The 115,343-nt window shown below is 49.7% G+C and carries 114 protein-coding genes, 1 other RNA gene, 1 pseudogene and 1 riboswitch (2 of these 117 running past the window's edge); of the genes and pseudogenes, 82 read left to right on the forward strand and 34 right to left on the reverse strand.

All coding sequences use genetic code 11. The features are described 5' to 3' along the window. The 6 genes from H583_RS0122220 to H583_RS0122245 all read left to right on the forward strand — a co-directional run. On the forward strand, nucleotides 1-1,171 hold the 3' portion of the coding sequence (locus tag H583_RS0122220) for an ABC transporter substrate-binding protein (protein ID WP_028562390.1). It extends 149 nt beyond the left edge of the window; only the last 1,171 of its 1,320 coding nucleotides appear in the window; the start codon falls outside the window, past its left edge; its stop codon occupies nucleotides 1,169-1,171. Between the two features lie 81 nt (nucleotides 1,172-1,252). After that, nucleotides 1,253-2,128, forward strand: coding sequence for a carbohydrate ABC transporter permease (locus tag H583_RS0122225; RefSeq protein WP_028562391.1), 876 nt, complete (start codon nucleotides 1,253-1,255; stop codon nucleotides 2,126-2,128). Further along, entirely contained in the window at nucleotides 2,121-2,954 is an 834-nt protein-coding gene (locus H583_RS0122230; protein ID WP_028562392.1) for a carbohydrate ABC transporter permease, read from the forward strand. The genes H583_RS0122225 and H583_RS0122230 overlap by 8 nt, the downstream gene beginning before the upstream one ends. A gap of 39 nt (nucleotides 2,955-2,993) precedes the next feature. Continuing rightward, complete coding sequence (locus H583_RS0122235) at nucleotides 2,994-4,148, forward strand: Gfo/Idh/MocA family protein (protein ID WP_028562393.1); 1,155 nt, start codon at nucleotides 2,994-2,996, stop codon at nucleotides 4,146-4,148. Between the two features lie 75 nt (nucleotides 4,149-4,223). Further along, nucleotides 4,224-5,153 (forward strand): helix-turn-helix transcriptional regulator, encoded by a 930-nt coding sequence (locus tag H583_RS33935; RefSeq protein ID WP_051236840.1) that lies wholly within the window; start codon nucleotides 4,224-4,226, stop codon nucleotides 5,151-5,153. 1 nt (nucleotide 5,154) lies between these two features. Then, complete coding sequence (locus H583_RS0122245) at nucleotides 5,155-6,165, forward strand: zinc-dependent alcohol dehydrogenase (RefSeq protein ID WP_028562394.1); 1,011 nt, start codon at nucleotides 5,155-5,157, stop codon at nucleotides 6,163-6,165. 103 nt (nucleotides 6,166-6,268) lie between these two features. Here the strand turns inward: H583_RS0122245 and H583_RS0122250 are convergent, their stop codons facing one another. The 4 genes from H583_RS0122250 to H583_RS36800 form a co-directional block, all read right to left on the reverse strand. Beyond that, nucleotides 6,269-7,078 (reverse strand): SDR family NAD(P)-dependent oxidoreductase, encoded by an 810-nt coding sequence (locus H583_RS0122250; protein WP_028562395.1) that lies wholly within the window; start codon nucleotides 7,076-7,078, stop codon nucleotides 6,269-6,271. Between the two features lie 133 nt (nucleotides 7,079-7,211). Next, complete coding sequence (locus H583_RS0122255) at nucleotides 7,212-7,622, reverse strand: MerR family transcriptional regulator (RefSeq protein WP_028562396.1); 411 nt, start codon at nucleotides 7,620-7,622, stop codon at nucleotides 7,212-7,214. 323 nt (nucleotides 7,623-7,945) lie between these two features. Next, nucleotides 7,946-8,956: a phosphotransferase enzyme family protein gene (locus tag H583_RS0122260; protein WP_245585967.1), complete on the reverse strand. Its 1,011-nt coding sequence runs from the start codon at nucleotides 8,954-8,956 to the stop codon at nucleotides 7,946-7,948. 76 nt (nucleotides 8,957-9,032) lie between these two features. Continuing rightward, a complete protein-coding gene (locus tag H583_RS36800) occupies nucleotides 9,033-9,209 on the reverse strand; it encodes a hypothetical protein (protein ID WP_154665960.1) in 177 nt (58 codons plus the stop codon). A gap of 200 nt (nucleotides 9,210-9,409) precedes the next feature. Here H583_RS36800 and H583_RS0122270 point away from each other — a divergent pair, with 200 nt between their 5' ends. The 9 genes from H583_RS0122270 to H583_RS33940 all read left to right on the forward strand — a co-directional run bounded on the left by H583_RS0122270 (nucleotide 9,410) and on the right by H583_RS33940 (nucleotide 18,284). Continuing rightward, a complete protein-coding gene (locus H583_RS0122270; RefSeq protein WP_028562398.1) occupies nucleotides 9,410-10,066 on the forward strand; it encodes a response regulator transcription factor in 657 nt (218 codons plus the stop codon). A gap of 12 nt (nucleotides 10,067-10,078) precedes the next feature. After that, nucleotides 10,079-11,518 (forward strand): sensor histidine kinase, encoded by a 1,440-nt coding sequence (locus H583_RS0122275; RefSeq protein ID WP_028562399.1) that lies wholly within the window; start codon nucleotides 10,079-10,081, stop codon nucleotides 11,516-11,518. Next, on the forward strand, nucleotides 11,515-12,306 hold the full coding sequence (locus H583_RS0122280; protein WP_028562400.1) for a hypothetical protein: 792 nt from the start codon (nucleotides 11,515-11,517) through the stop codon (nucleotides 12,304-12,306). Before H583_RS0122275 ends, H583_RS0122280 begins: the two co-directional genes overlap by 4 nt. A gap of 426 nt (nucleotides 12,307-12,732) precedes the next feature. Further along, a complete protein-coding gene (locus H583_RS0122285) occupies nucleotides 12,733-13,407 on the forward strand; it encodes an N-acetylmuramoyl-L-alanine amidase family protein (RefSeq protein WP_245585984.1) in 675 nt (224 codons plus the stop codon). A gap of 16 nt (nucleotides 13,408-13,423) precedes the next feature. Then, nucleotides 13,424-14,863, forward strand: a complete 1,440-nt coding sequence (locus H583_RS0122290; RefSeq protein WP_028562402.1) for an ABC transporter substrate-binding protein — start codon at nucleotides 13,424-13,426, stop codon at nucleotides 14,861-14,863. A gap of 87 nt (nucleotides 14,864-14,950) precedes the next feature. Then, nucleotides 14,951-15,844: a carbohydrate ABC transporter permease gene (locus tag H583_RS0122295; protein WP_028562403.1), complete on the forward strand. Its 894-nt coding sequence runs from the start codon at nucleotides 14,951-14,953 to the stop codon at nucleotides 15,842-15,844. A gap of 54 nt (nucleotides 15,845-15,898) precedes the next feature. Beyond that, nucleotides 15,899-16,732 (forward strand): carbohydrate ABC transporter permease, encoded by an 834-nt coding sequence (locus H583_RS0122300; protein WP_051236905.1) that lies wholly within the window; start codon nucleotides 15,899-15,901, stop codon nucleotides 16,730-16,732. Nucleotides 16,733-16,755: 23 nt separating this feature from the next. Beyond that, the gene (locus H583_RS0122305; RefSeq protein ID WP_028562405.1) at nucleotides 16,756-17,904 is read left to right on the forward strand and encodes an efflux RND transporter periplasmic adaptor subunit; all 1,149 of its coding nucleotides are present in this window, start codon (nucleotides 16,756-16,758) and stop codon (nucleotides 17,902-17,904) included. Nucleotides 17,905-18,026: 122 nt separating this feature from the next. Beyond that, the gene (locus H583_RS33940; protein ID WP_028562406.1) at nucleotides 18,027-18,284 is read left to right on the forward strand and encodes a response regulator transcription factor; all 258 of its coding nucleotides are present in this window, start codon (nucleotides 18,027-18,029) and stop codon (nucleotides 18,282-18,284) included. A gap of 29 nt (nucleotides 18,285-18,313) precedes the next feature. Here the strand turns inward: H583_RS33940 and shc are convergent, their stop codons facing one another. Then, nucleotides 18,314-20,209, reverse strand: a complete 1,896-nt coding sequence (gene shc, locus H583_RS0122315; protein WP_028562407.1) for a squalene--hopene cyclase — start codon at nucleotides 20,207-20,209, stop codon at nucleotides 18,314-18,316. A 217-nt stretch (nucleotides 20,210-20,426) separates the two neighbouring features. Between shc and H583_RS0122320 the strand changes: the two genes are divergently transcribed. The 10 genes from H583_RS0122320 to H583_RS0122365 all read left to right on the forward strand — a co-directional run bounded on the left by H583_RS0122320 (nucleotide 20,427) and on the right by H583_RS0122365 (nucleotide 31,764). Next, on the forward strand, nucleotides 20,427-20,813 hold the full coding sequence (locus H583_RS0122320) for a DoxX family protein (protein ID WP_028562408.1): 387 nt from the start codon (nucleotides 20,427-20,429) through the stop codon (nucleotides 20,811-20,813). Nucleotides 20,814-21,032: 219 nt separating this feature from the next. Continuing rightward, nucleotides 21,033-21,464: a DUF6526 family protein gene (locus tag H583_RS0122325; RefSeq protein ID WP_028562409.1), complete on the forward strand. Its 432-nt coding sequence runs from the start codon at nucleotides 21,033-21,035 to the stop codon at nucleotides 21,462-21,464. A gap of 113 nt (nucleotides 21,465-21,577) precedes the next feature. After that, the gene (locus tag H583_RS37250) at nucleotides 21,578-21,721 is read left to right on the forward strand and encodes a hypothetical protein (protein ID WP_169456509.1); all 144 of its coding nucleotides are present in this window, start codon (nucleotides 21,578-21,580) and stop codon (nucleotides 21,719-21,721) included. Nucleotides 21,722-21,822: 101 nt separating this feature from the next. Further along, nucleotides 21,823-23,757: a ribosomal protection-like ABC-F family protein gene (abc-f, locus tag H583_RS0122335; RefSeq protein WP_028562410.1), complete on the forward strand. Its 1,935-nt coding sequence runs from the start codon at nucleotides 21,823-21,825 to the stop codon at nucleotides 23,755-23,757. A 226-nt stretch (nucleotides 23,758-23,983) separates the two neighbouring features. Then, nucleotides 23,984-26,275 carry a 5-methyltetrahydropteroyltriglutamate--homocysteine S-methyltransferase gene (gene metE / locus H583_RS0122340; protein ID WP_028562411.1) on the forward strand — a complete coding sequence of 764 codons (2,292 nt, stop codon included), beginning with the start codon at nucleotides 23,984-23,986 and terminating at the stop codon, nucleotides 26,273-26,275. Nucleotides 26,276-26,473: 198 nt separating this feature from the next. After that, entirely contained in the window at nucleotides 26,474-26,764 is a 291-nt protein-coding gene (locus H583_RS0122345; protein WP_028562412.1) for a DUF2277 domain-containing protein, read from the forward strand. A 117-nt stretch (nucleotides 26,765-26,881) separates the two neighbouring features. Further along, nucleotides 26,882-27,208, forward strand: a complete 327-nt coding sequence (locus H583_RS0122350) for an ArsR/SmtB family transcription factor (protein WP_028562413.1) — start codon at nucleotides 26,882-26,884, stop codon at nucleotides 27,206-27,208. 414 nt (nucleotides 27,209-27,622) lie between these two features. Continuing rightward, nucleotides 27,623-28,534: a LysR family transcriptional regulator gene (locus H583_RS0122355; protein WP_028562414.1), complete on the forward strand. Its 912-nt coding sequence runs from the start codon at nucleotides 27,623-27,625 to the stop codon at nucleotides 28,532-28,534. Between the two features lie 318 nt (nucleotides 28,535-28,852). Continuing rightward, nucleotides 28,853-29,737 (forward strand): class D beta-lactamase, encoded by an 885-nt coding sequence (gene blaOXA / locus H583_RS0122360; RefSeq protein WP_028562415.1) that lies wholly within the window; start codon nucleotides 28,853-28,855, stop codon nucleotides 29,735-29,737. Next, the gene (locus H583_RS0122365) at nucleotides 29,734-31,764 is read left to right on the forward strand and encodes a penicillin-binding transpeptidase domain-containing protein (protein WP_051236844.1); all 2,031 of its coding nucleotides are present in this window, start codon (nucleotides 29,734-29,736) and stop codon (nucleotides 31,762-31,764) included. Before blaOXA ends, H583_RS0122365 begins: the two co-directional genes overlap by 4 nt. Before the next feature lie 60 nt (nucleotides 31,765-31,824). Here H583_RS0122365 and H583_RS33945 read toward each other — a convergent pair whose 3' ends face one another. The 4 genes and pseudogenes from H583_RS33945 to H583_RS0122385 form a co-directional block, all read right to left on the reverse strand. Beyond that, nucleotides 31,825-32,538: an FHA domain-containing protein gene (locus H583_RS33945; RefSeq protein ID WP_051236846.1), complete on the reverse strand. Its 714-nt coding sequence runs from the start codon at nucleotides 32,536-32,538 to the stop codon at nucleotides 31,825-31,827. A gap of 204 nt (nucleotides 32,539-32,742) precedes the next feature. Next, on the reverse strand, nucleotides 32,743-33,351 hold the full coding sequence (locus tag H583_RS37370; RefSeq protein WP_281170136.1) for a sugar O-acetyltransferase: 609 nt from the start codon (nucleotides 33,349-33,351) through the stop codon (nucleotides 32,743-32,745). A gap of 15 nt (nucleotides 33,352-33,366) precedes the next feature. Beyond that, a pseudogene (locus tag H583_RS37375) lies at nucleotides 33,367-34,137 on the reverse strand (sugar phosphate isomerase/epimerase family protein); the annotation flags it as partial. A 55-nt stretch (nucleotides 34,138-34,192) separates the two neighbouring features. Further along, nucleotides 34,193-35,575: an MATE family efflux transporter gene (locus H583_RS0122385; RefSeq protein WP_245585968.1), complete on the reverse strand. Its 1,383-nt coding sequence runs from the start codon at nucleotides 35,573-35,575 to the stop codon at nucleotides 34,193-34,195. 46 nt (nucleotides 35,576-35,621) lie between these two features. Here H583_RS0122385 and H583_RS0122390 point away from each other — a divergent pair, with 46 nt between their 5' ends. Continuing rightward, complete coding sequence (locus H583_RS0122390; RefSeq protein WP_081667435.1) at nucleotides 35,622-36,572, forward strand: AraC family transcriptional regulator; 951 nt, start codon at nucleotides 35,622-35,624, stop codon at nucleotides 36,570-36,572. Here the strand turns inward: H583_RS0122390 and H583_RS33955 are convergent. Together H583_RS33955 and H583_RS0122400 are read right to left on the reverse strand one after the other, a co-directional pair. Continuing rightward, a complete protein-coding gene (locus tag H583_RS33955) occupies nucleotides 36,569-38,017 on the reverse strand; it encodes a DHA2 family efflux MFS transporter permease subunit (protein WP_245585969.1) in 1,449 nt (482 codons plus the stop codon). The two genes, H583_RS0122390 and H583_RS33955, sit on opposite strands and share 4 nt — an antisense overlap. A gap of 212 nt (nucleotides 38,018-38,229) precedes the next feature. Next, nucleotides 38,230-39,414 carry an MFS transporter gene (locus tag H583_RS0122400; protein WP_028562419.1) on the reverse strand — a complete coding sequence of 395 codons (1,185 nt, stop codon included), beginning with the start codon at nucleotides 39,412-39,414 and terminating at the stop codon, nucleotides 38,230-38,232. Between the two features lie 117 nt (nucleotides 39,415-39,531). Continuing rightward, a riboswitch (purine riboswitch) is annotated at nucleotides 39,532-39,630 on the reverse strand. A 185-nt stretch (nucleotides 39,631-39,815) separates the two neighbouring features. Here H583_RS0122400 and H583_RS0122405 point away from each other — a divergent pair. Further along, nucleotides 39,816-40,232, forward strand: a complete 417-nt coding sequence (locus tag H583_RS0122405) for a VOC family protein (protein ID WP_028562420.1) — start codon at nucleotides 39,816-39,818, stop codon at nucleotides 40,230-40,232. A 91-nt stretch (nucleotides 40,233-40,323) separates the two neighbouring features. Here H583_RS0122405 and H583_RS0122410 read toward each other — a convergent pair whose 3' ends face one another. Together H583_RS0122410 and H583_RS0122415 are read right to left on the reverse strand one after the other, a co-directional pair. Beyond that, entirely contained in the window at nucleotides 40,324-40,764 is a 441-nt protein-coding gene (locus H583_RS0122410; RefSeq protein WP_028562421.1) for an acetyltransferase, read from the reverse strand. A gap of 225 nt (nucleotides 40,765-40,989) precedes the next feature. Next, on the reverse strand, nucleotides 40,990-41,172 hold the full coding sequence (locus tag H583_RS0122415) for a hypothetical protein (protein ID WP_028562422.1): 183 nt from the start codon (nucleotides 41,170-41,172) through the stop codon (nucleotides 40,990-40,992). Between the two features lie 984 nt (nucleotides 41,173-42,156). Between H583_RS0122415 and H583_RS0122425 the strand changes: the two genes are divergently transcribed. The 18 genes from H583_RS0122425 to H583_RS0122515 all read left to right on the forward strand — a co-directional run bounded on the left by H583_RS0122425 (nucleotide 42,157) and on the right by H583_RS0122515 (nucleotide 63,816). Then, entirely contained in the window at nucleotides 42,157-42,582 is a 426-nt protein-coding gene (locus tag H583_RS0122425) for a hypothetical protein (RefSeq protein ID WP_028562424.1), read from the forward strand. 477 nt (nucleotides 42,583-43,059) lie between these two features. Then, nucleotides 43,060-43,812: a YveK family protein gene (locus H583_RS0122430; protein WP_028562425.1), complete on the forward strand. Its 753-nt coding sequence runs from the start codon at nucleotides 43,060-43,062 to the stop codon at nucleotides 43,810-43,812. Continuing rightward, complete coding sequence (locus H583_RS0122435; RefSeq protein ID WP_028562426.1) at nucleotides 43,793-44,488, forward strand: CpsD/CapB family tyrosine-protein kinase; 696 nt, start codon at nucleotides 43,793-43,795, stop codon at nucleotides 44,486-44,488. Before H583_RS0122430 ends, H583_RS0122435 begins: the two co-directional genes overlap by 20 nt. 304 nt (nucleotides 44,489-44,792) lie before the next feature. Further along, nucleotides 44,793-45,692: a UTP--glucose-1-phosphate uridylyltransferase GalU gene (gene galU, locus H583_RS0122440; protein ID WP_028562427.1), complete on the forward strand. Its 900-nt coding sequence runs from the start codon at nucleotides 44,793-44,795 to the stop codon at nucleotides 45,690-45,692. Between the two features lie 7 nt (nucleotides 45,693-45,699). Further along, nucleotides 45,700-46,395 carry a sugar transferase gene (locus tag H583_RS0122445; protein ID WP_028562428.1) on the forward strand — a complete coding sequence of 232 codons (696 nt, stop codon included), beginning with the start codon at nucleotides 45,700-45,702 and terminating at the stop codon, nucleotides 46,393-46,395. Between the two features lie 48 nt (nucleotides 46,396-46,443). Continuing rightward, the gene (locus H583_RS0122450) at nucleotides 46,444-47,841 is read left to right on the forward strand and encodes an O-antigen ligase family protein (RefSeq protein ID WP_211228349.1); all 1,398 of its coding nucleotides are present in this window, start codon (nucleotides 46,444-46,446) and stop codon (nucleotides 47,839-47,841) included. Between the two features lie 5 nt (nucleotides 47,842-47,846). Next, nucleotides 47,847-48,938 (forward strand): acyltransferase family protein, encoded by a 1,092-nt coding sequence (locus H583_RS0122455; protein ID WP_154665962.1) that lies wholly within the window; start codon nucleotides 47,847-47,849, stop codon nucleotides 48,936-48,938. Nucleotides 48,939-49,004: 66 nt separating this feature from the next. Beyond that, nucleotides 49,005-50,204, forward strand: a complete 1,200-nt coding sequence (locus H583_RS0122460; protein ID WP_028562431.1) for a glycosyltransferase family 4 protein — start codon at nucleotides 49,005-49,007, stop codon at nucleotides 50,202-50,204. Further along, a complete protein-coding gene (locus H583_RS0122465) occupies nucleotides 50,204-51,367 on the forward strand; it encodes a glycosyltransferase (protein WP_245585970.1) in 1,164 nt (387 codons plus the stop codon). The genes H583_RS0122460 and H583_RS0122465 overlap by 1 nt, the downstream gene beginning before the upstream one ends. Nucleotides 51,368-51,493: 126 nt before the next feature. Then, the gene (locus tag H583_RS0122470) at nucleotides 51,494-52,825 is read left to right on the forward strand and encodes a UDP-N-acetylglucosamine 1-carboxyvinyltransferase (protein WP_028562433.1); all 1,332 of its coding nucleotides are present in this window, start codon (nucleotides 51,494-51,496) and stop codon (nucleotides 52,823-52,825) included. After that, entirely contained in the window at nucleotides 52,822-54,141 is a 1,320-nt protein-coding gene (locus H583_RS0122475; protein ID WP_028562434.1) for a flippase, read from the forward strand. The genes H583_RS0122470 and H583_RS0122475 overlap by 4 nt, the downstream gene beginning before the upstream one ends. An 89-nt stretch (nucleotides 54,142-54,230) precedes the next feature. Next, complete coding sequence (locus tag H583_RS33960; protein ID WP_051236848.1) at nucleotides 54,231-55,562, forward strand: glycosyltransferase; 1,332 nt, start codon at nucleotides 54,231-54,233, stop codon at nucleotides 55,560-55,562. A gap of 16 nt (nucleotides 55,563-55,578) precedes the next feature. After that, nucleotides 55,579-56,460 carry a UDP-N-acetylmuramate dehydrogenase gene (gene murB, locus H583_RS0122485; RefSeq protein ID WP_081667436.1) on the forward strand — a complete coding sequence of 294 codons (882 nt, stop codon included), beginning with the start codon at nucleotides 55,579-55,581 and terminating at the stop codon, nucleotides 56,458-56,460. A gap of 785 nt (nucleotides 56,461-57,245) precedes the next feature. Further along, the gene (locus H583_RS0122495) at nucleotides 57,246-58,244 is read left to right on the forward strand and encodes a glycosyltransferase (RefSeq protein WP_028562436.1); all 999 of its coding nucleotides are present in this window, start codon (nucleotides 57,246-57,248) and stop codon (nucleotides 58,242-58,244) included. A 45-nt stretch (nucleotides 58,245-58,289) separates the two neighbouring features. Then, nucleotides 58,290-59,678: a sugar phosphate nucleotidyltransferase gene (locus H583_RS0122500; protein WP_028562437.1), complete on the forward strand. Its 1,389-nt coding sequence runs from the start codon at nucleotides 58,290-58,292 to the stop codon at nucleotides 59,676-59,678. Nucleotides 59,679-59,693: 15 nt separating this feature from the next. Further along, on the forward strand, nucleotides 59,694-61,463 hold the full coding sequence (locus H583_RS0122505; protein ID WP_051236850.1) for a phospho-sugar mutase: 1,770 nt from the start codon (nucleotides 59,694-59,696) through the stop codon (nucleotides 61,461-61,463). A gap of 289 nt (nucleotides 61,464-61,752) precedes the next feature. Continuing rightward, the gene (locus H583_RS0122510) at nucleotides 61,753-63,084 is read left to right on the forward strand and encodes a UDP-glucose dehydrogenase family protein (RefSeq protein ID WP_028562439.1); all 1,332 of its coding nucleotides are present in this window, start codon (nucleotides 61,753-61,755) and stop codon (nucleotides 63,082-63,084) included. Nucleotides 63,085-63,177: 93 nt separating this feature from the next. Then, nucleotides 63,178-63,816: a hypothetical protein gene (locus H583_RS0122515; protein ID WP_028562440.1), complete on the forward strand. Its 639-nt coding sequence runs from the start codon at nucleotides 63,178-63,180 to the stop codon at nucleotides 63,814-63,816. Between the two features lie 177 nt (nucleotides 63,817-63,993). On the opposite strand, the gene H583_RS0122520 is transcribed toward H583_RS0122515, so the two are convergent. Continuing rightward, nucleotides 63,994-64,353, reverse strand: coding sequence for a helix-turn-helix domain-containing protein (locus tag H583_RS0122520; RefSeq protein ID WP_028562441.1), 360 nt, complete (start codon nucleotides 64,351-64,353; stop codon nucleotides 63,994-63,996). Between the two features lie 811 nt (nucleotides 64,354-65,164). Next, entirely contained in the window at nucleotides 65,165-66,124 is a 960-nt protein-coding gene (locus H583_RS0122525) for a ribose-phosphate diphosphokinase (protein ID WP_028562442.1), read from the reverse strand. Nucleotides 66,125-66,539: 415 nt separating this feature from the next. Here H583_RS0122525 and H583_RS0122530 point away from each other — a divergent pair, with 415 nt between their 5' ends. Next, nucleotides 66,540-68,258 (forward strand): alkaline phosphatase, encoded by a 1,719-nt coding sequence (locus tag H583_RS0122530; protein WP_028562443.1) that lies wholly within the window; start codon nucleotides 66,540-66,542, stop codon nucleotides 68,256-68,258. Nucleotides 68,259-68,349: 91 nt separating this feature from the next. Here the strand turns inward: H583_RS0122530 and H583_RS0122535 are convergent, their stop codons facing one another. After that, on the reverse strand, nucleotides 68,350-69,240 hold the full coding sequence (locus H583_RS0122535; protein ID WP_342663549.1) for a helix-turn-helix transcriptional regulator: 891 nt from the start codon (nucleotides 69,238-69,240) through the stop codon (nucleotides 68,350-68,352). A 117-nt stretch (nucleotides 69,241-69,357) separates the two neighbouring features. Between H583_RS0122535 and H583_RS0122540 the strand changes: the two genes are divergently transcribed. From H583_RS0122540 to H583_RS0122550, 3 genes are all read left to right on the forward strand, one after another. Continuing rightward, nucleotides 69,358-70,245: a sugar phosphate isomerase/epimerase family protein gene (locus tag H583_RS0122540; protein ID WP_028562445.1), complete on the forward strand. Its 888-nt coding sequence runs from the start codon at nucleotides 69,358-69,360 to the stop codon at nucleotides 70,243-70,245. A gap of 25 nt (nucleotides 70,246-70,270) precedes the next feature. Further along, entirely contained in the window at nucleotides 70,271-71,308 is a 1,038-nt protein-coding gene (locus H583_RS0122545) for a Gfo/Idh/MocA family protein (RefSeq protein ID WP_028562446.1), read from the forward strand. A gap of 114 nt (nucleotides 71,309-71,422) precedes the next feature. Then, on the forward strand, nucleotides 71,423-72,067 hold the full coding sequence (locus tag H583_RS0122550; RefSeq protein WP_028562447.1) for an SGNH/GDSL hydrolase family protein: 645 nt from the start codon (nucleotides 71,423-71,425) through the stop codon (nucleotides 72,065-72,067). Between the two features lie 134 nt (nucleotides 72,068-72,201). On the opposite strand, the gene fabV is transcribed toward H583_RS0122550, so the two are convergent. From fabV to H583_RS0122580, 6 genes are all read right to left on the reverse strand, one after another. Further along, nucleotides 72,202-73,392 carry an enoyl-ACP reductase FabV gene (fabV, locus tag H583_RS0122555; protein ID WP_028562448.1) on the reverse strand — a complete coding sequence of 397 codons (1,191 nt, stop codon included), beginning with the start codon at nucleotides 73,390-73,392 and terminating at the stop codon, nucleotides 72,202-72,204. Nucleotides 73,393-73,495: 103 nt separating this feature from the next. After that, the gene (locus H583_RS0122560; RefSeq protein WP_028562449.1) at nucleotides 73,496-74,047 is read right to left on the reverse strand and encodes a hypothetical protein; all 552 of its coding nucleotides are present in this window, start codon (nucleotides 74,045-74,047) and stop codon (nucleotides 73,496-73,498) included. A 188-nt stretch (nucleotides 74,048-74,235) separates the two neighbouring features. After that, nucleotides 74,236-75,360, reverse strand: a complete 1,125-nt coding sequence (locus H583_RS0122565) for a Ger(x)C family spore germination protein (RefSeq protein ID WP_036710499.1) — start codon at nucleotides 75,358-75,360, stop codon at nucleotides 74,236-74,238. Between the two features lie 5 nt (nucleotides 75,361-75,365). Further along, complete coding sequence (locus tag H583_RS0122570; RefSeq protein ID WP_028562451.1) at nucleotides 75,366-76,469, reverse strand: GerAB/ArcD/ProY family transporter; 1,104 nt, start codon at nucleotides 76,467-76,469, stop codon at nucleotides 75,366-75,368. Continuing rightward, nucleotides 76,466-77,950, reverse strand: a complete 1,485-nt coding sequence (locus H583_RS0122575) for a spore germination protein (RefSeq protein ID WP_036710502.1) — start codon at nucleotides 77,948-77,950, stop codon at nucleotides 76,466-76,468. The genes H583_RS0122570 and H583_RS0122575 overlap by 4 nt, the downstream gene beginning before the upstream one ends. 395 nt (nucleotides 77,951-78,345) lie before the next feature. Then, the gene (locus H583_RS0122580; RefSeq protein WP_028562453.1) at nucleotides 78,346-78,570 is read right to left on the reverse strand and encodes a hypothetical protein; all 225 of its coding nucleotides are present in this window, start codon (nucleotides 78,568-78,570) and stop codon (nucleotides 78,346-78,348) included. 225 nt (nucleotides 78,571-78,795) lie between these two features. On the opposite strand from H583_RS0122580, the gene H583_RS0122585 reads away from it, so the two are divergent. The 3 genes from H583_RS0122585 (at nucleotide 78,796) to H583_RS0122595 (ending at nucleotide 79,987) form a co-directional block, all read left to right on the forward strand. Beyond that, nucleotides 78,796-78,897: a sporulation protein YjcZ gene (locus H583_RS0122585; RefSeq protein WP_028562454.1), complete on the forward strand. Its 102-nt coding sequence runs from the start codon at nucleotides 78,796-78,798 to the stop codon at nucleotides 78,895-78,897. 176 nt (nucleotides 78,898-79,073) lie between these two features. After that, entirely contained in the window at nucleotides 79,074-79,475 is a 402-nt protein-coding gene (locus tag H583_RS0122590; protein WP_028562455.1) for a phage holin family protein, read from the forward strand. Nucleotides 79,476-79,606: 131 nt separating this feature from the next. Continuing rightward, entirely contained in the window at nucleotides 79,607-79,987 is a 381-nt protein-coding gene (locus tag H583_RS0122595) for a cupredoxin domain-containing protein (protein WP_028562456.1), read from the forward strand. Nucleotides 79,988-80,120: 133 nt separating this feature from the next. Here H583_RS0122595 and H583_RS0122600 read toward each other — a convergent pair whose 3' ends face one another. After that, a complete protein-coding gene (locus H583_RS0122600) occupies nucleotides 80,121-80,375 on the reverse strand; it encodes a hypothetical protein (RefSeq protein ID WP_028562457.1) in 255 nt (84 codons plus the stop codon). Between the two features lie 103 nt (nucleotides 80,376-80,478). Here H583_RS0122600 and H583_RS0122605 point away from each other — a divergent pair, with 103 nt between their 5' ends. From H583_RS0122605 to H583_RS0122655, 10 genes are all read left to right on the forward strand, one after another. Next, the gene (locus H583_RS0122605; RefSeq protein WP_028562458.1) at nucleotides 80,479-80,766 is read left to right on the forward strand and encodes a Dabb family protein; all 288 of its coding nucleotides are present in this window, start codon (nucleotides 80,479-80,481) and stop codon (nucleotides 80,764-80,766) included. A 155-nt stretch (nucleotides 80,767-80,921) separates the two neighbouring features. Continuing rightward, on the forward strand, nucleotides 80,922-81,344 hold the full coding sequence (locus H583_RS0122615) for a DUF86 domain-containing protein (protein ID WP_028562459.1): 423 nt from the start codon (nucleotides 80,922-80,924) through the stop codon (nucleotides 81,342-81,344). Nucleotides 81,345-81,481: 137 nt separating this feature from the next. Further along, nucleotides 81,482-82,150 (forward strand): helix-turn-helix transcriptional regulator, encoded by a 669-nt coding sequence (locus H583_RS0122620; protein ID WP_081667438.1) that lies wholly within the window; start codon nucleotides 81,482-81,484, stop codon nucleotides 82,148-82,150. A 521-nt stretch (nucleotides 82,151-82,671) separates the two neighbouring features. Continuing rightward, on the forward strand, nucleotides 82,672-83,166 hold the full coding sequence (locus H583_RS0122625; protein WP_028562461.1) for a DUF948 domain-containing protein: 495 nt from the start codon (nucleotides 82,672-82,674) through the stop codon (nucleotides 83,164-83,166). Next, nucleotides 83,163-83,552 (forward strand): YtxH domain-containing protein, encoded by a 390-nt coding sequence (locus H583_RS0122630; protein WP_028562462.1) that lies wholly within the window; start codon nucleotides 83,163-83,165, stop codon nucleotides 83,550-83,552. Before H583_RS0122625 ends, H583_RS0122630 begins: the two co-directional genes overlap by 4 nt. A 264-nt stretch (nucleotides 83,553-83,816) precedes the next feature. Beyond that, on the forward strand, nucleotides 83,817-84,626 hold the full coding sequence (gene racE / locus H583_RS0122635; RefSeq protein WP_028562463.1) for a glutamate racemase: 810 nt from the start codon (nucleotides 83,817-83,819) through the stop codon (nucleotides 84,624-84,626). Nucleotides 84,627-84,712: 86 nt separating this feature from the next. After that, nucleotides 84,713-85,816 (forward strand): M14 family metallopeptidase, encoded by a 1,104-nt coding sequence (locus tag H583_RS0122640; RefSeq protein ID WP_028562464.1) that lies wholly within the window; start codon nucleotides 84,713-84,715, stop codon nucleotides 85,814-85,816. 62 nt (nucleotides 85,817-85,878) lie between these two features. Further along, a complete protein-coding gene (locus H583_RS0122645) occupies nucleotides 85,879-86,115 on the forward strand; it encodes a hypothetical protein (protein ID WP_028562465.1) in 237 nt (78 codons plus the stop codon). Between the two features lie 92 nt (nucleotides 86,116-86,207). Further along, nucleotides 86,208-86,510 (forward strand): heme biosynthesis protein HemY, encoded by a 303-nt coding sequence (locus H583_RS0122650; protein WP_028562466.1) that lies wholly within the window; start codon nucleotides 86,208-86,210, stop codon nucleotides 86,508-86,510. 33 nt (nucleotides 86,511-86,543) lie between these two features. Continuing rightward, a complete protein-coding gene (locus tag H583_RS0122655) occupies nucleotides 86,544-86,765 on the forward strand; it encodes a YuzB family protein (protein WP_028562467.1) in 222 nt (73 codons plus the stop codon). 92 nt (nucleotides 86,766-86,857) lie between these two features. Here the strand turns inward: H583_RS0122655 and H583_RS0122660 are convergent, their stop codons facing one another. Next, a complete protein-coding gene (locus tag H583_RS0122660; RefSeq protein ID WP_028562468.1) occupies nucleotides 86,858-88,003 on the reverse strand; it encodes a THUMP domain-containing class I SAM-dependent RNA methyltransferase in 1,146 nt (381 codons plus the stop codon). A 102-nt stretch (nucleotides 88,004-88,105) separates the two neighbouring features. On the opposite strand from H583_RS0122660, the gene H583_RS0122665 reads away from it, so the two are divergent. Continuing rightward, the gene (locus tag H583_RS0122665) at nucleotides 88,106-88,762 is read left to right on the forward strand and encodes an O-methyltransferase (RefSeq protein ID WP_245585971.1); all 657 of its coding nucleotides are present in this window, start codon (nucleotides 88,106-88,108) and stop codon (nucleotides 88,760-88,762) included. On the opposite strand, the gene H583_RS0122670 is transcribed toward H583_RS0122665, so the two are convergent. Next, a complete protein-coding gene (locus tag H583_RS0122670; RefSeq protein WP_028562470.1) occupies nucleotides 88,706-89,935 on the reverse strand; it encodes an MFS transporter in 1,230 nt (409 codons plus the stop codon). The two genes, H583_RS0122665 and H583_RS0122670, sit on opposite strands and share 57 nt — an antisense overlap. Nucleotides 89,936-90,146: 211 nt before the next feature. Between H583_RS0122670 and hemE the strand changes: the two genes are divergently transcribed. From hemE to H583_RS0122690, 4 genes are all read left to right on the forward strand, one after another. Further along, entirely contained in the window at nucleotides 90,147-91,208 is a 1,062-nt protein-coding gene (gene hemE, locus H583_RS0122675) for a uroporphyrinogen decarboxylase (RefSeq protein ID WP_028562471.1), read from the forward strand. 6 nt (nucleotides 91,209-91,214) lie between these two features. Continuing rightward, nucleotides 91,215-92,144: a ferrochelatase gene (hemH, locus tag H583_RS0122680; RefSeq protein ID WP_028562472.1), complete on the forward strand. Its 930-nt coding sequence runs from the start codon at nucleotides 91,215-91,217 to the stop codon at nucleotides 92,142-92,144. Between the two features lie 81 nt (nucleotides 92,145-92,225). Beyond that, on the forward strand, nucleotides 92,226-93,677 hold the full coding sequence (hemG, locus tag H583_RS0122685; RefSeq protein ID WP_028562473.1) for a protoporphyrinogen oxidase: 1,452 nt from the start codon (nucleotides 92,226-92,228) through the stop codon (nucleotides 93,675-93,677). Between the two features lie 139 nt (nucleotides 93,678-93,816). Next, nucleotides 93,817-94,251: an Rrf2 family transcriptional regulator gene (locus H583_RS0122690; protein WP_028562474.1), complete on the forward strand. Its 435-nt coding sequence runs from the start codon at nucleotides 93,817-93,819 to the stop codon at nucleotides 94,249-94,251. Between the two features lie 48 nt (nucleotides 94,252-94,299). Here H583_RS0122690 and H583_RS0122695 read toward each other — a convergent pair whose 3' ends face one another. Further along, nucleotides 94,300-94,662, reverse strand: a complete 363-nt coding sequence (locus H583_RS0122695; RefSeq protein WP_028562475.1) for a VOC family protein — start codon at nucleotides 94,660-94,662, stop codon at nucleotides 94,300-94,302. Nucleotides 94,663-94,978: 316 nt separating this feature from the next. On the opposite strand from H583_RS0122695, the gene H583_RS0122700 reads away from it, so the two are divergent. Beyond that, a complete protein-coding gene (locus tag H583_RS0122700; RefSeq protein WP_245585972.1) occupies nucleotides 94,979-96,256 on the forward strand; it encodes a CapA family protein in 1,278 nt (425 codons plus the stop codon). 34 nt (nucleotides 96,257-96,290) lie between these two features. Beyond that, on the forward strand, nucleotides 96,291-97,019 hold the full coding sequence (locus tag H583_RS0122705) for a glycerophosphodiester phosphodiesterase (protein ID WP_028562477.1): 729 nt from the start codon (nucleotides 96,291-96,293) through the stop codon (nucleotides 97,017-97,019). 121 nt (nucleotides 97,020-97,140) lie between these two features. On the opposite strand, the gene H583_RS0122710 is transcribed toward H583_RS0122705, so the two are convergent. Continuing rightward, complete coding sequence (locus H583_RS0122710; RefSeq protein WP_245585973.1) at nucleotides 97,141-98,319, reverse strand: HD domain-containing phosphohydrolase; 1,179 nt, start codon at nucleotides 98,317-98,319, stop codon at nucleotides 97,141-97,143. 97 nt (nucleotides 98,320-98,416) lie between these two features. Here H583_RS0122710 and H583_RS0122715 point away from each other — a divergent pair, with 97 nt between their 5' ends. Then, nucleotides 98,417-99,292, forward strand: coding sequence for a DUF92 domain-containing protein (locus tag H583_RS0122715; RefSeq protein WP_051236852.1), 876 nt, complete (start codon nucleotides 98,417-98,419; stop codon nucleotides 99,290-99,292). A 116-nt stretch (nucleotides 99,293-99,408) separates the two neighbouring features. Here the strand turns inward: H583_RS0122715 and pepF are convergent, their stop codons facing one another. The 3 genes from pepF to H583_RS0122730 form a co-directional block, all read right to left on the reverse strand. Further along, complete coding sequence (pepF, locus tag H583_RS0122720) at nucleotides 99,409-101,199, reverse strand: oligoendopeptidase F (RefSeq protein ID WP_028562480.1); 1,791 nt, start codon at nucleotides 101,197-101,199, stop codon at nucleotides 99,409-99,411. Nucleotides 101,200-101,564: 365 nt separating this feature from the next. After that, a complete protein-coding gene (locus H583_RS37255) occupies nucleotides 101,565-101,738 on the reverse strand; it encodes a hypothetical protein (RefSeq protein WP_036710508.1) in 174 nt (57 codons plus the stop codon). Between the two features lie 23 nt (nucleotides 101,739-101,761). Beyond that, entirely contained in the window at nucleotides 101,762-101,995 is a 234-nt protein-coding gene (locus tag H583_RS0122730) for a hypothetical protein (protein WP_028562481.1), read from the reverse strand. A 176-nt stretch (nucleotides 101,996-102,171) separates the two neighbouring features. On the opposite strand from H583_RS0122730, the gene H583_RS0122735 reads away from it, so the two are divergent. Together H583_RS0122735 and H583_RS0122740 are read left to right on the forward strand one after the other, a co-directional pair. Next, the gene (locus tag H583_RS0122735; RefSeq protein ID WP_036710510.1) at nucleotides 102,172-102,867 is read left to right on the forward strand and encodes a class I SAM-dependent methyltransferase; all 696 of its coding nucleotides are present in this window, start codon (nucleotides 102,172-102,174) and stop codon (nucleotides 102,865-102,867) included. A 205-nt stretch (nucleotides 102,868-103,072) separates the two neighbouring features. After that, nucleotides 103,073-103,270, forward strand: coding sequence for a cold shock domain-containing protein (locus H583_RS0122740; protein ID WP_028562483.1), 198 nt, complete (start codon nucleotides 103,073-103,075; stop codon nucleotides 103,268-103,270). Nucleotides 103,271-103,577: 307 nt separating this feature from the next. Here H583_RS0122740 and H583_RS0122745 read toward each other — a convergent pair whose 3' ends face one another. Further along, nucleotides 103,578-104,768: an MFS transporter gene (locus H583_RS0122745; protein WP_028562484.1), complete on the reverse strand. Its 1,191-nt coding sequence runs from the start codon at nucleotides 104,766-104,768 to the stop codon at nucleotides 103,578-103,580. 347 nt (nucleotides 104,769-105,115) lie between these two features. On the opposite strand from H583_RS0122745, the gene H583_RS0122750 reads away from it, so the two are divergent. From H583_RS0122750 to H583_RS0122765, 4 genes are all read left to right on the forward strand, one after another. Continuing rightward, complete coding sequence (locus tag H583_RS0122750; protein WP_028562485.1) at nucleotides 105,116-105,418, forward strand: hypothetical protein; 303 nt, start codon at nucleotides 105,116-105,118, stop codon at nucleotides 105,416-105,418. A gap of 43 nt (nucleotides 105,419-105,461) precedes the next feature. Next, nucleotides 105,462-106,541 (forward strand): tetraprenyl-beta-curcumene synthase family protein, encoded by a 1,080-nt coding sequence (locus H583_RS0122755; RefSeq protein ID WP_081667496.1) that lies wholly within the window; start codon nucleotides 105,462-105,464, stop codon nucleotides 106,539-106,541. A 17-nt stretch (nucleotides 106,542-106,558) separates the two neighbouring features. Beyond that, on the forward strand, nucleotides 106,559-107,527 hold the full coding sequence (pfkA, locus tag H583_RS0122760; protein WP_028562487.1) for a 6-phosphofructokinase: 969 nt from the start codon (nucleotides 106,559-106,561) through the stop codon (nucleotides 107,525-107,527). 115 nt (nucleotides 107,528-107,642) lie between these two features. Next, the gene (locus H583_RS0122765) at nucleotides 107,643-108,176 is read left to right on the forward strand and encodes an NADPH-dependent FMN reductase (protein WP_028562488.1); all 534 of its coding nucleotides are present in this window, start codon (nucleotides 107,643-107,645) and stop codon (nucleotides 108,174-108,176) included. A 73-nt stretch (nucleotides 108,177-108,249) separates the two neighbouring features. On the opposite strand, the gene H583_RS0122770 is transcribed toward H583_RS0122765, so the two are convergent. Together H583_RS0122770 and H583_RS0122775 are read right to left on the reverse strand one after the other, a co-directional pair. Continuing rightward, entirely contained in the window at nucleotides 108,250-108,444 is a 195-nt protein-coding gene (locus H583_RS0122770) for a hypothetical protein (RefSeq protein WP_028562489.1), read from the reverse strand. Nucleotides 108,445-108,700: 256 nt separating this feature from the next. Further along, a complete protein-coding gene (locus H583_RS0122775; RefSeq protein WP_028562490.1) occupies nucleotides 108,701-109,534 on the reverse strand; it encodes a YitT family protein in 834 nt (277 codons plus the stop codon). A 179-nt stretch (nucleotides 109,535-109,713) separates the two neighbouring features. Between H583_RS0122775 and cshA the strand changes: the two genes are divergently transcribed. The 4 genes from cshA (at nucleotide 109,714) to H583_RS0122795 (ending at nucleotide 113,356) form a co-directional block, all read left to right on the forward strand. After that, nucleotides 109,714-111,309, forward strand: coding sequence for a degradosome RNA helicase CshA (cshA, locus tag H583_RS0122780; protein WP_028562491.1), 1,596 nt, complete (start codon nucleotides 109,714-109,716; stop codon nucleotides 111,307-111,309). A gap of 243 nt (nucleotides 111,310-111,552) precedes the next feature. Beyond that, a complete protein-coding gene (locus H583_RS0122785) occupies nucleotides 111,553-112,311 on the forward strand; it encodes a YesL family protein (RefSeq protein ID WP_028562492.1) in 759 nt (252 codons plus the stop codon). 65 nt (nucleotides 112,312-112,376) lie between these two features. Next, nucleotides 112,377-112,560: non-coding RNA, 6S RNA (gene ssrS / locus H583_RS36255), on the forward strand. A 403-nt stretch (nucleotides 112,561-112,963) separates the two neighbouring features. Next, nucleotides 112,964-113,356 (forward strand): DUF1499 domain-containing protein, encoded by a 393-nt coding sequence (locus H583_RS0122795; protein ID WP_081667441.1) that lies wholly within the window; start codon nucleotides 112,964-112,966, stop codon nucleotides 113,354-113,356. A 287-nt stretch (nucleotides 113,357-113,643) separates the two neighbouring features. On the opposite strand, the gene tpx is transcribed toward H583_RS0122795, so the two are convergent. Beyond that, nucleotides 113,644-114,156, reverse strand: coding sequence for a thiol peroxidase (tpx, locus tag H583_RS0122800; RefSeq protein WP_028562494.1), 513 nt, complete (start codon nucleotides 114,154-114,156; stop codon nucleotides 113,644-113,646). A 95-nt stretch (nucleotides 114,157-114,251) separates the two neighbouring features. Between tpx and H583_RS0122805 the strand changes: the two genes are divergently transcribed. Both H583_RS0122805 and gltC read left to right on the forward strand, forming a co-directional pair. After that, complete coding sequence (locus tag H583_RS0122805) at nucleotides 114,252-114,860, forward strand: rhomboid family intramembrane serine protease (protein ID WP_028562495.1); 609 nt, start codon at nucleotides 114,252-114,254, stop codon at nucleotides 114,858-114,860. A 29-nt stretch (nucleotides 114,861-114,889) separates the two neighbouring features. Beyond that, nucleotides 114,890-115,343: the 5' portion of a glutamate biosynthesis transcriptional regulator GltC gene (gltC, locus tag H583_RS0122810; protein WP_028562496.1), read on the forward strand. Its footprint extends 449 nt past the window's final position; only the first 454 of its 903 coding nucleotides appear in the window; its start codon is at nucleotides 114,890-114,892; the stop codon falls past the right edge of the window.

A 115,343-nucleotide genomic window follows, 5' to 3' on the forward strand; every position in this document is an offset into this window, starting at 1 on the left:
CCGGGTATCCAAGGATAATATTGATGTTCTGTTTGGCGATACATTGAACCAGTTTAGAGCGGATCACCCGAACATCAAAATTAAAGAGGAAGCTGTCGCACATGATCCTTACCGGGACAGAACGACGACGCTTGGTGCCTCGGGTGAGCTGCCGGATATTTTCATGGCGAACGGATCGATGATTCTCGACTTTGCTTCCAAAGGGTATGTAGCGCCTTGGGATAATGTGATCAAGGAGGATACCGCATGGAGCAATGATTTTGTAGACGGAGCTTTTGATGATTTCAAAGTGGATAATCAAATTTATGGTGTTCCCGTAAAGATGGCGGCGGTTCATACGATTTACTATAACAAAGCCATTTTCAAGGAAATCGGTATTAACGAATTCCCGTCTGCCTGGGAAGATTTTAAGAAAGCCATTACAACACTGAAGGAAGCAGGCTATACGCCAATCGGAATGGGCAACCGCTCCAGCGTTCCTGTCGGGTCCACCGTATTCAGCACACTTGCTGACCGTGTGACGGGTACCAATTGGTTCAACGAGGTGAAGAGCGGGGAGCGAAAGTTTACAGACCCTGAATTCATTCAGGCGCTGGAAGCGATGAAGGAACTGATCGACCTTCAAGCGTTCAACCCGGATATTAACAGCATTGATGAAGGACAAGGGGAAGCGTTGTTCTACAACAAAGAAGCAGCCATGCACATTAGCGGCTCCTGGTTCCTGCCCCGTCTTGTCCGGGAAGCGCCAGAGGACATTGCAGCTAATACAGGAATGGCATTCTTCCCGGCAATTGAAGGCGGCAAGGGCGATGCACATGCTGTAGCAGGCGGAGGCGGCTGGTCCTATGCCGTCAATGCGCGGCTGACAGGGGAGAAGAAGGAAGCTGCGATTGAGCTGATCAAGGCACTTTCCGGTGAGAAATTTGCGGTTGCCCAGAAGGAAATCAGTGAAATTCCGGCTCGCAACGTTGCCAATTATGATGAGAGCAAGCTGTCCCCGCTGGCGAATGAATACAGCAAAATGCTCGAAGGAATCAGCTATACGCCGGTGTACGATATTCGTTTGAAGCCGGCTCTGGTGAAAACCATTTACCAAGGCGTGCAGGAACTGCTGATCGGCGCTTCCTCACCGCAGCAAATCGCCGAGAAAGTCCAGTCCGCTGTGGAATAGGCCAATAGGCTGCCAGTCAGGGACAGGGGGAGGCCAAGTCTTACCTCCTTCCCAGCTTTTTCAAGAAAGTGAGGGATTGCATTGAGCAGCACGGTATTCAAGTTAAAGCTCGGACAGGTGCTCCGCTATTTAGTCCCGGTATATGCCGTATACGGCTTCGCGGTGCTGCTGCCGCTGTGCATTGCGTTCATTTACAGCTTCTATAACGATGCAGGCAGCACTTTTGTCGGGGTGCAGCAATACGTCAAGCTGGTGCAGGATTCGAACTTCTGGATTTCCTTCAAAAACAACATGGTCGTCGTCGTCATCTGTGTGATCGGACAGGTCGGAATCGCCTTTGTGATTGCGACACTGCTGCAAACCAAATTTCTGAAAATGAGGGCGCTGCACCGGGTCGCGATTTTCCTGCCGGTTGTTCTGGCTCCGGTGGTCACCGGATATCTTTGGTCCCTGATCTACAATTACAGATTCGGCATACTGAACTGGTTTTTGGGGGTGTTGGGCAAGGAGCCTGCTCTATGGCTGGATAGTCCCGGCACCGTTATTTATGCGGTATCCATTCCGCTTGTCTGGCAGTATGTCGGGCTGTATCTCATTATCTTCCTGGCGGGCATGCAGAACATCTCCTCAGATATCCATGATGCAGTCGAAATTGACGGAGCAAGCTGGATTCAGAAGACGATCCACGTCACGCTCCCGCTGCTGAAAGGGGTTATGCAGGTAGCGCTTCTGCTGTGCGTGTCCGGGACGATGAAGACCTTCGACCATATTTTCGTCATGACCGGAGGCGGCCCGGGTACGAATTCGATGGTGATGGCGCAGTATGCCTATGATAATGCCTTCGTCATGTCCCGTCTGGGCTATGCCAGCACGATTTCCATCGGCATGATTGTATTAAGCACAATTGTCGTGTCGCTTGTTGTCAAGCTGACAGGAGGTGGCCTGAGAAATGAATAAATTAGGAGTCCGGCTGGTTGGCACGGTTACCAATGCGCTGGTCATGCTGTTTTCATTGTCAGCCATCTTCCCGTTGATTTGGATGGGCTACACCTCGCTAAAGACGAATAAGGAATTCAGTCTGAATATTGTCAATTTGCCAACGAAGCCTGTTCTCGATAATTATGTCAGTGCTTTTGATGTCGGCGACCTGAGCAGCGCGTTATTCAGCAGCTCCTTCAACGCCGTCATTTCCGTACCGTTAATTGTGCTTTTTTCCTTTGTTATCGGCTATTTCTTCTCGCGCTTCAATTTCAGGGGGAAGCCGCTTCTGATGGCGGTATTGATGCTTGGCATGCTGATTCCTGTGCATTCGCTGCTGGTGCCGCTGTTTGTACAATTGAATACGCTAGGCATGCTTGATCACCGGCTGACGCTGCTGCTGCCGTATATTGCAATCAATCTGCCGCTAACCAGCTTCCTCTTCCTGAGCTTTATCCGGGATATTCCGGCCGAGATTGAGGAGGCGGCTTACATTGACGGCAGCACCTTCGACCGGACGCTGTTTACGGTTGTATTCCCGGTGTGCATGCCGATGATTGCAACAGCGACGATTTTGAATGTGCTTCATACTTGGAATGAAATGCCCTTTGCCCTCATTCTGAATAAATCCGCGGAGCTGTTCACGCTTCCGGTCTGGCTTACTTTCTTCAGCAGCCAGTATTCTACGGATTATACGGGGAAAATTGCCGGTCTTGTCATTACATCACTGCCAACTGTCATATTATATTTATTTTTTAGCCAAAAGATTATGAATGGCATGACAGCAGGAGCAGTTAAAGGTTAATGAATGATAGTTAACCCCCAATGAGAGGAAGTGAGGAGCATGTTGATGCAGAAAATCCGGATTGGAATGATCGGCTACAATTTTATGGGAAAAGCCCACAGCCATGCTTACCGCGATGTGCCCTTTTATTTTGACCTCAATGTGGAGCCGGTCTTGCAGACCATTGTAGGCAGGGACGAGGACCGGGTAAGTGCTGCGGCTGACAAGCTCGGATGGCTGTCTTATGAGACAGACTGGAGGCGGGTGGTGGAGCGGGAGGATATCGATCTGATCGATATCGGAACGCCGAATCATCTGCACAGTGAAATTGCAATCGCTGCGCTGGAGGCAGGCAAACATGTCATCTGCGAGAAGCCGCTTGCCCTCACGCTCAAGCAGGCAAAAGCGATGCGGGATGCAGCGCGGAAATCGGGCAGCATTCACATGATTTGCCACAACTACCGCTTTGCACCCGCAGTGCAGATGGCCAAACGTCTCATTGAAAGCGGACAGCTCGGCGAAATTTACCATTACCGGGCGAACTATTTGCAGGATTGGCTGATGGACCCGCAGTATCCGATGAGCTGGCGGCTGAATAAGGAAATTAGCGGTTCCGGGGCCCATGGGGATTTGATGTCCCACAGCATTGATCTGGCCAGGTTCCTGCTCGGCGAGATTGCTGAAGTAAGCGGAATGATGAAAACCTTCATCAAACGGAGGCCGCTTGATGGTACAGCGCCGGGAGATGGCGAAGAACCGCAATACGGAATCGTGGACGTTGATGACGCTTCGGCGTTTCTGGCAACGTTTGAGAACGGGGCGATGGGGGTGTTCGAGGCAACGAGATTTGCCAAGGGCAACCGCAACGCCAACAGATTGGAAGTTAACGGGTCGAAGGGCGCTCTGCGCTGGGATATGGAAAATATGAATCTGCTACAGGTCTATTTGGATGAAGAGAAGAAGAATGGATTGGAAGGATTCCGAACCATCAACTGCACCGAAGAAGAGCATCCGTATGCCGGGGCATACTGGCCGTCCGGCCATATTATCGGCTATGAGCACACCTTTGTGAATTTGGTCTATGAATTGTTAAAAGGCATTGAGACCGGGCGCAATCCTGCACCTGATTTTGAGGACGGCTACCGCAATCAGGCGGTGCTGGAGGCGGTCGAGCAGTCGGCGCGGACGGGGAGATGGGTGAAATTAAACGTTTGATTCCAGCGGGGAAGAGTCTCATACTAGGACAATACCAACTTATGCAGGGGCAATATTGTTTAGGGGGCTCACACCATGGATATGAATCAAATCAATTCCCTTTCTCCGTTTGTACGTTTCGTCAAAATTACGAAGGCCGGCTACCTGGCAGGAGAGTGGCTGGACTACGATAATGTATTCACCTATATTGAGCAGGGCGAAGCCGTATTTATGCTTGGCGGCACAACCTACCCGATTGCCGAGGGCGATGTGGTGCTCATGCATCCGTTTATGCCGCACGTCATCCGCACAACGTCGGAAGTGCCGCTCATTCAATATATTTTTCATTTTGACTGCAATTATGATCCGGTGCGCAGCCAGTGGAAGGAGATCGGCGTCGGAGGCGAGCCGCAACGTCATGTGCCGGACCGCGAGATGCTGTTTGCATCGCTGTCTCCTGTCGCCCATATCCGGGAAGTAGACCGGATTCAATTGAAAAAGCGCTTTTTAATGATGCACAAGGAGTATATGGATAACCGCTATCTGGATTCATTGCTGCTAAAATCAAGCGCCCTTGATCTGCTGGCCATATTTCTGCGCAATCAGACGAGCCAGCCCGCGAAGGAGAACAAGGCGACCAAGGGCTGGTCGATTATTGAAAAATGCATAAACCTCATGCAACAGCATTTCAGTGATCCGGCTTTGGACAATCATAAAATCAGTGAGCATGCCGGCATATCGACCAGCCACCTGTCGCATTTGTTCAAGGAACAGCTGGGGATTACCGTTCATAAATATTTGACGTATGTAAGGATCGACCATACCAAGCGCAAAATTCTGGAAGGCGAAGATACGCTGACGCAAATTGCGGATGAGGCTGGATTTTCCAGTATTCATCATTTCAGCCGCACATTCAAAAATATGGTGGGCATGACTGCCAGCCGGTATATGGCGGTTCATTCCAGCTCCAGCACCACTAACGGTCAGAACAAGCCGGTCAAAACCAGGCGGATAGGAGATAAATAGAATGCAAAATAAAAAAATCGTATTTACAGCCCCATGGCAGGCGGAATTTCAGGAGGAGACGCTGCAAACAACTGGCTTGGAAGCCGGGCATGCCCGGGTGATAAAACGCTATACACTGATCAGTCCGGGAACGGAGCTGGCCTGTCTGTCCGGCGGGGAAAGCTGGTTTCCGATGCCGGATGTGCCGGGATATGCGGCGGTCAGCGAGATTGTAGAGCTGGGGGAGCAGACAGACGGGTTCCAGATCGGCGACCTTGTCTTTCATTACGGCAAGCATTGCCAGTATGAATTGGTGCCGGTCTCGGGCGTCTTTCTGAAGGTTCCTGCGGATCTGGAGCCGAGGCTTGTTCCTTTCACCCGCATGGCGACTGTCGCTATGACTTCTGTAAGGGTTTCCAATATTGAGCTGGGAGACACGGTTGCTGTTACCGGGCTTGGTCTGATCGGCAATATGGCCTCCCAATTGGCCCGCTTGCAGGGAGCCAATGTGATTGGGATCGATCTGTCAGAGGAAAGGTTAAAGCTTGCCTCAGCTTGCGGGCTTGCACTTGGCGTATCTGCGGGAAGCAGCGACGTAGCTGCCGAGGTTCGTGAAGCAACGGGTGGAGCGGGCGTGTCGGCATTGATAGAAGCGACGGGTGTCCCGAAGGTAGCGGTTGACAGCCTGCCGATGATCGCCCGGTTCGGAGAACTGATTTTCCTCGGCAGTCCGCGCGGGGAGTATACAGCCAATGTAACGGATGTGTTCAATTACAGCCACCTGATTGGAAGAGGGTCGATTACGTTCAAAGGTGCCCATGAATGGCGTTTTCCGCTGGAGCCGGATAAATTCACCAAGCATTCGCTGGTACGAAATTCGGCCATCGTCTTTGATTTGATCCGTGACAAGAAGGTGCACATCGAGCCGCTGATCAGCCATATTCTCAAGCCGGAGGAAGCGTCCCAGGCTTACGAGGGGCTTCGCCACCATAAGGATGATTATAACGGCGTATTGTTTGACTGGTCGGAGTAGGGTTTGGAGAGAAGAGAAAACGGCAAGTTCCGGGGTACATGCATCCCGGAACTTGCCGTTTTTGCTTCAAGGCAGCTTGCTTGAGGAAGCTATAAGTCAAGCATTAATCTGCACTTGCCGTAATGTGTTCCCACTTCTCAAATTCCTCGAGCATGGAATTAAGCTGTGTACGGGCCATAACGAGCCCCATGCTGCCCAAAGCCAGTCTTCTTGGCGGATTATCCGTGCCTGCAATATCGGCCACTGCCGACATTGCCTTTTCGACATTGCCATAAGGCGCAGTCTTGGCAAGATCATTGTACCAATCATATACCGGTTGATAATCTGGAATTTCACTTCTAATTTCCTGCGTATTTCCTTGGAAGCCTGTTTTGAAACCGGCAGGCTCAACAAGTGTAACGTGTATGCCCAGTTCCTTCACTTCTGCAGCCAGACCTTCGCTAAGGCTTTCGAGGGCAGCCTTTGAACTGCAGTACACAGGCAAGGTTGGCAGACTTTGGACTCCGCCCATAGAGGAAATGTTGATAATATGTCCGGAGCGATTTTGCCGCATTTGTGGAAGAACGGCTTGAATTGTGCTCATTACACCAAATACATTGGTTTCGTACTGCTTCCGGGCCTGGTCAACGGTTACTTCTTCAAAAACCCCCGCTTGCGCGTATCCGGCATTGTTCAGCAACACATCAATTTTTCCATATTGGTTCGTGACCTTGCTGACAACCTGATTGACCATGTCCGGATCAGTAATATCCAGAGCAAGCACTTGAACGTTGCTATAATGGCCAAATTCTGAAGCAGCCTTGGCTGTATCCCGCATCGTAGCCACGACATTCCATTCACGCTTGGCAAACTGCAGGACCAGCTCCTTGCCGAAGCCTGTTGATGTTCCAGTAATTAGGATTGTTTTGCTCAATTGTATTCCCTCCTGGTATAAATTCGAGCAAGCTCAAAATCATCATAAGTTTTAAAGTGGACTTTAAGTCAAGGCTTCATATAGAAAAAAATCCTCGCCCTTGTGGATATGGGGGAGGATTTAACCTGCCGATCTATTTCGGTGCTTCCGATTCACTGATGTACTTGAGAAAGCTGTCTTCCGGATTTCCGTCTTGAATCTGCTTATAGACCTCCAGCTTTTGGCTGACCGCTTCGAAAGCCTCGCTCAGCACCTGCTGCTTTCTCTTTATTTCTGCTTGATGCGCTTCAAGTATCGCCCTTCTTTGCCCAATCGTCGCTTCTCCCTGCAAGGCAAGATCAACAATTTTTTTCAGGTCCGCTACGCTCATTCCGGTTGCGCGGAAGCAGGTCATTAAGCGAATCCAGTCCAGATCCTTTTGTTCAAACATACGGTTTCCTTTATCGTCCCGGCGGATATTTGGCAGTAGCCCTTCTTTATCATAAAATCGGATCGTAGGTGCGGGGCAATTTAATTTTTCCGATGCTTCTTTTATTGTAAACAATGTGCTCCCCCCAAAGGTAAGTGTATATGGTCTCCCAGCTATAATCTTGTTTCCTTTACATTTGAGCATCAAGCATCATGTCATTCCATTATACCTATTAAACTGAGCTTTAAGTCAAATCCTTTAGGGTTTGTCCCGCAAAACAGAACCGGAATGGGAATGTGCCATAATCAGAACAAAGAAGCATCCAAGCCACATTTACAGTGGGGCTGGAAGCTTCTTTGCTGTTTATTGAAAAGCCAAAAAGCGGCAGAAGGGAAATCGTCTTTTACTTTTTAGGACGATTACTTTTTGACTCTATTCGAATGCATTTTCGGATGTAATTAACTTATTTTTATTCCAAAAGGGCCTGACTTTTTACGCATGGATTCTGCCAGCCGTGCTCTTAAATGAACCATCCATTCCGGTTCATGAAGCCACTGCTCGGCAGTGGAATGAAGCGTGCGGGCATAACCATATAATGATGCAAATCGCCGGCATGCAGGCATTATGTCGGCGTGTTCATCTGCCAGCGGATACTCCGCGGCATATCCTTCCATGAACAATTGCTTTTTATCCGCATAAGCTTGCGGGTCAATCAAGTCCTGCAAGCTGTCCAGCGCGTTGGCGATATCCAGGGCATACCAATGGTACATGGCATCATCAAAATCGATTACATGACAAGAGCGCGTTGCCTCATCATAAAAGACATTATCATATTCAAAGTCGTAGTGGATCAGTCCGTAATTGGCTTTGGTAGCAGGGATCGTTGCGAAAAAGTCCCGCAGCAGCCGAGCCTCCGTCTTCGCAGCTTTTTCATTAGGGAAGCCAACCAATATATCCTCAATCCAATGCAGCACATCCAGATGGGACCAGCGCCGATGATTGCCAGGAACGTATTCACTGGATAAGCGGTGAAGCTGTCCCAATGCCTGACCGTAACCATACACGATTTCATTGCCAAGGCTGGTGCTGCTCAATTGAACGCCAGCTACCCGCTTAAATACGGAAGCATAGTATTCGCCCCAGGGAGTAGTTGCGATGACAAGCTCTTCGCTGTCCCTTGCAGGAATGGATTCCGGTACGCTATAGCCGCAGGAACGCAGATAGCGGAGAAATTCAAGCTCCGCCATTACGTTTTCCCTGAATTTCCCGGAGCGTGGAGCAAACCTTAATAGCCTGGTCTGATCCTGGTCCTGAAACGGATATATGGCATTGGAGGAAATCCGGTAATATTTAAAAAGCTCCAGCGACAGTTGATCAAATTTCCAGTAACCGAGCAGCATGCTGGCCAATTCTTCGTTATGGAATAAATATTTCAGCTTGAGTATGCGGATGACCCCTTTCAAAGTCATATAACTGGCTGCAAAATATGTAAAGTCAATTTCATCGGAAGAACATTTCACACGGCGGCTTGCTCGAAAGAGAATGTTAATGACTCATAGCACCCGTAATCATCGCTATGATAATCGTAAATACGGTTCCGAGCAACGAGGTGAAAATACTAATCGCCCAGAAACCGGGCGTTTGATCCCGGATCTTTTTCAAGAGTAAGAAGAAGAACAAAAAAAATAAAAAACCTACGACCGCCGCAACTGGAAGTTCCATGGATAACCACCCCTTTCCGTCCGTCCAGTATATCATGTTTAAATATTAAATTATTGATAAATTGTAATATTTAAGGAGTTGTAATTTGAATCCGAAGTCTGCAAAGGCACATCCTAGCAATTCTTGTAACTTTCATAGCCCATCATTATCATATATAATCATGGGAAACTTACAACTTATTTGTCAGGAGCCATCAACGAATGACCAAAAAAATACTGATTGTCGAAGACGATGTCCATATTTCGAATATTATCAAGATGAATTTGAATCTGGTGAACTACACAACCGCCGCGGCATATGACGGTATGGCGGCACTGGAGCTGATCCGGCAGGAGAAGTTCGACTTAATTCTGCTGGATGTGATGATTCCTCAACTGGACGGCTTTGCCCTGATGGAGCGGATTAAGCCCTATAACATTCCGGTTATTTTCCTGACAGCCAAAAATTCGGTCTACGACAAGGTGAACGGGCTGAAGCTCGGTGCAGACGATTACATGGTCAAGCCGTTCGAGGCGATCGAGCTGCTGGCCCGGATTGAATCCGTACTGCGCAGATACGGCAAGGAGGAGCGGATCATGGAGTTCCAGTCCATCCAGGTGGATTTGGACAAGCGGGAAGTGACCCGACTCGGAGAAACTGTGGAGCTGACACCCAAGGAGTATGATCTGCTCGTTGTGCTGATGAAGAACAAGAACATTGCCTTGTCGAGGGAACAATTCATCGATAAAGTATGGGGCGGCGACTACTATGGCGAGACGAGAACGGTCGATATGCATATCAAGTCACTGCGTAAAAAGCTGGAGCTGCAGGATCATATCAAGACGATCTACAAAATGGGCTACCGTCTGGAGGATTAGGAGGGAGAAGGAATGAAATTTTGGCAGAAGATCTTTTTTCTCTCCATTCTGGTCTTCATCGTTATTTTTAATGCGGCCTCGGTCATGGTCATCGAACGCAGCCATAACCGGATGCTCCAGCAGGAGATTAACGGGGCGATCAGCCAAAATATGAGCATTCATTCCAGTGTGGATGCCATCGTGCCGATTTTGCGGATTTATGACTCGATTGATTATGAGAAGACAGTTCTGTCACGGATTGCCGGTGAATTTGTGGATAAAAACGGCGACCAGCAAGTATTTATCGATATCCGTGACGGCTCAGACCGTGTGGTGTTCAGCAATCTGGACTTTCAAATGCCAAAGGAACGCCAGGAGCTGGACGGGCTTGCGGAGAACGAAATCCGGTATGTGCTTAGGGACATCGGGGAACGAACCATCCTGTTCACGACGAATACGACGGTCATTAATCATAAAACCTATCTGTTTACGTACATGCTTGATGTGACTCCTGTCTATCAGGAACGGATTGCGCAGTATCAATTTTTCGCCCAGGTGGATATTGCGGCCTGCCTGCTCTATATGCTGGTCATGTTCTTCGTCAGCAGGGGACTGACACGTTCAATTGACAGATTGAATGAGACGGCCAAGGTGATTGCCAAGGGGAGCTTTTCCGAGCGTGTCCGGTTAAAATCGGGGGATGAGATTGGGGAGCTCGCGCTGAATTTTAACAAGATGGCGTCCGTGGTGGAGGACAAAATCACGGATCTGGAACGGAACAATGAACAGAAGCAGCGGTTTATAAATAATTTTACGCATGAGCTGAAAACACCGCTCACCTCGATTATCGGCTATGCCAACTTTTTGAGGACGACGAAGTACAAGGAGGACCTGTTCCTCGACGGGTTGAATGTTATTTATTCGGAGGGCAAGCGGCTGGAGTCGCTGTCGCTCAAGCTTATGGATCTGATTTTGCTGCAGGAGGATCATTTTCAGATGGAGGAGCATGATCTGCAGGATGTTATTGCAGAGGTCAAGCCCGCGCTTGAGATGATGGCGAAGGAAAAGCAGGTCCAGATTATCACCGACTGCGAGGAAGGCACCCTGTTGATGGATAAGGATTTGATGAAGGTGCTTATTTTTAACCTTGCCGACAATGCGCTCAAAGCGTCCTCGGAGCGGCAGCAGATTGCGGTTCGCACGTATTGGCAAGACGGGCACTATCATTTGCAGATTGCTGACGAGGGCATTGGAATTGCCAAGGAGCATCAGGATAAAGTATTTGAGCCGTTCTATATGGCGGACAAGTCCAGGACACGGAGCCGTAACGGGGCCGGGCTTGGGCTGTCCATCTGTCAAAGCGTAGCGGACATGCATCAGGGTGTGATCAGCATTCGCAGCAGCGAAAATGCCGGGACTACGGTCGAGGTCAGCTTTGCGGGAGTGCGCGGGAAAGGCGGGGTGGAGCTGTGAAGAGACTTATGCTCATGATGCTTTGCGCTGTGCTCATGATGGCAGTGACCGGCTGTCAGGGATGGTTCAATGCAATTCCGAAGGATGCCGTCATGGTCAAAAAGATCACAAAGGAGCATACCGCGGATAATGATTTTGAATACGAGGGCGTACTTTCCCAGGCGGCGGTGAAGACCTTGAGCTTTAATGCGATCCGCAAGTATTATGATGAAAGCTTGAAGATCGATGATTTTCAGTTTGAACTATCCGCTGTCAATCAGAATAAAATCACAGAGCTGTTCAAGGAAACAAAAGTAGCTCCTGGTCCATCCCAGCTTACTGTGAGGGAAAGCATGACGCAGTTTGATTACAAAAAAGCGCTGGATGAAATCCCCGGCGGACTGTACTATGTTACGTTGACCCGGTCCGCCAATGTTTCGGAAACCTATGATGTTGTCCTGAACGCCAGAGATGGCGAAATATTGAAAATATCCAAGACGGCGCGCGCCAGAACGAGTGCGGAAAGCAATCAGTCTGAGAGGGTCTTTGATATAGCCGACCGGTTTTTGCAGGACAAAATAAATGTGTCCATATCTGATTTAACCTTCCGCGAAGATCTGCTCCGCTGGAGTATGGATACAGGGGGATTTGATATAGACAGGAAGTATAAGGATACGGTTGAGGTGTTTTACACAGATAAGCAGGACAACAAGCAAATCAGATATTGTATCGTGATTAACACCAGGACAAGTGAAGTTACCGGCTTTAGCAAGGATATTATGGCGCTGCTGAATTATTCCAGACTCTAGTTGAAAAGAAGGATAGCTGAAATAAGCAGAAGCGCTGCTGTTTATCTCATAAGGGTGTTTCAGAAAGACGGATTCCGCACCATCGCAAAGATGGCACGGAATCCGTCTTTTTTTGTCCAAGTCTGCATTTATTCCGGGACGGACAAGGCTGTTCGTTATACCGGATGACTGTTTTTGTACCTGTGGGTCTCCCGTATGCACAGGCTGCAATCTTTACAACTTCTATACAAGTCGATCTAACTTATCATATATCGCCCTACTATACTGGGAGAGTGCCGCAGAAAGAAGGCGATTACTGAACAAATGTGAATATGCCCCCAAAGGCTGCACGCTTCGTATGCCGGGGCAGGAAAGCGGGAAGGCATGAACAGAAATTTTCAACCACATCATAAAAAACGAAAGAGGATCCTGGTAAGCTTGATCCTTGTGCTGGGACTGGCCCTGTCCGGATACGCCCTGTTCTCATCGCTGATCTCGGCAAGCCGGGAGTTATCCGCTTCTGAGACGGGCACTCCGCAGCTGACGGGCAAGAAGGATGAGCAGGCGAGGAAGTCAGATGGACGCCATATTATCGTCATCGATGCCGGACATGGCGGGAAGGACCCGGGGGCTGAAGGCGTGAGCGGCAAATACGAGCGGGCATATACGTTGTCCCTGACGATGAAAATTGCTGCGCTGCTCGATCAGGAGCCGATGTTTGAGCCTCATATGACACGTACGGACGACACATTTATCGGGCTTACCGACCGTGCACGTATGGCCAATGAACTGCATGCGGACGCCTTTATCTCGGTTCACGGCAATACGTTTCCCGACCCTGATATAGCAGGCACAGAATCCTATTATTATGCGGATGACAGTATCCGGCTCGCCAACACGATTCACCAGCAATTAATACAAGCTGCCGGCTTCAAGGACCGGGGGGTGAAGATGGAAGGCTGGTGGGTGTTGAAGAAAAGCGAGGTTCCCGCCATATTGCTGGAAATTGGCTTTCTGACGAACCGCGATGAGGAAGCAGCTATGTTGAGCGATGCCCATCAGAGCAAAGTAGCCCAAGCTATTGTGGATGGGCTAAAACAATATTTTTCCACAAAGAAGTAAGGAAGGATGATAGAGAATGAAGAAGACTTTGATGATTCTATTGACGATGCTTGTTATGGTTACTGCTACAGCATGCAGCAGCGGGGCGGAGAACGGATATGGCGGCGGCAATCCGGGAAGCGGGAATACAACAGGCGGAAGCACGAGCCAGACGGACGGCGGCAGCACCAACACGGCGGACGGTGGTATTTCCATCGGCGCACCCTCTACAACAGAGAAGAAAACCGTCGTATTCTCGACGTTTTTCCCGAGTGATTATTTCAAGGAAGCAAAGAAGCGTTACGAAGCCAAACACCCGAATATTACGATTGACCTGAAATGGGTGGAGACCGATGATGCGCATCTGGAGGACAATCTGGAGAAGTTTACGAAGACGACGAACACGGCCATGCTGTCGGGCAAAGGTCCGGACCTGATCGAGATGGACCAACTGCCTACCGGGGATTATGTAAAGAAGAAGATGCTGGCCAATCTTGGCGATATGATCGATAACGATCCTTCCTTCAAGAAGGAGAAGTATTTTACCAATGTTCTGGACGGTATGAAGGTCAATGGCGGCATTTACGGAATGCCGACGGGATTTTTTCTGTTTGCCCTTGCAGGCAACCAGGATTTTATTGAAAAGAGCGGTGTGAAGATCGATGATGCGAACTGGGACTGGACGACGTTTACAAGTACAGCCAAGGAGCTTGCACAGCATGCGGACAAGGAGCATCAATACGCGCTTGGCAGAAGTCTGCCGGAATATATGGTGCCTCAACTGGTCAATAACCAATATTCAACCTTCATTGATCAGGAGAATGGCAAGGCCAATTTTGAGTCCGAAGCATTCAAGGATGTGCTGAAGCAAATCAAGTCATTATTCGATGAGAAGGTTATCGGCATGGATGCGGGATTGCCGGTCTTCAATGATGTGCAAATTAATTCGCCTGCTGATTATGTGCGGGAAATGAAGCAAAGCGAATTTATAGGAAACAATGGCGCTTACAAGTCCAAGCTGTATTTGAAGCCGCATTCGGGCGGACAGAAGCCGGGCGGCTTCTTCAGAACTTATCAGACGGTCGGCTTGAGTGCGCGCTCGGAAGTCAAGGCTGAAGCATGGGACTTCCTCAAGTTCCTGCATTCAGATGAGATGGCGGATCAGGTCAAAGGCGCAGGCTTCCCGCTGAACAAAGCCTCTTACGAGAAATCCGCACAGGCGCTGCTGAACGTCGGCAAGGTGGAATCTGTGCAGCCGATCGGTCCAATGAAGGGCAAATCATTCGAGATTACGCAAAAAGATATTGATGATTTGGACCGCTTCCTGACGGGTGCCATCTATCCGGTTCAGTTCAAGCCTTCCAAAATTGATGAAATTTTGAGGGAAGAATCCAAAGCTTACTTTACGGGACAGAAATCGATGGAAGAAGTAGCCAAGCTGATTCAGAACCGGGTGACGACTGTATTGAATGAATAGTTCCGGGAAGCAGGGGATGGACCTTGAATGAAAATTCCAAGGCTCATCCCGCTTTCATGGATGGAACAGCAATTGGGAGGTGCAAATATGACAGACCTTCGTTATCCGGCCAAGGCGGTCAGGCTGCTGCGCAAGGACTGGGCCGTGGCCACACTTTTTCTGGCGCCCAGCCTGATCGGCTTTGCGGCCTTCTATCTCATTCCGTTTGCCATGGGCGTTCTATACTCATTCCAGGACAGCACGATTGATGGTTCGTTCGTCGGTCTGGACAATTACAACGCGGTTCTCTCCAGCAGTTCCTTCCGCAAGGCGGCTGCGAATACGTTTATGTTCACCGCTGTCAGTGTTCCGCTTATTATTGCGCTGTCCCTGTTTTTTGCCCATCTGTTGAACCGGAAGCTCTTTCTGAGGAATTGGCTGCAAACGGCCTTTGTGATGCCGCTGGTTGTACCTGTCGCCTCAATAGTCATGATGTGGCAGATCTTATTTGATTGGAACGGAACCTTTAACGTCTGGCTGCACAACCTGAACTGGGGGCGGATTGACTGGATGAAATCAGATTGGTCCATCGGTGTGCTGGCTATTGTATATACGTGGAAAAATATCGGGTACAACATAATTTTATTTTTGGCAGGGCTGCAGAGCATCCCGAAAGATTACTATGAAACGGCGGATATTGAAGGTGCGGGGAAATTTCATAAGTGGATACACATAACACTGGTTTATTTGACGCCTACAATGTTCTTCGTTGTCTTGATGTCGATTATCAACTCCTTTAAGGTGTTCCGCGAAACCTACCTGATCGCAGGCGATTACCCGCATGACCGGATTTATATGCTCCAGCACTATATGAACAACATGTTCCAGTCGCTGGATGTACAAAAGCTGACAGCCGCAGCGACGCTGATGGTCGGCTGCATTCTGGTTTTTGTCAGTGTCATGCTGATGATTGAGCGCCGTTTCCGGAACTTCATGGATTAAGACAGGACGGTGAGACAATTGAGTTTATTCCGCAAGCTTGCGCTTACGGCGGTGATGGGAGCACTCGCCCTGCTGATGCTGTTCCCGATTGCCGTGACCTTTGCCAACTCCTTCATGACTGAAGCAGAAATTGACTATAACTATCACCTGATCGGACAGATGGTCAATGTAGCCGCAGGAGAAAAAGACGGGTTTATTAACCTGAAGCTGGTCCCGGACTGGATCTCGTTCGGCCAGTATGCAGAGGTGCTGGTGCATAAGCCGGTATTTTTGCATATGTTCTGGAATTCGGTCCTTCTCGTTGTGCCTATTATTGCCGGGCAAGCAGTCGTGGCCTCTCTGGCTGCTTACGCATTCGCCAAACTAAAGTTCAGGGGACGGGACAAGCTGTTCGTCGTCTACCTGATGACGATGCTGATGCCGTTTCAGGTGACGCTTGTTCCCAACTATATTATTGCGGACAAGCTCGGCCTGATGAATACGCAGTCCGCCATTATTTTGCCCGGGATTTTCAGTGCCTTCGGAGTATTCATGCTGCGGCAGTTCATGCTGCACATCCCGTACTCCTATGTGGAAGCGGCTAAAATTGATGGCGCGGGCCAGCTTCGGATATTCTATCAGATTATGGTCCCGCTGATTAAGCCGGGTATTGCTGCCTTGATCGTATTGCTGTTTGTAGACAACTGGAATATGGTCGAACAGCCGCTTATTTTTCTGGAGGATGCGTTCAAACAGCCGCTGTCCTTGTATTTGTCACGCATCAATGAAGGGGCCAGAGGGGTGGCGTTTGCCGCCTCCGTTGTATACATGACACCGATGGTGCTGCTGTTTTTATATGCGGAATCTTATTTTATTGAAGGCATACAGCTGTCGGGAATTAAAGGCTAGTACATTTTACGGGGTGAACACATATGGAATTGCAATCGAATGAGCAGGCGGCTGCCGGACGCAAGCGCAAAATCCGGCTGATTGCCGGTCTTTTTATCGGGATGCTGATCGTATTCTCGTTGTTCAGCAATACGCTGGCATCGCTGACACTGCCCAAGGTGGCGCTGACAACGCCAGGCAGGGGCCAACTTGACCATACGTTTGAGGGCAGCGGGCTTGTGAAGTGGAAGACGGAAGTCCAACTGACGAATCCTGCCGGCTGGAAGGTGCAGCAAATCAAGGTCAAGCCGGGAGATGCCGTGAAAAAGGGCCAAACCCTTGTTGCCTATGATAAATCAGCCGCTGAGCAGCAAATTTTGGATGAGCAGGCCAGCCTCAAAAAGCTGAAGCTGTCCATCACAGAGCTCCAGCATAATTATATTGAAGCATCGAAAAGCGGAGAGGACAAAAACGTCGATGACGCCAAGCGGGCGCTTGATTTAAGTGCGATTGATGCAGATACCCAGGAGCGCCGCATTCAGAAGCTGCAAAATGATTTGAAGTCGAACCGTGAGCTTATTGCACCGTTCGACGGGTTCATTACGAAGGTGAACGCACTGGAGGGTCTGGTTTCCGGCGGCAGTCCGGATGTGGTCGTGTCCAATGGGGAACTTGGCTTTGAATTCAGTTTTACTGCGCCGTCTGACGCTGCGGCAGCGCTTAATATAGGCGACAGTCTGAATGTGCAAGTCGTTACGGGAGGCGAGTCCCGTCAAATAGAAGGGGTTATCGCTGATATCCGAAATGCAGATTTGATGAATCAAGACGGCGGGGGCGGCGAAGGAGCGGGACTGGCCGCGGGCAAGCCGATGAAGCAGCTCGTTCTTACACTGAAAGATCAGCAATTGAAGGGCGGCGAACAGGCGCAGGTTGAGCTGGTCAAGTCGCTTCGGGACGTCATTCTCGTACCGAACAAGGCGATACATGATGAAGGGGACAAAAAATATGTGCTTGGCGTTGAGCAAAGAGACGGTCCATTGGGGAATGCCTTCTATGTGCGCAAAGTATATGTCAAGGTTGCGGATGCCAATGAATCCGTGTCGGCTGTAACCGAAGGGCTGTTCGATCAGGAGAGCATTATTCTGGAGAGCAGCGACCCTCTGCAGGAGGGCGACAAGATTCGGATGCAGTAGTGTGTGCGGCTGCCCTTTGTCTGTCAAAGAACGTCAAAGCTACAGATAAAATCAGGGTTATCTGCTGGATGATCATCCGGACGGCTTCGAGCTGGGAAGGCTGCTCAAGGAGCGTTTCGGCCATGTCTTGGCATGTAAGTGAAAAGCTGCTGCTGCAAAGCCGAAATCCGCTGACTCCCGCAGAACACAATATTCTCAGACTGATCGCGATGGAGAATACGAGCAAGGAAATTGCGCTGGGACTGGCGATGAGCCAGCGTACAGTGGAAGCCCGTATGACCGCAATGAATCAAAAGCTCGGTGTCAAATCCCGCATTGAAGCCGTGGCGAAGGGCTGCGACCTTGGTCTGCTGGGTTCATCCCGTCTGAAGGACAGCTAGACAGTGTTCGCAGAACATCTCCTCAAAGCTTACAGTTTGCCAAACTTCCGCTTGTAATGAGACAGTGCAAGCAGCGGGAAAATGTAGCGGTAGCTATGGTAATGTGTATAAAAGTTGCCGGGAAGCCCTGCTCCGGTCGGATAAACGGCGGTCCAGCCGTCATCCTGCAGGGAAGCGATCAATTTCTCGATGCCTTTATTCAGCTCAGCTGTCGGGTACGGCAGGGCTGCAATGAGCGCATCCAGCGCCCAGGCCGTCTGGGAAGGTGTACTCTCGCCTAAAGGGACATACCGCAGCTGCCGATCGCTTTTGCAGGATTCTCCCCAGCCGCCATCCTCATTTTGAATGCTAAGGAGCCACTTGACTCCTTTCTGCACAGTCTCATGACGTGCTGGCAGGCCTGATGCGATCAGACCGGTCAGCGCGGACCAAGTGCCATAGATGTAGCAGATCCCCCATCTCCCATACCAGGACCCGTCTTTCGCTTGATTGTCAATGATCCAGTCTGTTCCCCGCTTGATTGGTGTATACCGGTTATCCAGTCCCACGAAATTCCCCAAATACTCCAATGCCCGGCCTGTCAAATCGGCCTCCGAAGGATCAATCGCAGCGGACTTGGCACCATCAATCGCAAGCCAGGTCAGCAGGTGATTGTCCGTATCCTTCTCAAATGCAGGCCAGCCCCCGTCCTCGTTCTGCATGGACAGTACCCAATTGAGCCCGCGGTTCCATGCTTCGCGCCATTCAGGGCCGGACCGCGAGAAGCCGGACAGCACCCGCAGAGCAGCGGTCGAATCGTCCACATCGGGAATGATAGTGTTCGGCTCTGAAAATCCCCATCCTCCAGAAGGTACACCAGGATTATGTATGCTCCAGTCTCCCGGTTTGTCCTGCTGCTTGCCCCGCAGATAGACGGCGGCACACCGGATCGCCGGATGGCTGTCTGAGAGCCCCGATGTTTGCAGTGCATAAGCAAGCAAAGCGGTATCCCAGATTGTAGAGGGAGAGTTCTGAATCGTGAGATGGCCGTCTTTGAGTCGATATTGCATTGCTTTTATGCCCTGTACGGCCCGTGTAATTAATGGATGGTTCTTGTCATAGCCAAGGGCAAGCAGGGAGAAGATCATCAGGATGGTGCAGCTCGCATAGGTGTAGAATGTTCCATCCGGCTCAATGCGCTGAAGCATAAACGCTTCGGCTTTTTTGGTGGCGGCTTCATGGATATGCCGGGGGACACCGATGAGCCGCTTCACGCCTGCCTCAATCTGATCCTTCATGGCTTTGAATCCCCGGGGCTGATGATCTTCATCCTCTGTGCGGCTATTCTTAAGTCCGGACAGATCGGGTGTCTGTTCTGTTTTAATGGAGAAGCGGCGGTCAGCCATAATCATCATCGGAACCAGGTGCACCCGCGAATAGCCTGAAAAATCAAAGAAACTGATAGGAAAGGAAGCGGGAAGAAGCAGCAGCTCCAGCGGAATGGACGAGATGGCCAGCGGCCACCTGGTTTGTCCGGTGGCTGCAAGAATCGCCTTGGTGAGGATGCTCGTCGCTTTGCCAAGCCCACCCTTGGACTGAATATAGTGTCTGGCCCGTTCCATTCCTTCATCCGAGCAGCTGCTGTAGCCGGAATATAACAGTGCATAATAGGCTTCAATTGTTGCGGACAGATTGCCTCCATCCTCATCCCGGAACAGCTTCCAGCAGCCGTCGGGATGCTGTGCGGCGAGAATGCGGTCATGAAGCTGGCGGATCAATTCCTCATCCTCCATGTCCAGCGTCCGCAGCAGAATAATCAGGTAAGAATCAATGTTCGTTCCATTCTCAAAGCAGAATTCCCACGCCCCGTCCTGCCGTTGCTGGCGCAACAGGTCTGACGTCAGCCGGTCGATTGCCTGTTCGATGCTGCTTAAGATCTGGCTCATATTCAGCGTACCTCCAGAGGTATAATATGCATTATATGTGCGCGGTTATGGGAAAATGAAACCCAGGCAGGCGGATTAAGCAGCTTGTGCGGCAAGCGCACAGTGGACGGCGAGTGCGGTGCAAGAGCATATTCCGCAATCTGAAAGAAACGTTTGTTCGCTTTTTGTGCTACGCTATGGATACAACAAATTAATTATCAGAAAAGAGGGGTTCATGTTGGCAAGAGAAATTTCCAAAGGCAGGCTATGGACCGGTTGGACCATGAGCGGGCTGGTTATATTGTTTATGCTGTTTGACAGCATTTCCAAGTTTTTTAAACCTGCCCAGGTAGTCGAGGGGACGCTGGAGCTCGGGTTTCTGGAGCATCACATTATCGTAATTGGGGTGCTGGGCTTGCTGTCCACGCTTTTATATCTGTTCCCCCGTACCGCATTTTTGGGAGCCATTCTGCTGACGGGCTATTTTGGCGGCGCCATTGCCATCCATGTCCGGATCGACTCTCCGCTGTTTTCGCATATCTTGTTTCCAGTCTACTTTGCACTGCTCGCCTGGGCAGGCTTGTGGCTGCGGGATGACCGGTTGCGCAGGATCATGTTTTCATAAGGAGTAATGAAGCTATTAGAATTTGTATCATTAGATGGTATCCGTCAGGTCTTCCTTATACAGGATTAATTGAAACGGTGTTGAATATATTGTGTAATGCACGTAACCAATGGCGGGATGATACGTACCCGGTCTGTCAGAGAGTTGGCGGATTAACCGGTCCTTCAGACTTGCCAGCTTGGGATGCACCATTGAAGCCATTACACAGGAGGGAAGAAAGTGAGTAAGTCTGCACCGCAAAGCTATGTCAATCATAGGAAGTTTTCTCCGTTATATCATTTTGCTCTTGCACCGCTGTCCATCATTTTGTTGATTGCTTCTGTTGTATATCTTGTAAAAGAAGCCTTCAGTTTCTTGTCGGTGCTTATTGCTGTGCTGACTCTGTGTATCATTCTTCTTGGTATGGTGGTACGGCAATTCGCCACCCGGCTCCAGGACCGTATTATCTATCAGGAGGAAAGCCAAAGGCATCTCCGGCTTACTGGAAAACCGCTGGATGAGAGAATTCGCTTGAAGCAGGTCATTGCTCTTCGTTTTGCCACAGATGATGCATTTCCTTCCTTGTGCCAGCAAGCTGCCGAGGAAGGGTTGGAGCCTGCCAGAATCAAGCAGTCGATTACGAAGTGGAGACCTGATTATCTGCGGGTGTAATCGCTCTGGATGCATTATATAAGAATTCAGGAGCCTGGTGCAGGATAATATCTTGCATCAGGCTCCTGAATTATGTTACTCTATATACACTATTGTAAAGGAGGTGAAGGTAGGTGAATCACGAAATGGTCAACAACCGTATTAGCCAGCTTGGACTTGTTCTGTCTGGCATTATATTCACTTTTTCCGCGAACGGGATCAGTCTGTCCAAATTTGAACATACAGTTGTACCATTCGCGAGAAGACGCCTGCCTTGACCACAACGGATCTTTAGTTATCCTTAAGGGCCGCGCACTTGTTGCCGCGGCTCTTTTTGTGCTTGCAACAGGGTCTCTCAGCTAACCAGGAGGCTCATCATATGACGATTATAAATGTACAAAACTTGAAAAAGTACCACGCTGCCAATCTTGTATTGGAGGATATAACCTTTCAACTTCAGGCTGGAGAGAAGGTCGGACTCATTGGCCGCAACGGGAGCGGGAAATCCACGTTGCTGCGTTTAATTTCAGGTATAGATAAGCCGGATGACGGCATGCTGACCATCCGCAAGGATTTGCGAATCGGGTATTTGCCGCAGATTCCGGCGGAATTTGATCAGATGACGGCCTATGAGGTTCTTGCTTATGCCTATCGGGATCTCATCCGGATCAAGCAGGAAATGTCGGCGCTGGAGCAGCAGATGTCCGGGACGGATTCCCGGCCGGAAGTGATGGAACAGCTTCTGAATAAATATGCCCTTCTCCAGGAACGGTTCGAGCAGGGCGGCGGTTATGATATGGATGCTGCAATTGATCAGGTGGCTGGCGGGCTTCGAATTGACCGCAGCTATGACAGCCGCATATTCGGCAGCTTGTCCGGCGGGGAGAAGACCCGGATTTTACTTGCTTCCCAGCTTGTGGTTCAGCCGGATTTGCTGCTGCTTGACGAACCGACGAACCATTTGGATATCAAAGGGGCAGAGTGGCTGGAGCAGTTCATCCGCAATTGCGGCTGTGCCTGTGTCATCGTATCGCATGACCGGTATTTTTTGGATGCCACAGCTAAGAAGATCATTGAGCTGGAGGACGGAGAGGCGCATCTGTATTTTACCAACTACAGCGGCTACGCCAAGGAGAAGGAGGAACGGCTGCTCCGGCAATTTGCCCAGTACAAGGAACAGCAGAAGGTGCGGAAAAAAATGATGGAGACCATTCGCCAACTGGAGGAATGGGGGCGGATTGGCGGCAATGAGAAGTTCTTCAAGCGGGCCGCCGCGATCCGCAAGGCAATGGATCGGATGGAACTGGTGAAACGCCCGGTGCTGGAGCGGAAAGCTGCGGACTTTGATTTATCCCCGTTGGAACGCTCTGGCCGCAGAGTCATTACCTTTACAGGGCTGGCGAAGCAGTTTGGCAGCCGGATGATTTTGCAAGATGCGGAAGGCAGTCTGCTCTATGGGGAAAAGGTTGTGCTGCTCGGCGATAACGGATCGGGAAAAACGACGCTGTTCAAAATGCTGCTCAGCCAACTGGAGCCGGATGCAGGTGAACTGGAGCTCGGCTCCCGCACAGAAATCGGATACTTGGCCCAGCAGGAGCCAGTGGAGCATGGCAAGCTGACAGTACTGGAGTTTTTCCGCATGGAAGCAAGGCTGGAAGAGGGAGAAGCCCGGGGCATACTGGCAAAATATCTATTCTACGGCGCGGATGTTTTCAAGCCGCTGCATATGATCTCAGGCGGAGAATGGACACGGCTGCGGCTCGCGCTGCTTGTTCTCTCCAAGCCGAATGTGCTGCTGCTTGATGAGCCGACCAATCATCTCGACTTGGATTCGCGCGAGGCGCTGGAGGAAGCGCTGGAGCAATTCCCGGGAACAATTCTGGCCATCTCGCATGACCGGTACTTCATCAACCGGCTGGCTCAGCGGGTATGGGAATTGAGAAAGGGTAAAATTGCAGCTTACCTTGGCAATTACGATGCGTACAAGGCAAAGCGTGATGAACGAATGGAAGCGGAACATGTGCCTTCAGGGAATACTGTGCACAAGCCGGAAACCAGGTCTGCAGCCGGCTCTCCTGCAAGCAAGCCAGCGGGTAATCCTCATAATAGCAAGCAAGAGAGCAAGCATAACCTGGAGCGGTTGGAGGCCGAAATCGCAGAGTTGGAAGCATGGCTTGCCTTGGCTGATGAGGAATTGCATCAGTTTGACCCGTCTGCAGATCCGGAACAGCTTGAAACGAAGTGGCGTGAACGTGAAGAGCAGCAAGCCCGTCACGACGGGCTGATGGAGCAATGGGTGACATTGACTGAATAAAAAAATTAAGCTCCCCGGAGATTTGTCCGGGGAGCTTTTTGTCATAAGATTTTTACCTTACATCAGATATAGCCATAAGCTATAACCAGTTATAGTTAATTGGATTTATTAATATCCGAGTAAATATGTTATCTTTTTAACTATAGAAAAACGAGCCGAATAAAAAGCTCTTCATTGATCTTAACAAGAGATTGTAATTCATATTATATTGCAGAGGAGTTTTTACATGAGAAGCGGTAACCTGGGATATCCCCGCATTGGCCGGGACAGAGAATGGAAGAAAGCGCTGGAGGCATTCTGGGCCGGCAAGCTTGAAGAGGAAGCGTTCCACGCGGAACTGAAGGCTATTCGTCTTGGCAATCTGAAAGCCCAACAAGAACAAGGAATTGAAGTGATTCCGGTTGGCGATTTCAGCTACTATGATCAAATCTTGGATACATCCGCAATGTTCGGACTTATTCCAAGCCGTTTTGGCTATGAGGGTGGCAAGGTTGGCTTGTCCACTTACTATGCGGTGGCGCGTGGTACCCGTGAAGCAGCAGCTTCCAGCATGACCAAATGGTTCAATACGAACTACCATTACATCGTGCCTGAGCTGGAAAGCACATTGAAGCCTGTACTGACCGGGAATCGTCTGCTGGATGCTTACCGCGAAGCGAAGCAGGAGCTTGGCATCGAAGGAAGACCTGTACTGGTCGGCTTGTATACATTCGTGAAGCTGTCCAGAGGCTATGCGGCAAATGAACTGGAAAGCTGGATCGACCGCCTGCTTCCGCTGTATGTTCAAGTACTGCAAGAGCTGGCTGCTGAAGGTGTACAAGAGGTTCAGGTTGACGAGCCGATCCTGTCCACTACTCTTGGCAAGGAAGAGCTTGCTATTGTTGCCCGTATCTATGAGACGCTGGCGAAGGAAGCTCCTGGCGTGAAGCTGTTCCTGCAAACGTACTTTGAGTCTGTTGACCATTACGAAGCAGTAGTTGCGCTTCCTGTTCACGGAATCGGTCTTGACTTCGTTCATGACGGCGGACGCAACCTGGAGTCGGTCAATAAGCACGGCTTCCCGGCAGACAAGGTGCTGGGCGTTGGCCTGATTGACGGAAGAGGGATCTGGAAAGCAGACCTTCACAGCAAGCTGGCGCTGCTGAACACGATCAGCCAGACTGTTGCTGCTGACCGCATCATCGTACAGCCTTCGAGCAGCCTGCTGCATGTTCCTGTAAGTGCAAAAGGCGAACTGAAGCTGGACGCTGTCCTGCGTGACGCGCTTGCTTTCGCTGATGAGAAACTGGCTGAGATTGCGCTGATTACCAAAGCCGGCAACAATGGCATTGAAGCGGTAGCTGCTGAGCTGGAATCTGCAAGCAACAGCCGCAAAGCATTGGAGCAATCTGCTTCCCGTGCCCGCAAAGTGGTACATGAGCGTATCGCAGACCTGGCATCTCAGCCATCCGACAGACCTGCAAGCGTCGAAGCGCGCAGAAAAGCACAGCAGGACAAATGGCAATTGCCATTGTTCCCTACAACTACAATCGGAAGCTTCCCGCAAACGCCTGAAGTTCGCCGCGCACGTCTGAAATGGCGTAAAGGCGAATGGAGCGAAGAGCAGTACGAGACCTTCATTAAAGACGAGATCAAAACCTGGATCGATATCCAGACAGACCTTGGCCTGGATGTATTCGTACATGGTGAATTTGAGCGTAATGACATGGTGGAGTTCTTCGGTGAGAAGCTGGCCGGATTCGCGTTCACTTCCAACGGTTGGGTACAATCCTATGGCTCCCGCTGCGTGAAGCCGCCAATCATTTACGGAGATGTTGAATTCACGGCTCCGATGACAGTTGCTGAGACTGTTTATGCACAATCCCTGACAGCTAAGCCTGTTAAGGGCATGCTGACAGGCCCGATCACGATTCTCAACTGGTCCTTCGTGCGCGACGACAAGTCCCGCGAAGAAGTTGCTTACCAGATCGCGCTTGCTCTCAGAGAAGAAATTGAAGCACTGGAAGCAGCAGGAATCGGCATGATTCAAGTGGATGAGCCTGCATTGCGTGAAGGCTTGCCGCTGAAGCGCGAGCAATGGGCTGCATATCTGAAATGGGCCGTTCATGCATTCCGTCTGTCCACATCCACAGTAACGGATGAGACACAAATTCATACGCATATGTGCTATAGCGAATTCAATGATATCATTGAATCCATTAGTGCACTGAATGCGGACGTAATCTCCATTGAAACTTCGCGGAGCCATGGTGAGCTGGTGAAGAGCTTCGAGGATTTCACGTATGACAAAGGAATCGGTCTGGGTGTCTATGATATTCACAGCCCGCGCCTGCCATCCGTTGAGGAAATGGGTTCCATGATCGACCGTGCACTGCGTGTACTCGACCCTGCACTGTTCTGGATCAACCCGGACTGCGGACTCAAAACTCGTAAGTATGAAGAAACAGTAGCTTCTCTGCGCAACATGGTAGAAGCAACTGTAGTTGCCCGTCAGAAATACGCTCGTCAAGAAGTATAATTATTAAGTAAATGCTTTAATACGTTTTTCCTGCACAAAAAAACCTCTCTCTTCAAAAGGCGGTACGCATAGCGTATCGCCTTTTGTCATTTCAGGATCATCACTTAGATTTCATTTTCATATAAAGATGTAATCAGGCCAAGCATTCGGTACAATAAGCAGTAAGAGGTAAATCCAAGCATGGAGAGGGAGATGACAATGTGCAGAAATATTAAACCGCTGTTTAATTTTGATCCGCCTGCTACCGACGAGGAAATTGAGGCAGCGGCGTTGCAATTTGTGCGTAAAATTAGCGGCTTTACGAAGCCTTCGAGGGTAAATGAAGAGGCCTTCCAGACTGCGATTGCAGATGTGGCTTCCGCTGCCCGCCAGTTGTTGAATTCGCTGGAGACAAGTGCCGAGCCCCGTAACCGTGAAATTGAGAGGGAACGTGCCCGTGAGCGGAATGAGAAACGGTTTGGAACCGGTAAGCCGGAAGTAACCGGATAATCCTCTTGGGGTCTGAAGGGATTTTTGAATACAGCAGTCTATTTTTTCATATTCCTTTACAGGAATATTCCGATTAGTATATATTAGAGGTATGATTCAAGTTTGGAGTAGATGGGTATGAATGTAACCACGTTTAGTGCCTTGGCCGAGCCGAATCGGCTGGATATCGTCCATTTGCTGCGGGAGGGACCGCTCCCCGTAGGCGAAATTGCCGGACGTCTGGAGCTGAATCAGCCCCAGACATCGAAGCATTTGCGTGTGCTCAGTGATGCCGGGCTGGTGGAGGTGCAGGCAGCGGCGAACAAGCGGATATATAGCCTTCGGGCTGAACCTTTGGAGGAGATGAATACGTGGCTGGATAGCTTCCGGAGCATGTGGGAAGACAGATATGACCAATTGGATGCCTATCTTCAGCAGCTGCAACACAAGAAGGAGGACAGCTAAGACTGTCCTCTGGAGTGATTCTGTTTCCCGATACCTGGCAGGTAAAAGGGAGTGTATTTCCCGTTCGTCCTGTAAGGAGAAGTTCGCAAATACCAATAGCTGTTCATCCGCTGCGTCCATGCAGGAGATGGGCAGCTGTTTTTATATGCCATAACTGCTGCCGGACTTGCCAATTGCGTATGGAATCGTTATAACTATAAGATATATAAGTTGAACAAAAGAAATAAACATCGATAGCCAGAGTGTGAAAGGATTCTGAAGAAATCCGGGGGCAACAGCGATCGACATCACACGGCGGCCCTACGTGACATTCATTCGTTCAACTTATATAGAATGAATGCCGTATTTCAGGTTGACGTATCGCGCCACAGGCTGAGTATCAGGTGATAGGAGCGTCAGAGAGGACTATGAATCATGACCTTACAACAATTAAAATATGTGCTTGAGGTCGCCAACCGCGGTTCGATGAACGAAGCGGCCAAGCGATTGTTCATATCACAGCCCAGCTTGTCCAATGCCATTAAGGACCTGGAGAAAGAGCTTGGCATTACCATTTTCGAGCGGACGAACAAGGGGATTTTTCTGTCCAAGGAAGGGGCGGAATTTCTCGGCTATGCCCGCCAGGTTATTGAACAAGCGGAGCTGCTGGAAGGACGGTATTTGAACGCCAAGCCTTCTCCGCAGCATTTTTCGGTATCGGCACAGCACTATGCTTTCGCTGTTAATGCGTTCGTCAAGCTGGTCAATGACCATGGCAAGGATGAATACGAGCTGGCACTACGGGAGACAAAGACACATGAGATTATTCAGGATGTGAAAAGCCAGCGCAGCGAAATCGGAATCTTATATTTGAATGAGTTCAACTCCAACGTGATTAACCGGCTGCTTAAGGACGCGAACCTGAAGTTCACGAGCCTGTTCACAGCCAAGCCGCATATATTTATCAGTGTCAAAAATCCGCTTGCCAAGCAGTCCGTCGTCACTATTGACCAGTTGGATGAATACCCTTATCTGTTTTTTGAACAGGGGGAATTCAACTCTTTTCATTTCTCGGAGGAAATTCTGAGCACCCTGACCCATACCAAGAGCATCCGCGTCAACGACAGGGCAACGCTCTTCAATCTGCTGATCGGCTTGAACGGGTATACCATTTCCACGGGTGTATTGAGCGCAGAATTGAACGGCAATGATATCATCCCGGTGCCGCTGGACTGTGAAGAGACGATTAATGTCGGCTGGATCAGCCACCAGAATGCCGCGCTCTCCATGCTCGCAACCGAGTATATTGAAGCCCTTCATGAGGCGATTGGGGAACAGAACAGCTAATTTCATAACATAAGATATGCTCTGTACCGGAAAGCCGGACAGGGCATTTTTTTTGAATATAGGCTCAGACAGATTCATCTTATTTAATAGATACATTGCTACTACCGGAAGGTTACAGACTGCTTTGCAGGAACATATTTCCCCGCGGACTTCTCTTATACAAGCCCATCTATGATGAACTTATCATTTTGCTGTGACTGTTGTTCTATTGAATGCCCTCTGGTGCTGTTCTATGATAAGGCTGTCCATAATCTCATAGAAAATGGATGGGCCAAACGAAACAGAGGCACCATCCGGCATTAAAGGGGTCAAACTAATATGATAAAAAAATCCATTCTTATAGCTGTTGCGGCTTTTACAGTGTTTGTCGGATTTGCTGGAGGGTGCTCGACTCCCTCAGCAGTTCCGATGCGTCCGGTATTTGAATTCAGCCACAATCAAAATCAGAAGCAGACGGAGAAAAGTGATTATCCGGATTTGAATCAGATGAATGTTTCGTCTTACTTCCCAAATAACAAAAGCACATTTGTATTGAAGGACCTGGACAGCAAGCAAACTTATATACTGAATGACAATCTGGCCAATACCCGGTATGCGCCGCAATCCACTTTCAAAATATTAAATGCACTAATCGGATTGCAGACTGGAGCAGTAGCTGATGAATATACAGTGAAACGCTGGGATGGCAAAAAACGCTCCCGGGACGTATGGAATCAGGATCACACACTTGCATCCGGGATGCGTTATTCTGTTGTCTGGTACTTTCAGGCTATGGCCCGGGATATTGGTGAGAGCCGTATGCAGGAGTGGTTAAACCGCGTCGACTACGGCAATAAAGATAGCAGCGGCGGAATTGACCGCTTTTGGCTGAACAGCACACTTGAAATTTCTCCTGTAGAGCAGGTTGAATTTATAACGAAGCTTGTTCAGGAAACCTTGCCATTTGACCAGAAATGGATGAAAACTGTAAAGCGCATCATGATTCAAGAGGAAGAGAATGAATATACGATTTATGGAAAAACCGGCGGAAGCACCAATCCGGCATATACCTGGTATGCAGGCTTTATGACGATTGCGGACCGGACGTATGTGTTTGCGACTTATGTTCCGGCGGAAGAGGGAAAGCCTGCGCCAAATGCAGCGGAAATTACGAAGCGAATTTTAAATGATTGTATTATTTCCCGGAAAGGAGACGAGCTATGAAGCCATCACATTTGCAGATTTGGTCTTCAAGCACGCTATTGTTCTTCCTGTTGTTAAGCGGATGCAGCAAGGAAGAGGAGAATCCGGCGGATACGGCCGAGGCGTATCTGTCTGAATGGCAGCAGCAGAATTATGCAGGCATGTATGATAAATTAACGCCGGATTCCAGGTCGAAGCTAACTGGTGATGAATTCGTGGAGCGCTATACGAAAATTTATGACGGCATTGAAGCCAAGAACCTGATCATTACTTCAAATCCAAAGACCGATCTTCCACTGGATAAAAATGTCACCGAGCTGTCGTTCAACTACCATGTTGCGATGGATACGGTGGCCGGTCCTGTCAGTTTCGATCATCAATTGAAGCTGGTGAAGTCGGTGGTCGAGAAGGAAGAAAAGTGGCTTGTCGCTTGGGGGCCTTCACTTATTTTCCCCCAGCTGGGTGAAGGTGATAAAGTAAAAGTGCAAACGGCCAAGGGCGCACGCGGCGAAATTTTGGACCGGAAGGGCAATGGGCTGGCGATAAACGGAAGCATGCCTCAAGTCGGGATTGTGCCGGGAAAACTCGGCGATGCGGGTGAGGATGTGAAAGCGAAGCTGGCAGAAAAATTGAACATAAGTGTGGAGGAAATCAATCGCAAGCTTTCAGCTTCCTGGGTGAAGCCGGATTTATTCGTACCCGTAGCTGTTGTGCCGAAGGCGGAAGCGGATCTGTATAAGGATATGCCGGGGGTAGCAGTTCAAAATAAAAAGCTGCGGGTTTACCCGTATGCCGATGCGGCGGCGCATTTAACAGGCTATATCGGCGAAATTAATGCGGAGCAGCTGGAGCGTCTCAAGGATCAGGGCTATGCGGCAGGTGATTGGATCGGCAAGGCGGGACTGGAGCAGGTCTATGAGGAACAGCTTCGCGGGAAAAGAGGAGTTACCGTATCTGTGGTCGATGCTGGGGGAGAAGTTAAAGAAGTCCTGGCTGAGACGAAAGCTTCTAACGGGGCGACAATACAGCTCACGATTGATGCCGGGCTCCAGCAAAAAATTTATGGCGAAGTCCGTCAGGATGCGGCCTCTGCGGCTGCGATCGATCCGGTCAGCGGAGATATTTTGTCCTTGATCAGCAGTCCGTCCTATGACCCGAACGCCTTTCAGCAGGGCTTGTCCAGTGAGCAGTACAACAAATGGAATGATGATCCAAGGCATCCGTTTTTGAATCGTTTCTCTAAGAGCTATGTTCCCGGCTCCGTCTTCAAAATCATGACGGCTGCAATTGGTATGGATAACGAGCTCCTTAATCCGAACGAAACAAAGCAGATCGACGGACTTACGTGGACCAAAGACAGTTCATGGGGCAGCTATTTTGTCACACGGGTACACAGTGTTGGTCAGGTCAATTTATTAACCGCCCTGATTCATTCCGACAACATTTATTTTGCCCGGGCAGCGCTGAACATCGGTACCGAATTGTTCACGAAAGAAGCGGCCAAGTACGGCATTGGCGAACAGCTTCCGGTCCCTTACCCGTTCAGTAAGTCCCAATTGTCCAATAAAGGCATTCAAAATGAAATTCAGCTCGCCGATACCGGCTACGGCCAAGGACAGGTGACCATGACCTCCCTCCACGCTGCCCTGGTATTTTCGGCTTTGGTCAATCAGGGGGATATCGTCAGTCCGCGGCTGATTATGGAAAATGGCGAAAGTAGACCTCCTGTTATTTGGAAGAAGCAAGCGATGTCTCCTGAGTCAGCCGGAGTGTTAAAGGAGCATCTCGTTGAGGCTGTTACTCATCCTGCAGGTGTCGGTCATGGAACTTATATTCCCGGGGCTTCGATTGCAGGCAAGACCGGCACGGCTGAACTTAAAGCTGCCAAGGGGGCAGACGGGCTGGAGAATGGGTGGTTTATCGGTTTTGATGCGAAAAAGCCTGATCTTCTGCTGAGTGTGATGATTGAGGACGTGAAGGGACGCGGCGGAAGCGGGTATGTGACCAAAAAGGTCAAGCCGGTCTTCCAATATGCATCGACAAGGTAAGCAGTATTGTGGCAGCGGTTGGCTCAAAAAAAGGGATCAGCGAATGAGCTGATCCCTTTTTTACTGAGGCACGGTTTGGGCGGCCGGTGTGTTTTGTGCGCTCATATCCCGTAAAATATAGCCTTTTCCCCGAATGCTTTCGATGGAAATGCCATAATTCGTTTTTTTGCGTATCCGGTAAAGCAAGGAATTGATTTCCTCGGAGGTGACAGGTGAAAGTGCATCTTCCGCTGAGCGTTCAGGCCATACACAGGTGATGATTTCTTCTTTGCTGACAAATTGCCGCTCTTTGCGCATCAGCAGTTCCACACAGCGGAATTCCTTTTCAGAGAACTGGTAGCTGCCATCATGGAGCTGAATTGTTTGCCTGACCGGATCAAGCTTATTGTTTACAGTTCGTGCATGATACTGTTCGGAAAAAGGAGAAAAATCCATTGTCTCGTCCAGCTTCGCGGGGAGAAATGTCATGATAATCATGCCTTTTGCCAGGTGAATCATATCAGAAGGACCAAGAACAGCAGGGACAAAAGGAGTCAGTTTGGTCCCATTAAGTTCTGTGCCGTGCTTGCTGTCCAAATCCATAATAAAATAGTTGCCCTGCTCGAAGGAAATGGAAGCATGCTTTCTGGATATATAAATGTTCTCAAATGCAATATCCGGTTCCCAATGGACGTCTTTGCGGCCTAATAATGTATTAAAACGCTGGAGCTGAATTATTGCTCCGCCTTCAAAAGGGGAGCCGCGCAGGATTGCCAGGGATGAATGTAAGCTCAAATTAACAACCTCTTCTCCGACCATATGTATTTTGCACAGTTATCCTTATACAATATAAACGAATTTCAGCCGCAATTTGTTGCTAAAACGTTCATTTCCTTGGAGAATGGACGGGGACAAAGCAAGACCCTGCCGCAATAAAAACAGCTTCTAAATTAAAAAAGACAGCGGGCCCGCTGTCTTTCAAATCCTATTCGATGAAGCTTAAGCCAAATCCTCAGAGCAAATTTCCCGGTCTTTAAAATAGTATTTCTTGTCATGTTCATTAATTTCCCTAAGCACCTTACAAGGATTCCCTACTGCTACGACATTGGACGGCAAATCCTTTGTAACTACACTGCCTGCTCCTACCACTGTATGATCGCCGATCGTCACTCCAGGAAGAATAATGACACCGGCACCTATCCAGCAATTTTTCCCGATCGTGACCGGTGAATTAAATTGATATCCTTGCTCACGAAGTTCAGGCAGGATTGGATGGCCTGCTGTTGCTATAACTACATTTGGACCGAGCATTGTGTAATCACCGACATAGATGTGTGTATCATCAACCAAAGTCAAATTGAAATTTGCATATATATTTTTCCCGAAGTGAACATGCTTGCCGCCCCAATTCGAATGAAGCGGTGGTTCAATATAGCATCCCTCACCGATTTCAGCAAACATTGTGCTGAGCAAGGCTATCCTTTTTTCGTACTCCAGCGGCCGTGTCCCGTTAAAATCATACAGTCGTTCAAGACAAAGTGTTTGCTCTTTCATCAATTGTTCGTCCCCGGGCAAATATAAACGGCCATCATGCAGTTTTTCTTTCATATTTATTTCCACAACCTCATGAAGAAAATTTGTTTTTACCCAATCATAGTTGTTTTCAATGCTTTGCAGCGGCGGATTCTGGCAATCATCCTGCTCGACAATCAGCCAATCAACTCCGGCCTTGCCGGCAGCTTCGATAACGGCTGGCAGATCAACCAGACCCTGGCCAAGTTCAAGTGTTTTCATTTTTCCTTGTTCATCTGTACAGTAATCTTTTAAATGAAGCAGCGGCAGGCGGCCAGCATATTTTTTGATATACTCAATCGGGTCTTTGCCGGCGAACTGCACCCAGCATACATCCATCTCAACTTGAATTGCATCAGGTGTTGTCTCAGCAAACATGCCGTCAAAAGCATTGTTATCGTCTACTGTGCCATAAAACTCAAAATCATGGTTATGGTAACCAAAAATGAGCCCCTGCTTTCGTACCTCATTACCGATGGTTTCAAGCTCAGCAAACAAGGCGCGCCATCCTTCTGTGCTTTGCGGGCGGTCTTCTGGAAACAGATATGGACATACCATATAGTTAGCGCCGATAATTTTCAGGTAATCAATCTCTCTTTGCAAGTCAGCACGGAGCGCCTGGAGAGAAACATGGCTGCTGAATGCTTTTAATCCCAATTGATCCAAAAGCGCCTTCATTTCATCAGCGGGAATACCGCCATAGCCAGCGAGTTCAACACCTTCATACCCCAGTCCCGCTACCTTCTTGAGAACCCCTTTAAAATCTGTTGCCATTTCTTCGCGAAGAGTAAACAATTGGAGTCCAATTTTCATTTTTCTCATTCCTGATTCCCTCTTTCTGTTTGTAAATTTCAATTTGCCTGCAACTAACTCAACCTCATCTTGCTGCAGTCAGATCTCTTGTAATATTATTGACCCATTTATACTGACGATAACGGATTATGGCAACCGGGAGCTTGATAATCTCATCCAGACTGATAACCGCAAAGAGTAGAATGGGAGGCAGATGCCAAACAAAAGCGCCCAAAAGACCCAATGGCAATATAATGCCCCACATAACGATAGTGTCGCACCAAAAACCAAATTTAGCATCTCCTCCGGCACAGAATATGCCTGCAAAGGTTATTGCGTTTATTGATTTGGCCACACAATAATAGGCGCAAATATACAGCATTCCATTGAGATAGCCGTATGCAGTGCTGCTGAGATTAACTACCTCGAAGAGCAATGGTTTAAGGATTAAAATGGAGACCCCGGCCAAAATGCCGAACACGAGCGCATAGATGTTTAACTTGTTCCCGGCTCTGATGGCCATTTGGGTTTCGCCATTGCCAAGATACTTGCCGACTAGCACAGATCCGCCGCTGGCAATGCCTCCACATAATACAATGGCCAAATTTTTTACAACAGATGCAACGGAATTGGCTGCAACCATATCTGCGCTGACATGCCCGATAATAGCAGCTGTTGCAGCCAAAGCACCGCCCCAAACGATATAATTGCCCTGAACAGGCATGGTGTATTTCAAAAAATCTTTTAGCAAATTGCGCTGAATGCCATCACGCAAAGGAAGCCGGAACTTGATGCTGCCGCGTGTGACAGAATGGACAACACAGCAACCAAGTTCAATGAAGCGCGCTGCAACAGTTGCCAGAGCAACAGCCTTAATTGCTTTTTCAGGCATGTCCGGAAATAAGACAAACACACAAATCAGATTGAAAATGATGTTTAAAATGAGGCATACGGAACTGATCCAGGCACTCAACTTTGCGTTCTCCATACTTCTTATGACGCTAAAATAAATCTGGGAAATGCCCATTGCTAAATATGAAAACGAAATAAATTGCAGAAAACCCGATCCGTACTGAATTAGCGTCTCATCATTTGTAAAACAACGCATTAACATATCCGGGAACAGCAGGGACAGCAAAAAAAAGAAAATCGAAATATACATGGAGAACATACAGGCAATACTAAGCACACGCTGTATGGTCTTCAGATATTTCTTCCCCCAATACTGTGCAGTAAGAATGCCTGCCCCTGTGGCTAGTCCCATATAAAACAAAGTTAATATAAAGGTGACTTGTCCGGCCAAAGATACAGCTGACATAGCAGACTGGCTGACGAATCCCAGCATGATCACATCGGCCGTCACAACCAATGCCGTGATGAGATTTTGCAATGCAATAGGAATTACCAGCCGAATCAGTTCGCGCCTGAAATGAGTGTTTGGGTCTCCCAATTGCAAATCATGCTGCACAATCACTCCTCCTTATATGTTTATACTATAAAAATAGTATAATTTTATGGGGGTTTCTATCATAATTGACTATAATAATATTAAAAACGTATTTTTTTTGGAGGGCGATCACTTGTATTCAAAGATGGAGGTTTTTTCTGATTTATCAGAACGGTTAAACTACAATTTATCCAACTTTCCGCTTTACGTGCGAAAAGGGGAGCTTCGTCAATTTGAAAAATACGCTGCCGCATGTCATTGGCATTCTGATTTGGAATTTATATTCGTGCTTGAAGGTTCGATGGATTTTTTTGTGAATGGAACGGTCAATCGAATTGAAAAGAACAATGGGATTTTTGTGAATAGCAAGCGGCTGCATTACGGCTTTTCGGCTGATATGGCCGACTGCTCTTATATAGTAGTCGTTATTCATCCTTCGCTGATTGGGAAGGAAGCATGGGTGGGGAAAGAGTATTGGGAGGAGAAGTTTGGCCCGAATTCCGAAGATTTTATTTTACTTACAGACAAAACACTCTGGCATCGGGAAATCCTTGACACTGTATACCGGATCTACGATGAAATGCATGGACAACAGTGCAATCCGCTGCGTCTGCTATCCAAAGCGATAGCCTTATGTGCTGATATTGGAGAGCAATTAAAACATCATACGGGCCATTTTCCTAACGATCGATTATGGGAAGCTGTCTGGAGAATGACAGGCTTTATCCATGAAAATTATGAAAATAAGATTGTGCTTGATGAGATCGCAGCTGCCGGCTCCGTGTGCAGGAGCCGATGCTGTGAACTATTCAGTACGTACATCGGTCAAACACCAAACGCGTATTTGATGGAGTATCGCATCCAGAAAAGTTGTGAAATGTTGCAGGAAACAGATCGAACGATTAGTGAAATAGCTATTTCATGCGGTTTTCAAAGTGCGAGTTATTTTACTTTCAGATTCCGCAAGGAGATGGGACTCGTACCACTGGAATATCGAAGACGAATAGCTGAGCTCTAGGACTTTGTTCTTCGCAGCAGCAGGCATAAGGGGAGCGATACTGCAACACAGGCGCTTGCAACGAGGAACGCTTCATTCACACTCAGCGTATAAGCGTCAATGTAAGCCGGGCTTCCGGGGAGCGCGCTATCGGATTGTTCAAGTCTGGACTGATGAACCGTAAACCTCGCATCGAAGAGAGAGGTGAACAGTCCCAGAATCAACGCGCTCGTGATCTGCCGGAGCCAGCTGATGAGAGCCGAAGCATGGCCGGAATATTCACCGGGAACAGCCATCATGCCTGCATTCGTAGCGGGAGTCAAGGCAAGCCCGGTTCCAATATTACGAATTGCAAGCCACAAAATCACTGCACCAAGGCTTGTGCCCGGATGAATGGTGCTGAAGCAGAGCGTGGTCAGGAGCATGATGGTACTCCCGATAAACACCAGCAGCGCCGGTCCGGTCCGGTTGTAAAGCTTGCCGGAGAGAAAAGTTGAACAGGTAAGGCATAATGCTGCCGGAAGGAACATTAACCCGCTGTGCAACGGGGTCAGCCCCTGGATATCCTGCAGATAGAGCGGCACAAAATAAACACCGGTATAAAGGCCAACGAATAAAATCAATGACAGGACGAGACTTGATGAGAACAGCTTTGATTTGAATAAACGCAGTTCCAGCAGAGGGGATGAAGTCCGTAATTCATGGAGGACAAAACCAATGCTGCACCCAAGCCCAATTACAAGACAGAGCCAAGGAGTCGGCAGTGACCAGTCCCAGCGGCTCAGATTGCCGAACAGAATAAGCAGGGACAGGCTTCCGGCAGCGGCGAGCAGCAACCCTGTTTTATCTAGTACTTTATTCTGGTTAGCCGGTTTATGGGGAAGATAACGCATGGCAGCAAACAGCACCCCCAAAGCCAGCGGTATGGTGGTTAGGAACAGCATCGGCCAGTTAAAGCTTTGCAGATAGCCGCTAAGTGACGGTGCAATTGAAGTGCTCAGCACAGTGGAGAAAGACCAGATACTAATAGCATGCGGCTGTTTTTCCGCCGGGACAATATTGTAGATCATCGCAAGAGATACAGGCTGAATCAGCCCGCTGAATAACCCCTGGGTCACCCGAAAGACAATGAGCGAATAAATGTCCCAGGACAACGCGCAGAGAAGGGTGGTCAATATAATCCCTGCAATACAGAATAAAAACAGCCGTTTGCTTCCAAATCGCTCGCTGGCATAGCCGCTGACGGGGGCGACGACACCCATTGCCAGGGTGAAACCAGTAATGAGCCATTGGACCGAACGCAGGTCAGTGTTGAAAATATCCATGAATCCGGGCAGGGCGACATTCAATGCGGCAGAAGGATACATGCCCACAAATGAACCAAGAAACAGTATTGTCAGGATAATCCAGAAAGGCTGACTGCCGCTCTGATGTCCTGTGTCAGGCTTTAATTGTACGACGGTCAAAACTGCACCCCAGTTCCAATTTTTTGTAGCATAAAGTAAATTATACTATACCCAGATTATTAATCGGAATTGATTTATTTAATAGCTGAATAGAATTGTTTGAATGACATTATAGTTCGATTATCCCTGCTTACCTGCATGAAAAAAGCCTGGTGGAGGCCGATTGTTGATGCGGCTTCACCCAGGCGAATAATAGATGGAATACAATTCAGTTATGCTTCCCGGGACTGGCCCGCCTGCTTGGGAGCAAGATACAATCCTTGTCTGGAAAGCGAATAGATGGCACAAAGCAATGCGGCGCACATCAGAATACCGCCAACCCATGCGTTGCTGGTAATGGATTCAGCCTTCGTAATGACCACACCACCCAAGGCGGAGCCGATGGCGATTCCGATTTGGATCGAGGAGAAAGTAAAGCTTTGCTGAATATCTGATGATTCCGGGGCGTTTTGAATCAGGTAGCTCTGCTGTGCCGGGGAAATCGCCCAGCTCAATATGCCCCACAAGATAGTCACTAAGGCAAATACATACAAATTAGCCGTCGATACCGGCAAAATAAACATAACAACAATGAATGTACTGACTACAATCAGAATGCTTTTAGCTGCGCCGGCCTTATCCGCCAAGATGCCTCCAAAAAGCCCGCCGCTGACGGCCGACAACCCGAATACAAAATAGGCTGCGCTAATCCAGTACGTATCCAGATGGAGCATGGTTTCCATGAACGGTGTAAAGTAGGCATACATCGTATAATGTCCGGCCAGTGCTAACGTTGTTACGAGATGTGCGCTGATGATTTTCGTGCTTTTAAGCGAGCGGAGCTGAGTCTTTAACGGGACCATATTATCGCTTGGAATCCGACCCAGGAACAACTGGACCGTCACCATAGCGACCAGTGTTAATATAGCGATGATAAGGAACAGGACGCGCCATCCAAAAAAGTCCTGGGCCAGTACGCCCAGCGGTACGCCTAGCACGATAGATGAACTTACCCCCATCGAGATAATGCCGATAACCCGCGCCCGGAAATTTTCGGGTACGATTTTCACAGCGATGGTCAGTGACAAGGTGACAATCAAGGAACCGCTGATCGCATTAATGATGCGGGAGATAAATAAAATGTTGTAGTCTGGACTCCAGAATGCCAGCAGACTTCCAAGTGTGAATACCAGCATGGACCATATATACAGTCGTTTTCGTTCGATTTTAGCTGTCAGGGCAAGCAGCACAGGCCCGGAAACTGCATAGACGAGGGCAAATATGGTAATCAACTGCCCGGCAGTACTTAACGAGACATTCAAATCGTCTGCGATGCTCGGCAGTACCCCTCCAATAATCAGTTCAATGAGACCTGCAGTAAAGGTCGCAATGGTAAGTACGAAGATTTTCAGATTCATGTTGGCCTCCTGATTACAGTTTATTTGTGACTAAAATTCAGCCTGTATAAGCAAGAAAAGAGAAGGCATGCTCATACAGTTGAATAAACAAAAAAAATCCCGGCTAGATGTAAAATGTCTGTTGAACATTTTACTTGTAGCCAGGATGTTTACGGTATCCGGTAGAAACTCTCAAACCATATTATTGAGATTATACGTTGCCTAGTATACAAGACTACTGTCCAAAGATCAATACCAGAGCGGCAATCCATTATTAAGGCCAGCAGCGGACAAGAGATGAGTACAAGTTTCGCAATCGGTAAGAAATTATTCTTCGGTAGCTATGATAAAATTAGGCCATGCCGTAAAGAATAGGAAATGGCTTTTGTACGGTGGGATAAATTTAAATGAGGTGATCGTTTATGGGATTTCAGTCAAGCAAAATATTTGTTAATTTACCGGTAAAGGATTTGCAAAGATCGGTGGCATTTTTCACAGAGCTGGGCTTTGAATTCAACCCGCAATTTACAGATGAGAACGCGACTTGCATGGTTGTGAACGACAAGATTTTTGTTATGCTGCTGGTGGAACACTACTTCAAAACATTCATTACGAAGGAAATTTCCGATACGGGGAAGGATGCAGAGGTAATTGTCGCATTATCGCTCGAAAATCGCGCACGGGTGGATGAGATTGCAGACAAGGCGCTGGCTGTAGGAGGCAAGGCTTCCAATGACCCTGTAGATCACGGCTTTATGTACACCCGAAGCTTCCAGGATCCGGATGGTCATTTGTGGGAATTGTTTTTCATGGATGAAAGTGCAGTTCAGCAAGGTTAAACGTGCAAAGAAAGACCTCTCTATGACGGAGAAGCGGATGTGGTGGACACCCGTTATTTCCCGGTCACAGAGAGGTCTTTTAATGAACGCCTTAGCGCTGGAGTTTCATATGGAGCAGCGGAAACGGTCGTCCCGAACCGTCCAGCTCTGAACGGCCAGTCTGTACGAACCCGTAATGCTCGTAAAATCCTTTGGCCCCGTCGTTTTGCTCATTGACGTCAACCGTCAGATCAGATCCTTTTTGTTCTATAATATGATTTAATAACTGCTTGCCGATGCCTTGTCCATGATAATCAGGATCGATAAACAGCATTTCAATCATTTGGCCGTCTGTGCCGATAAAACCGACAGGCTCCCGGTTCTCATTCAGCGCAACTTGCACTTCAACGGATGTCAGTGCTGCCTCTCTCACCATCTGATGATAGAACTGGATGTCTTCTTCGCTTAGAAAAGAGTGTGTCTGACGCACAGCGCGATGCCATATATCTACGAGTTGGTCATGGATGTCCGCATGGTACGGGATAATTGTCATTGATTTTCTTCCTCCTGCTAAAAAAGAACGGGATAATTTACTTCTTGAATATAACACAAGGCAAGCCAAAAAGCCCGAATCTCCAGTTAAACAGGAGGTTTCAGGCTTAAATTCCGCTTGTAATGGAATCAGATTTTCTATTTGAACGTATCAGCGAGGGATGCAATTTGTGCTGTATCCAGACTCATTTGCCCGTGCATCCGATCGGATAACGAAGAGAATCCATTAAGCGTAATACTCCATCAGCAACTCTGCAGTTTCCTGAGGCTGCTCATTTTGTTCTTCCAATCCTTTCTTTTCCCAGCATGCCTTGCAGGCTTTCTCGGTATCGCACTTCTCGGCATCCTGGCATGTATAACAATTATGAAGATAAAAGCGGGTCAAATCCATTTTATTTTGGTCTGTCATGTGAATCCTCTCCTTTTAAATCTTCTATTATAATAGGTGTGTAAGCTATATCCTTTATGCTTTAATTGTAGCTGCTCATCACAGAATAATATGTGATTTTTTTCACATTAAAACACCTAAATGTTTTGCCTGACGCATAGTTTTAGCTCCCGGCCGGCTTTTTCAAGCTTGGAAATAAGGTGAGATTCACTGAACATAAGAGGATGATCGGGCATGAATCTCAAAAGCCAGCCGGCTTGGATACCGTTTTGCCTGACCCTTGTTCCCGGGCCTGGTCAAAGTCTCCTGCAAAAGGGCCTTGGATAGTGGCAACAGACTAGGTAAATTGGCGGTATCTATGTCATAGGGGCAGCCCGAATCATGATTTTTGGGACAGGTCTTGAGCAGGAAATCAAAGTTGCGGTAGCTAAAAATATTCTCATATTCCTTTAATTTAAAGCGTTTACAAAACATTTTGCCCATTCGCAGCATTACGAGAGAGATAGCCTTCTGGGCAAACAAAATAGGAATAAAGCCGTGCAAATTTTGTCCTTAGGGTATGACAACAGGTATGACAAAATCAGGCTTTAATCCATTCTTTCAGAACAGCGATACCGGGGAAAAGAGCGATTTCATAGTCTCGGGTTCCTGCCCGAAAAAACGAAAAAACTCGTCAAAACGCCGGAATGCGGCTTAAATACAACATTTTTGAGGTGTTTAGTATGTAAATGCCAATCTTTATTGATCAGGCAACCTTGCCAAAATAAGACCCCGCGGGTACAATCCGTCACATTGTTACTCGTAATGAGTATTAATTGATGTAATATTACTCGTTATGAATAATTAAAAAATACTCTAGTCAAAAAGACGGACTAAATGGGCTTAATGATCAAAACCAGATAATCGACACGAAATGACATTATTTTCGAAAATCTTGCTTTATAATTATTCAATATGTATAACTATTTCACAAAAGTAATAGTCGAAAAGGGAGAGGAAAGGAAAATGAATCAACAACAGCTTGCCAAGATGAATATTTACCACATCGCTACAGAGCAAATTGATCAGATTTCAGACAGCTTCCAGGTAATGATGAGACGCAAACAACGCTCACTGAAAGTCAAAGAGTTTCTGAAGCGTCTAGCCGCCGACCCGTCATTGGATAATAGCGGGGCACTTTCGACAACACGAAGCATTGCAGAATGGCTGCACAAAACAGAATATCCGATCAGGCAGGAAATGATATTTGACTACAGTAAGAAGCGCTTTGTGCCTTCAGAAAACAAGCCTTTGATTGATTTGGCTGACCTGATGAGCCGTCTGCTTCAAAAACAGGGAATGGACTGCACCTTTGAGGATATGATGGATTTTGTCCTCTCCGGCGGATCGATAGATGAATTTATGAATGTTTATGCACGTAAACAAAATTAATTAAGAATGCAATTGAATTTTGCAAATAAAAAATGTGGTTATAAAAATATATTTACAAAATTATTCGAAATGAATTATAATCAAATCGACAAATTCTCCAAATGAATAATTCGATGAACAAGCTTGAAAAGTCGGATATTGGCGAAAGAGACTCCAAATTAGGTGAAAATGATGCTGGCCATGGGGAAGGCACGGCTCTGCCATCAGAACGGGAGGCAAGTTATAAGGCTTTATTTTTTTGCTCGAGTGGTCGCGAAATGAATAATGATTTATCACTTGTGTTCATATACCGTCAGGGACGACGGTGAAAATTTAAAGGAGGAAATGTCGAGAACTACAAAAGTCAATCGAAAAGACGATGTCCCCTTAAAATAGTTTCAATATTCAGAATAATCAGAATTAATAAAGACGGTAAGCTGCCTTTAATACAGCGATCCGACAGATCATGTTCAAACAAGGTAAACGGAGGAAAGTGGAATGGAACTCAAACAATATTGGAATGTAGTCAAAAAGAGGCTGTGGCTGGTGATGTTGCTGGTCATTACGACAAGCCTGGCGACAGGGATATATTCGTTTTACTTTATTAACCCGCAATACGAGGCTTCAACCAAGCTCATTGTGAACCAGACGAGTAACCCGAATGATTTGCTGACCAAGCTTGATTTGAGCACAATCAACTCGAATATCCAGCTGGTGAAGACGTACAAGGAAATCATCAAGACACCTCGCATCATGGGCAAGGTTGTGGAACAGTATCCTGATCTTGGACTGACTGCGAGAGAACTGGTCGAGAAGGTTAGTGTCAGCTCCGTTAACGATACACAGGTGATGTCGGTAACGGCAAAGGATAATTCCTATGAGAAAGCAACGAAGATCGCAAATGCGGTATCAAGTGTATTCCAGGAGCAGATTCCGACACTGATGAAGGTGGATAACGTCTCGATTTTGAATGAAGCAGACGCTTCCACCCCAATGGCTCCGGTATCCCCAAATATCAAATTGAATCTGGCTGTAGCATTTTTGATGTCACTGCTTGCGGGTCTCGGCATTTCATTCCTGCTGGAATACCTGGATGACACGGTGAAGACGGAGGAGGATATCCGCAATATTCTCGGATTGCCCACATTGTCCGTTATTCCGAAAATCCGGGAGAATGATTTGGCCGCACAGGGCAAGAAGCAGACAGGACAACATCTGAGGAGGGAAGGCAATGTCACACTCGAAACGTAAGGCACCGCTCATTACGGAAACGAATCCGAAATCACCGATTTCAGAAGCCTACAAAATTTTGCGAACGAACATCGAATTTTCGAATCTGGAAGAAAATATCCGGGTCATCATGGTTACCTCGACCAAAATGAACGAAGGCAAGAGTACAACTTCAGCCAATATGGCTGTCACTTACGCACAATCCAGCAAGCGCGTGCTGCTCATTGATGCGGATATGCGCAAGCCGACTCAGCATCATATATTCGATGTCTCAAACCGCGAAGGATTAACCTCGGTACTGAGCAACCAGAAAGAGCTTGATGATGTCCTTGTTTCGACCTCGATCCCTAACCTGAGTTTGCTTCCCGCAGGACCGGTGCCACCCAATCCGTCAGAAATGCTAGGTTCGACAAGAATGGATGCGCTGCTGGAGAAGAGCAAAGAGTCTTTTGACATCATAGTGATTGATACACCGCCTATTATGATTGTCACTGATGCCCAGATTGTAGCAGCCAAGAGCGACGGTGTCGTACTGGTTATCGATTCCGGTAATGTCAAGAAAGAGGCGGCGCTAAAGGCCAAGATCAGCCTGGATCATGTGAAGGCCCGTGTACTCGGTGTCGTGCTGAACAACATTAACCGCAAAAATGCGGAAGGTTATTACTACTATTACGGCTCCAATAAGGAGAGCTCATAGCTTAATTAGCGAAGAGAAGCCTGCAGTCAGGCAGCATTACAGCAAGATCAGTTACATACATGAAGCTGCGTATTGCTTGAATGATTCAAGCGATGCTGAAGGTAATGTCTCCTGCACCTATATCACTGGAGGCACTCGGTCATGCTGTGGGTCTAACTAAGGACCTTAGACATTATTGTCGGTGGTGTGATGAGAGGCGGGGTTGGATGCCCCGGAATTCAGGATAGAAGAAATAATAGGAAATCATGATTCAGGCTATTGAGCCAATTTGTTGTAGACAAACTACAGGATAGGGTGATGGAAGATGAAAAAAGTGAAAAAAGCGATCATTCCCGCTGCCGGATTAGGGACTCGTTTCTTGCCTGCAACCAAAGCTATGCCGAAGGAAATGCTGCCGATCGTGGACAAACCCACCATCCAGTATATTGTAGAAGAAGCCGTTGAATCCGGTATCGAAGACATTATTATTGTTACAGGCAAAGGCAAGCGCGCCATTGAGGATCACTTCGACCATGCGTTCGAGCTGGAAGACAATTTGTTCAGCAAAGGCAAATTTGAGCTGCTGGATGAAGTTCGCCGTTCCTCCAACGTGGATATTCACTATATCCGCCAGAAAGAGCCAAAAGGACTCGGTCATGCCGTATGGTGCGCCCGTAATTTTATCGGGAATGAACCGTTTGCCGTGTTGCTCGGCGATGATATTGTTCAAGCGGACAAGCCTTGCATCCGCCAGCTGGCAGAACAGTATGAGAAGACACAAAAATCGGTCATCGGAGTACAGAGCGTACCGGACGATCAGACACACCGTTATGGAATTGTTGCACCGTCACAGAAGTTTGGCAGATTGTATGAAGTCAGCCGTTTTGTCGAGAAGCCGCCCAAAGGACAGGCGCCTTCGAATCTGGCGATTATGGGACGTTATGTACTGACGCCGGAAATCTTTCAATATCTTGAAAATCAAGAGGTGGGTGCCGGTGGCGAAATCCAGTTGACGGACGCCATACAAAAATTGAATGAATCACAATCTGTGTATGCATATGATTTTGAGGGGGTTCGCTATGACGTCGGTGAAAAGCTTGGATTTATTTTGACGAGCCTGGGCTTTGCGCTTCGCAACAAAGAGCTTCAAAACCCGCTAATGTCCGCGCTGGAAGAGCTGATGGAAAGAGAGCGGATCAAGCCCCTTCTGATGAAAGAGGGGTGAGCGTGCAATGACGCCTCCAGGACGTAATGAAGGAGAGGCCACGCTGTCTTCTGCCTCCTACCGCAGCGAGCTGCAGCAGAGCAGGCCTCAGGAACGCGGATTGTATCCGATGTGCAAGCGTGCGTTTGATGTAATGGCTGCAGGAGCAGGGATACTGGCAATTTCTCCGCTTCTGCTTATTATTGCGATCTGCATCAAGTTGGAAGACCCGAAGGGCAAGGTGCTGTTCAGCCAAATGCGGGTAGGCAAGCAGGGCCGGACATTCCGGATGTACAAGTTCCGCTCCATGGTGCATGATGCGGAAGATCAGCTTGAGAAGCTGCTGAAGCATAATGAAGTAGAAGGCGCCATGTTCAAAATGAAGGACGATCCCCGCATTACGAAGATCGGACGCTTCATTCGCAAGACCAGCATCGACGAGCTCCCGCAGCTGCTCAATGTACTGCGGGGAGAGATGTCGCTGGTTGGGCCAAGACCGCCTTTGCCAAGAGAGGTCGAGGAATATACGGATTATGACCGGCAGCGCCTTGCGGTAACGCCCGGCTGCACCGGCCTATGGCAGGTCAGTGGACGCAATGAGCTTAGCTTCGCCCAGATGGTGGAGCTTGACCTGAAGTATATCCGCAAGCGCAGCATGCTGCTGGATCTCAAAATTCTACTATTGACCGTTAAGGTCATTTTTTTTCCGAACAGTGCCTACTAATCCGGTCGGATTGCATGTGTAAATCTTCAATAAGGATGGATGGTGAATGTGCACATATTTGAAAAACCGGGATCAATCCTAAAGCTGGCAGGGGGGACAGCGCTGCTGCTAGCCCTCTCTTCTGGTTTGGGATTGATGACGGTGAGAAACACAGAATTCATGTTCCAGCTATCCATACTTGCTCTGTTTGTAATGCCGGCCTTCGTGCTTTCATTAACCAGGTCACAGTATGTATTACCTTATGTGGTCAGCCTGTGGATCCTTGGACCTGAAGTGCGGCGAGTAGCCGATTGGCTGACAGGTGTCTACTCAGAAGTATCGCTCGTCAGCCTGATTCCGCAGATTGCGAGCCTGGCCTTGCTATTAGCGATCAAGCCGCTCAAAGAGCAGCTGTACAGCCGAGTATCGGTCTATTTGCTGATTGGTGCCTACGTCTATGCTTCTGTACTTGGGATTGCGTTCAATAAAGCGGCCGGCGCATTTGCCGTACTGAACACCGTGACTCCTTTGCTGGTATTTTTATACCTGATTACGGTCAAGCAAACAAACGAGTGGAGGACAATGGTGATCAAGGTATACATCGGGCTGGCTGTATTCTGCTCGGTTTATGCGTGGATTCAGTATATGGTGTTGCCTGCATGGGATCACTTCTGGCTGGTAGGGGCAGATATGACCTCGATCGGGAAAGCTGAACCGATGGGGTTCCGCGCTTTCTCTACCTTGAATTCACAGGTGCCGTTCGCCATCTTCCTGTGTACAGCGCTTGTGCCGATGATTATGAACCGGGTCTGGCGCAGCCCCTATGGATTGGTCGGGGTGCTGATCGTCGTCTCGGCACTTGCCCTGACGCTCGTGAGGGGGGCATGGATTACGCTGATTGTTGCAATCGCAGCGAGCATCCTGTTCTCCAAGTCAAAAAACAGGCTGCGTTCCCTGCTTATAATTGGAGTTATTGCCGCCGCAGGGTCGCAGCTTATGCCGTACATTCCGGGCATGGACCGGATATCGAGCCGGGTAACGACGCTGGGCAGCATTCAAGAGGATTACTCCTATAATGACCGGATGGGCATGTTCAGCAGGGCGCTTCCGATGATTATGAAAAATCCGCTTGGCCAGGGCTTCGGTAGTATCGGAAGAAGCACAATTTTGGGCGACAAGGGAAGCTTTGCAGGCATGCAAAGTGTGGATAACGGCTATTTGGCAATACTATCGAACTTTGGAGCTGTCGGGACGCTATGCTTCTTGCTGGCTCTGATTCTGATGTACAAAGCAGCCAGAAAAGGAGCAAATCCGCATTTTAAGGCGCTGTCGAGCACGATGTATGTACAGATTCTGGTGATCTTTTTATTCGTCGGCTCGCTAAGCGGGTTCAATGCGGTAGCCTTCTGGCTGTTTGCTGCGCTGGCCTTGATGCCGGAGCCGGATGGAATAGAAGGAAAAGAGTGAATGGGATGAAAAGAGAACGATTGGAAATTGTGCAGGCATATCGTGCTGTCGTAGCGCTGCTCATTCTGGTCTCCCATGTGAGCATTGTCATGCACAAATATACAGATCAGTTTCAGTTTTTCTATAAGGTAGACCGTTCCGGCGGTGTTGATTTCTTCTTCACGCTGAGCGGCTTTTTGATTTATTACGTCTATTCTGCATATTTGGGCAAGCCGGATAAGATTACCGGATTTCTGGAAAAACGTTTTCTGCGCATTTATCCGCTTGTCTGGTTTTTTACGCTGATCAGTCTGCCGGTATACTGGCTGTTTGAGGATATTGGCAACGGCTCGGAATTTGGCTTGAACATCATTGCATCTTCATTACTGCTGCTGCCCCAGCAGGCGCCGATTCTTGGTGCGACCTGGTCGCTCAGCCATATCGTCCTGTTTTATCTGCTGTTCGCGCTGTACTTATGGCGTCCCAAGCTGATGAAATGGGTATTTGTGCTGCAGCTGATCGGCATCGTTGCTTTGTACGCGGTTATTGATCCGGGGCCAAGCCGCAATCTGTTCAGTCTGGTATTCAGTCATTACAATGTAAACTTTATAGCAGGCGCGTTGTGCGCCCATATCGTGATGAAATACGGCAGTCGCTTTGGCGGAAGCTTTATTGCACTTGGGGTGCTCGGCTATGCGCTGAACTGGTGGCTTCACTACAGCTACAGCTCGCCGATCCCGTTGGAGTTCATTTATTTGCCTGCATCGCTCTGCCTGTTGTATGGCGCTGCTGCTTTTACGAAAGTAAAACGTCTGCCGCGTTTTATCAATGTGCTTGGTGATGCATCTTACTCGATCATTGTTACGAATCTTCCGGCGACCATCTTGTGTGCGACGGTCATGAACAAGCTTGGCCTGTTCAAGCAGCTCGGATTTCCGCTCTGCATCTCGCTCATCATCGTCTTCTCTGCTGTGACGGGCGTGATCGCTTATTATATTGTCGAGCAGCCGTTATCGGCTATGATGCGCAAATTATATGACAAACTCAAACTGAAGCTGAAAAGCAGGGACACGATCGGAGCGGGCAAACCTACGGGAAACCCGGGGGCTGGCAGGTAAATCAAGTCATATACGGCTGATGAGCCGGTTATTTGCATACAAGACGACGCAGAGAAAGGAGAAAACATGATCAAGGTCGCGTTTTTCAACCATACAAGCACGGTCAGCGGTGCTGAAATCAGCATGCTGCTGACGGCGAAGCATATGAAGCGGACGGATGTCCGGCTATTTGCGCCGGCAGGAGAGCTTGCCGACCGGGCGACAAGTGCGGGGCTTGCCTATGTGGAGCTGCCAAGCTACCGGGCACGGATGAGCAAAAATCCAATCAAGCTGATCAAAGGATTGCTTGGCATGGCCTGGGGCGGCGTCAAGCTGGCAAGAGCGGTCAAGGCCGAGGGGATCGATCTGATCCATGCCAATTCACTGCGTGCAGGGATGATGGCCTCGATGTTCCGCTGGCTGCACCGAAAGCCGGTCATCTGGCATATTCGCGATATGCCGCCATCCGGGCTGGTAGGCTCGGGGATACGGCTGCTCGCCCGCCTGGGTACAAGCCGGCTAATTGGCATCTCCAGCGCAGTTTTTCAGGGGATGAGAAGTCCGGCGCTCGCAGTCAAATCCTGCATCGTCCACAACGGCGTCGAGCTGGTGGAGATGGAGGAGTTCACGCGAACTAGGCACCGTAAACAGCTCCGGCAGGAGCTCCAGACCAGCGCCTCCTCTTTTGTCCTGGTCCTGATTGGCCAGATTGCACCGTGGAAGCGTCAGGAGGATGCGATTCTTGCCTTGAAGTCACTGCTGGATCAAGGCTGTGATGTTGTGCTCTGGATTGTGGGAGAACCGAAATTCAGGGAAGAGAACAAGCAGTATGCCGTACATCTGGAGCAGCTTGCCCAGGGGCTGGGGATTGCGCATCGGGTACGGTTTACCGGATTTCGAAATGATGTGTTGGAGCTTTGCAATGCTGCAGAGCTCCTTTTATTATGCTCGGACAACGAGCCGTTTGGCCGGGTGTTGATCGAAGCGATGTCCCAAGGCATTCCGGTTGTAGCTACAGCTGCCGGCGGTGTAACAGAAATTGTCAAGCATGAGGAGGACGGGCTGCTCTATGAAGTGGGCGAAGCGGAGCAGCTGGCCTCAGAAATCAAACGGCTGTATGACAGGCCCGGCCTGCGCAACTGGCTGGGCTGCAATGCAGAACTGAAGGCCAAAGCGATGTTCGATATTAACCGGACCTCCCGTCGAATTGAGGAGGTCTACCGGGATGTCCATCAAGGCCGCCCCAGTCTGCAGACAGGCCGGGGAGAAATAAAGGAGATGGCGTAATGGAACGATTGCGGGTTGCCATTGTACATGATTACTTGAACCAGATGGGCGGTGCGGAACGGGTGGTCGCGGTCTTCCGCCAGTTGTTCCCCGAAGCGCCGATCTATACGACGATTGTCGATGAGCAGAAGCTGCTGCCGGAGCTTAAGAGCGCCACGATCAAGACGACTTGGATGCAGCGCATACCGGGCATCCAGCGGTATTTCAAGCTGTTCTTCTGGTTGTACCCGATGGCGGTCCGTTCGATGAAGCTGGACAATTATGATTTGATCATCAGCTCCAGCAGTGCCTATGCCAAGGGCGTCAAGAAGCCGGGGCATGCGGTGCATGTCTGCTACTGCCATACGCCGATGCGATTTGCATGGGACTTCGATACGTATATGAATGACGTGTCCGCGCCCGGGTTTGCCAAGAAGATTTCGAAGCTGACGACGGGCCTGCTTAGACGCTGGGACCGCCGCAATTCGCGGGATGTGGATTTGCTCATTGCCAACTCCACGATCGTCAAGCAGCGTATCCGTAATTGCTATGATATGGCTTCCGACCTCATTTTCCCGCCGGTAGACGTGAATCGGTTCCAACAGACTGTTCCGGTCAAACCACCGGAGGAGGATTACTTCCTGATCGTGTCCCGGCTCGTCTCGTACAAGCGGATTGATCTGGCGGTACAGGCATGCTCGGCTGCCGGGAAGAAGCTTATTATTATCGGAGGCGGCCCGGACAAGGAGCGGCTGCAGGCGATGGCCGGCAGCACGGTCCAATTCATGGGACGGCTGAGCGATGAGGAAGTGACCGGCTACATGGCCAATTGCAAGGCGCTGCTGTTCCCCGGCATTGAGGACTTCGGCATTACACCGCTTGAGGCTAACGCTTGCGGGCGTCCGGTCATTGCTTTCCGGGGCGGCGGTGCCCTCGATACGATCAGGGAAGGGCTTAACGGGCTCTACTTTGACCGTCAGACGCCAGATTCGCTGAAGATGGCGCTTGAACGCTTTGAAGGAGAGCGATGGAATGCAGAGGCGATTCGTGAGTATGCGCAAGGCTTTAATGAGCAGCGGTTCATTGCGGAGCTGAAGCTGCGCATCGAGCAGACGCTTGAATCGAAGCAGCAGGTCAGACGTCCGGCAGCCTTGATCGGCCGCCAAAGACAAGAGCAGGCTTGACATCCCGGTGTTCCGGGTGCCGGTTGGATGGATAAAGGATGGAGAGAATCCGATTAGAGACGAAAAAAGCTGAATGGTAATTTTTAGATAAAATACGATCGATACAGATAAAGGAGAGGAATAGAAATGGTGCTGGCATTAAAAAAGCAGTATTCCGATATACTGGAGCCTTACCTGCAAATTGAAGGGGGCGTTCCGCTGAAAGGAATGGTCAGCCTCCCCGGTGCCAAAAACTCGGCGCTGCCCTCAATTGTAGCGGCCTGCTTGTCCGAAGAGGAAGTTACGCTGCATAACGTTCCGGTAGAGCTCAATGATGTGAAGCAATTGGTGCGTTTGCTGCGCGAGGCAGGAGCGGATATCCGCATTGAAGGCAGCACCTTGTACTGCTCAGGAAAGAATTGGAAGGGCGGTACATTGAATGCTGAACTTGCAGGCAAAATCCGCCATTCCCTGCTGCTGCTTGGTTTGTCGGCCAAATGGGGCAAATCGCTGTTCCTGCCGCTTCCAGGGGGATGCAGCATCGGCAACCGCAAGCATGACCTGCATTTGTTTGCCTTGCAGGAGCTTGGGTATGCCATGGAGGAAAGCGAGCTTGGCCTGCACTTGAAGGAAAGCGAGCCGGGTCAGGAAGTAGAACTCCGCTTCCACTATCCGACATTCGGCGGCACGCTGAACGTGTTGTTCGCAGCAGCCAGCTCCCATTCCGTGGTGACGCTTCGCAATGCGGCGAGAAACCCGGAAATTGTTGACGTCATTTCCCTGCTGACAGCCATGGGAGCAGATATTGTATGGGCGGATGATACGAGTCTTCGCATTCGCGGTACCGGCAAGCTGCATGCAGCCGAGCATACTGTGATGAGCGACCGCATTATCGCATCCACGATTATTGCGGCGGTTGGGGTTACCAAAGGAAGTGCCGTGATCGGCAACGCCAGCGTATCTGTGCTGAACGCCGAGGTGGCTGCCTGGCGCCGTGCCGGATTGATGATTGCTGACGGTCCGGGGGGCATTCATGTCGAATGGGCTGGCCCGCTGCAGGCTGTTGATGTGGAGACGGCAGCATATCCGGCGTTCCATACCGATATTCAACCGCTGCATACGGCGCTGATGGTTACGGCTCAAGGGCGCTCGGTACTGAAGGAGACGATTCTTGACGGACGCTTCGCATACTGTGACGAGCTGAACAAAATGGGTGCCAAGATCGAGGTGACCGAGGGCGATTTCAAATGCGTCAACGGCGCACAAGGGCAACTTGCCATCATTGACGGACAAAAGAAGCTCCACGGCGCGGACGTTATTGCGACAGATATTCGCGGAGGTGCAGCGGTAGCGGTTGCCGCACTGGGTGCTGAAGGCCAGACCCGGATAATGAACCTCTACCAATTGGAGAGAGGGTACGGCAACTTCGTCGAGCTGTTCACCGCATTGGGCGCGCAGATTGAAAGGATTACACCTTGAACCGACAGGGAACTCTGTTTCAGATTATAACCACCTTAATGACCAGAATGGCGGTGCTGTTCGGTGCGTTTCTCGTATCGGTTGTGACGGCCCGGCTGCTTGGCCCGGAGGGCAAAGGAATTTTGACCGCCCTCCTGGTCATTCCAACACTGGTCATCACGATTGCCGATCTGGGTATCCGGCAGTCGACCGCTTTTTTTATCGGCAAAAAAACGTACCCGGAGAAGGAAATCGTCTCCTCTCTCGCGGTGGTGTGGATCGTTGCCTCCGTGCTCTGCATGTCGGTCGTCGGGCTGATTTTTTATTTGCAATACGGCGACCGGTACAGTGTTTGGCTGCTGCTGGTGTTCTTGCTGATTATCCCGGTCAATCTGGGCATTCAGTTTTTGCGTGGAATCATGCAAGGCAAGATGCGAATCGGCAGCTTGAACAAGGCGGAGATCTTGAAGACGGTCTACAACTTTGCGATTCTGATCGTCCTCGTCGGCTTGTGGGGGCTTGGGGTTATGGGCGCCGCCCTGACCCAGCTGCTGATGGCTGTTTTTACCTTGTATTACTGCTGGAGGGCAGTCAAGGATGTTCCGGTCGGGCTTTCATTTAACCGCGCTGTTATGTCAGCGATGATTGGCAAGGGATTCTCCTTCGCAGTGGCATTGTTCGTACTTCAGCTCAACTACCGGCTGGATGTCATCATTCTCGAGGCGTACACGAACGCGACAGCAGTCGGCGTGTATTCGGTCGGGACGAATTTGGCGGAAATGATCTGGCAGCTTCCGGCTGCGGTCGGCATGATTCTGTTTTCCAAGGGGGCCAATGCCTCATCCGAAAAAACGTCGGTGAACCGTACACTCAAGCTGATCCGTTTTCTGATGCCGCTGCTGGTTCTCTTCGGCGTGTTGTTCTGGGTGTTTGCGCCTGTTATTGTCGGCCTGCTGTACGGCAAGGCCTTTGACGGATCCGTAACGGTGATCCGCTGGCTGCTTCCGGGCATATTGAGCTTTGTCATTGTCAAGCTGCTCCATTCGGAGATGTCCGGACGCGGCTATCCATTGTTTTCACTGAATGTATCCATTGTATCGCTGGCCGTGAATGTTGGACTCAACTTCTTGCTCATTCCGTCTTACGGTACTACCGGGGCTGCCATTTCGTCTGCGATCTCCTACACCTTGGCCGGAGCTGTATTCGTGCTGCTGTATGTGCGCAGGGAAAAGGTATCCGTAGCCGAGCTGCTGCTTTTGCGCCGTTCCGATTGGGCGGAGCTGATGCAAAAGGCGGCGGGCATTCGCGGCAAACTGCGCCGCCAGGCGGCAAATTAACCGGAAAGTTAGACGGCAGGCCATCAGGCCATTTGAACGACCATCAAAATATAAATCAAAAACGTGAAGGAAGGGGAGGTGGATAGCGGATGAGAGTCGCATTTGTGGTCGGGTATTTCCCTGCGCTTTCCGAAACCTTCGTGCTAAACCAGATTACGGGGCTGATTGATCAGGGCTTCGAGGTTGATATTTATGCGAACTGGACGCGGGCAGAGAGTAAGATGCATCCGGATGTGATTCGTTACGGGCTGCTCGACAGATGCACCTATTTCAACCCGCCACAGGGTAAGCTCAAACGGCTGCTGTCATCGTTATACCTGCTGCCCGGGAATCTGCATCGCGGCCCGTCGGTGCTGCTGGATGCGCTCAACGTGTTCAAGTACAAGCAGGATGCCATGTCTATGAAGCTGTTTTATGCGGCGCTGACACTGCTCAAACAGAACGGGGGCAGCAAAAACCGGGATTACGATATCATTTACTGCCACTTTGGCCAGAACGGCAATCTTGGTTTGTTTTTGAAGGAAAAAGGACTGCTCAGCGGCAAGCTGGTCACGACCTTTCATGGTTTCGACATGAGCGCATATATCAAAAGCTATGGCCGCAACGTATACAGCCGGCTGCTGGAGAAGGGGGACCTGTTCCTGCCGATCAGCAGGCGCTGGCGGACAGAGCTGGTCTCCATGGGCTGTCCCGAGGAGAAAATTGCCGTACACCGGATGGGCATTGACCCCGGGCAATTCACACAGTCCGACAAAAATGGCAAGGGGCCGGCAAGGCTGTTGTCCATTGCGAGACTGGTAGAGAAGAAGGGGCTGGAATATGCAATCCGCGCCGCAGCCGAAGCGATCCGCCTGGGCAAGGATATCCGTTACGACATTATAGGAGACGGCCCGCAGAGAGGCCAGCTGGAGCAGCTGATTGCTGAGAGCCAGACGGGCGACCGTATTCGGCTGTTAGGCCCGAAAAACCATGAGGAAGTCAAGCAGCTCATTGCGAAGGCAGATCTGTTCCTCGCTCCGAGTGTAACGGGAGCCGACGGCGACCAGGAGGGAATTCCGGTCGCTATTATGGAGGCGATGGCTTGCGGACTGCCGGTACTGTCGACTTATCATAGCGGAATTCCGGAGCTGGTTGAGGATGGCGTGAGCGGCTTCCTCGCTCCGGAGCGCAATGTTGAGAAGCTGGCCCAGCGAATTGCCGAGCTGGCGGAAGACCCCGTGCGCAGAAGCAAAATGGGGGAGGCCGGCCGGCGGATTGTCGAGCAGCAATACAATCTGGAGCAGCTGAATCTGAAGTTGGGGCAAATGTTCCGCACATTCAGTTCCCCGCGCAAAGGGTCACAGGCGGGGCAAAGCGGAGAGACGCAGCAGGGGCGAACGGGCAGGCCGGGCGTTCAAGTGTCTGCCAAGGAATCATTTTAGAACGGGGATGAGAGTGATGTTTAACGATTTGTCCTGCAGGGTGGAGGAGCAGTTCCTGCTGAAGCAGATTACAACAATGGGTGTAGGCGGACCATGCCGTTACTATATTACACCCGAGCATCCGGAGCAGCTGGAAGAAATTTATGCCCGCTGCCGCCAGCAGGGACTGCCGGTGCTGGTCATCGGCAACGGCTCCAACGTGCTGATCGATGATGCCGGCTTTGATGGCGTCGTCATTCATGTAGCGAGAAAAATGAAAAACTTCACGGTGCAAGGCGGTGTCGTCAAGGCGGACAGCGGCGTGCTGCTGCCCAAGCTGGCGTTGACGATGGCCAAAGAGGGCGGAAGCGGCTTTGAGTTTATGGCCGGCATTCCCGGCACTGTAGGCGGCGCGGTCATTATGAACGCAGGCTGTATTGGCAAGGAGACATCCTCCGTGCTTAAATCGGTGACCTACCTCGATGAGGAAGGAAGGCTGCAATACACCGAAGCCAAAGATCTTGGGCTTCAGTTCCGTTCCAGCTCGCTGCTTGGACGTTCGGTCGTCATTTTGGGAGCCGAATTCCATGTCGTCTACAACGGCGACCAGCCGCAGGTTATGGAGCGCACCAAGCAGGCGGCAGCGATTCGCAAGAGCAAATTCCCGCTCAATGTGGCAACTGTCGGCAGTACCTTCAAAAGCCCGCCGCAGGGACCGCATCCGGGCAGGCTGATCGAGGAAGTTGGACTCAAGGGCCACCGGATCGGGGGCGCGGAGATCAGCCCCGTCCATGCCAACTGGATTATTAATCTGGGCACAGCTACGGCTCGTGACGTCAAGGAGCTGATGGCGCTTATGCAGGAGCGCGTGCTGAAATCCCTTGGTATTGAAATGGAGCCGGAAGTATTGATGGTGTAGGCGGGTTGCTGCGGTGAAAAGTTCGTCTTCCGATCGCTTCTTGCCCCCGAATGGACTTGATTAGACTGGCTTAGGAAGCCATTCGGGGGCAAATGCGAACGCTTCGCTTCTACAGACGAATCTTTTCCCCTGCGCAAATGCTACACCATAAATTTGATAGAACAGGGAAAAGACTTTTGATGGTGTAGGCGGGTTGCTGCGGTGAAAAGTTCGTCTTCCGATCGCTTCTTGCCCCCGAATGGACTTGATTAGACTGGCTCCGGAAGCCATTCGGGGGCAAATGCGAGCGCTTCGCTTCTACAGACGAATCTTTTCCCCTGCGCAAATGCTACACCATCATTTGATAGAACAGGGAAAAGACTTTTGTGGAAGATAGATTTCTTCCACTTAAGAGATTATGCTGCGCACTTTTGTGGACAACTTAAATTTAAGTTGTCAAATCAAATGAAGGTGCTTCAATTGCTTTGACCAAGCATGATAAGCCATATCAAGCTGCCGGCAAATGTCTGCTCATGCAAATGGAGCTTATCATTGTCTCTATTTGTTTTGATCAAGCTTCACAAATGCGCATGAGCGGAGCGGGCAGAATCATTCCGTAGAAACGAAGTGCTCGCCTTTGCGGACGGATTCTTACCCTGTAAAGGGTTAAGAGAATCCAGAGAATCCGGCCGCAACAGCGATCGGAGGAATGAATCTGCCCGCGCAGCGGAAGTTGCTTATAGGGACTTTGATCAATAAATACAACAATGAAATAAAAATATTTGAACCAAGTGGAGTTGAAAAGGATGAAGGTTTCCATACTGACGGTCTACTACAACCGGGAAAACCAGGTGCAGGAATCCATTCAGAGCCTGCTGGACCAGACCTACAGCGATGTGGAGATTATTGCTGTCGATGACGGCTCAAAAGACGGAACGCTAAAACGGCTGCAAGCCTTCCGCGATCCCCGTCTGCAAGTGATCACGCATAGCAACAGAGGCTTCACGAACTCCATCATCGAGGCGGTCAAGCGAAGTAAAGGCGAATACATCGCCATCCACGGATCAGGCGATATCTCCTATCCGCGGCGGATCGAAGAGCAGGTCCGGGTGCTCGACAACAACCCGGAGACAGGGATTGTCGGCTGCGCGGTCGATAATGTCGACACGATTACCGGAGCGTCGGAGGTGTTCCACAAGCTGAACGGGCAGGAGCCGCCGCTGCAGCAATTGCTGCGGGAGAACGTGTACACGCACGGCGAGGTGATGTTCCGCCGGAAGGTGTATGAGCAGGCTGGCGGATACCGGCCGCTGTTCACCTTTACCCAGGACTTCGACCTGTGGCTGCGGATGGCGCTGATTACGAAGTTTGGCACCGTCCACGAAACCTTGTACCGCCGCTACACACTGCCGGACGGGGTCAGCGCATCGGTGGATAAAATGATGATTCAACAATATTTGGCCGAGCTAGGCCGGCAAAATATCGAACAGCGCACCAGAGAGGGCACGGACTGGATCGACCGTTTTGGGCCGCATAGCATCTTTTTCATGCAGCGCTCCAAGCGGCTCGCCGGGCGGGTATTTCAGCTTGCCAAGGTTGCGCTGTGGCGCAACAACGACTGGAAGAAGGCACAGGAAATGATCCGCATCAGCCTCGGACAGCAATGGCGGCCGGACCGCTATGCCGTGCTTTGCCTCGTGCGGCTGATCGACAGGCTGGGACCAGTCAAGTCACGGGTAACACAGCTTCTGCGCTGGATGCGGGAGCAAAAACAAAAACAAAAGCAGCGTGCGCTATCATCATAATCAGGCGCAAGCATGCCTTTTAAATAGGAGAGGAGCAGGAGGCGGATGAAGCTGATCTTGCTGTCAGGAGGCTCGGGGAAGCGGTTGTGGCCGCTGTCCAATGATGCCCGTTCCAAGCAGTTTTTACGTATTTTACAAGGCCCTGGCGACAGGAAGGAATCGATGGTGGAAAGAGTGTGGCGGCAGCTTGGCGAGGCCGGCTTGCAGCAGAATGCCTATATCGCGACCGGAGCTGCACAGGAGGAATTGCTTCGCAGCCATGTCGGACAGGATGTGCCAATCATTATTGAGCCGGAACGCCGGGATACATTTCCTGCAATCGCGCTGGCGGCTGTCTATCTGTACTCGGTAGCCGGGATGAGGCTGGATGAGGCCGTGGCGATTTTGCCTGTAGATCCCTATGTGGAAACGTCGTTTTTCTCCAAGGTTCATGAACTGGAGCAGGTGCTGCAGCATTCCGCAGCCGAGCTTGCGCTCATTGGCGTGAAGCCGACCTACCCTTCGGAAAAATACGGCTATATCGTACCTGCTTCTCCATCTGATGAGCTGGACAGCCAGCGGGCAGAGGCGGCGTACTGTCATGTCAGCCGCTTTACAGAGAAGCCGGATACCGCTCAGGCAGAGACTTTGATCAGCCAGTCGGCGCTATGGAATTGCGGCGTATTTGCTTTTAAGCTTGGATATCTGATCAATTTGCTGATCGAAAAACGGCTGCCAATTCAATATGACGAGCTGCTTAAGCAGTATGGAACACTGGTGAAGACAAGCTTCGATTACGAAGTGGTTGAGCAGGCGGAGCGCATTGTGGCTTTGCCTTACGAAGGCTTCTGGAAGGATCTGGGCACATGGAATACATTGACCGAGGAAATGGGCGTAACCCTGCTGGGCAATGGCAAGATGACGCAGGATTCAGAGAATACGCATATTGTAAATGAGCTGGGTGTGCCGATTACCGTTATCGGCCTATCGAATGTCGTCGTAGCTGCAAGTCCGGACGGTATTTTGGTCTCGGACAAGGCTTCAAGTCCGAGAATCAAGGATGTCATGAAACATGATGACCAGCGCCCAATGTTTGAGGAACGCAGGTGGGGCCGCTATTTTGTCCTGGACCATATGGAGAGCCCGGAAGGTGAGCAGGTCATGACCAAGCGGGTCAGCCTGAATGCCGGGAAAAACTTCAGTTACCACTACCATAACGGGCGTTCCGAGGTATGGACCATTGTATCCGGCGAAGGACAGATGGTGCTTGATCACCGCTACCTGGATGTAAAAGCGGGAGATGTTATTCAAATTCCTGCGGGCAGTAAACATACGCTGCTCGCTTTGACCGATATGGAAGTGATTGAAGTTATGCGGGGTGCAAAGCTGGATGAGGAAGATATCGTCCGGCTTGGCCTGGAATGGGAGCCTATACTGCAGTTTTGTACAACCTGAAGGAGATAAGGAAATATGAATGCCATAGCCGAGCAGTTAGACCATGCGATACAGCTTCGCTACAAACGCTGGAAACGGGCCCGGCTGCCCGCCTATCTTCGCAAAGAACTGGGCGAGCTTAAAGCCGGGGAAATTACCGACCGCTTCTATAAGCAGTTGGAGTTTGGAACGGACGGCCTGCGGGAAAAAATCGGTGTGGGCACGAACCGGATGAATATATTTACCGTGCGGCGTCTCGCACAGGCGCTCGCGGATGAAATTCGGGAGGGCGGCTTTGCACAAGCACAGCGCGGGGTTGCCATTGCCTTTGACAATCGGGTGCTTTCGCGGGAATTCGCTGAACAGGCGGCACTTGTGCTGGCCCAAAATGAAATCAAAGTGTATCTGTTCAGCCAGGCGCGCCCGACGCCCGAACTGTCCTTTGCCGTCAGATGGCTCCATGCGGCAGCCGGCATTATGATTGCGGCCGGACGGTCGCCGTACCAATACAATGGCTGCAAAATTTTTGTAGAGGACGGCTCCGTCATACAGGCTGACCGGGCCACCCGGCTATCACATCGTCTTGCGATGCTGGAGGATGATGTGGGGATCGCCACCATGGACCCGGACGAGGCTGTTCGTATGGGAAGATTGGTCGAGGTTGGCAATGAGGTGGATGAAGCTTATCACCGCCAGGTGCTGAGTGTGTTTCAGCCAACCCATCTGAAGAAAAAATATATTTCCAATTTGAGAATCGTCTATACGCCTCTGCACGGCTCCAGCGGAGATACCATCTCCAAGCTGCTCAAAGCAGCGGGCTGCAAGGAAGTTCATAGTGTGGACGAGCAGATTAATCCTGATCCCTTGTTTCTCACCCTCAAGAATCCCGACCCGAAGGAGAGGGAGGTATACCGGCATGCGCTGGCCCAGGCTGCAGACAGTGATGCCGAATTGGTACTGGCTGTAGATCCGGAATCCCAGGAGCTTGGAGTGCTGGTGCGAAGCGGCGAGGGGGAATATGAACAACTGACCCCTCACCAGCTTGGCAGCCTGCTGCTTGATTATGTCGGGATGCGCCGCAAGCTCCTGGAGCAGCGTGGCATCGGGGTGAAGCAGGGAGAAGGCATATTTTACACGACGATTCTGACAACGGATTTGAGCCGGGAGATTGCCAAAAAGTACGGAATGGCGATCGAGCAGACGCTGCCCGGCTTCAATAATATTGCACTTCGCATTGAGGAGCAGGAGCAGCTTGGGGAACGCAGCTTTTTGTTTGCGTACGATGAAAACGGCGGATTTCTGCCGGAAGTGTTCGTCCGAGACAAGGATGCGCTGCAAACCTTAATGCTTACTGTGGAGATGGCGGCCTACTACAAGGGCAAGAAGCTGTCGCTATGGAACCAGCTTCACCGGCTGTACAAAGCATTCGGCTATCATTTGGAGGATGAAATCCAAATGACCTTCAAAGGGCTGGAGGGCTGGCAGCGGGTTCGCAATACGATGGCGAGGCTGAGGAGCGAGTTCCCTCGTCAGATCGGTCTGCTTCAGATCAAGCAGCTCACTGATTACCGTGAGGGCAAGGTGAGACAGGCCGGGCGCGATCTTGTCCGTCCGACCCAGCTTCCAAGAGCAGATATGATCCGCTACCGGTTTGATGATGGCGCATGGTGCGTCATTCGTCTCTCAAGTGTGGCTCCAACTTTGAAGCTGTTTTTCGGATGCCAGGCCAATACGCAGGAGAGCTGCAAAAGCAGAATGGCGGAAATTCGCTCAGCCATACTTTTTTATGTGGAATCCATTCTATGAGTTGAATGATAGAGAGCAATGTGAGATAAGCATGGCTTTAAAATAGAGGATACTTATCAGTTTGCAACATAAACGGCAGTTGGATGGCTAGAGTGTGAAAGGATTCTGGAGAAGCGGAGCGTTCGCCTTTGTTTTCGGATTTCCCCATTAGGTATCGCTCATTCATGAAATCCGGGAAACAACAGCGATCGGAAGAAGCTTTCACACGGCGGCCCTACTCAAACGTGACTTATCTAACAATGTAAAACTTCAGGCGTACAAAAATTGATTGAACAGGAGTGGAGAAGTTATGAAGATTACAGTAATCGGAACCGGATATGTAGGGCTTGTATCTGGAGTATGCTATGCGCATCTGGGCAACCAGGTGATTTGTGTGGACAAGGATGTTCAAAAAATTGCCACGCTCAAAGCAGGGGTCATTCCAATCTACGAACCGGGCTTGAAGGAACTTGCGGATGCTTGTATGGAGAGCGGCCATTTGCAATATACGACAAATCTTGGAGAGGCGCTGCAACAGGCTGAAGTGGTCATTATTGCTGTTGGTACTCCGCCGCTTCCTGGTGGCGGGGCAGACCTGCAATTTGTCGAGGCGGTAGCCCGTGAGATTGGTACGAACCTGAACGGCTACAAAATTATCGTTGTGAAAAGCACGGTACCTGTCGGCACAAATGAAGCGGTCGAAGAGATTATTGCCCGTCATTCAAATCATGCATTCGACATCGCTTCAGTTCCTGAATTCCTCAGAGAGGGCACAGCGGTTTCGGATACGCTGAATCCGGACCGGATTGTAATTGGAACCAAAAGCCGAAAGGCAGCCGAGCGTCTTGCCGAGCTGCATCAGCCGCTTACCAATCAAATCGTTATGACGGATATCCGCAGCGCGGAAATGATCAAGTACGCCTCCAATGCATTTCTTGCCACCAAAATTTCATTTATCAATGAAATTGCCAATCTGTGTGAGAAGGTAGGGGCGGATGTGACTGAGGTAGCCGGGGGAATGGGGCTGGATAAACGGATTGGCGGCTCCTTCCTCAAGGCCGGAATCGGTTATGGCGGCTCCTGCTTCCCGAAGGATACGAAGGCACTGATTCAGATTGCAGGCAATGTAGAGTATGATTTCAAACTGCTGAAGTCAGTTGTAGAAGTGAACAGCCACCAGCGTTTTGGAGTGATTGACAAGCTGCAGCGCGCGCTCGGATCTCTGCATGGAAAGCGGATCGCCGTCTGGGGACTGGCATTTAAGCCGGATACGGATGATGTACGAGAAGCGCCTGCCATTGAAATCGTAGAACGTCTGCTGGAGCTTGGCGCAATTCCTGCTGTGACCGACCCGATTGCACTCGTCAATTTTCGCAAGTTGATCGACCATCCTTCCATCAACTGGTGCACGACGGCGCTGGAAGCTGCCAAAGGGGCGGACGCAGTCTGCCTGCTTACCGAGTGGGAGGATTACGTTCAAGTGGATCTCCGTGAACTGGAGCAGGTGATGGCAAGACCTGTTCTGATCGACGGACGCAATGCGTATAGCACCAAACAACTGGATACGGCACGCTTTGCTTACTATCCGGTTGGGCGTCCTGCGCTGAACAATGAGGATATTGCGATTCATGAGATGATTTAGACTGCCAGACCAAAACAGGTTTTGCAACATGAAAAATGACTATTCATTGAAAACCGGGCTTACAGGCCTTCAACAGGAGAGGAGGGAGATGGATTGAAAAAGGTATGGCGTGCAGCATTATGGTCCCTTGGAATTATGTTGCTGCTTGCGGCAGCGGGGACCGGTTACCTGTACTGGAAAATCACATCCATTGATCTGGAGGATATCCGGGCCCGCCAACTGGCGAAGGCGGAGCAGAGGCAGGGAGATTCCCGTATACCGGATAAACAAGAGGGCGGAACGAATCAATCCCCGGAGCTTCCGGCAATTTTGGGTCATGCAGTTGATACAGCCGAAGGAATATCGGGTAAGAAGATTGAAATGAATGACGCTGTGGATGCGGCGGCCATTCTGCTGCAATCGGGGCTGTCCTTTAGCGAGATGTACAGTCTGCTCGGACAATCCGACCAGGAGCTGAGCACGGAGGGAAAACAGGAAATTCGTGATTTGCTGCTTAGTAAGCTAAGTAAGGAAGAAATCGAGGCGTTAAGATCGATTACAAGCGAGTACGGAAAATATCTCGTCATCCTGGATGAGAATTATCCGATTGAAGCAGTCGGAATTAAAGATGCTGCGAAGCGCAAGGAAATCGTGGAAAGAGCCAAAGCCTTACAAAAGGAGAAAGAGAAAATCAACCCTGGCAGCAGGGTAGAGGCAAGCGGGGAGGCTGCCGGAAAGTCTGCTGAAAGGTAGTTGTAATTGTCCATTAGTCAAAGGGGTGCATAATTGCACTAAAATACAGCTTTAATCCCTGGCCGCAAGTCTCTGGCCCGGAAACAGCTGCATCTGAATCCTATGCAAAATGGCGAATTTATGTTCGTGTTGTCTTCTGCAAACCAGCTTCCGCTTGGCTTAAAGCAACATGATGCCTTAAGTATGGTCGTCCGAGCCCGTAATCCGGTCGCGCACAACCCGCTCAAGAAGCATTCTGACTAGTTCAAGATCCTCCTTTTCCAGAGGAATGCCATCCCAGTGGAGCTGTTCATGATTCAGCAGCTCCCTGGCATTGCTGCTGGGCTCCTGCGGATCTACATAATCGGTCAAGCCGAGCAGATAATCCGCTGAAGTATGAAGTTTTTTGGCAATGGATTGAATCGTCTCCAACGTCGGCTGCCTGTAGCCTGATTCATAGCCGGCATAGGTGCTTTTGGCTACGCCGGTCTCATCGGCAAGTTCCTGCATGGAGAACTTTCTTTTTTTACGTAATTGTTTGAGGCGTTTGGCAAACATCGCAAGAACCCCCCTAGAGGCTAATTATTATTTCAAAAAGTGTCATAAACCCTCTTCATTTGTTAGGATAACGAACCTAATATATAGACTTATTGCTAAAATTAACCTGATTATCCATCATCGATCCGACAGTGAACAACCTCCTAATTATAACATGTGTCCCCTCTTTGTGCACGAAATCCCAACTTCTATACTGCTATTATAGTCCCAGTTTTACGATGGAATAATAATGCCGAACAAGCTGAAACCGTATAGCAAAACAGGTTTTCGTTTCCAGATAAGAGGCAAGAAATTTATGTCCGTTGTAACATATTATGTGAAGTTTATCATATAGTAAAATTACGCTTTTCACAACTTCCTGACCCGTCTTTGTTCGTCCGTTCCAAGCCACCCCGCCTGTCCCCTGCCAGTTGTCTTCCCTTATGGTGAAATCCCTTCTGCTATCGCCAGTCCCAAGGAATTACCCGATTCCCCCTTTTTCGTAACATAATAAAATTATATTGTACAGTAAAAAAGAGGGCTTGCGCCCTCTGACTGAAAAGTTCTGTTCAAGGCCATGTCCTTTGGCTCCTGCCTGCCCCGTTTTTTCCAGCCGGCACCTGGTTCTTCAAGATGCGGCGCGGCGCGGAAACTGGAAGCGGGTCATCGTCTTAAGGAGTGAGTGAGTCTTAAGACCCGTCTCGAGCTCCATCAGTCTATAATACGGTCTGAAGCAGGTCTGAATGCCTAGACCTGCTAATAGCGTTCGTAAGCTGCGTGAATTGCCGCTGTTATTGCATCTGCAACAATTCCCAGCTATTGCTTTGCGAAGCTACACTGGAGAGCAATTCTTCTGGCGGAATTGGAACAACGTATCAATGGAACCGCCCTCCGTAATAATTTTGATCGCTGTAGCAAGCAGCGGAGACATGGAAAGCACAACAAACTTGTTGCTGGCAGCCGGACTTAATTGAATCGTGTCCGTAATGACGATTTCGCGGATATTCGGATTGTTGAGCTTTTCCAGAGCACCTCCCGAGAAGAGGCCGTGAGTGGCGCAGATGTACGCATCATGCGCGCCTTTCTTTTTCAGAGCTTCTACTACATTGACGATTGTACTGCCTGTATCGATCAGATCTTCAATAATAATTGGTGTCATTCCTTCTACTTCACCAATAATATGGGTAATTTCGGATTGATTATGAGCCGGCCGGTTCTTGATCATAATTGCAAACGGGCAATCCAGATAATTGGCCAGCTTCTCCGCAGTGGAGGCCCGTCCCGCATCCGGGGAGACAACAACCGGGTTCGGAATATTTTTACTTTTCAAATATTGAATAATCAGATGCAAGGCAGTCAGATGGTCGACCGGAATTTCAAAGAATCCCTGAATCGGGTCTGCATGCAAATCCACAACCATCACACGGCCTGCCCCCACAGTAGTCAAAATGTCCGCAACCAGCTTGGCAGAGATCGGCTCCCGTGGAGCGGATTTTCTCTCCTGCCGCGCGTAGCCGTAATAAGGCACGACCAGATTAATGGTTTTGGCGGATGCCCGCTTGGCGGCATCGATCATAACGAGAAGTTCGACCAGATGCTCATTGACCGGATGGGACATCGATTGGACAATGAACACGTCGCTTGATCGGACGGATTCTTGATAAGAGACATGGATCTCGCCGCTCTGCTGCTTGGAGATTGCGACATCCCCAAGCGGAACCTCCAATGTCTTGCATATGCGTTCTGCCAATTGACGATTGGATGAGCCGGAAAAAATCTTTATATTTTGCATAATATCCTCCAGATATAGGTTCTTCACCACTGCCGGCAGACTGGGATCCAGCCTACTTCGAAACAGTAATAAAGCTTGGCCTTTGAGTCGGTAACGAATAGCCTACACTTCTTTTACCTCTAATTATACCTTTATAAATTTCATATTCAATGTCTGAAAGGAAAACAGTCGCACGGGAGCGGGAGATAATCTGGAACCACGGAAGTCCGAAGGGCCGGTGATGGAGTTTCGGATGGCCGGGGCCGCCCATAATTTCTTTGCAACCATGCAAAAACCGGCTCTATTGCCTAGGGGGAGATGTGATCAGGGAGTTATTTACAAATATTTGATAAACCCATGACGTAGGGTTAACACTTTACGTTGATAATGGAGGAGATCGACCGAATGTAATCTGTCTCATTGGAGGGAATTTAGAATGAAGAAAACCCTGAAATCAGCGCTGGCAGGCTGTCTTGCAGTCATGATGCTGACGACCGCTCCTGTTTTCGCCGAGGATGCTGTACAAAAGGACAATGAGAAAGCTTCGTCCAAAAATCTGATCGTTCTGATTGGAGACGGGATGGGACCGGCTCAAGTGAGCGCGGCACGCAATTATCTCAAATACAACAAAGGCACCGACCATCTCACGCTGGACAGCATTTATGTCGGACAAGCAACGACATTTGCCGACCGGGGGGAGGACGGGGATATTATTGTATCCGGCGTCGTCACTGACTCCGCTTCTGCAGGGACGGCCTTTGCTACCGGGCACAAGACATACAATGCGGGAATCAGCGTATCCAATGAAGAAGTATCCAAGCCGTTTGCTTCTGTCATTGAAGCAGCAGAGCTTGCAGGCAAAGCGACTGGACTTGTAACTACAACCCGTATTACACATGCTACCCCAGCCGTTTATGCTTCTCATGTAAGAAGCCGTGATAACGAGAATGCCATTGCCTCGCAATACCTCGAAAGCGGGGTAGACGTTCTGTTTGGCGGGGGCAGCGCCAATTTCCTGAGCAAGGAAGAGGGCGGCAAGCGTTCCGACAAGAGCATTACCGCTGATTTTGAGGCAAAAGGCTACACTTATGTAAAGGACAAGACATCGCTGCTTGCGCTGCCGGACAAGGCCGGCAAGGCGCTGGGATTGTTCAGCGGCTCCCACATCCCTTATGTCAATGACCGCACAGCGGAGACGCCTTCGCTTGCGGATATGACAGGCAAAGCGCTCTCGATCCTGTCGCAGGAGAAGAACGGCTTTGCGATCATGATTGAAGGCGGCCGTATTGACCATGCTGCCCATGGCAATGATTTCCCGTCCATGGTACAGGAAGTGCTGGACTTTGACGCTGCTGTGAAAACAGCATTGGAATTTGCGAAGAAGGACGGCAACACATCAGTTGTCATTACCGCAGACCATGAGACAGGGGGACTTTCCCTTTCCCGCGATAACATTTATGAGCTGAATTTTGAGCTGTGGGATAAGCAGAAGCATTCCTCTGAAGCGATCGCAGGCAGCCTGAAAGCTGCCAAGACAATCGCAGAAGTAAAGAAGATTGTTGAAGGAAATACATGGATTAAAGATTTGACAGATGAAGAGGCGAAGCAAATCTTGAATGGGGACGGCAGCTCTTACGGGCCGGAAGGCGCGTATAATGCGATCATTAGCAAAAGGCTCCTGATTGGCTGGAGCGGCCACGGCCACTCGGCGGTAGATGTCGGTGTATGGGCATACGGCCCGATTGCAGACAAAGTCAAAGGACAAATTGACAATACCCGCGTAGCGACAGCTTCTGCTGAAGTGCTGGGTGTCGATCTTAACGAAGCGACTTCCCGCCTGCAGGAGAAATACATCTACCCGAAATTCAAAACCGGCAGCAGCAATCAGCCGCTGTTCCCGGCAAAGGCGCTTGCCGAAGCGCTCGGGGCACAGGTTGATTGGGACAGCAAAGCGCGCGTTGTGACCATCACCAGCGGCAGCAACGTGCTCAAACTGCAGCTTGACAGCAGCAATAAAGTGACTCTCAATGACAAAGCAGTGAATCTGGCAGTGGAAGTCGATCACGGCAAGCTGTATTTGCCGCTGGAAGCCTTTAACCAACTGACAGGGAAAGCTTTGAAATGGGATCCATTGTCTGAGCGGCTTGTAAAATAGTCGTAAGTCTAAGGCATCAAAATGAAAGCATCAATGAAAAGCCGGCAGAAGGCTGTGAATCCACAGTCCGCTGCCGGCTTTATTTTCATACTTATCCCCGGAATGCCCTCGGTGTCATCCCCTTATACTGCTTGAACAGCTTGGTGAAATAATTCGGATTGTCACAGCCGACAAGTCCGGCGATTTCCGTGATTGTCAGATCGCTCTCCCTCAGCAGGCGCTCAGCTTCATTAATACGGCGCATATTGACGTATTCAATAAAGGTGCGTCCGGTGAGCTTTTTGAATGTTTTGCAAAAATGGTACGGGTTCAGGTTGACCTGCCGTGCTGCCTGTTCCACTGTTATTTTATCCATATAATGATGGTCCAGATAATGAATCAGCGTCTTGAAGCGGCTGGTACTTGCTGAATACTGCTCTTTGGGGCGGCTGGCGAGCCGCTGGGGCAGGAAGGCCCGGGACAGGAGAGTGAACAGCAGATGCAAATGAGATTTGACCATTAACTGATATGCAGGCTCCTTGGCTTGAAATTCTTCCACAATCCGGTATAGCAATTCATAGTGCTCCCGGCATATGGAATGAAGTTCGTCCGGTTTGACCGGGAAGCGCAGCTGCCCCTCCAGATACGGGGCGACAAACTGCATATGCACAGCATCATGCGCCCATCCGCTGAACAGGGAGCTGTTGAATACAACAGACTGGAAATGAACAGGCGCATCCCCGCGGTTATACCCGACATGCAGCCCGCCTGAAGGCACGAAGAGGACATCACCGGGGCCAACCTCGAAGGGCACACTATCGATATGAAAGATGGCAATGCCTTCTCTGATCATAATAATTTCAAAGTGCTCGTGCCAGTGCAGATGCATAATATTTTCCCCGCGTCGCGAGTGGGGATGATGGTTATCGAACAGCTGAAAAGGGTAGCTTTTTTCCACAAGCCGCGTCTCTTCCCACAGTTCCTTCGGATAGGCCATCAGCATTCAACTCCCCCAAGATTAGACTATTATTGCACAATAATATACGAGAAAAGCAAGTTTTATGCGGATATAATGAGACTGTCACTATAACTATAAGACAATATTGGAGTGATATACAAGATGAGTCACGAATTGAAAATTGGAACTCTGGTTGCGGGCGGCGACGCTGTCCGTGTCATCCCGCAAATTATAAAGCATGGCTTTGAATCCTTTAGCCTGACCTTCTGGCAGACAACAAAAGGAGTGGATCTGGTTGAGACCGCCAAGCGTGTCCGAGAGCTGTCTGAGGAGCATGGATTTGTCATCTCCACCGTAGGCATCTTCGGCAATCCGCTTACCGGAACAGGGGACAATGCGGATACTCTTGCCAGCTGGGAGCGGCTGATTGATCATGCGGATCTGTTTGGGACGGATATTATATCCGGCTTCACAGGACGATTGACCGGCTGCTCTATTGATGAATCCATCCCGAAATATGCGGAGGTATTCGGCGGGCTTGCCAAGCGTGCGGCAGACAAGGGATTGCGTATTGCCTTTGAGAATTGTGATATGGGAGGAACCTGGGAAGACGGCGACTGGAACATCGCGCATAACCCGGCAGCCTGGGAGAAAATGTTCAATGCGCTGCCTGTGGACAATATCGGGCTGGAATGGGAGCCTTGCCATCAGATGATGAGCCTGATTGATCCGATCCCGCAGCTTCGCAAATGGGTCGATAAAATATTCCATGTCCATGGCAAGGATGCCACAATTGCCTGGGATGTCGTCAAGGAATTCGGCATTCACGGGCCGAAGACATTTGCATGGCACCGGACACCAGGCTTTGGCGATACGAACTGGTCGGATATTATTACGATTTTACGGCAGAACGGCTATAAAGGAACCATCGATATTGAAGGCTGGCATGACCCGGTATACAAAGATGAACTGGAGATGACCGGACAGGTGCATGCGTTAAATTACTTGAAGCACTGCCGCGGCGGACAGTTTATCCCGAATCCATCCTAATCGAGTTGAAACGGAGGGCACCAAGATGACGATCCCTTTTAAAGTTGTGGTTGCAGGCTGCGGCGGCATGTCCAATGCCTGGATTGATTATGCGCTGGCAAGGCCGGACACAGAAATCGTCGGGCTGGTCGATATCAAGCTGGAATTCGCCGAGGCGATGCGGGAGAAGCGGGGCATGTCCTGCGGGGTCTTCACAGATGTAGCGGAAGCGATCCGGGCGACCGGCGCGAATCTGGTATTTGATATTACAGTTCCGTCAAGCCACTATTCGGTCAGTACAACAGCAATGAAGCTTGGCTGCAACGTTTTGAGCGAGAAGCCGCTTGCCGAGACGATGGAACAGTGCAATCAGATTGTCCGTCTTGCGGATGAGACGGGCCGCTCCCATGCCGTCATGCAGAACCGCCGGTTCGATACCCGTATCCGTTCGTTGCGGCAGATGCTGGAGGCGGGAACGATTGGCAAGGCCGGCTATGCCGGGGCAGATTTCTTCCTGGGTCCGCACTTCGGCGGCTTCCGCGAGACGATGGCCAGCCCGCTGCTGCTGGATATGGCGATTCATACCTTTGACCAGGCCAGATTCATTCTCGGTGCCGATCCGGTATCCGTGTATTGCCAGGAATTTAACCCGGCAGGCTCCTGGTATGAAGGGAATGCGGCGGCCATTTGCATCTATGAAATGTCGGACGGATCGGTATTTTGCTACCGCGGCTCCTGGTGTGCGGAAGGTGCGCCGACGTCATGGGAAGCATCCTGGCGAATTACCGGAGAGAAGGGGACAGCCATCTGGGATGGACATGGTCATCCCTTTGCAGAAGTCGTGGCAGAGTCGCAACAGGAAGGCACCTTCACCAAGGAGATGGTTCGTGTGGAGGGTCCGGTTGTGGAGATGGAGAATACGTTTCATTTCGGGTGTCTGGACGAAATGTTTGCCGCTCTTCGGGAAGGCCGCAGGGCAGAGACGGACTGCCGGGACAACCGCCTGAGCATGGCGATGGTTCTCGGGGCGCTCGCCAGTGCCAAAGAGGGGCGCAAAATCCGCATCGACGAGGTTTTGGAATAAGCTGCCTCTGAGCAAACCTATTGAACATTTTTGATACTATGCAAGCTATTATAGTCGTTATATACTACAATTGGATGAACAGAGCAGCCACTTATCTAATTGGAGGAAGCAACGATGACGACAATACTATTTCAGGGCGACTCGATTACAGATGGCGGGAGAGGCCGCAATGAAGATCCGAACCATCTGCTCGGACATAGCTATGCACATTTGATCGGCGCAAAGCTTGGCCGGGAGCTGGCCGAGAAGCAGCCATTGTTTATTAACCGGGGAATCAGCGGCAACCGCGTCTCGGATTTATATGCCCGCTGGAACGAGGATGCCATTGCGCTCAAGCCTGATATCATCAGCATACTGATCGGGGTTAATGACGCCTGGAGATCGATGAGCAACGAGCCTAGCGGTGTTACGGACCGATTTGGCCGCGCTTACAAAGTTCTGCTGGAAGAGACAAGAGAGGTTATGCCGAATACGGGACTTATTCTTTTGGAGCCTTTTATTTTGAAGACAGGTGCAACAGAAGAGAACTGGGGGCAATGGCAGGAGCGTGTCCAGTTGTACCAGAACATCACCAGAGAACTGGCGGAGCAGTTCGGAGCAGTATTTGTGCCCCTGCAAGCGGCTTTTAATGAAGCTTGCCAGCGTGCGGAAGCTGCTTACTGGATCTGGGATGGCGTACATCCGACAAGCGCAGGCCATCAGATTATTGCGGATCAATGGATTTCCGTTGTCCAGAGCAGCAAGCTGGCTCTTCGCTAATTGACGAATAAGGCTTGAAGTTAAAGAAGGACCCGAAAACCGTCTATGTAGACGGCTTCGGGTCCTTTTAGTTCAACGTGAGTCATACGTTTGCACCCGCTCGTAACCGGTCCTGCCGGATTACAGTTGGCAGATTAGCGTAAATTAGGGATCGCTACATCCGGATTTGCATCCGCTTCATAGTCGATACCATCGGTGTTGAAGCCGAACAATTGGAAGAATTCCCGGCGGTAGCCTTCCAGGTCGGACAGCTCATAAATATTTTCTGTCGACAGGTCTGCCCACAGCTGTTCAACCTCAGCTTGAACTTCCTCGCGCATTTCCCAATCGTCGACTCGGATCAGCCCTTTTTCGTCAACTTGAGTCGTGCCTTCGCCATACAGTCTTTCAGAGAACAGGCGGTACATTTGCTCGATGCAGCCTTCATGCAACCCTTTTTCCTTCATGACTTTATACAGCGCAGATATGTACAGAGGTACAACCGGAATCGCAGAGCTGGACTGGGTAACGAGCGCTTTGTTGACCGATACGAATGCTCGGCCGCCACCGGAACCAAGCTGTTCATTCAGGCGAAGTGCTGTTGCTTCCAGATCGTTTTTCGCTTTGCCGATGGTTCCATCACGGTAAACGGCATGTGTAATTTCAGGTCCGATATAGGAGTAGGCAACAGTGGTTGCGCCTTCAGACAGCGCGCCCGCTTCACTCAGAGCGTCAATCCACATCTGCCAGTCTTCGCCGCCCATGACAGCGATTGTCTGGCGAAGCTCGTCCTCGGTAGCCGGTTCAATAACCGCTTCCGTTACTTCGCCTGTATGGAAGTTCACCGTTTTATTTGTGTACGTTCCGCCGAGCGGCTTGATCACAGAGGAGAAGACTTCTCCGGTCTTAGGATGCACACGGCGCGGGGAAGCGACACTGTAAATGACCAGGTCGACGGAGCCTAGCTCAGTTCGGATCAAGTCGATCGTTTTGGCTTTGATCTCATCGGAGAAGGCATCGCCTACAATGCTGTAGGATTTGCGTCCGCTTTCTTGGGCAGCAGCTTCAAATGCCGCGGAGTTATACCAGCCAGCCGAAGCTGTGCGGGCGCCTTCAGCCGCTTTGTCAAAGTAAACGCCGACTGTATTGGCGCCTGCTGCGAAGGAGGCAACAATACGGGAGGCCAGTCCATAGCCTGTAGATGCGCCTACGACAAGGACATTGCGAGGGCCTTGAATGGCTGGCTGTTCTTTCACATAATTGATTTGGCGCTGCACTTGGCTCGCACAGCCGTCCGGATGAGCGGTTGTACAAATAAATCCGCGTGTTTTCGGTTGAATAATCATATTCAAAAATTCCTTTCTCTATTGGGATGACGATCATTTTCATATAAAGCCCAATACTCTCTATCATTTTACCGAGTTTTGGGCGTAAAGGAAAGGGCGGGAGTTATTCTTCAATAGACCCGGATTCAAGCAGCAATTGATAGATATCAATGTTTTTCCATTTCTCGGGTTGTTCGTAGGATAAGAGATGGATACTGTACGTGTCTCCTGACTGCTGAATATTGACGGCCGTCCCTGGCGGGAGCTTCTCTAACGGCAATTCAATACGCTTTACAGCATTGATTCCATAATAAAGCCAATGAAATTCAAAGGTGAACTGGGGGTTATCCTGGAAGTCAAATTTACGGAATCCGGCAATATTCGTCCAATTTGTACTCGCAAACTTTGAATGAATTGAAGGGCTGTCATACCACATTTTCCAGAATCCCAAACTGTTTTTTTCGAGATAGATCAATTTGATCTCCTCATTTTTAGTTGTTCCAATCACGGTATACGCTCTGTCATTGGCATTAAATCCACGTTCAAACGTCGTATACGATACAGAATACCCGCCCGATTTTAGGGCCAGGTTCAGGCTGTTCGCTCTTAAAATCAAAAATACCAGGATAGCAGTCAAAAATAAGATTCCAATGGATATCCAAATCTTTTTAGTCAAATCAAGAAATCTCCTCTCTTATGGCCGGCTTGAATGAAAGCGGATTTTATCAGGTTAATACTGATTCTATAAAATATTATGGCATCCTGCTTTTTTTTACCGTTGCATAAGGCATAAAGAACTTTTATAAGTTGAAACAACGACGAAAAAAGCTGTACGACTTATAATCGTACAACCTTTTTCCTGCTCTACCGTACCGCCCCCACTGAAGCAATCGTCACACTCACCTCAATTTTGACATCACCGCGGGACAGCGCCTCGCCCCAGTTGTCTTTTACCTTCATATAGGCATCATATTCATGGGCGCGGGCATAAAGGCCAAGCCCTATTGGATCTACTTTTTTCTTTTGAATTTTATGAACCAGGGCTGTGAGCTTTTTGGTCATTTGTTCATTAATTTTTTTCTCCAGCTCCTTCTTCTCCTTGAATACATCAAACGGGAAAAGATGCTCGGTGAGACTAACATTTGTTTTCACTTTAATATGAAAATTGAACTTTCCGTTTTCATAAGAGGTTTTGATTTTCGTCGAGATTTTGCCCGGTGAAATGCTGACTGAATTTGAAACAAACGGAGGTTGCTTTTCCACACCTGGAATTTGAAAAGTCAGGCTGATTCCGGGATTCGCCGTTCTTTGCAAGACCGCAAGCAATATGCTCTCCGTCGTATTTAAAGACTCGACGTAAATGCCTTTTGAATCCATTAGCGCTGTTCCCGCCATATAAATTTTCTTGTTGGACACCGTGATCTCCGAGACATACGGGGTAATTCCCGTTTCATACATTTGCCGGTGCAACTGCTGTACAGATGTGTTTGCAGTCTCAGAGCGGGAACTCTTATTAATGACCATGCCGCGCAAAAGAACGGGCATCATGGGCTGATCAGGCTGATCCAGCGCGAAGAGCTCACTGACAGGCCCATCGAACATGATCATCCGGTCTGTCAAGGTATTCCGGGCATCCCGGTAGAGCACATCCATCATTTTAAACCATCCCTTATGCTGCATCATCCGCTTGCCGATTATCGTTACCTGGAAATTCCGGCCAAGCGTCAAACCTAAAATCTGAGAATCCTGTCTCTCCCTGGACTGGCGCAGAGTTGTCGAGGTTCCACTGGATTCATGGCTTGTTTTTTTTAATTTACTGCTAAAGATCGGCTCGGAAGTGAAATAGTGAAAACGGCCCTCCTCGTCCAGGTCCATACCCAGTGCGAGAGGGACTGTCGCTGTCTCCAAATCGATCTGGTCGGCACACCCTGTAAGGGGGATTAATAGCAGGCAGGCAAGCAACCCGCGGCGTACTATCATGATCGGCATCAACATCATCTCCTTGGCTGAAACTTGCCGTAAATCCACAAATAGCCTAACAAGCAGACCGGAAGTACATATTCAAAGCCAAATCCGATCCACATGAGCCGCTCCTGCAGGTCGTCGCTGGCAGAGAACGTGGGCTTGAGGAGATAGGTGATGACAGCAAGCCCCACACAAATGATTTGGAGATGGAGGGTTTTCTTCTTGCCCCCGAGCATCCAGCTTGTGCATTCAACTGTAAGGTACAAGCAGGGTATCCATACCATAGAGAAGAAGAAAATGTAAAAGGCGATAAATAGCACCTCAATCCGCTCCACAAACCGGAATTCAATCGAAGACAGCATACTGATAACCGGCTCATTGTACTGAATGAATTCGTCCGGACTGTAGAACAGCAGGCAGATTACCGTAATGAACAGGTACAAGCCCATTGTTATGGAATTGGACACCCACATGCCGGCGACTGCTTGCTTTTTGTTTTTTAAATACGGGTATAGAAAAAAAGCGGCGATTATGCCGAGGCTTGGGTAAATCAAGGCTTTGAGGGCGATGAATACAGGGCCCCAGCCTTCCTTGATCACAGGCAGCAAATGCAGCAAATGACCATTTTTAAGCGGGAGCAGATAAATGAAAGGAACCCAGAGCGACATCAGAAAAATGACCACGACATACCGCCCGACAGCGATGATCTGATTGTTAAGTACGGCGTAGCTTGGTATCAGCATCAATACCATCAAGGTAAAGGAGGAGGTATTGGGCAGCAGCCATGTTTTCGTAATGAGTACCGTCCGGTTTAATCCGTCAAAAGTCAGCAGAACGAAATAACAGGCCATTAGGAGCGCGGCCAGTTTGCCGGCCCATTTGCCTAAAGTCCGGGAGATTAATTCCAGAATCGTCTCGTCCTGGCCGTTCTTCATCACCATAACAATGACTGTGCCTGCAACCCCCGCAATGATCCATCCGATAATAATCGCGATCCATCCGTCAGTTCCGGCTGCTTTCACCAGATTGCCGGGCAAAGACAGAACGGCTACGCCAATTTGGATGCCGGAAATTATACAGATGAATTGAAGAATAGTAATAGAAGGCTTTTGTTTTTGAGCTTGAGCATTCATTCCTGCTCCTCCTTGGTGCGGGTGTTTCCTTGTCTGACAGATTGGAGCGGAGCGCTTCCTTCCGGGCGCTTATTCATTTTCCATAGCGGCATGCGAATAATCGTATCCTTCCAATCCTTGATATGCAGCGGCGCAAGCGGCGTGCTGTAAGGCATTCCGAGGGATTTTAGTGTGATCAGATGTCCAACCATAGCCATAAGGCCCACAGTCAGACCGACGAATCCGAACATCGCTGCCAGGACCATCAACATGAACCGGACAAGCCGTACGGCGGCAACCATGTCATAGTTGGGCAAAATAAAGGAGGCAATGGCAGTAAATGAAACAATAATGACCATTGTGTTGCTGATCAGCCCTGCCTGAACCACAGCTTGGCCAATAACAATACCGCCTACAATGCCCACCGTCTGTCCGACTGGAGCAGGGAGACGGACTCCTGCCTCCCGCAGCATTTCCAGTGTAAGCTCCATAATAATGGCTTCCAGGAACGGCGGGAAAGGGACACGGCCGCGTGATTCTCCTAATGTAAACAACAGCTTGAGAGGAATAATTTCGAAGTGGTAGGACACGACTGCAATATAGAAGGCCGGCAGGAAGGCGGCCACAAAAAAGGCGAACATCCGCAATAACCGGATAAAAGTGGAAATCGACCAGCGTGTGCTGTAATCATCCACGCTTTGAAAAAACGACATGAACGATACCGGAGCGACAATAACGCTGGGCGAACGGTCAAGGACAACGACACAGCGGCCCTGCAAAATCTGGGAAGCAGCAGCATCAGGCCGCTCGGTTGTCATGAATTGCGGGAAAATCGAGTATGGATCATCTTCAACAAACTCCGCCAGCTCTCCCGTATTAATGATGACATCGACAGTGATCGCTCGAATACGCTCCTCCAGGCTGTTAATAAATTGTTTGTTGGTTACATCCTCAAGATACAGAATGGAAACCTCAGTCCGTCCCCGTTTGCCGACCGTAAGTTTCCGTATTTTTAATTCGCGGTTGGGGATGTAGCGGCGAATGAGCGCAATATTTTGCCCTCCAGTCTCAACAAAGCCCTGATGTGCTCCTTTCAGGGAGGATTCCATCTGGGGGTCCTCAATCGCGCGCTGCGGCCAGCCTCTCGTATCCAGGGAGTAGGCTTCCGTCCTGCCGTCAACGAAGAGAGTGCTAAAGCCATTAAGCAGATTTTGTTCCACTCTCATCCATGTCTCAACCGTCATGATATGTCCCACATTCATAATGAGCTTGCCGCCGGCCTGGCCCGATCCTTCTTCAAATTGCAGCGGCCGCAATATATCGTGGTTAATGGCGTTTTTATCGCTTAATCCGTCCATAAAGACGAGCAGTCCCTGCTCACCAGTCTGCTTGATGCCAAATTCCCGGAAGATCAGGTCGGGCGTGTCATTAAAATGTTCCCTCAAGTGGCTGATGACGCTATTTAAATCTGTTGCAATGCAGTCGTTAACTTTTTCAGCCATGATGGTTATTTCCTCCTTAAGTCAGTCTTCATGCCGCCCTGATCACTTATGAACACGGATGTCAAAGTCTCATATAGGTTTCCATTAACGGCAAAAATTATTCCGCATAAAGGGGACAGCAGATCGCCGTCAAGTGTGGGGAAGGAGGAGGAACATAGATAAACGTTCCACATGTAACAAGATTAAGCGGGGGCAATCAAGCCGGTTCTACATGATCCGACGAATCGGCTGCAGCTTGCCGCGCGTAAAGCGGCAAATGCTGTTGGAGTATAGGAGAAGCAGTTTCCAAGTAAAAGCGTCCCATTGCAAAAAGAACCCGATCCAAAATGGATCGGGTTCTGAAAGAGCATCATAAAGCGCGTTGCTGCCGGATTGCTTCCTGCCGGGCCGCTTCCTCAGGCGATACCCGTTGAGGAAAAGGGAAGCAGCGGCCGCAGCAGATGGGAATAGGGAACCTCCGGCTCGATATGAAAGACACAATCGGTAAAGCTGCACCGGTCATAGTCGAAATACAGCGATGTGACGCGGATGCGGCAGCGTGTAAATGTGCATCCGATAAAATGGTAATTTTCAAAATGTATGTCCTCATCTGTAAAGTTTTTGTGTATGATGTGATCCATTGCTTTCCCTCCTATAAATCAAATCTTGTATCTTCCGAGTCTTCCAGAAGGTAGAATATATCCATTTTAGCAGAAGCCTGATGTAATAAGGTGTCGCTTCTTGGGCGTGGATTTTGTAACATTTATGCGGATCTAATCTGTCTGCAAGAATAGGTTATTGTCCGGTTCAAAGCCGTGCAATTGCTCATATGCTGGTTTTGTAAACACCGAAAGGAGAGATCGACTATGTCAGCAGTAGGCGGATTGGGCGGCTGGGGTACTTCCACTGGTGCTATCCTGGTTCTTTTCATTCTTCTTGTTATCATTAGCTGCACAGTATTTCTGTAATCATTCCAGATAGTATGTTTCAAAAGCCTCCAGGCCGGCGCCTGGGGGTTTTTCGTTTAGGTCAATGATCATTACCCCTTTTGCACAGGAACGAAACTCCAAACCAATCTTTTTTTCCTGCATATAGTAAAAATAGAAAGATAATATAAGATAGGTTGTAGAGGGGGAGATGCTTTATGCATCCTTTTGCACTAAGCTCTTTATGCGCTTTTATAGGTGCCATTTTGACCTTTTCCTTTGGCAATTGGCCTGAAGCACTGACACTGCTGTTAGTCTCTATGGGAATTGATTACATTGCGGGTATCGCCGCATCTCTTAAAGTTGGACAAGGACTGTGCAGCAAATCCTGCTTTTGGGTACTTGGCCGCAAAGGACTGACACTGCTTGTTATTTTGCTGGCCCACCGGATTGATGTGCTGCTTGAATCCGAAAATATGACCATGGGCGCTGCGATTTACTTTTATTTGGCAAATGAAATCCTCTCGATTATTGAGCATAGCGGCAAGATCGGGCTGCCCATCCCCAAACAAATCAAGAATTTGATTGAAGTTTTTAGAGATAAAGATCCCAAAAATTAGTACGAAAATGTTCATGATTTTGTCATAAAGGCAAAAAAGTTTTGTTCAGCAATGAGTTTAAGCTTGAGAAAAACAGACAAACTTAGGTAATATAAGGGGTAGACATTAAGTTGTAGGGGGAGCACGCTACTATGCAAAAATGGATTATGTTCGTTTTTTTCGCAGCCGCTTCCGTCTTGGCGTTATTTCTGTTGACATTTGGTCTTCCGGAAAAGCCTGTGGACGAGTCGGCTGGATTGGCGGAAGGGGTTTCATTGCTGAAAATTAAAGCCTCTAACTATGAATTCGACCAAACAGAGTACAAGGTTGAAAAGGGTTCCAAAGTGAAGCTGCTGCTTCAAAATACGAACGGGATTCATGGTATCGCAATCGAGAGCATGAACGTGACGTTGACAAAGGATAGTCCTTCTGCTGAAGTGGAATTTAATGAGCCGGGAACGTATCCGATTCATTGCAGCATTCCTTGCGGCGAAGGCCACTTGGAAATGAAGGCTGTTATTGTTGTTCAATAAGCATTCAAGCGTAAAAGGAGCCGCAAGGCTCCTTTTTTCGAAATATACAGAAGTTTTAAGCTTCTTTTTTATAGTCGGCTTGTTATGCACAACGATGCTGTGCCTGCAAATCGGCACAGCCGTTTATGCTTGATTAGGAGCGTGCTTTGCGGGCACGGCTGCCTGCAATAAGGGTATCGATAATGAAGCCGATAATCCCCCAGCTTATTACGGTCAACACGTACAGCGGCACGGCTCTGATTTCATGGATATCAAACCAGAGTTCGGCGAACCATGCAGGTACACTCAGCATGAAGAAGAACATGTTATGCGGATCATAGCCGCTGTAGCTGAATAGACAAAGCGCCAGACTGAATAAGACGGCAATTAAAGTTGCGGGGTAGCGCATAACTACAGTGCCCCTTTCAGAAAAGTTCCGTTTCGGTTATTATGGGACAAAGGGGCTTTTGCCATTCATAATCAGAAATTAAGGCCGAGGAGAGATGGGTTTTATGATTACACATATCGTATTGTTCAAACTGAAGGATAACAGCCCGGAGAGTGTGGAGCGTACTGCAGCGGTACTGCGCGCTATGGAAGGCCAAATCGAACAAATCAAATTCATTGAGGTTGGTCTGGATGTGCTTCACTCCGAGCGTTCTTATGATATTGCCTTGATCACCAAACATGACTCTATGGAAGATCTTCAGGCTTATCAGGTCCATCCGGTTCATAAAAAGGTAATCGAGCATATGACACAAGTCCGTGAAGCTTCTGTCAGCGTTGATTTTGTAAGCTAAATTTTAAGTGATAGCCAATTGAGGGATGACGAATGAGAGACGTGTACGAAATGCTGACTTATCTTCTGGTCGTCATTATCAGCTGTTTGGTAATGGGATTTTGGCTGAAGCGCAAAGGAAGCAAAAAGAATAAGTAGAAAGCAGGTACATAGGGCATGTACTATGTAAACCAAGAGCAAATTGAGCAGCGTCTGGCTGTCATTCCCGATCTGGCTGCTGCCTTAGAGGGACTGGCAAAGCATTGGGACGGATCACTTCTTCAGGGTCTGGCCCAGGAGCGGGCCCTCCATCTGGCGATTGAGACGGTAACCGATGTCGGGAGCTGCCTCATTGACGGCTTTATTATGAGGGACGCCAGCAGCTATGAGGATATTATTGATATTATCCATGGTGAATCCGTATTTCCTGGTGAGCTGTACGGGACGTTGCAGGAACTGGTCAAGCTGCGCAAGCCATTAGCGCAAGAATATTACATATGGTCCCGCAGCGAACTGCATCCGCTGTCCGCTGTTCTGCCGGATATTCTTGGCCGTTTTGCAGAAGCGGTAAAGAGTTATTTGGCTCGCGAACTGGTATAAGTAATGCGTTTTTTAGGTTTTGCAATCTTGCAATCGTTAAGTTAAAATACAAGTATGTCCAGCCATGATGCGAAGGAAATTCGGCATGATGGCTTTTGTTTTTATGCGACTTTATTTTTAGCGAGGGTGGTGATGGTATGGATAACAAATCGATGTTACAGGCAAAAGAAGGGATTCGGCCGGACGGATCAACACGCCAGGCTGTACTGCTGCTGCTCAAGACCAAAGGCCCCAGCTCTGTAGGCGATTTGGCCCGTGAGCTCGGAATAACCGAAATGGCAGTCCGGCGCCATCTCACTTCGCTGGAACGTGACGACAGTATCAGATCCAATATTGTTCGCCAGCCAATGGGCCGCCCAGCCCATATTTTCAGTTTGACTGAGGTTGGAGAGAACCTTTTCCCAAAAAATTATGTGTCCTTGACACTCGACTTCCTTGAAGATTTGGAAGATGATCCGGATATGGGGGGAACAGTCTCCCGCTTATTTGAAAGCCGTAAGCAAAAGCTGTTCCAGCGTTATTTGCCTTACATGGAGGGCAAACCGCTTGAAGAGCGTGTAGAAGAGCTGGCCAAGATTCAAAATGCTGGCGGATATATGGTCGAGGTCGATACGAGCTGCAAGGACGAATATGTCATGCATGAATACAATTGCCCCATAGGCTTGGTGGCGAATCGTTATGAGCAGGCGTGCAACTGTGAGCTGGTTTTGTTCAAAGAGCTGCTCAGGGCGCCGGTTGAACGTACGGAATGTCTGGCTAAAGGCGGGGGCAAGTGCACCTACCGGATTTCGAAAAATGCGGACTGATCGTCCATAATCCCAATTGAAATTCGTTAATGATCTATTGTTGTAATCATCTTGATTTTATATTTTAATTCAAAACCTGCTTCTTGCAGCATTCTGCTTTTTGCCCTTTTTACGGCAAAGCAGTGAATGTTGCAGGGCAGGTTTTTTTGTTGTTTTACTGGCCAATAAGGATTGCTAAGTAAACGGATGCTGCTTTTAGGATTAAGATTCATCGCAGTAAAGTACCTGGCGGAGAGATAAAGGGGGGTTCCGGAGAAACGAAAGTGGTTGCCTTTAAAGAGTGATTTTAACAAATACTAATCGGATTCAAAAAAATCACTCTTTAACAGCAAACGGAGGAACCCCTTTATCTCGCAGCTTTTTCCCCAGTTGCAGATTATCAATCATTTGCTATCCGTTAGACTACACATGTTAATTTTTCAAATCCACCAAATCGTTGTGTCAAAACAAGCCCATGCTGACTATACTGTCATTACGAATTGGGCATTCGTCCAGAAGCCAACAGGAAGGAGCACACCACTATGATCATAACGATCTGTGTATGCATCGCTACCGCAGCCTTTACAGCTTTAGCAATAGCGATGATCCTCTCCATGCGCTCCATTGTCCGGCAAGTAAGTGGGATTGCACACCAAACCGAGATGCTGAGGCAGCAATCGGCAGAGCTTTTAGGGGAGCTTCGCCGGGTGTTAACAGATGCCGAGGAGGCCGTAACCAGCACAGGTAAGCAAATGAAGGTTTTTATTCATTCGGCCTCCCAGCTAGGGGAAGCCTTCAGCCGTACCGCCGGGGCCGTGAATGAGCTGTCAGGCGCGGTAACACGGACAGCGGCTGACAGGGTGAAGAAAACAGCTAACAAATACGGTCCTCATATTGACGAAGCCTTAAATTGGGCTGAGGCCGGCCTCACAGTCTGGCACTGGTGGCAAAAGAAATGTTCCGCTGCATCGAAATCCGCTGCATTATCCGGACAGGACGAAGGGCACGATAAATACGAAAGGAGCGAATCATCATGACAAGTGGCAAAAAGACAAAAGGTTACCTGCTTGCAGCCCTTGCAGGCGGCATCGCCGGGGCAGTTGGAGCATTGCTGTTTGCGCCCAAATCCGGCAAGGAGCTTCGCCGTGACATCGCGGACGGCGCTTCCCAGGTCGGAGAGAAGACGGTTCAGCTTGCCGGTCAGGCGAAGGATGGAACAGTCCGTTTGGCCCATCAGATTGGACATCAGACATCTCACTTGGCAGGCAAGGCCAAAGATTCCGCATCACAGGCTATTCATAACTTGAGATCATGGAAGGAACACCGCGGTACAGAAGAAGCCGAAGTAGCTGAGGTGTCGGCAACTCAAGCCCTTGAATCCGATCTGGAGGAAACTGTGCTTGAAGATGAAGCACGTTCCTGAAAATGAATCAGACAGCAGCCCGATCTGAAAAAGTATCTTTCAGATCGGGCTGCTGTCTGATTACGGGCTTGCTGTCCTGAGTCTCCCCGACTAGGTCGATAACAGCTTGAACCTTGTCTGATTATGCGCTAAGATGTAGGTACGTTTTGGAATGCTTCTTCATATTCTATTTTGGAATAGGAGAGCGCACGCTTTGTCCGCCAGCAGGACGGCGAAGCCCCTGACAAATCATTTCGTTACTAACATCAGGAAAGCGGTGTATCTGTGCAACAACCGATAGCTATACTGGATTCAGGGGTCGGCGGTCTGACAGTCGTCAAGGAAGTTATGCGTCAGCTCCCCCGTGAGAAAATTATTTATTTCGGGGATACGGCACGCGCGCCCTATGGTCCTCGTCCATCCGAAGAGGTGCTTCGGTTTACGAGAGAAATTGTAGATTATTTAATTCAATTTAATCCGAAAATGATTGTTATTGCTTGTAACACAGCAACAGCGGTAGCTTTGAAGGATATTCGCTCGCGGGTTAATGTACCTGTTGTTGGCGTGATTTATCCGGGAGCCCGAGCTGCGATCGGACGTACCCAGACAGGCTATGTCGGTGTAATCGGAACAGAGGGAACGATTAACAGCGGCGCTTACGAGGTTGCGCTCAAGCGGCTCAGACCGGATATTGAAGTGTTCAGCAAGGCCTGCCCCAAATTTGTACCGCTTGTCGAGCGGGGCAATTTCCGTTCCACAGAGACTTACGATGCAGTCCAAAGCTCACTTCAGGGGCTGAAGGGCAGTCCGATAGATTGTCTGATTCTCGGGTGTACCCATTATCCGTATTTGGCGGAGACCATCTCAGAGGTCATGGGACCGGAAGTGACGCTGATCAGCTCGGCGGATGAGACGGCCCGTGAAATCAGCACAATTCTGTATGATCAGGGCAAGCTGTCCCGCAATGAGCCTGTGCCTGTGCACCAATTTTGCTGCAGCGGCGATCCGCGGCTGTTCAAGTCTATCGCACAGCAATGGCTGAACAAGGAAATCGAGCTGACTCCGGTTGTTTGGCAGGTTCCAAAGATCGGTTAGGTGCAAATAAACATATTAAAGACATTAGCCCAGCCATCCCGACATAAAAATGAAGGTAAAATGTCATTTTAACGGGAGGCGGACCTTTGTACAATTTACCTTTTTATATGGTTCAGCCCGGTGATACCCCAGAACGTATCGCCGGGCGTTTTGGTGTGCAGGAAATTGCGCTATATAAGGCCAATCCATTTATTAAACCGGGTCGTCTGCTCGTTCCGGGTCTGCAACTTCAACTGCCGATAATAAAGACGGATTTTCAGTGGAATCCTTGGGATGGGCAGCGGATTGTCCAGGCCAGCCATGACTACGGTTATCCTGAGCTGTGTTATCAGATCGGACTGCTTCAGCGGCGCTATCCCTTTATCGGCTGTGAAGATATCGGGGGAAGTGCGGACGGCAGAAGAATACACGCGCTTTGTATAGGAACAGGGAAAAAGAAAATTCAGATCAATGCTTCCTTCCATGCGAATGAATGGATTACAACGTTACTGGCGATGAGATTTGCAGAGGATTACGCAAGAGCCCTGGCAACAAAAGAGGAGCTGCGTATTGCTGGTGAAAATGAGACACTGGATGTGCATGCGCTCAGCCGTGAAGTGACCTTATGGATTGTCCCGATGGTGAACCCGGACGGTGTAGAGCTTGTCCAAAATGGGCTGAATGAGGCACATCCGCGGTATGAGGAGCTTCGGTCACTGAATCCGGACGGCGCTGATTATTCCGGCTGGAAGGCGAATATTAACGGTGTGGACTTGAACGACCAGTTCCCCGCCCATTGGGAAGAGGAGGTACGGAGGCGCGGACATGACGGGCCGGGGCCGCGTGACTATCCAGGACTGGCACCGCTTAGCGAGCCGGAAGCGAAGGCTGTGTACGACTTTACAATCAAGCAGCAGTTTGCTATGGTTCTGGCTCTTCATACCCAGGGGCAGGAAATCTATTGGAACTACCGGGGCTATGAGCCTGCCAATGCAGAACTGATAGCGGGCAGGCTGGCCGCAGCCAGCGGCTATGTGGCGGTCAAGCTGGAGGGCAGCGATGCGGGCTTCAAGGACTGGTTCATTCAGGAATTTGGCAGACCCGGATTTACAGTCGAGGCCGGACTGGGTGTTAATCCGCTTCCGATCGGTCAGTTCGATGAGATCTATGTGGGCATCCAAAAATTACTATTGACAGCGCTAAGGCTGTAATTTGCTTGCCGGCAGGTGCGGTATGCTATAATAGCGGAAACTTGAGAAGGGGGACGGTCCCAATGCGCAAACTGCTTTCGCTCCGCCATTGGAAGCAGGTATTTATCCGCATCTACCGGCTGCTTATTTCCAGGCAGGTGCCTGTGCACCAGAAGCTGCTGTTTGTCATTCCGGTTCTGCTGTATTGGGTACTGCCGGATGTGCTGCCATTTTTGCCGATTGATGATATTGCAGTCACGATGATTGCGGCCGAATGGTTCACCAGGTGGATGGAAGGCAAGCATAAAACGCCTTCTTAACAACGGGTCAGCGCTTTGCGCGAGGATTGTACCGGACGGTTGAACTTCCGGCTTGTTTTCATTACAATACAGATAAAAGGAGCTGGAAGAAGATGAAATGTAAAATTTCGCGCAATGCCGCCAAGGTGCTGCAGCTTGAATTGGACAAGCCTGAAAATGAGGGCAAGCTGCTGCGTGTTTTTGTAACGCATAAGCATGGTGACCATGCCCATTATGGCATGCAGATCGACGTTCCGACGGATGCGGACGTTGTCGTGTCTACAGATAAAGAGATCGACGTGATTCTTGTGAAGGACGAGCCAATGCTCGATGGAATCCGTATCGATTATTTTTATGTACCTGAAGAGGGCTTCGCCATCACGAACCCTTCCAAGGGCAATCACGGGGATCACTAACCCGGGGAAGAAGCGAAGAACGGGGAAACGTAAATGGCTAATGATATCCGCATTTGTGACAAATGCAAGCATATGAAGGTCAAAACGATGCTGTCCAAGCTCAAGCAGCTTGATCCGGAATCCGAGGTCCGCGTCGGCTGCAAATCGTATTGCGGCCCGTGTGCCCGCAAAGCTTTCATCTTTATCAACGGACGCTACATTACCGCGCCTACAGAGGATGAGGCCGTAGAATTGGCCCGGAAATTTGTCAAATAGCAATAAAGGAGCTGAACCAGCGGCATAATAGCCGTGTGTTCAGCTCCTTTGTCTTTATTGCACTTCAGTACTGCCTGATTTCAGCAAGATCCTTAATGGGACTGCGGGCGGGGAGGCAGCGGTCCGAAATATTGATAGAGCGCGCATTCGATCCGCCCGTTATACAATTTGCGCTTTTTGTCTGCTGGCCGTCCGAAGTAATGCTCAAAGCTTTTGGCCGGACTAATGGCAAATAAGGACCAGTTTGGCTGGCGACTGGCCATTGTACCAAGCTGGCGCACAGCTTTCTCCGCTTCCTGGTCATCCCCAAGCCGCTGTCCATAAGGCGGATTCGTCAGTATGCAGCCGTAATCGCCCAGTGGAACCGCTTTGTTTACAGGAACCGGCTGGAAGGAAATTTCATTGCCGAGACCGGCTTTTTTGGCTGCACCTCTGGCAATCTCGATCGCATTTGGATCAATATCCGAGCCGGTAATTTCCAGCGGAATATCATCCTTCACCGCATCATACGCTTCCTCGCGTGCCTGCTCCCAGCGATTCTCGCCGATGATCGGCCAATGATCGCTGCTAAAGCTGCGGCGGATGCCCGGGGCAATGTTCCAGCCGATCAAAGCTGCTTCGATCGGCAGTGTGCCGGAGCCGCAGAACGGGTCATGCAGCGGACGTTCCGGACGCCAGCGGCTGAGCAGGACGATTGCGGCAGCCATCGTTTCCTTAAGCGGCGCTTCGGTTGCGACCTTGCGGTAACCGCGCTTGTGAAGGCTTGGCCCAGTCGTATCCAGTGTAAGCAGTGCAATATCATTCAGCAGAGAAACCTCGGCGACGTAGCGCGCCCCGTTTTCCGGGAACCATTCATGCTTGTACTGCTGCTTCATTTTTTCTACGATTGCCTTCTTCACAATCCCCTGGCAGGCTGGCACACTGGATAGCTGCGACTTGTGGGAGCGGCCCTCCACCGGGAATTCACCGTTCTCTGGAATCCAGTCAGGCCAGTCAAGCGCCTTCGTCCCCTCGAACAGCTCGTCAAAGGTGCGGGCGGGGAATTCACCCATCTTGATCAGAATCCGGTCTGCTGTACGCAGCCACAGATTCGTGCGGCAGATATCCTCATAGCCGCCATCGAAATTGACTCTTCCATTTTCTGTTTTCGTGTTCTCATACCCCAGCTCTTTCAGCTCGCGGGCGACAATAGCCTCAAGTCCCATTGGACAGGTAGCTATCAGTTGCAGGTTCTTCATAGGTTTCTTTTCACTCCGTATTATCAGCTTGGCCTTGTGTCTGCAATTGCGATTTGTAATCACAGGCCCAACAACATACAATCAAGTATAGGATAAAGTAGAATGATTGACAAACACGGAGGAGATTTCATGGAAGCAGCAGAGAAATATGTAGCGGAACTTTTCCGCGAGGATGAGCATTTGGGACGGGCGAAGAAGGGGATTCGCGAAGCCGGCATGCCGGAGATTTCTATCCAGCCTGCCTTCGGCAGAATGCTGACGATGCTTGTGTATACGTCCGGAGCGCAAAATATTTTGGAGATTGGTGCGCTTGGCGGGTACAGCGGCATCTGCCTGGCCCGCGGTCTGCGGGAAGGGGGCAGCCTTACCTCGCTGGAGCTGGAGGCGAAGTATGCCGACGTAGCGCAGCGGCATCTGGATGCGGCAGGGCTTGGCAATAAGGTTACATACCGGATTGGCGATGCGGCCCAAAGCCTCGCTGAGCTGGAGCAGGAAGAGAGGCGCTTTGATTTCTTCTTCATTGACGCTGACAAGCAGGGCTACCCGGTTTATCTGGACTATGCGCTGCGGCTGGCCCGCCCGGGAGCACTGATTGTTGCGGATAATACATTGCTCAGAGGACGGGTGACTGATCCTGACAAGCAGGGCCCGTCCGTAGAGGCAATGCGCAGCTTTAATGAACGGCTGGCGACGGATGAGCGCCTAATCAGCACCCTGATCCCGGCGTACGACGGGCTCTCCGTTGCCGTGGTGAAGTGAGCGGCGCACCCACAGGAAATTAAGCAGGAACATGCCGGATGAGATGAGAAAGACGCCGCTGATTCCGGTCCAGCCGGAAATAACCCCTCCTGTTATCGGCCCGACCATATTGCCGAGACTGAGCATGCTGCTGTTAAAGCTGTATGCGCGGCTTTCTCTTCCTTCCGGCGTATACCGCCGAATCAGCGAGTTCACGGTTGGAATCAGGCCGCCTAGGAAAATGCCAAGCAGGAACCGTACGATCAGCAGTTGCCAGACGGTGCCGACGAATGCTTGCGGGATGAACAGGATCGCAGCCCCAAGCAGGGCGACGCCGAGTATTTTCTCCGGCCCGATCCGGTCTCCCAGCTTGCCAAGCAGCGGCGCTGCCACCATATTCGACAGTCCGGTCACGGAGCCGACAAAGCCGGCCCAGAATGCCACATTCTCCGCTGTTCCATGCAGATGCTGTACGTACAGCGGAATGAGCGGCATGGGCGATATCATGGCGAATTGAATCATAAAGGTTACAGCGTAAAGGGCGTTGAGCTGGGGTACTTTTGTCAGTTCGCGAAGCCCCTGTACAACCGAGACCTGCGGAGCAGCCGCGGCTTTCTCCTTATCGAATTTCTCCTTGACCGTAAACATGGCCAGCATGGAGGCAATAAACAGAAGCGAGCCTGTAATATAAAAGATCGGCCGGTAGCCGAAGGCATTCGCCATCATACCGCCGAAAAAAGGTCCAAGAATTGTACCGGCTATCGCTCCCGATTGCAGCGTACCCATGACGAAGCCCATTTTTTCTTTGGGCGCTGTCGAAGAGACAAGCGATATCGATGCCGGATTAAAGCCGGATATCGTTCCGTTGACCATCCTCAGCACCAGCAGATGCCAGGGGGCAGTTGCAAAGCCCATCATCGTCATGACAATGGCCATCCCGAAGCCGGAGCGAAGCAGCATAACCTTCCGGCCGTAACGGTCCGACAGCTTCCCCCATAGCGGCTGAAATAAAAAAGATGTAACAAAATTTCCGGCAAATATCAGGCCGGCCCAGGTGCCGATCTGGTGCTCATCCTGCAGGCCGAGATCATTTTGCAGATAAAGAGACAGAAAAGGGACAATCATTGTCATTCCAGCCATGACAAGGAATTGCCCAAACCATAGAACGATCAGATTGACTTTCCATTGTTCCATTGCCCGTATGCACCTCCATATGCTGCAAATTCAGTTTCTTCCATTCCGGCAATACGAGTCAAATTCTAGTATATCACAGCTGGCAAGTTTCTCCTTCCTGATAACGCCCACATTGTCAAACTATTGTCATACTAGAGCAACGGTCAGCGGTTGTTAGCTATAGTCAAAAAGGGCATAATGGAAGGTAATACGCATGAAATGGGGAACACAAATGACATACAACGACCGGTTTATTCGCGCTTGCCGCAAGGAAAGCGTGGATCAATTGCCTGTCTGGTATATGAGGCAAGCGGGCCGTTATGACCCGGATTACCGCAAAATTAAAGAAAACTATTCGCTTCTCGAAATTTGCCGACAGCCGGAGCTGGCTGCCGAAGTGACGCTGATGCCGGTGAAAAAGCTGGGTGTCGACGCCGCTATTTTATATTCGGATATTATGAATCCGGTTGCTTCCATCGGAATCGATTTTGATATTGTGCAAAATATTGGTCCTGTTATACATAACCCGATCCGCAGCAAGGCGGATGTCGAGCGTTTGAAGCCAATTGATGTAGAGGGCGATCTGTCCCATGTCATCGAGACAATCCGCATTCTGGACCGTGAGCTGACTGTTCCGCTTATTACGTTTGCCGGAGCGCCGTTCACGATTGCCAGCTATCTGATTGAAGGCCGTCCTTCCAAAAACTACATCCGCACCAAGGAAATGATGTACAGCGAGCCTGAGGTATGGCACCTGCTAATGGAGAAGCTCGGCGATATGGTCATCACCTATTTGCGTGCACATATGGCCGCAGGCGGCAAGGCATTCCAGCTGTTTGACAGCTGGGTAGGGGCACTGTCCCCTTATGATTTCCAAAAATTCGTACTGCCGACCATTGAGCGGATTTTTGATTCGCTATCCGACCTTAGCCAGCCTAAAATCTACTTCCCTGGCGTAAGCTCCGGAGAGCTGCTGCCGGTGCTTGGCAATGTGAAGGCCGATGTAATCGGTCTGGACTGGCGTGTCTCAATTGCCGAAGGCAGAAGAAGACTGGGAGGCAAATATGCGGTACAAGGCAACCTGGACCCGCTTGTGCTGACAGCCCCCCAATCCGTTATTGAAGAATACGCGGCTGCCATTATCGATCAGGGACTTGAACAGCCGGGCTTTGTCTTCAATCTGGGACACGGGCTGTTCCCGGAAGCATCGCTGGACAAGCTGCGTGAGCTGACAGGCTTTATTCACCAGTATTCGCAACAGAAAATCACCGCGCTTAGCGGACAAAGGAGCTGACCATCCATGGCACAGCCAAAAATCGGTGTGCTCGTCATGTCCTACGGGACACCTGAGAGCATGGAGGATGTTAAGGAATACTATACCCATATCCGCCGCGGCAATCCGCCTTCCGAAGAGCAACTTGCCGATTTGACTGGCCGTTATGAGGCGATTGTTGGCGGCTTTTTCCCGCTTCGCAAAAATACCGATAATCAGGTAGCAGGGCTCCAGGCGACACTGGACCGTCTTGCTCCGGATTGTTATGTCTGCTATCAAGGGCTGAAACATGCAAAGCCGTATATTGAAGATGGCGTGAAGCAGATGCGTGAAGACGGCATCACGGAAGCAGTAGGAATTGTGCTCGCTCCGCATTATTCCACGATGAGTGTGGGCAGCTACATCAAACGGGCCAAGGAAACGGCAGACTCGGTTGGCATCCGCATGAAGTTTGTTGAGGAATACCATCTGCATCCGAAGCTGGTTGAGGCGTTGACTGTACGGGTAATAGACGGGATTGGCAAGCTGGGTTCCGAGCCTTCCGCAAATGATGTGAAGGTGCTGTTCAGTGCGCACAGCCTGCCCGAACGGATTGTTCAGATGAAAGACCCGTATCCGGAGCAATTGCTGGCTACGTCCAAGGCGGTGGCGGAAGCGGCAGGAGTTCAGGACTGGGAGTTTACCTGGCAGAGCGCAGGCAGAACACATGAACCATGGCTGGGACCGGACATTCTGGATACCCTGCAGGCGATTAGCGGCGCAGGGGCGAAAAAGGTGCTGGGAGCGCCTATCGGATTTGTGTCCGATCATCTGGAGGTGCTCTACGATCTGGATATCGAGGCCAAGGCTGAAGCGGACAAGCTGGGCATGCAATTTGAGCGGATTGAAATGCTGAATACCGATCCACTATACATGGAAGTATTGGCGGATTCGGTCATAGGCGCCAACGCCAAATAGAGGCTGATTTGATAACGATAGAATCATGAATCCGCCGGTCAACGATCAGGCGGGTTCATGGTAAAAAGGGAGCGGTAATGAATGCGGGGAACAGGACAGACCGATCGAATTGTCATTATTGGCGGGGGGATCAGCGGCCTGAGCTCCGCTTTCTACGTCCTGCGCCAGGCCCGGGAGTCGGGCCGGCAGGTGCAGGTGACGATTGTGGAGGAAGCGCCGCAGCTGGGTGGAAAAATCGACACGCTGCATAAGGAAGGATTTGTGATTGAGAAGGGGCCGGACTCCTTTTTGGCACGCAAGCGTGCGATTGTGGATTTAGCTGTAGATCTTGGCATTGAGCAGGAACTGACTGCCCAGAATCCGAACGGGCGCAAATCGTATATTTTGCGTGGCGGCAAGCTCCATCCAATGCCGCAGGGGCTGATGCTGGGCGTGCCAACCGACCTGGACGGACTGGAGAGCACGGAGCTGATAACGGAGGGCGCCAAACAGAGGGTATTACAGGATTTGGAACTCGCAGCGCAAGAGGGCAGTGACGATGAATCGGTCGGTCATTTCCTGGAGCGCCGCCTTGGCAAAGAGGCTGTCCAGCTCCTTGCCGAGCCGCTGCTGGCCGGCATTTACGCGGGTGATTTGTACAAGCTGAGCCTGCGCGCTACTTTCCCGCAATTCCGCGATGCTGAGCTTCGGCATGGCAGCCTGATACGGGGAATGCAGGAGAGCCGCAAAGCTTCAGTTGCCGCAGCAGCAGGCAATGATTTGCCCGAGCATGTGAGGGGGAGCATGTTCCTGACCTTCCGCAATGGGCTGTCCGCTCTAGTAGAAGCGCTGGAGCAGGCGCTGCCGGCTGTAGACCTTAAGCTGGGTGTCAAAGCCGCTGCTGTCCGCAGACTGCCGCAGAAGGGCGGCAATGCGGCCTATGAGGTGGAGCTTGATACGGGTGAAAAGCTGGAAGCTGACGCGGTTAACGTGACTGTGCAGGCATTTGGGGCAGCAGAGCTGCTTCGTCCCTTGATGGATGTGAGCGAGCTGGAAGCAGTACGCTATGTTTCAGTAGCCAATGTGGTACTGGCCTTCGACAAGGCGAGCTTCGGACTCCAGTTCGACGGTTCGGGATTTGTAATCCCGCGCGTGGAGGGCCGTCAAATAACTGCCTGCACCTGGACCTCAACCAAATGGACGCATACAAGCCCGGAAGATAAGGTGCTGTTCCGCTGCTATCTCGGGCGCTCAGGCGCTGAGGAGGTTGTAGAGCTGGATGATGAACAGCTCATAGCTCTCGTCCGGCGCGAGGTCAAGGAGATTATGGGTGTGAATACGGAGCCGCAGTTTGCCGAAATTACCCGTCTGCGCCATTCCATGCCGCAGTATCCGGTTGGACATGTGGAGAACATGGCTCGGCTGCGCAAGCGTGCAGCTGAACAGCTTCCGGGCGTATGGATTACAGGAGCTGCCTTTGACGGAGTCGGGCTGCCGGACTGCATCCGCCAGGGCAAGGAAGCAGCATCTGCAATTCTGGACAGCTTGCAATAGAGAATTGTTGCCGGTTTTGCAGGGCTGAATAATGAATTAGTTGAACACGGCGCCTCATCGGACGGGGCGTCTTTATTTTGCACGTTGATTGACCTGTTCGTTTATTGGAACTATACTGTGTAGCAAAGAGGGTGGGTAGATGAAAAAAATTAGCAGCCGTTTTTCCATGGCAGTCCATATTCTCTCTATGGTCACGTTGGACCCGCTATATAGTACAGGCGATCGCATAGCACGAAGTATCAATAGCAATCCTGTTGTCATCAGACGGATCATGGCCCAGCTCAAAAAAGCAGGGTATATTGAAACAAAATCCGGAGTTGCAGGAGCCTCCCTTCGGGTATCTCCCGAAAGCTTAACCTTACTGGATATCTACCGGGCGGTTGAATCTGTGGAAGGAAACCAGCTTTTCAATTTTCATAAGGACCCTGACCCCAATTGCTCTGTAGGGATGAATATTGAATCGGTTCTTGCACCACAACTCTCTCATGCGCAGATGGCAATGGAGAATGAATTAGCTTCCGTTACCCTTGCTCGGATTGTTGAGCAATTACGGACAAAAGAGGATAAAAAATAAAGCTGCTCCCTGTCGTGGAGCAGCTTTATTTTTTATCTTTTAAATCAGTCACTCAGCAGCTTGTGCAGGCTCTACATATTCTATAAAACTGCCATCGGGATGTTGTACAAAAATGCTTGGACCAATAGGACCATGCTGATCCCTTATTATGAGGGTATTTTGCTGTTTTAATTCTTCCTTCAATTCGTTCATGGAATCAACGTACACGACAGCACGGAGTGATCTGGCAGGCTCCAAGGCCTCCGTACTTCCGGATACGATAACGTAAGGATATACTGTGGCTAAGGACAAGCCGGCTTCGGGAATATCCCATCGCCGATCCATAGTCCGGTTAGCAAGAGATTCATAATAAGCAACAGTTGTATCTAGTTGATTGGTAAAAACGGGGATAAAATGATCTGTGATTTTCATAGTAACCTCCCAAAATTTTTAACCTATAACCAAAATGGTTATAACTATTATAGTTATATAGGAATATTATGATCTTGTCAAACTTTTTTGGTGCGCCAGGAAATTAGATGATGATTCAATTTCTTGCAGGGATAAGGACTTTTAGCAGTGTAACACCCTGCAGGATAACTGCTATAATGGAGGAGATTTAACGAGACGTTAATGACAGTCAAAAGGGGTCTAAGCAATCATGCCTATCAGCCGATCGGACAAACACAAACAAAAAAAAAGCAGGAAACAGAGAAAAGTCAGGCGTCTCCTGATATTAAATGGGGTAATGGCGGCATTATTAATCGTCTTCGCTGCCTTATTATGGGGAAGCTACAATGGACTTTGGGATAATGGGGCTGCGTCGCCGGGCCCTCAGATTGCCGATCGCAACGAGCCGGGAATTCAGGAAAACCGCGACAAGAGCGGCAATGGGCAGGAACAGAATCAGAATCAGGAAGAACTTCCACCGGAAGGCGGTACGTCTTTGCCGGACCCGAGTGACGGAGTGCAAGAGCCTGATGAAACGCCTGATGATGGGTTGAATACGCCAGCAGATCCAAATGAGGGCAGTCAGCCGCCCGAACATCAGCCGGTCAATCCGCAGTATGGGGAGGAGGATGAGCAGGTGCTGCTCGCTTTCGTCGGAGATATTTTATTGGCGGGCTCCGTACAGAAGCAGCTGGATGAACAAGGTTATGATTATCCTTACGCAAAATCGCTGTCCTATCTGGCTGATGCGGATTTGACGGCAGGCAATCTGGAGAGCCCGTTCACAACCCGCGGCACACCTGCCGAAGACAAAAAGTTCGTGTTTAACGGCAAGCCTGAATCTCTGCCAGCGCTCAAAGACGCCGGGTTCAATGTCGTTACGCTGGCTAATAATCATACGCTCGATATGGGTGTCGAAGGTCTGCTCGACACGATGAAGCATCTGGATAAGGCCGGTATTCCCCATGTGGGGGCAGGCAATAATGATACCGAGGCTTTCACGCCTGTCATTCTTGAAGCAAAAGGCATTAAGGTGGCATACATAGGCATAAGCCGAGTTGTACCTTTCGTAGAATGGAAGGCGGAGAAATACCGGGCAGGGGTTGCGGAGTCTTATGATACGACCCGTGCCAAGGCGGCGATCGAAAAAGCCAAGAAGGAAGCTGATCTTGTAGTCGTAATGGTTCACTGGGGGATAGAGCGGGCAGATCTTCCTGAGAACTATCAGCGCAGTTTTGCCAGAGAGTACATCGATGCGGGCGCGGATCTCGTTATTGGCTCGCACCCCCATGTGCTGCAAGGCTTTGAACAGTATAAGGGCAAATGGATCGCATACAGTATGGGCAATTTTATTTTTAATATGACATCCACTGAGAAAGCGGCAGAGACCGGTGTGCTGGATGCCAAGTGCAGCCGCAGCGGGGACTGCCAGATGCGATTTCATCCGATGAAGGCTGTCGCATCACAGCCGGCTTTGCTGGAAGGAGAAGCGGCGCAAACTTTGCTGAAACGTATTGAAGCCATTTCATTCGGCGTTAAGATCGATTCGGAAGGAAAACTAAGTTCCGGTTCCTAGCAGGATAGTTCAAAAGATAGCAGGGGGAAAGCTTGTGAACAATTTGTGTGTGGCTCACCGCGGGGCTTCCGGGGAAGCTCCTGAAAATACATTAATTGCAGCCCGCCATGCAATGGCGTATCCATTTGTGCAGTGGATGGAAATCGATGTCCAGTTGTCAAAGGATCAGATTCCGGTTGTTATTCATGACGATTGGGTTAACCGTACGACAAACGGCAAGGGGAAGGTGGCGGACTACACCGCGGAAGAGCTGGCTAATCTGGATGCAGGGCGCTGGTTCGGCCGTTCATTTGAAGGGGAGCCTGTCCCCACACTGGAGCAGATGCTGCACGCAACAGCAGGCCGGTGCAGGCTGAATATTGAACTGAAGACTCTCGGCTCCAATTACCCTGAAATTGAGCAGAAGGTGGTAGAACTGCTGTATAAATATAACCTGCAGTTTGACACTGTCATCACTTCCTTTGATCCGGATACCCTTTACAATGTAAAAAAGATAAGCCCCGATATTGTCACAGGGCTTATCATTGACGCTTCTCCCAGCCAGCTGATCGCCGAGCTGAATCGTCTTGAGGCTGCCTTTTTGTCAATCGGGTATACACAGATTACGCCCCATAGACTGCAGGAATGGCATCAGGCGGGCTTGACGGTAATGGCCTGGACGGTTAATGATGCAGCCACAATGCGCAGGCTGATGGAGATGAATGCGAATTTAATGATTTGCACCAACTACCCGGACCGTTATGCCCAGGCGCTAAGCATGTAGCCGTCTGACAATTGCAACAAAACCCTGCAACTGCCTGTATCCGTCATGATAGGTAACGGAGGCAAGGATGCAGGGTTTTTGTTAAAATGGACAACCTGGTTCAGGTTTCCGTTAGTGCCTTCTAAGCAAGTTCGGATTGCGGTGAGAAGAGCAGCGGGTCCTGGTACTGGTCGCGGATTGCCAGCAGCCTTGGAAGCTGGGTGAAAAAAACATCGACAATCCGGGGGTCAAAATGCTGTCCCCGCTCTTCCTTCATTAGGGAGATAATGCGGTCAAGCTCCCATGCTTTTTTGTACACGCGGTCACTGCCTAGCGCATCGAAGACATCAGCAACAGCGGTAATCCGGCCGTAGAGGTGAATATCATGCCCCTGAAGGCCTTGAGGATACCCGCTTCCGTTCCATTTTTCATGATGCTGGTGCGCGATATAAGCGGCTGAATGAAGAAGCTCCCGCTTGGAGCTTCCCAGCATGTTATAACCAATCACCGTATGGGTTTTCATTAATTCATATTCTTCCGTGGTGAGCTTGCCCGGCTTTTGCAAAATGGAGTCCGGAATGGCGATCTTGCCGATGTCATGCATGGGCGAGGCCATCTTCAGATGTTCGGCTTCTGTCTGGGCAAAGCCAAGTCCGAGCGCCAGAATATAGGAATATTCCGCCACCCGCTTGACATGGTAGCCCGTTTCCTTGGACCGGCTCTCGCCGATTTCACCAAGCGCGAGTATAAGCTCCCGTTGAGTGGATGCAATCTCCTCATGCAAGATGACAGATTCCAGCGATTTACCGGCATAGGAAGCTGCCAGTTTCAGGTATTCCAGGTCCTGGCGGCTGAATACACCGCTTGCGGCCAGCTTGTTGACAGCCTGGTAAGCGCCGATAATCTGCCCGTCGCTGCCGACAAACGGGACGGTTATCACTGTATGTGTCCGGTAACCGGTAGCTCTGTCATTCTCACTATTATGCCGGGGATCAAGAGCGGCATTCTCGATCAGCAGCGGTTCTCCCGTAGCAATGGAATGTCCGACAAATCCGGAGCCGAGCGGGATGCGCAGCTCTTCTACACCGTGAGAGACCCGCGTAAACAGTTCACCCCGGCTGTGGTCAATAATCCAGACTGTGCAGCGGTCTGCCCGTATCATTTCCCGGCCCATGTCCGCCATCAGTATGAGCACGCGCTGCAGACTGCGTTCGTTGGCGATTTTTGTTGTATAATTAAAAATAATGCGCAGCATCTGTTCTGCGCCCAGTTCATCGTACAATGGCTCCATTGGTCCATTGAACAGGGTTTCATCGTCCACCAACACGTACACTCCCCGGTAGAAATGGTATCCAGCTAATGTTGTTATGTTCGACATCTTTTGCCAAATTCCTGCAAACGAAGGAAGGGACTTACTCATGATTGCAGAATGGTTGACCTATGGCTGGTTCCGGCTGCTTGCCGGGCTGGCGGGAAGCCTCCTTATTGCCGGGCTGGCCTATCGCCGCTCCTCGCTTTCAGCCTCAGGAGCGTGGTCGGCCGCAGCGATGGGGACAGCTTATTTTGTTCTGGGCGGTCCCGTATGGTTCGGGACACTGATCGCCTTTTTTATTTCCTCCACGCTTTGGTCCAGGTGGAAGCATAGTTCCCGTGCCAAGCATGCCGCAGAAGCGAATTATGCCAAGGGCAGCAGGCGTGACGGCATGCAGGTATGGGCAAATGGGGGGCTGGGTCTTGTCCTGTGCGCCGCTCATGCCTGGCATCCGGATCCGTTGTGGTTATTTGCCTTTGCCGGTGTGCTGGCCTCTGTTAATGCGGATACTTGGGCCACCGAAATCGGCGCACTCAGCAAAAGTCAGCCCCGGGCACTGCTCACCGGCAAGCTGGTGCCTGCAGGCACCAGCGGCGGGGTCACCCTTCTTGGAAGTCTCGCGGCACTGGGGGGTGCCGCTTTTATTGGCCTTTGTGCCGCACTGCTTAGTCAGGCTGCGCCAATTTCGGCGCCCGGGGCGCTGGTTCAGACTGAACTGACGGCCATTGCCACGCTTGTCCTGATTATTGCAGCCGCAGTCTCCGGTCTCGCGGGTGCCTTCGCAGATTCTCTGATTGGGGCAAGCGGACAAGTCATGTACCGCTGTCCGGCTTGTGCCCGGGAGACGGAGCGGCGTGTTCATTGCAATGTGCAGACCGTCCGTATTCGCGGCTGGTCCTGGATGAATAATGATGCCGTCAATTTCGTGTCCTCCGCCTTTGCCGGAGTACTGGCCATACTGTTGTACCGGTTGTTTATATAACAAGCCGGACAAGCCAATAGATGATCTGCAAAAAAAAGCAAGGGCTGCTTTCGTCACCGGAATGACGGAGCAGCCCTTGCTTTTTATATAGATTGTTTGCTGTCAGGCAGACAAACTTATCCTTCGAGTTGTTCCATTTGCTTGATCAGGTTTTCGAACACACTCATGGCCTGGCTCACAGGCTCCGGTGTAGACATGTCAACGCCGGCAGTTTTCAGAATGTTAATCGAGTAATCGCTGCCCCCGCTCTTCAGGAAGCCGAGATAGCGCTCGACAGCCGGAGCACCTTCCTCCAGAATCTGCTTGGAGAAGCTGGTAGCAGCGGAGAAGCCTGTTGCATATTTGTACACGTAGAAGCTGGTGTAGAAGTGAGGAATACGAGCCCATTCCATTTCAATATCCTGATCAACGACCATGTCTTCGCCATAATACAGGACGTTAAGGTCATAGTAAATTTTGCTCAGCTCTTGCGGTGTCAGTGATTCGCCTTGCTCCACTTTCTCATGAATAATCTTCTCGAATTCAGCGAACATCGTCTGACGGAATACCGTTGTGCGGAACTGGTCCGCATAGTAGGTGAGCAGGTACATTTTTTCCTTCAGATCTGTGGATTTCTCCAGCATGTAGTGCATCAGGAGCGCTTCGTTCAGTGTGGACGCCACTTCGGCCAGGAAGATCGTGTACTGCGCATCACGATAAGGCTGGTTGTTGTCCGAATAGTACGAATGCAGCGCGTGGCCCATCTCATGCGTCAGCGTGAACATGCTGTTCAAATTGTCATTATGATTGAGAAGGACATACGGGTGTGTGCCGTAAGCGCCCCAGCTGTATGCGCCGCTGCGCTTGCCTTCATTCTCATAGATATCAATCCAGCCGTTGTCAAAACCTTGCTGGAGCACGTTCAGGTAATCCTCGCCAAGCGGCTTCAAGCTTTCCTTGACCGTCTTCACTGCCTCCTGATAAGGAATATCCATTTTGAATTCCTCAACAAGAGGGGAGAACAGGTCATACATATGCAGTTCATCAACCTTTAGCAGCTTCTTGCGAAGGTTCATGTACCGGTGCATGAGCGGCAAGTGCTTATGAATGGTATCAATCAGATTTGTATAGACTTCCTTCTGAATGTTGTCGCCAAACAGGGACATTTCCAGTACGGAAGGATATTTGCGCGCACGGGCATAGAATACATTTTTGGTTACATTGGCATTCAATGTAGCGGCCAGTGTATTTTTCATTTTTCCATATGTTTCATACATCGCCTTGAATGCATTTTTGCGGACCTCACGATCCTTGCTCTCCAGGAACTGGATGTAGCGGCCATGTGTCAGCTCGATTTCTTCCCCGTTCTCGTTTTTCACTTTCGGGAATTTCAAATCGGCATTATTCAGCATCGAGAAAATATTGCTAGGCCCTTGGCTGACGTTGCCGACCTGGGCCAGCAGCATTTCTTCTGCTTTGGACAATACGTGAGCTTTCTCGCGCTGCATTTCGAGCAATGTTTGACGGAATGGAGCGAGCTGCGGATCTGCGATGAAAGCTGCCAATTGATTATCGGTCAGGCTGAGCACCTCAGGTGTAATGAACGAGGTCGCTTCGCCGGATTGTACGCTAAGCTTCTTCGCTTTATCGGATAATGCCTGGTTGCCTGGCTCCGCCATGTCTTCATGATGGCGCATGTTCGCATACACATAAAGGCGCTCAACATGGAAGGATAGCTGGTCTTCCAGTTCAAAGCAGGCTTTCAGCTTCGCCGGATCAGACAAAGTGCCTTCGAAGGTAGTGATTTGCTTGATTTGCTCTTTTGCCTGATCATATTCCTGATTCCAGGCGGACTGATCGGCAAAGAGGTCTTCCAATTTCCAGCGGTGCTCGGACTTGACTTCTGAACGCTTCGGTAATTTACTCATTTTGTTCCTCCTCAAATTATGTATCTTAGTACTTTCTTTGCCTGGCTGCAGCTGATGTCCGTTGCCGGCACTGATATGCTCCGGGGTTGCGGAGGAGGACAGCAGGCCAATTGACAGAAGCAGGGAAATCCATTTCAAGGGCATTCACAACTCCTTCATTTTGCCCTAGTATGTTCCAATTTCCGCTGCTTCATGAATGGTATCGTTATGTTTTGTATGAATCCTCGCCGCAAGCTGAAGCTTGCCCTTTGTCGGGACAGGACACCGGCAGACAAGTGATGATCCCAGTCCATAATTACAATATAGCTTACCCCGGCACCTGATAGTCCTCTTGTGAGGAATCAGTGAGAAATTTGTTTTTGAATTTACATCGTTAAGAAGCTATATACAATAAGGAAAAAGGCAAAGGCCAGCATCAGAATGGAAACAAGTGCAAGCCCGCGCCTCAATCCGGCCGGAATCTGGTCTTTTTTCATTATCAAAATAGCACCCAGGCAAAAGGCGGCGATAATAAAAATCAGCGTAGTTGTTGAATCCATACCTTGTCCTCCCAAAATGACGGTTAAATTTCTTTAAAAGCGGCTATGATCGCTTCCCGCTCTTCTTCCCTCCCGATAAAATCCTCAGGACGGAACCGGTTCTCAGCCCAATGCATCATTTGCGGGCGGCTGACGAAGGTGTGGCAGTCCTCTCCCCATTGGTCGGAGATTTCACGTACAATAATCGTTTTGCCCCGGACTTCTACCTTGAGCATATTGTAGTTGTCTTTTTTATAAATTTCGTATTTCTTGAACATATGCTGATTTTTCCTCGCTTTCTTTTCTTACATCATAGCGAAAATAGAGGGTGGAATGCAATGACAAAGGTATGTTACGATAGGCCAAATCTTTATTTTCCTTAAAATGGAACCTATTTTGTTTCAGCGAGATGAGAAGAGAATGACCAGAACAGCTGAGAAGAGGAGAGTTTTGCATGAAAGAATATGAGCAAACAGGCGTTGCCATGACTTGCCGCAGTTTTGAGGAGTATGAGCGGATGTTTTCGCTCTCTGCAGCCGATTGCTTTAAAGGGCCTGTACTGGATATTGCAGCAGGCGCGTCTTCATTTACAGCAGAATCGAGACAACGGGGCATGGATGCTGTTGCAACTGATCCCCGCTATGCCATGGAGCCTGAAGATATTGCTGCAGAGGCCGCGAAGGAAATTGAAGTTTCCACATCCAAACTGGCCAGCCTTAAGGATCAATTCGATTGGAGCTATTATGGTTCAATTGACAGGCATCGTCTTGGCAGGCTCAAATCGATGAATATATTTTATGCGGATTATGTTTCTTCGCGAACGAATGTTTATCTTCCTGGGAGCCTGCCTGATTTGCCGTTTGCCGATGATCAGTTCACAATGGTGCTGTGCAGTCATTTTCTGTTTCTGTACGGAGATCAGAAGGGGGTGGAATTCCATATGCTCGCTCTGAAGGAGATGTTGAGAGTGACCCGAAGAGGCGGCTCGATCCGAATCTATCCTTTGCTAAATTTGCGTTATGAGCCTTACCCTCAGCTTGAAGAGCTGTTGGAGGCTGTGCGGCAATTTGGAGGTGAGCCAAAGACCTGTCCTTCCAGCCTTTCTTTTATCCCGGATTCCACTTCTTATTTGAAGATTATCAAGAACTGAATCCGGCTTTTAAAAATGCTGCGCTCTTCATTTCGTAATCTTTGATTGGAGTATTTTCACAAATTTGTTCAATCAAATTACAATTCGCCAGTAAACAAGCTATTGTAAAAATTTCGGAGTTTGAAATTGCATTATCCATAAAAATACAGTATAATAAAGCTACTCGTCGGTTTTAATCGGCGGTCATTTTTAGGAGGTTGTTCATTTGAAAGGAACAGTTAAATGGTTTAACGCAGAAAAAGGCTACGGTTTTATCTCTATTGAGGATGGCGAAGATGTATTCGTACACTTCTCCGCAATCCAAGGTGATGGATTTAAAACATTGGAAGAAGGTCAATCTGTAGAATTCGATATTACTGAAGGCAATCGTGGACCTCAGGCTGCTAACGTAAATAAATTATAAGATAATTGGTTTTGAATAAACCTTTTATATTATAGGAAGTAGCGATATATCGGCAAAACTCCCGCCCCCTAGAGGTCGGGAGTTTTGTTGTCTTGAGCCGATTGGATGAATGAACAAGGTTCACCAAGCCGGCTCGTTTGCCGGCTGAGGCCAGCAAACGAACCGCATATCTGACGATGCAGCAAGGGCCGGACCCGGAAAAGCTCCTTTCCAGGCTCGGCCCTTGCTTTTTACGCAGGCATAGGCTTCAAGCCAATTTGTGTATATATAATGAACATGCCTTGCCGCTGGCAGCCATGTGTTTATTTTACTTGCTGCGCATATGCTTGACCAGAAAGCCGGCGGCCCCAAGAAGCGCCAGCCATGCTGCGGCTTGAAAGAAGATGCTCCGGCCGAAGTTCTCCAGCACGTACCCGCCAAGCATACCGCTTATTAGACCGGCAACACCAGTCCAGATGACTGCAAAGAGCGCCTGGCCGGAGGCGCGAAACTCATCGGGAATCAGATGTGTCATATATCTTAGCGCTGTCGAGAAAAAGACGCCAAAGGAAATGCTGTGCAAGGCTTGGATCAGTATGGCCCAATCTGGAGCATCGATGCGCGAGAGCAGCCAGAACCTGAGTGCATAAGCGAGCCCGGCGAAGGCCAGCAGGGGCAGATCTTTGAACTTGTGCCCGTATTTGCCGAGCAGGAAGAGCACCGGAATTTCACTTACCGCAGATACCATCCACGCTATTCCCACCATGGATTCATCCGCCCCCATCTGCCTCATCGCAACGGCGAGAAAACCGTCGTTCATCCGGTGCGAGATCGACAGCAGAAGAATCAGCAGGAAGAAAACAAGCACATCCGGTTTGCTGACCAGCCTGAGAAAGCCGCTGTATTGAACCTTCGGTGCGCTGGTCTGCTGGTAGTCCTTCAAGGTAAATGACAAACCTAAAGAGATGATAATGGTGATCATACAGACGATCATCGTCGTGCCTGATCCGCTGGACTTCAGAAACTGGCCGATGCCAAGCGCGGCAACAGCAAAGCCGATAGAGCCAAAGATGCGGATAGAAGGGTATTTGCGCCCTGTATGCTTGACAGACAGCAGGATCAGACTGTCATTTAACGGGTTCAACGGGGTTTGGAAAAAATAAAACCCGGCCATGATAAAGCAGACAGCAATAAAATCGGCTGAGGTTAACAGAAACGACAGCATTCCCAACTGTCCTGCAAGCAGGATCATCATAATTTTGCGGATGGTCCGGAATCTGTCACTGGCCATTCCGGCCAGCAGGTTGGCGAAAATAGCCAGTGCCGGACCGATCGAATACAAAATCCCGATTTGCTGCTCCGAGTACCCTCTATCATGGAAGTAAAGCGGGAAATAGGAGATGACGACAGCCGATGTTGTATAGAAAGAAAAGCTGAAAATTCTCATCCTGGACGCTTCTTTGGAGGCGGTCGGTGATAATTCGGGTTCCTGTGACTCCAGCGCAGATGTAGTTGCCATGATTGGTGATTCCCCTTTTAAACAGTAGGTGTTAGCGAATTATGTTCTGCGGACGGCCCTGTGCACCCGCGGACGTAAAACATTGGTATGTATTGATCACTGCAGCGCCTGCAAGCGCCGCCAGTTGCATTAGCAGCATGGTAAACAGTATATCATGATAAAAGACAAGCGGATATGTCAATAACTAATTTTTCAAGCGGCTGGGCTGCAAAACGGAACGTTACAAATAACCATGCCGGTCAGGAAGGCATAGACAAAATGTGAAACCGTTTACGGTCTGATTTCATTCATTTTCGCTGGATTTGTCACGTTTGAAGTGGTACATTAATGGTTGGAGGATTAAATTGATGACGGGGAACCACTTCAAATGGGATGAGCGCCTGAAAATCGAACTGCCGGACCTGAAGCAGGATTGGGCCAGTTATGCTATACTTGCCTATTGGGAGGCTGTTCGCGGACATATTCCGGATCGGATTATGGCGCTTGAGAAGACAATTAATGAAAAGCAGGCCAAACTGTATGATGAGGATGACTTTGAGGATTCCTGCCGGTTAAATTCGGAGATTGCAGAGCTGGCCAGCCGAATTCATGATTTACATATCTGGTATCGAACGAATCAGGATATGGAACCAAGACGTCATTCCGGATAAACCATTGAACAGGGAGGACGCCTCATTGAATAGTCTGAACGCTATGAAGCACAGGGCTCCCAGCAGCCCGCTGCGGCTAATGTATCGTGTATACAAGTATGTACTTCCAGAAGTAGATGCACAGCTTGATTACTGGAAACGGCGCGCGGAGATGATTCCGGACCCTGAGCTCAGGACGCAGGCGCTGGCCAGCATAGCATCCAAGAAGTTCCATTGCCAGGGCGGCGCGATCTATGCCGCGGCAAGCCTTGATGACCGTCATGTATTGACTCCGCTTATTGTCGCTTTGCAGACGATCAGTGATTATCTGGACAATCTGTGCGACCGGAGCACCTCGCTTGACCCCGATGATTTTCGTCTGCTGCACCAGTCCATGCTGGATGCGGTTGATCTTGAGGCAACACCGAAGGATTACTACGCGCTTCGCCGGGAACGTGACGATGACGGCTATTTGCTGGCTCTGGTAGAGACCTGCCGGCAGAGCATCGCCAAGCTCCCTTCCTATCCGCAGGTCAAGCACCAGGTCATCGATCTGGTCAGCCTTTACGCTGATCTCCAGGTTCACAAGCATATTCGCAAAGACTTGAGAGAGCCGCGCCTGTTAAAATGGTGGGAAGAGAACCGTCACAGCTATCCACAGTTGCAGTGGAATGAGTTCGCAGCAGCGACAGGCTCGACGCTCGGCATGTTCATGCTGTTTCTGGCCGCCGCTCATTCCGGGCTGAAGCAAAAGGATGCAGATACGATCCGCGACGCTTATTTTCCTCATGTCTGCGGACTCCATATATTATTGGATTATCTGATTGACCAGGAGGAGGACCGCGAAGGCGGCGACCTGAACTTCTGCAATTATTATGACAACCAGTCCCAAATGGTGAACCGGATCGGGGATATTGTGCAGAATGCCCGCAGAGATGTCAGGGTATTGCCCGCAGCGCGATTTCATCGTATGGTAATTGAAGGACTGCTTGCCCTGTATTTATCGGACCCCAAGGTGAGAAAACAGGAGGATGTCAAGCGCATCTCCAAGCAGCTCATGAGAAGAAGTCCGTTAACACGGGTATTTTTCTGGCTTAACAGTGTGTATATTCGCGCTAAGCAATATAGATTAAGTGTGGGATAATAGGAGGATTGACAAGCATGTCACAAGTAAAATCAATTGCAGTATTGACAAGCGGCGGAGATTCGCAGGGGATGAATGCAGCCGTACGCGCTGTCGTCAGAAGCGCATTATTTCATGGTCTTGAAGTATACGGAATTCAACGCGGCTATCAGGGGCTGTTGAATAATGACCTCAGACCAATGGATTTGCGCAGTGTTGGGGATATTATTCAGCGCGGCGGCACGGTACTGCAGACAGCGAGATGCAAAGAGTTCATGACGGCTGAAGGCCAGGAGCGCGGCGCCCAGATTTTGCGCGAGCGCGGCATCGACGGCCTGGTTGTTATCGGCGGAGACGGCTCCTATCAGGGAGCGAACAAGCTGAGCAAGCTGGGCATCAAGACAATGGCGCTGCCAGGCACAATTGACAACGACATTCCGTTCACCGATTTCACGATCGGCTTTGATACAGCAGTAAGTATCGTAGTGGATGCTATCAACAAGCTTCGTGATACAATGACCTCCCATGAGCGTTCCTCAATCGTTGAGGTTATGGGCCGCCACTGCGGAGATATTGCTCTTTATGCAGGACTCGCCAGTGGCGCCGAGACGATTATTGTACCGGAGGTTCCCTATGATCTGGAGCAGGTAGCGCTCCGCATGCAGGAGAATTTTGAGCATGGCAAGCGCCACAGCATTATCGTTGTCGCGGAAGGCGCAGGCAGCGGGGAAGATGTGGCCCGCGAGATTACAGCACGCAATGGCATTGAGCCGCGCGTAACTGTACTCGGCCATATTCAGCGCGGCGGTACGCCGACGCATAATGACCGGATTCTTGCGAGCCGTCTGGGCGACTTCGCTGTTCGCAAGCTGATGGAAGGCGATTCTGGCAAATCCTGCGGAATTATTCGCGGGGAATTCGTAGCGACGGATATTGACAAAGTCGTTAACACGAAAAAACCATTCAATATGGATCTTTACGAGCTTGCTCTCCGTTTGTCCCAATAATCAAACCGGAGTCTTATGGCTTTCATAAGGCTCTTTTTTATTGAGATCTACCCGGATAGCCAAGAATTATAAGAGCATTCATCCTGTAGTTTATTTTTCAAGGAGGTTATTCCCGATGAAAATAGCTATTTTGGCGGGAGCCAATCGCAAACAGGCAACCAGTACCTTGCTTGCCCTGTATGTGAGCAAATTAATGGAGCAAGAGGGTCACGAGGTACAAGTAATTGATCTGCATAAGAATCCTATGCCGTTCTATTCTCCGGACGAAGGTGCGGATGATTCTGCTGCTGTTCAATGCCTGCGAAGTACGGTTAAATGGGCAGATGCCATCGTGCTGAGCACGCCTGAATACCACGGCGGCATGTCCGGCGTACTGAAAAACGCGATTGATTTTTTGAATTTTGAGTACTTTGACGGGAAACTGGTGCTGGTATGCAGCTCCGCAGGAGGCAGTGTGGGCACAAGCTCGCTGACGCAAATGCAGACAACTGTCCGCAATCTGCACGGGATCAACAGCCCGGAGTGGATTTCAATTGGCGGCCAGCAGCGCAATTTTGCAGATAACGGAGAGCCTGAGTCTGAGGAAGTAAGGGCGAGAGTTAAGCGTACGGTCGATTTCTTCCTGTCACTTGCGGCCAAGGTGCGCTAAGCAAGAGCCGGCCGATGAGGGTGCAAAAAAACGGGAACGCCCAAGCGTTCCCGTCATCTAACTGCTATGCTTCTTAATGAAGAAGCACAGCCTTTTGAACCTCATAAATACTGTGGTGCACGATCTCAATCGCATCTTCTGGCTCCAGTACGGAGAGGCCGTCGCGAAGTACAATATTCAACTGCAGCTCCCGTTCCGTCAGGAAGGGAACCAACTCCGGCACCAGCTTTTCCACAATCCGCGATAGCGTTACAGTTTGCATATCCATCCTAACATCACCCTTTCCTTGAAATAATAAGAAAGTATTGAAGGTCATACTAACTTTTATTTCTCTGCAGTACACGAGCCTCGCATTGCTTCAGGCATGAACCTGCAGATAGCGGAGCTTGCAAAACAGAAGAAAACAGGGCAAAACGGTCTGGCATGAAACTAACTAACCTCGGGATACCTTTATTATAACAGGACGGTTTTTAAAAACCTAGTGCCTTTCATAAAATCCGTTAACATCCCGTTCTTTCCGGTCATTAGCCGGCAGGCTGGCGAAATTGTCCCATGACGCCAACTGTCTCCACAATATTGACAAAAGCGCCGGGATCAAGTGTGAGGACTATTTTCCGGAGTTCGGCCAGCTCATAACGGGTTGTTACTGTCATCAGCATATCCTTGTCGTCACCGGAGTAGGCGCCCTTGGTACGGATGACCGTGACACCACGCGGTCGTTCCAGCAGCTTGCTCTTTAGTTTGTCCGTTTCTTTCGTAATAATAAATGCGGTTACCTTGACGTAACGGATATGTATAATATCGACCACTTTTCCTGCGGTAAAAATTGAGATCATCGAGTACATGGCTGAATCCCAGTCCTGAATCAGCCAACCCAGCACGATGATAACGATGCCGTTCAGGAGAAAAATAATCATGCCTACAGGGAGATCGCGCTTGCGGGTTACAATCGAGGCTATGATGTCAAAACCTCCCGAGGAGCCGCCTCTGCGCAGTGCCAGACCGCTTCCGAAGCCTACGATTACACCGCCAAAGATGGCGCCCAGAAGCGGGTCCCCGACGACTTGCTTGACCGGTATGAGCTGAAGCCATATTGTTGCCGTAATAACCGAGATAATGCTCCAGAATATAAACCGCCTTCCGAGAGAGAACAGGCCCCACACAAGAATTGGAAAGTTAAGGGCAAAATAAAGCCAGCCGATATTGCCGCCTGTTATATAGCCAATCATCATCGATACCCCGGAAACGCCGCCGCTAAGCAGCCCGAAGGGGATCAAAAGCATGTTAAAACCGAAAGCGACCAGTAGAGAACCGAAAATCATTGTCAGTACCGTTCCAGTATAGCGAAGCCATTCCATATCCTTGCTCCTTTCACAATCCTGGTTAGAGAAAAAGGGAATCCTGATACGGATTATTATGTGCAGCTTGCTATTACTGGTATTCGTAGCGGAAGTTATGTTATAATGAACAAGATATAGGGGCGGGCATAGCGCCGCTTACAATTGGGAGCTTTAGAAAAGAAGGAGTATGAATACGTTTGAAAACATTTGCTGAATTCGGCTTGGAACCAAAAGTGTTGCAAGCTATTACCGAGTTAGGATTCGAAGAATCCACTCCCATCCAGGACAAATCGATCCCTGTCGCGCTTACAGGCAGCGACCTGATCGGTCAAGCCCAGACGGGTACGGGAAAAACTGCTGCTTTTGGTATACCGCTTATTAGTAAAATTCCGGTTAGCGAAGATCGTATTGTTGCGCTTATTATGACACCGACACGTGAACTGGCTATCCAGGTAGCAGAAGAGATCGGAAAGTTGTCCCGCTACAAAGGCACGCGTTCCCTTCCAATTTATGGAGGGCAGGATATCGGTCGTCAAATTCGCGCTTTGAAGAAAAAACCGCAAATTATTATCGGAACGCCAGGGCGTTTGCTTGACCATATCAATCGTAAAACAATCCGCCTGGACGATGTTCAGACTGTCGTATTGGACGAAGCGGATGAAATGCTGGACATGGGCTTTATGGAGGACATTACGTCCATCCTGAGCTTGGTGCCTGAAGAGCGTCAAACGATGCTGTTCTCCGCGACAATGCCGCCTAACATCCAGAAACTGGCACAACGCTTCCTGAAAAATCCGGAGCATGTATCTGTTATTCCAAAGAACATTACGGCTCCTCTCATTGACCAAGCTTACATTGAGCTTCATGAGCGCCAGAAGTTCGAAGGTCTGAGCCGTCTGCTCGATATGGAATCTCCTGAGCTGGCGATCGTATTCGGACGCACTAAGCGTCGTGTAGACGAGCTTAGCGAAGCGCTGCAAAAACGCGGCTACTCTGCTGACGGATTGCATGGAGACCTGTCCCAGAACCAACGTGACAATGTGATGCGCAAATTCCGTGACGGCAGCATTGATGTACTGGTTGCAACAGACGTTGCAGCACGCGGTCTGGACGTATCCGGCGTGTCTCATGTTATCAACTTTGACCTGCCGCAGGATCCGGAGAGCTACGTACACCGTATCGGCCGTACCGGTCGTGCAGGAAAAGAAGGTACAGCCTGGTCTTTCGTTACGCCTCGTGAAATCGACCATCTTCATTTCATTGAGAAAGTTACACGCCAGAAGATTTCCAGAAAGCCGCTGCCAAGCATGGCAGAAGCGATCGAGGGCAAACAGCGTGTCACTGCGGAGCGTCTGATTGAAATTATTCAAAGCGACGACTTCCAGGAGTACAAAGGCATCTCGATTCAATTGCTGGAGCGTTATGACTCCGTCCATCTGGTAGCTGCAGCTATCAAGTTGCTTACCGGTGAGAAAAAGGATGTTAGCATCGAGCTGACTCCGGAAGATCCGATTCGTGCGAAGAAGCGCAGACCGGATATCCGTTCGAGCGGACGCCGTTTCTCCGGCGGACCATTCGGCGGAGGCAACCGCAGCGGCAATGGTGGTCGCGGACGCGAAAATCGCGACAACCGTGGCGGCTACAACCGTGACCGCAACAGCGGCAGCGGCAGCAGCGGAGGAAGCGGACGCGGTGACAATCGCGGACGCAGCGAGGGCCGCGGTGGCGAATACCGCAGCAACAGCGAATACCGCCGTCCGAAGAGCTCTTCTGACGACTATGTAAACAACTAAAATACGTCTAATCATTAGTGAACCGGGAATTCCGATCGCGCTATGGCACCGGACAGGGCTCTAACGTGTTGTGCGATTCCCGGTTTTTTTAAAATAGAAGAAGTTTATTTCAATTTTTATAAACGGCTTCTATTTCTACGTGAAACGACGCTGTGCCTGTCAAAGATGGCACAGCTGTTTACACTAGTGGAAGAGACTTGTCAGTTGAGAACATGATAACGTTTTCTGTAGGGGGATACACATATGGAAATGCGAGGTATGATGGGTGGCTTCTACAAAATATCCGAATGGATTATGCGGTTGTCCGTTACGAATATTTTGTGGATTCTGTGTTCAATCCCATTTGTATTTTTCCTCTTTACCGCATTGGTCCTTTCACAAGATGAAAGTCAATTGTATTCGACTTTGATATTGGGGGCTGTTGTAGCGCCATTTACTTTCTTCCCTGCTACTGCGGCGCTTTATGCCGTTGTGCGCAAGTGGATCATGGGAGAGGTGGATGCACCGCTTCTGAAGACGTTTTTCCGGGGCTACAAGGATAATTACGTACAAAGCATGTTCGGCGGTCTGTTGTATACGCTGTTGTTCGTCATTATGTTTGTGGACTATAAGGTCTACCTGAATGAACTGAACAATTTTCAACTGCTGTCTTATGTATTTATTGGCCTGATGTTTTTGCTGTTTGTTTCCATGTTCAACTTCTTCTCCATGATGGTTCACTACCACATGAAGCTGTTCCAGCTGATCAAGAATGCAATTCTCATTACGATCGGCCGCCCATTCCGTTCCCTGTCTACCGTTATTGTAAGCGGTGGTATTTTGTTCGTCAGTTTTCAATTTACGTTTCTCATTCCGTTTTTTATGGGAAGCTTGATCGGGGTCGTATCCTTCTATAATTTCCACCTGATCTATTTGAAGCTGAAGGACCAGCAGGAACGTGCCGAGGCGCAGAAGCAAGAGGAAGAAGAAGATGTTGAAATCTCCGAAGATGTAAGAAAGTAGCCTTAACCTAGAATTTACAGCGGGGATCGGTTTACTTTTTAGTTCAAACGGTCTATAATATTCATTACATCCTGCGATGTTCGTTACGGCTTAACATTGTTTTGAACCAATGGCTGTTTTACGGGAGACCTATATCGAAGTATGGCTGACATGCCCTCAAAAAGGGACTTCAAAAAAACTTCTGCGGACACCCACCTGCGAGAGCGGGTTCAAAAAACAAGCAAGTCGGACGGCATAGGCGGGTTTCTCTCATATATGATAGCTTGATTTTAGGTTAGGCTACTTACATAAAGGTCATAGCAACGGTTCTGCCGGACACAACAGTGGACGGCTTTAGCCGTTCTTGCCTGCTGTCAAGGAATGAAAATTTAACCGCTTCTTTCATTTACAATCCAGAATAAGACGCTCATGGTTATGCAGGTCTGACTTGGATTTCTCCGCGAAACGCTGACTGGCCAGTCCATTAACCGGCAGCTGTTTACGCTTATGGATACGCTTTATTTTAAATATAAGAATGTGTACATATTCCGTTCTGAGTGTTCTTATATTTCAATGTGAAACGCCGCTGCCGTCGTTAACGCGTGCAGCAGCAGCCGTTTGCACGAGGATGTATCCTTCTTTTTATACATAGAGTCGGAGGGGGAGATGGGTGTTGTTAAAGCGGACGCTGATTGGAATACTGCGAAGCTTTGAGCAGACAGGTGATAGAGCGAAGGACCCGTTACTGAAATCTCACTATTATAAGATGTCGAAGGAGAAAACGTGGGCTGAGGTGGTCTCCACTTTGAAGAAGATGCAGGGCTACAAGCTGCTTCATGAAGTGGAATCCGTTGGAGAGATTGTATTGGAGAAGAGAACGGTTACCGGAAGAATGATGGATATTACTGTATCTGTCATTGGTGTTAACCCGATTACTTCCGCAGTCGATATTTATTCGGCATCACGCGGCTCGCTGGGCGATCTGGGCTCCAATTACCGCGTAATCCTTGATATTTATAGAACGCTTGATAAAAAACTCGCCGCCTATAAGGTGGAGAGCCCATAAAATAAACAGAAGCGAGGAAGGACAACCTTCACTCGCTTTTTATCAGATATGGGTGCGTAATGGCTGCCCCGTTGTATAAGCGACGGCGGCAGCCGTTTATGCGTCATATTCGTTCAGGATAATGGATTGAAATCGCAGGTTGCAACCTTGACGGTGGAGTGGGCTGCTGCTGGCTGGAATACGCATGCATGAGCCATTCTGTTGCTCCAAGTTTGTCGTTATAACAGCAGCGGCCCCGCCCAATGAATGAGCGAAGCCGCTGAGCCGTTAATACGGTCCGGAATGGATTAGATCAGTTCCTTTGTTGCTGCGATGGCTTTCTCATAGTCCGGGTGTTCTGCCATCTCATTCAATACTTCAACGTATTGAATGGTGTCGTTCCCGTCTACGACGAAGATTGCACGCATATCGAGCTTCAGTTCTTTGATCAGAACGCCGTATGCTTCACCGAAGTTATTATCCTTGTAGTCGGATAGCAGCGTTACCTGATCCACGCCTGCAGCGCCGCACCAGCGGGCTTGTGCGAACGGGAGGTCAACACTTACAGTAAGAATAGCGACTTTCTCGCCGAGGCCGGCAGCTTCCTGGTTGAAACGGCGTGTCTGTGCATCACATACGCCTGTATCGATAGAAGGCACGACGCTGATCAGCTTGACTTTACCGGCAAAATCACTCAAAGAAACAACATCAACGAGAGATTTATTCAATTGGAAGTCAGGAGCTTTATCGCCCTTTTTCAATTCTGGACCGATCAATGTAATCGGATTGCCTTTTAATGTAGCTGTACGTTCTTGCGCCATTATAATTGCCTCCTTGTAATTGGGTTGCTGCACATTTATTATAATCGTAAGAAATGTTGCTTGTCCAATATCAAGCAGGAAAGGAAGATGAATGAATGATATTTTTGCGTTATGAGAGCTTCCGCTCCTATTTGCGGCTGTACCCGGTCACCTCGACAATATTGGCGCTGAATGTGCTGGTTTTTATATTCAACTATTTCGCAAACGGCAGCTTGCTCGGTCACGGCGCGTTCGTCGCTTATCCAGGTGATCCGTACGGCTTGCAGGAGCCATGGCGTTATGCCACCTCGATTGTACTTCATTTCGGATGGGAACATTTGCTTTTTAACTGTTTCTCGATACTGGTATTTGCTCCGCCGCTGGAGCGGCTGCTTGGTTCATTCCGGTATACAGTATTCTATGTGCTTTGCGGGATTGTGGGCAACATTTTGAGTGTGCTCATGTATAATATGAACAGTTCGGCTCCGGCACTCATTACTGTGGGCGCCTCAGGGGCGATCTACGGAGTGTTTGGCGCTTATCTGAACCTCGCTTTGCTTCATAAGACAAGGCTTGATGATGCTTCGCGCAAGACGGTTTATATGATTTTGATCTTTGGTCTGATTTATTCCGTAATCGTGCCTAATATTAATATTTGGGCGCATGCAGGCGGCTTGATTGCAGGATTTTTGCTATACAGTCAGTTCGAGAGGAAAAATAAGTAGATATTTGCAGGGGGGCGTAGTAACGGATTATGGAATTAAGGCAGCTTTACTACTTTGTCAAAGTGGCAAAGAAGGAGCATGTAACCCAGGCCGCAGAGGAGCTGCGTGTCGCGCAGTCGGCCGTCAGCCGGCAGATTCATCAGCTTGAGGAGGAGCTTGGCGTCTCCTTGTTTATCCAGAAGGGCAGAAACTTGCAGCTCACGCCGGCAGGACAGCTGTTCTTGAAGCGCATTGAGGTTGTGCTTGGAGATCTGGAGAAGGCGGTTCTGGAGATCAATGAGTTTATGAATCCGGAGGTGGGTGAAATCCGTCTCGGATTCCCGCACAGCCTCGGCATACAGCTTATACCGCAGGTTGTATCCGGCTTCCGCAAGCAGTACCCGCATGTACGCTTCAAATTCAAGCAGGGGATGTACCCGTCACTGATTCGGGATCTGGTCAAAGGGGAGATTGACCTGGCCTTCATTTCCCCGTTCCCGGAAC

The organism is Paenibacillus pinihumi DSM 23905 = JCM 16419 (assembly GCF_000422505.1).
Taxonomy (GTDB): Bacteria; Bacillota; Bacilli; order Paenibacillales; family Paenibacillaceae; genus Paenibacillus_D; species Paenibacillus_D pinihumi.

Coding starts and splice junctions, on each gene's coding strand:
- H583_RS0122540 (WP_028562445.1), top strand. CDS start 69,358: ATGAGTCACGAATTGAAAATTGGAACTCTGGTTGCGGGCGGCGACGCT.
- H583_RS33940 (WP_028562406.1), top strand. CDS start 18,027: ATGTCTTGGCATGTAAGTGAAAAGCTGCTGCTGCAAAGCCGAAATCCG.
- H583_RS0122260 (WP_245585967.1), bottom strand. CDS start 8,956: ATGACTTTGAAAGGGGTCATCCGCATACTCAAGCTGAAATATTTATTC.
- H583_RS0122460 (WP_028562431.1), top strand. CDS start 49,005: ATGATCAAGGTCGCGTTTTTCAACCATACAAGCACGGTCAGCGGTGCT.
- pepF (WP_028562480.1), bottom strand. CDS start 101,199: ATGAGTAAATTACCGAAGCGTTCAGAAGTCAAGTCCGAGCACCGCTGG.
- H583_RS0122785 (WP_028562492.1), top strand. CDS start 111,553: ATGGAAATGCGAGGTATGATGGGTGGCTTCTACAAAATATCCGAATGG.
- hemH (WP_028562472.1), top strand. CDS start 91,215: ATGGCACAGCCAAAAATCGGTGTGCTCGTCATGTCCTACGGGACACCT.
- H583_RS0122305 (WP_028562405.1), top strand. CDS start 16,756: ATGGAATTGCAATCGAATGAGCAGGCGGCTGCCGGACGCAAGCGCAAA.
- H583_RS0122735 (WP_036710510.1), top strand. CDS start 102,172: ATGAAAGAATATGAGCAAACAGGCGTTGCCATGACTTGCCGCAGTTTT.
- H583_RS0122595 (WP_028562456.1), top strand. CDS start 79,607: ATGCAAAAATGGATTATGTTCGTTTTTTTCGCAGCCGCTTCCGTCTTG.
- H583_RS0122630 (WP_028562462.1), top strand. CDS start 83,163: ATGACAAGTGGCAAAAAGACAAAAGGTTACCTGCTTGCAGCCCTTGCA.
- H583_RS0122665 (WP_245585971.1), top strand. CDS start 88,106: ATGATTGACAAACACGGAGGAGATTTCATGGAAGCAGCAGAGAAATAT.
- H583_RS0122690 (WP_028562474.1), top strand. CDS start 93,817: ATGAAAAAAATTAGCAGCCGTTTTTCCATGGCAGTCCATATTCTCTCT.
- abc-f (WP_028562410.1), top strand. CDS start 21,823: ATGACGATTATAAATGTACAAAACTTGAAAAAGTACCACGCTGCCAAT.
- H583_RS0122585 (WP_028562454.1), top strand. CDS start 78,796: ATGTCAGCAGTAGGCGGATTGGGCGGCTGGGGTACTTCCACTGGTGCT.
- H583_RS0122625 (WP_028562461.1), top strand. CDS start 82,672: ATGATCATAACGATCTGTGTATGCATCGCTACCGCAGCCTTTACAGCT.
- H583_RS37370 (WP_281170136.1), bottom strand. CDS start 33,351: ATGAAAGAAAAACTGCATGATGGCCGTTTATATTTGCCCGGGGACGAA.
- H583_RS0122350 (WP_028562413.1), top strand. CDS start 26,882: ATGAATGTAACCACGTTTAGTGCCTTGGCCGAGCCGAATCGGCTGGAT.
- H583_RS0122645 (WP_028562465.1), top strand. CDS start 85,879: ATGCGCAAACTGCTTTCGCTCCGCCATTGGAAGCAGGTATTTATCCGC.
- H583_RS0122230 (WP_028562392.1), top strand. CDS start 2,121: ATGAATAAATTAGGAGTCCGGCTGGTTGGCACGGTTACCAATGCGCTG.
- H583_RS0122590 (WP_028562455.1), top strand. CDS start 79,074: ATGCATCCTTTTGCACTAAGCTCTTTATGCGCTTTTATAGGTGCCATT.
- H583_RS0122275 (WP_028562399.1), top strand. CDS start 10,079: ATGAAATTTTGGCAGAAGATCTTTTTTCTCTCCATTCTGGTCTTCATC.
- metE (WP_028562411.1), top strand. CDS start 23,984: ATGAGAAGCGGTAACCTGGGATATCCCCGCATTGGCCGGGACAGAGAA.
- H583_RS0122295 (WP_028562403.1), top strand. CDS start 14,951: ATGACAGACCTTCGTTATCCGGCCAAGGCGGTCAGGCTGCTGCGCAAG.
- H583_RS0122660 (WP_028562468.1), bottom strand. CDS start 88,003: ATGAAGAACCTGCAACTGATAGCTACCTGTCCAATGGGACTTGAGGCT.
- H583_RS0122655 (WP_028562467.1), top strand. CDS start 86,544: ATGGCTAATGATATCCGCATTTGTGACAAATGCAAGCATATGAAGGTC.
- H583_RS0122245 (WP_028562394.1), top strand. CDS start 5,155: ATGCAAAATAAAAAAATCGTATTTACAGCCCCATGGCAGGCGGAATTT.
- H583_RS0122270 (WP_028562398.1), top strand. CDS start 9,410: ATGACCAAAAAAATACTGATTGTCGAAGACGATGTCCATATTTCGAAT.
- H583_RS0122695 (WP_028562475.1), bottom strand. CDS start 94,662: ATGAAAATCACAGATCATTTTATCCCCGTTTTTACCAATCAACTAGAT.
- H583_RS0122470 (WP_028562433.1), top strand. CDS start 51,494: ATGGTGCTGGCATTAAAAAAGCAGTATTCCGATATACTGGAGCCTTAC.
- H583_RS0122345 (WP_028562412.1), top strand. CDS start 26,474: ATGTGCAGAAATATTAAACCGCTGTTTAATTTTGATCCGCCTGCTACC.
- H583_RS0122510 (WP_028562439.1), top strand. CDS start 61,753: ATGAAGATTACAGTAATCGGAACCGGATATGTAGGGCTTGTATCTGGA.
- H583_RS0122745 (WP_028562484.1), bottom strand. CDS start 104,768: ATGGCAACTACATCTGCGCTGGAGTCACAGGAACCCGAATTATCACCG.
- H583_RS0122805 (WP_028562495.1), top strand. CDS start 114,252: ATGATATTTTTGCGTTATGAGAGCTTCCGCTCCTATTTGCGGCTGTAC.
- H583_RS0122415 (WP_028562422.1), bottom strand. CDS start 41,172: ATGACAGACCAAAATAAAATGGATTTGACCCGCTTTTATCTTCATAAT.
- H583_RS0122565 (WP_036710499.1), bottom strand. CDS start 75,360: ATGCCGATCATGATAGTACGCCGCGGGTTGCTTGCCTGCCTGCTATTA.
- H583_RS33935 (WP_051236840.1), top strand. CDS start 4,224: ATGGATATGAATCAAATCAATTCCCTTTCTCCGTTTGTACGTTTCGTC.
- H583_RS0122500 (WP_028562437.1), top strand. CDS start 58,290: ATGAAGCTGATCTTGCTGTCAGGAGGCTCGGGGAAGCGGTTGTGGCCG.
- H583_RS0122425 (WP_028562424.1), top strand. CDS start 42,157: ATGAATCAACAACAGCTTGCCAAGATGAATATTTACCACATCGCTACA.
- H583_RS0122600 (WP_028562457.1), bottom strand. CDS start 80,375: ATGCGCTACCCCGCAACTTTAATTGCCGTCTTATTCAGTCTGGCGCTT.
- H583_RS0122650 (WP_028562466.1), top strand. CDS start 86,208: ATGAAATGTAAAATTTCGCGCAATGCCGCCAAGGTGCTGCAGCTTGAA.
- shc (WP_028562407.1), bottom strand. CDS start 20,209: ATGAGCCAGATCTTAAGCAGCATCGAACAGGCAATCGACCGGCTGACG.
- H583_RS0122465 (WP_245585970.1), top strand. CDS start 50,204: ATGGAACGATTGCGGGTTGCCATTGTACATGATTACTTGAACCAGATG.
- H583_RS0122495 (WP_028562436.1), top strand. CDS start 57,246: ATGAAGGTTTCCATACTGACGGTCTACTACAACCGGGAAAACCAGGTG.
- hemE (WP_028562471.1), top strand. CDS start 90,147: ATGACATACAACGACCGGTTTATTCGCGCTTGCCGCAAGGAAAGCGTG.
- tpx (WP_028562494.1), bottom strand. CDS start 114,156: ATGGCGCAAGAACGTACAGCTACATTAAAAGGCAATCCGATTACATTG.
- H583_RS0122505 (WP_051236850.1), top strand. CDS start 59,694: ATGAATGCCATAGCCGAGCAGTTAGACCATGCGATACAGCTTCGCTAC.
- H583_RS0122615 (WP_028562459.1), top strand. CDS start 80,922: ATGTACTATGTAAACCAAGAGCAAATTGAGCAGCGTCTGGCTGTCATT.
- H583_RS0122715 (WP_051236852.1), top strand. CDS start 98,417: ATGATTGCAGAATGGTTGACCTATGGCTGGTTCCGGCTGCTTGCCGGG.
- hemG (WP_028562473.1), top strand. CDS start 92,226: ATGCGGGGAACAGGACAGACCGATCGAATTGTCATTATTGGCGGGGGG.
- H583_RS0122430 (WP_028562425.1), top strand. CDS start 43,060: ATGGAACTCAAACAATATTGGAATGTAGTCAAAAAGAGGCTGTGGCTG.
- H583_RS37255 (WP_036710508.1), bottom strand. CDS start 101,738: ATGGATTCAACAACTACGCTGATTTTTATTATCGCCGCCTTTTGCCTG.
- galU (WP_028562427.1), top strand. CDS start 44,793: ATGAAAAAAGTGAAAAAAGCGATCATTCCCGCTGCCGGATTAGGGACT.
- H583_RS0122530 (WP_028562443.1), top strand. CDS start 66,540: ATGAAGAAAACCCTGAAATCAGCGCTGGCAGGCTGTCTTGCAGTCATG.
- H583_RS0122520 (WP_028562441.1), bottom strand. CDS start 64,353: ATGTTTGCCAAACGCCTCAAACAATTACGTAAAAAAAGAAAGTTCTCC.
- H583_RS0122545 (WP_028562446.1), top strand. CDS start 70,271: ATGACGATCCCTTTTAAAGTTGTGGTTGCAGGCTGCGGCGGCATGTCC.
- H583_RS0122765 (WP_028562488.1), top strand. CDS start 107,643: ATGAAAATAGCTATTTTGGCGGGAGCCAATCGCAAACAGGCAACCAGT.
- H583_RS0122570 (WP_028562451.1), bottom strand. CDS start 76,469: ATGAATGCTCAAGCTCAAAAACAAAAGCCTTCTATTACTATTCTTCAA.
- H583_RS0122455 (WP_154665962.1), top strand. CDS start 47,847: ATGAAAAGAGAACGATTGGAAATTGTGCAGGCATATCGTGCTGTCGTA.
- H583_RS0122365 (WP_051236844.1), top strand. CDS start 29,734: ATGAAGCCATCACATTTGCAGATTTGGTCTTCAAGCACGCTATTGTTC.
- H583_RS0122620 (WP_081667438.1), top strand. CDS start 81,482: ATGGATAACAAATCGATGTTACAGGCAAAAGAAGGGATTCGGCCGGAC.
- H583_RS0122435 (WP_028562426.1), top strand. CDS start 43,793: ATGTCACACTCGAAACGTAAGGCACCGCTCATTACGGAAACGAATCCG.
- H583_RS0122575 (WP_036710502.1), bottom strand. CDS start 77,950: ATGGCTGAAAAAGTTAACGACTGCATTGCAACAGATTTAAATAGCGTC.
- H583_RS33960 (WP_051236848.1), top strand. CDS start 54,231: ATGAGAGTCGCATTTGTGGTCGGGTATTTCCCTGCGCTTTCCGAAACC.
- H583_RS0122550 (WP_028562447.1), top strand. CDS start 71,423: ATGACGACAATACTATTTCAGGGCGACTCGATTACAGATGGCGGGAGA.
- H583_RS0122390 (WP_081667435.1), top strand. CDS start 35,622: ATGGGGGTTTCTATCATAATTGACTATAATAATATTAAAAACGTATTT.
- H583_RS36800 (WP_154665960.1), bottom strand. CDS start 9,209: ATGGAACTTCCAGTTGCGGCGGTCGTAGGTTTTTTATTTTTTTTGTTC.
- H583_RS0122730 (WP_028562481.1), bottom strand. CDS start 101,995: ATGTTCAAGAAATACGAAATTTATAAAAAAGACAACTACAATATGCTC.
- murB (WP_081667436.1), top strand. CDS start 55,579: ATGTTTAACGATTTGTCCTGCAGGGTGGAGGAGCAGTTCCTGCTGAAG.
- H583_RS0122290 (WP_028562402.1), top strand. CDS start 13,424: ATGAAGAAGACTTTGATGATTCTATTGACGATGCTTGTTATGGTTACT.
- H583_RS0122300 (WP_051236905.1), top strand. CDS start 15,899: ATGGGAGCACTCGCCCTGCTGATGCTGTTCCCGATTGCCGTGACCTTT.
- H583_RS0122605 (WP_028562458.1), top strand. CDS start 80,479: ATGATTACACATATCGTATTGTTCAAACTGAAGGATAACAGCCCGGAG.
- H583_RS0122355 (WP_028562414.1), top strand. CDS start 27,623: ATGACCTTACAACAATTAAAATATGTGCTTGAGGTCGCCAACCGCGGT.
- H583_RS0122750 (WP_028562485.1), top strand. CDS start 105,116: ATGACGGGGAACCACTTCAAATGGGATGAGCGCCTGAAAATCGAACTG.
- H583_RS0122400 (WP_028562419.1), bottom strand. CDS start 39,414: ATGAATCTGAAAATCTTCGTACTTACCATTGCGACCTTTACTGCAGGT.
- H583_RS0122775 (WP_028562490.1), bottom strand. CDS start 109,534: ATGGAATGGCTTCGCTATACTGGAACGGTACTGACAATGATTTTCGGT.
- H583_RS0122755 (WP_081667496.1), top strand. CDS start 105,462: ATGAAGCACAGGGCTCCCAGCAGCCCGCTGCGGCTAATGTATCGTGTA.
- H583_RS0122235 (WP_028562393.1), top strand. CDS start 2,994: ATGTTGATGCAGAAAATCCGGATTGGAATGATCGGCTACAATTTTATG.
- H583_RS0122525 (WP_028562442.1), bottom strand. CDS start 66,124: ATGCAAAATATAAAGATTTTTTCCGGCTCATCCAATCGTCAATTGGCA.
- H583_RS0122580 (WP_028562453.1), bottom strand. CDS start 78,570: ATGGATCACATCATACACAAAAACTTTACAGATGAGGACATACATTTT.
- H583_RS0122535 (WP_342663549.1), bottom strand. CDS start 69,240: ATGCTGATGGCCTATCCGAAGGAACTGTGGGAAGAGACGCGGCTTGTG.
- blaOXA (WP_028562415.1), top strand. CDS start 28,853: ATGATAAAAAAATCCATTCTTATAGCTGTTGCGGCTTTTACAGTGTTT.
- H583_RS0122405 (WP_028562420.1), top strand. CDS start 39,816: ATGGGATTTCAGTCAAGCAAAATATTTGTTAATTTACCGGTAAAGGAT.
- H583_RS0122770 (WP_028562489.1), bottom strand. CDS start 108,444: ATGGATATGCAAACTGTAACGCTATCGCGGATTGTGGAAAAGCTGGTG.
- fabV (WP_028562448.1), bottom strand. CDS start 73,392: ATGATTATTCAACCGAAAACACGCGGATTTATTTGTACAACCGCTCAT.
- H583_RS0122670 (WP_028562470.1), bottom strand. CDS start 89,935: ATGGAACAATGGAAAGTCAATCTGATCGTTCTATGGTTTGGGCAATTC.
- H583_RS0122445 (WP_028562428.1), top strand. CDS start 45,700: ATGACGCCTCCAGGACGTAATGAAGGAGAGGCCACGCTGTCTTCTGCC.
- H583_RS0122410 (WP_028562421.1), bottom strand. CDS start 40,764: ATGACAATTATCCCGTACCATGCGGACATCCATGACCAACTCGTAGAT.
- pfkA (WP_028562487.1), top strand. CDS start 106,559: ATGTCACAAGTAAAATCAATTGCAGTATTGACAAGCGGCGGAGATTCG.
- H583_RS0122700 (WP_245585972.1), top strand. CDS start 94,979: ATGGCGGCATTATTAATCGTCTTCGCTGCCTTATTATGGGGAAGCTAC.